The following is a 114,003-nucleotide window of genomic DNA, read 5'->3' as shown; positions in this document are numbered from 1 at the left end:
CACCGCAATGCGGTCGGTCAGCAGCCGGCCGATCTGAGTTGACTGTTCCATGCCCACATCTTCGGGCATTCAGGACGAATTCGGGCGTCATCCGCGCCGAATCAAGTCGCCCCAATACCCACGATATGCGGGTGATAAACGGCGAAAAGCAATATTTGGCAAGGGTTTACTCGAGTTTTGCGGGCTCCGCGGCGGGTATTCCGAAGCTAACGTTTTCTTGCCTAGAAAGATGACCATGCGGCGCATCCACCATCGCCACAGTCCGCAATCAATTGCGGTTTCGATGGCCAGTCGACTACTCGTGAAGAATGTCGTGCGCGCCTGGGCCATGCAGCCGAACTTGAATTGGCCCTTCGCGCAGGTCGACGGCCTCGCGGGGCTGTTGCCGCGGCTGCGCTCCTCGGCCGTGATCGAACCCGTCCGGCTCGAAAACTGTCGCGCGGAATGGGTTCGTGCGCCCGGCACATCGCCCACTCGGGCGATCCTCTACATGCACGGCGGCGCATTCCTGACGTGCGGGATCAACACGCACCGCGCCCTCGCGTGCCGGTTGTCGAGGGCGGCGGATGCCGGCGTGCTCATCGTCGGATACCGAAAGCTGCCCTCCCATCAGATCATTGATGCCATCGACGACGGAGTCAGCGGACTGAACTGGATCCTGCAACGGGGTTACGACGACGATCAAATCGTCGTCGCGGGCGATTCGGCCGGGGGATACCTGGCCTTCATGACGACCCTCGCCGCCATTGGCGCCCAGGTCGCGTCGCCGGCCGGGATCGCCACCATCTCGCCTTTCACCGATGCGGACCCCTCCCGAAAACTCAAGCACCGCAACGCTTCGAGGTGCTCGATGTTCACCGCGGCGGCGTTGTCCATCTTCAGTCGTTTCCTGGACGAGGTGAAGCTTCCGGCCAATCGCGGCCATGATGTTTCTCCGGTTGACGCCGAACTGTCCTCGTTGCCGCCGGTCATGATCCATGCCAGTTCCGACGAGCTGTTGCGTCCCGACGCCGAGCTGATGGCGGAACGCTTGGCGGCCAGCGGGGTTCGCTGCGATTTGCACCTGTGGGACGGCCAGATTCACGACTTCCCCATTGCGGCCGACATCCTGCCCGAGGGCCGGCGAGCGATTCGCTACATCGGCGACTTCGTCCGAGAGGTGACTGCGGAAGTCGACGCATCCGCCGTACGCACGCCCGCCTAGTGGGTAATGCGAAAGGGATTGTGGCGCAATATATCAGCGATCCGCCTCGTCAAACTCCACCGTCTCGCGCTGCTCCTGCCAGTCGGCAGCGCTGGCCTCCAGCGGCAGCTCGCCCCCGTCCAGTCGGGCAGTCGCGTCGTTGTCCGCATCGTCGGATACCGGGTAACCGGTCGCACGCTGCTGCTCAACAGCATCGGCGACGGGTACCTCGTCGGGGAACGCACCGTTGGTGTCATCCATGGACGGCGGATTACCCGCGAGCCCGCGATCAAAAACCGGCGGACGATTCGCGTGCGGTAAGCCCGCGCGGTAACCAGCAATTGATGAGCGGTCCCCCTAAAAGCGCTCCGATGCCGTTAATGTGGGCAAAGTGAGCCGACCAGCCCCGCCCGTGCTGACAGTTCGTTACGAGGGAGCCGAGCGCACCTTCGCCGCAGGCAATGACGTCGTGATCGGTCGCGATCTGCGCGCCGACGTACGGGTTGCGCATCCGCTGATCTCCCGGACTCACCTCCTGGTCCGTTTCGACCAGGGGCGATGGGTCGCCATCGACAACGGCAGCCTCAACGGGCTCTACGTCAGCAACCGCCGGGTCCCCGCCGTCGACATCCAGGATGGGATGCGGATCAACATCGGCAATCCGGACGGCCCCGCGCTGACCTTCGAGGTCGGGCGCCATCAGGGTTCCGCCGGACGGCCGCCGTTGACGACGTCGATCCCCATCCCCAGCCTGATGACCGGGGCTAGTGCCGCGCAGCCGGTGCAGGCCCACCCGCAGACCGGCTCGCTGCGGCCCGATACGCCGCAACAGCCGGTCTCCAGGCCGCAGTCCACGTATCCGCCCACCGGCGCACAGTCGGCCCAGCCGTCGGGGCCGCTGCCGCGCCACCCCTCCGGGCCGGTGCCGAACCCGCCGTCGGGCCCGATACCGCGTCCCCCGACCGGTGGCCTGCCGGCAGCGCCGCCCACCGAACGCCACCCGGCGCCGCACATTTACCGCGCCCAACCCGCGCAGGGGCCGGCGACGCCCGAGGGTGATCCCGAAACCAGCCGCGTTGCCGGCGGGGACGCCGCGAACATCGCGACGTCGATGATGCGCATCCTGCGCCCGAGCAAGGCGGCCGTGGGGTCGATGCCGGGTGCGGTCAAGATCGGCCGCGCCAACGACAACGACATCGTCATCCCCGAGGTGCTGGCCTCCCGCCACCACGCCACGCTGCTTCCGGGTCCCAACGGCACCGAGATCCATGACAACCGCAGCATCAACGGCACGTTCGTCAACGGCTCGCGCGTCGAGACGGCGCTGCTGCACGACGGCGACGTCGTCACGATCGGCAACATCGACCTCGTCTTCGCGGGCGGCACGCTGGCCCGCCGCGACGAATCGGCGACCGCCACGCGCACCGGCGGCCTGGACGTCCGCGGCGTCACGTGGACGATCGAGAACAACAAGACGCTGCTGGACGACATCTCGCTGGGCGCACAACCGGGGACGCTGACCGCCGTGATCGGCCCGTCCGGCGCGGGCAAGTCGACCTTCGCCCGGCTGGTGGCCGGATATACCCATCCGACGACCGGCACGGTGGCGTTCGAGGGCCACAACGTGCACGCGGAATACGCCTCGCTGCGCAGCAGGATCGGGATGGTGCCGCAGGACGACGTCGTGCACGGTCAGCTCACGGTGAGCCAGGCCCTAGGGTATGCCGCCGAACTGCGGCTGCCGCCGGATACCACGAAGGACGACCGCGCCCAAGTGGTCGCCCGGGTGCTCGAGGAACTCGAGATGACCCAGCACCTGGAAACCCGGGTCGACAAGCTGTCGGGCGGGCAGCGCAAACGCGCCTCGGTCGCCCTGGAGCTGCTGACCGGGCCCTCGCTGCTGATCCTCGACGAGCCCACGTCGGGCCTGGACCCGGCGCTGGACCGGCAGGTCATGACGATGCTGCGCCAGCTCGCCGACGCCGGGCGCGTGGTCCTGGTCGTCACCCACTCGCTGACCTACCTGGACGTCTGTGACCAGGTGCTGCTGCTGGCCCCGGGCGGCAAGACCGCCTTCTGCGGGCCGCCCAGCCAGATCGGCGGGGCCATGGGCACGACGAACTGGGCCGACATCTTCAGCACGGTCGCCGGCGACCCGACCGGGGCCAAATCCCGCTACCTGGCCCGCACGGGTCCGCCGCCGCCACCACCGCCGGCCGAGAAACCCGCCGAACTCGGTGACCCGTCGCATACCAGCCTGCTGCGGCAGTTCTCGACCATTGCCAGGCGGCAGATTCGCCTGATCGTGTCCGACCGCGGCTACTTCGCCTTCCTCGCGCTGCTGCCCTTCATCATGGGTTCGCTGTCGATGTCGGTGCCCGGCGACGTCGGCTTCGGCATCCCCAATCCGGTGGGGAACGCGCCGACCGAGCCGGGACAGATCCTGGTGCTGCTCAACGTCGGCGCGGTGTTCATGGGGACCGCGCTCACCATCCGAGATCTCATCGGGGAACGCGCGATATTTTTGCGTGAACAAGCGGTCGGATTGTCCACTACCGCTTACCTTTTGGCGAAGGTCTGCGTCTATACCGTGTTCGCCATCGTCCAGTCGGCGATCGTCACGATCATCGCGCTGCTCGGCAAGGGCGGACCGACCCAGGGCGCCGCGGCGTTGGGCAAGCCCGGCCTGGAGCTGTTCGTCGACGTCGCGGCGACCACCGTCGCCTCCGCGATGCTCGGGTTGGCGCTGTCGGCCATCGCCAAGTCCAACGACCAGATCATGCCGCTGCTCGTCGTGGCGGTGATGTCCCAGCTGGTGTTCTCCGGCGGCATGATCCCGGTGACCAACCGCGTCGGGCTGGACCAGATGTCATGGGTGACACCGGCGCGATGGGGTTTCGCGGCGTCGGCCTCCACCATCGACCTGATCAAACTCGAACCCGGACCGCAGGTCCCCAAGGACGGCCATTGGCATCACAACACCGGCACCTGGCTCTTCGACATGGGCATGCTGATCGCGATCAGCGTTTTCTACCTGGGCTTCGTGCGCTGGAAGATTCGCCTCAAGGGCGGCGGCGGCTGACCCACCGCGCGCTATGCGCCCTTGCGCAGCACCTGGTCGGCGGCCGCGTGCATCCGGGCGGACAGCTGCAGGAGGTCGTGCTCGCCCACCCCGTTGGGCATGGTGTACGCCAGCTGGCGTAGCTCGACGGCGCAGGTGCGTAGTTCCTCGCGAAGGTGCGTCTCGATAGTGGGCATGACTTCTCCCTCGGGGTGGAGCGGGACTGGTTTCTCCGAACCAGTCGACTTAACGATTTTCGCAGGGTAGCCGCGCAACCGCGATGGGGGCGACGGGTTTTAACGGGAGTTTGACAGCGTTTTTACAGTCCCGGCCGCGGTGAGTTGCTTTCGGCCCCGTCGTCGCCTTACATCAGGGCATGGCTTTGGACGGGGAGGGCGCCGGCGCCGTAACCGCGGTCGCCGAGCAGGAACGGCAGGTCGCGGCGCTGCGGGAGAGCCTTGGCGATCAGCACCCGGACACCCTGGCCGCGCTGCGTGAGCTCATGACAGTGCATCGCGAGGCCGGGAATCTGGCAGCAGCCCTGGGTCTGGCCGAGGAGCTGCTCGCGGAGAGCCGGCAGCGACTCGGTCCGCAACATCCGGAAACCCTGTCGATGGCTGTGGCGATCGCCAATTGGCGCCAGCATCTGGGCGACGTGGCCCGTGCGGCCGACGATCTGGCGGGGCTGATCCCGCTGCTGGATGGCGAGCTGGGGCGCGATCACCCCGACACGCTGACCGCCCGCCACATGCTGGCGAGCTACGCGGGGCCGGACACGGATCCGGCTCTCGCAGTGACGACCTGGTTCCAGTTATTCGCCGACGAACAGCGGGTTTTCGGCGCCGAGAACTTGACGACGCTGGGGGCGCGGCACAACCTCGCGATCTGGCGCCGGCAGCTCGGCGACATCGTCGGCGCGACCGACGAGATGGCGCAGGTATCGAGCGTCCGGGCCAGGCTGCTGGGCAACGAGCATCCCGACACCTTGGCCAGCTGGCGGGCCTGGGTGACCTGGCGCGGCGACGCCGGTGACACCGAGGGGGCCCACGCCGGTGCGGCGACGTTGATCCCGCTGCTTGGCAAGGTCTTTGGCGATGACCACGAGCAGACACTCGGTATGCGTCATCTGTGCTTGTTGTGGGCGCCAGCATCGCCGAATCGCGACATCGAGGTGCTCGCGGATTGGGCGGTCCTGATCGACGAGGAGATACGCGCGCTGGGGATCGACCATCCGCTGACCGTCGCCGGGCAGACGGCGTTCGCGGCTCGGCGCGCCGACTGGGAGGCCGACCTCGACGAGGGCGAGTGGGTCGACGCGGACCTCTACCAACAGATGGAGCTCGACCAGGGCGACGGCGAGCCGACCAAGGAACTCGCGGCGCGGGCCAAGGAGTACGCCACCGAGCATCGCTCGCGGATCGAGGCGCTGCTGGAGCACGTCATCGTGATGAAGAAGGAGATCGGCGAACGCAGCAAGGCATTCGGCGACGGTTCGGAATCGGCGCTGAGCGCCCGCTACGACCTCGCCTACGCGCTGTGGAACGGTGGCGAGTACCCGGACGCGGCGCAGTGCACCCAACATCTGCTCGAAGACTGCGCGCGCAACCTCGGCGACGAGCACGCGCTGACGGCGTCGGTGCGGCAGCTGCAGGCCGCCGGGCAGCGCTACACCCAATTCCCGTTGGGCGGCGGTGACAGTGAGCCGCCCGCGGACATCGCCGTCTCCGTCGATGAGCCCGACACCGTGTTCCCGAACATGACCGTCAGCCAGGTCGACGATATCCGGCGTTACGCCGCCGAGGCGCTGGCCGAGATCGGAATGGAGGCGGCCCTTTCCGCCGACGGCACCGCGTTCGTCGCTCCCGACGGTGCGGCGTGCTGGTTGGAAGAGCTGGTCAGGCCCTGCAGCACACGACCGTCCGATCAGTGGCGCCCCGTGATCACCGACATCATGACGAAGTTCGCCGCGTTTTCGACGTCGCTATCCACGGTCGGCACCATGGAGTGGCCGGAGCTGTCCACCCGCGTACGGGCCCGGGTGGTGCCCGGTATCGACGTCGAGCAGGCCCAGGGGGCGTTGTCCTATGCGTGGCCACTCGCCGACGGGCTGTACGAGGTGCTCTGCCTCGATTTCCCCGACGTGATCAGTTACCTGACCACCAGCCAACTTCAGACCCATGACATCGACCGCCTACGCGAGGCCGCGCGCCGCAACACCGCCGCCGAGCCGATCGAAGGCGCCGAAGCGGTCGAGGGTGACGGGGTGGATGTGCAGTGGCTCCACGGCGCCTCGTCGTTCGTCGCGTCGAAGATCCTCGACCTGCAGGCGCTGATACCCGAGTACATCCCGGACGCCTCCCACGGCGTTGTCCTGGGCGTGCCGAACCGCAACCATCTCTTCCTGCACGCGGTCAGCACCAGCAAGAAGATGCTCGCGTCGATTAACACCATGTCGACGGTGTGCCCCGCGTTTTGCAAGGAGTATCCGGGACCCATCAACGGCGACCTCTACTTCTGGAAAGACGGTGTGCTGCAGCGCATTTCCCGCCAGGCGCCCGACACCGGGCAGTATTATGTCGAATTCTCCGGCGCCATCGGCACTACCCTGGCGGAGCTGCCCGACTAAGTGCCGATCCGATCAAGGATGTGCGGCAACGAAAGTCTCGTTCGGCACCCTGGCGGCGAGCTCCTCGACATCGAACGGTCGATCGAGACGGGCGTGCAGTGACTCGCGATCGATCAGAAGTCTGATCTCGGCGGTTTGGCGGGCGAACAGCCGCCCGAAAACCGGGTAGAACCGCCGCATTATCGCTCGCTCGGCGCGGCTGCAACGCGCCGCGCAGTAGCCGACGTGGCCCAGCTCGTCGGTAAGAATCTCGGTGTACAGCAGCTCAATTCGTGCGGCCACCGCGGGTTCGTCGGCGAACAACTCGACACCGACGCGGCGCAACTCGTCGAACATGATGCAGCCAGCCATTTCGGCCGCCCCCACGAACAGGAACCCGAACCGCTCGGGCAGGAAGACTTCCATCTTGACGAACTGCCGCATGACCATCGGTGGCACCACGACCTGAAACGGTAGGGAGAACAGGTCGAGCACGTAGGCCAGCAACCGAGTGTGATAGTGCTCCTCGAGTGCGAGGTAGATTCGCTCCGGCGGTTGATCCTCGCCACCGATGCGGCCGTACGTGTCGCCCAAATCCACCCCGAATCGCTCCGCCTGGTTGAGCTTTGCGGTCGCCAATACGAAGAGCATCTCGCGGCTCAGGCCCGGTTCGGGCCGACGGCGCCGAAGGTTGCGCAGGAACACATCCCGGTCGATCGAGTGAGTGGAGCGCAGCGGGTCGGCCTCCAGCGACGAGAAGAACTCCTCACGGTTCGCCAGTCGACGGTGCATGAGATCCGCGTCGCCGTCGCGTTGCGCGAGATAGGCCCGGTATCCATCGATGCCTGTGGCGGTCATTGCTTCTCCATTCCTCCGACGATGGTCTTCACATATCGGTCCAACAGCGCCGTACGCGCCCGGGACGCCGTTCCCGCGGTCGAAAGCAACGCGAACAGTCCCGTCATGAAGATCACCCCGAGCTCTCCCGCATCCACGTCTGGGTGGACACGTCTGGCGGCCTGGGCTTCGGCGATCGCAGCGATCACGAAGGCCGCCAACGGATGCTGTCCAAGCTCGTCTTCGACGGGTCGTGCCGCCGAGAAGTGCAATCCCAGCATGTCCCGGAAAACGATTGGGCCTAAGCGTTGTTCGGCCTCGAGGACGTGATGCACCAGCCGCGTGAGCAACGAAAGCAGATTCGGCTGCCTGCTCGTCCTGGCGCTGAGCTTGGCCACGATCCTGCTCTCCTCGTCCCGCTCCAGCTCGACCAGGACGTGCTCCTTGGTGGGGAAGTGGAAGTAGAACGTTCCGCGCACCACGCCCGCAGCGGCGGCGATCGCCGCGACATCGGTCCCCGCCAGTCCGGACCTACCGATCTCGGCCACTGCCGCGTCAAACACACGCCGGCGCGTCTGTAGCCGTTGCGTCTCCCTGGCGCTGGGGGCCGGAGCGGGGCGTTCCGAAGTGGACATCATGGCGGGCACATGGCGACCCTAGCGGGATCGACTGACGGTCGTCAATGACGGCCGTCAACGAAATCGACGAGGCGGCTCAACTGCCCTCCCAGTCAGCGGGCGCTGGCGGCCGGTGCGCAGTGGCCGCGGGCGTAACCTCATTGCGAAATAACTAGCGGAGCTTCGCAGTGGCGTTACGCTGGCGCTTCCGAAGAAAGGCTGAGATGGATTTCGCACTCGACGCCGGGCAGCGCGCGTGGCTGGCCGAGGTTCGCGAATTCCTTCGTGACAACGTCACCCCGGAACTACAGGCGGAGCTCGCCGAGCACGATCTCGAATTCCCCAACGGCGAGGTAGCCCGCTTCCGCCGCAAGATCGGCGAGAAGGGCTGGTTCGGGCTGAACTGGCCCCGCGAGTACGGCGGCCTCGGCCTGGGCGCGGTCCACCAGCACCTGCTGATGAGCGAATTCGAATACGCCGGCGTGCCCGGGCCCGACCTGACCGTCACCTCCGTGGCGCCGATGATCATGCGGCACGGCACCGAGCAGAACAAGACCGAATGGCTGCCGCTGATCGCCAGGGGCGAAATGATCTGCGCCGTAGGTTATTCCGAACCCGAGGCCGGAACAGACCTGGCGAGCCTGCGCACCCGCGCCACGCGCGAGGGCGAAGACTGGGTGATCAACGGCACCAAGATCTGGAACAGCGGCGCGCAGCGCGCCACCCACGAGTGGCTCTGCGTGCGCACCGATCCCGACGGCGCGCGGCATCGGGGGATCTCGGTCATCATCGTTCCGATCGACAGCCCCGGCGTGACGATCCGACCGCTCTACGCGTGGTCGGGCTACCGCACCAACGAGGTGCATTTCCAGGACGTCCGGGTCCCGGTTACGAACCTGGTGGGTGAGGTCAACCGCGGCTGGACCTACATCACCGGCGCGCTGGATCTGGAACGCGGTGCGCTGACCAACGCAGGCGATCTGCGCCGCGCCGTGGATGAGCTTCGCGACCTGGCCCGGCGATCGCGCCGTGACGGCACGGTGCCTGCGGAGGACCCGGCCCTGCGCCGCCGCTTGGCACGGGCCGAGGCCGATGTCGAGGTGGCGACCCTGATGGGGTATCAGGCCGCCTCGATCCTCGACGACGGCGTCATCCCCACCGTGGAGGTCAGCGTCGAAAAGGTCTTCACCAGCGAGCTCCGCCAGCGCATCGCCACCTTGGGTCTCGACGTGCTCGGCCCCGACGGCTTGCTGGCGCATCGCAGCGAAAAGGCGCCCCTGGCGGGCAAATTCGAACGCCTCTACCGGGCGGCGCCGTTGATGCGGTTCGGGGGAGGAACCAACGAGGTGTTGCGCGACATCATCGCGCAGCGCGGCCACGGTATGCCGTCGTACGGGCGGTGAGGCGAAAGCGATGAAAGCGATACCCACCGCGGAGCAGCGCGAGTTCGCCTCCTCGATGCGGGCCCTGCTCGCGGCCGAATGCCCGGTGACGGTGGTGCGCGCGCTGCAGGAGCCCGGCGCGGACCGAAGCACCCCGACCCTGTGGAAGGCATTGGCCGGCGCCGGTGTCTTCGGGTTGGCGATCGCCGAGGAGTACGGCGGCTCGGGCGGCTCGCTCCAGGACCTGGGCGTCTTCTACACCGAGACAGGTCGTGCGCTGTGCCCCACGACGGCACACAGCAGCATCCTGGCCGCGCTGGCCGTCGACCTGCTCGGCGGGCCCGAGGCCAAGGCCGCCCTGCTGTCACGCCTGGCGAACGGCACCCTGCGCGGCAGCACCGCGCTGTGGAATGCGGGTGACGCCGCCGCCGTCGCACCGGTATTGGCGGCCGATGCCAGCCCAAAGGGATTCCGGCTCAACGGAACCGCGGACTATGTCGCCGATGCCGACGTCGCGGAGCTGATCGTGATCTCCGCCGCGGCGGACGAGCGAACGCTGGTCCTCGCCGTCGACACACACACCGCCGGACTCACCGTCGAGCCGCTGGCCATGGCGGGCGGCCACCGCGCATTCACCCTCCGCTTCGACGACGTTACCGTCGGGGCCGACGCGCTCATCGGTGGCGACGGTTCGGCCGACGCGCTGCGCCGGGTCGCCAACACCGCGGTGGCGCTGGGATCGCTCGACCTGGTGGGGGTGTGCGAGGCGGTGCTGGAGCGCACCGTGGACTACACCACGCTGCGGCAACAATTCGGCAGGCCGATCGCCTCGTTCCAGGCGGCGCAGCACCTGATCGCCAACATGCACATCGCCTTGAGCGGGGCGCGGTTGGCTGCGCAATCCGCGGTGTTCTGGCTCGCGCAGGGGCACACCGCGACCCGGGAAACGGCGATCGCGCGCATGCACGCGGCCGATGCGGCCCGGCTGATCACCCTGGATGCCCACCAGCTGCACGGCGGGATGGGTTACGTGACGGAAACCGACCTGCACTTGTGGAGCGAACGGGCCAGGCTCGCATCGACGTTCGGGGGCGGCGGCGACGTCGCGGCGGCATGGCTGGAGGAAACGTTGGAGGACAGCAGTGGCTGAGGAGAGTTTGATCGACGCCGAATCGGCATCGCGAGTGGGCACCGTCGCGGCGTCGGCTTCCGGCGAGGTCAATCAACGCGACTGGCAGCGGTGGGCCGCGGCGGTCGGCGACCACAACCCGCTGTGGTTCGACCCGGAGTACGCCCGCGCCAACGGCTTTCGCGACATCGTTTGTCCGCCGCTGTTCCTGCAGTACGCCATCCTCGGTGTCGCGCGCCTCGACTCGCTGCGGCCCGACGGCTCCTCGGGAGCGGTGTCGGGCAGCCTCGCGTTTCCCCGCGCGCCGAAGCGGATGGCCGGTGGTGAGAGCTTCCAGTTCCACCTACCGGCCTATCACCGCGACGAAATCGAAATGGTCCGCACCATCGAATCGATCGTCGAAAAGCAGGGCCGCTCCGGCAGATTCGTCTTGGTCACCTGGCACACGGTGTACCGCAACCAGCATCGCGAGCTGGTTGCCGAAGCATCGACGTCGATGATCGCCCGGCCATGACAGGCGCACAAGTGTTTTACGACGACGTCGAGGTGGGGCAAGAAATGCGCACGCTTACCGTGACCGTCGACAAGACCCAGCTGTTCTTCTTCAGCGCCGCCACCTACAACGGCCACCGGATCCACTACGACAAGCAGTGGGCCGAATCCGAGGGCTACGACGACGTATTGGTGCACGGCCCGCTGCAGGCGGCCTTACTGGCCCGCGCGATCGGCGACTGGATCGGTGGAGGCGGCCGCCTGGTGGCGTTCTCGGTGCAGAACCGGGCGACGGCACTGCCCGGTGAGTCATTGACATTCGGCGGCGTGGTCACCGGCAAGCGCCTCTCCGAAGACGGCGCCGGGCTGATCGAGCTCGACATCGCCGGCCGGCGCGGTGAGACGGAATTGATGCCGGGAACCGCGACGGTTGCGCTGCCGCGTCGCGGGGCACCGTCGTGACGGGATTGCGCGGCGAGGCGGCCATCGTCGGGATCGCCGAATTGCCCGCCGAGCGCCGTCCCACCGGGCCGCCGCGATTCACCCTCGACCAGTACGCGCTGCTGGCGAAGCTGGTGATCGAGGACGCGGGCGTCGACCCGTCGTGCATCAATGGGCTGCTCACCCACGGTGTGGCCGAATCGGCGATGTTCGCTCCGGCCACGCTGTGCGAATACCTGGGCTTCGCCCTGGATTTCGGTGAGCGGGTCGATCTGGGCGGGGCCACCTCCGCGGGCATGGTCTGGCGGGCCGCCGCGGCCGTCGAGCTCGGGATCTGCGAAGCGGCGCTGGCCGTCGTCCCGGGCTCGCTGGCGGTGCCACAGTCGCAGCGACGGCCCGCTGCAGAGCCGAATTGGTATGGCGCCTCGTCCAACAACTACGGCTCGCCGCAGGCCGAGTTCGAGATCCCCTATGGGAACGTGGGCCAGAACGCGCCGTACGCGCAGATCGCCCAGCGCTACGCCGCGGAGTACGGTTACGACCCGGCCGCGGTTGCCAAGATCGCCGTCGACCAACGCACCAATGCGTGCGCGCATCCGGGCGCGGTCTTCCACGGCACGCCCATCACCGTCGACGACGTGCTGGACAGCCCGATGATCGCCGACCCGATCCACATGCTGGAAACCGTGATGCGGGTGCATGGCGGAGTGGGCGTGCTGATCGCCAACGCCGAGATCGCGCGCAAGGGGCGCCATCGCCCGGTCTGGATCAAGGGCTTCGGCGAACACATCGCTTTCAAGACGCCGACATACGCCGACGACCTGCTGAACACGCCGATCGCCCGTGCCGCCGACAAGGCGTTCGCCATGGCCGGGCTGACCCGGTCGGACGTCGACGTCGCGTCGATCTACGATTGCTACACCATCACCGTGCTGATGAGCCTGGAAGACGCCGGCTTCTGCGCCAAGGGCACCGGGATGTCCTGGGTCGCCGGCCACGACCTCACCCATCGCGGCGACTTTCCCCTCAACACCGCGGGCGGCCAACTGTCCTACGGCCAGGCCGGCATGGCGGGCGGCATGCACCACGTCGTCGACGGCGCACGGCAGATCATGGGACGGGCCGGCGCCGCCCAGGTGCCGGACTGCCACACCGCGTTCGTCACCGGCAACGGCGGCATCATGAGCGAGCAGGTCGCCCTGCTGATGCGGGGGGACTGAGGCGATGACCGCGTATCCGATTCCCGAACCGACGCCGGTCTCCCAGCCCTTCTGGGATGGCTTGGCGCAGCACCGAATTCTGGTGCAGTTCTCGCCGTCGCTGAACCGCTACGTCTTCTATCCACGCAGCCTTGCCCCTGGGACGCTGGCCGACGACCTGGAATGGCGCGAAATCGACGGCGCCGGAACGCTGTACACGTTCACCGTCGCGCGCAGGCCCACCGGGCCACCGTGGGCGGACGCCGTGCCGCAACTGCTCGCCGTGGTGCAGTGGGATGCCGGCCCGCGGATCAGCACCGAGCTGGTCGAGGCGGAACCCGACGACATTCGAATCGGGATGCGCGTGCGACCGGTGTTCTGCGATCTGCCGGACGCCGGTGTCACGCTGCTGAGGTACCGGCCCGCATGACGGGCTCACTGGCGAGGGGCGGAGGTGCGCATGGACGATGACGTGCAGGCGATGCTGGCGCGCCTCAACGAGGGATTCCCGCACGTCGAAGAAATGGCGGGAGCGCAGGCGCGCGCCGCGGTGGCGGCACGACGGATGCCCGTCGACAATCTCGCGGACGTGCGCAGCACCGCCGACCGCTCCATTCCCGGGGCCGCCGGCACCATCGGAGTCCGCATCTATTACCCACACGGCGAACCGGTCGGCTCGCGGCCCGGCATCGTGTTCTATCACGGCGGCGGATTCGTGTTCTGCGACATCGAATCTCACGACGGGTTCTGCCGGGCGCTGGCGCGCGGCACCCAGGCGGTCGTGGTTTCGGTCGGCTACCGCCTGGCGCCGGAGCATCCCGCGCCCGCGGCGGCGCTCGACGCATTTGCGGCGTTCACCTGGGTGCTGGACCGGGCAACCGAATTGGGCATCGACGCGAGCCGAGTCGCGGTCGCCGGAGACAGCGCGGGCGGAAACCTCGCCGCGGTCACCGCCCTGCTCTGCCGGGATCGCGGCCTCACCCCGCCCGCCGCGCAGGTGTTGCTCTACCCGGCGATCGATCCGTCGTTCGAGACGGACAGCTACCGGCGCTACGGCTCCGGCTACTTCAACACCCGCGCCTCGATGCAGTGGTATTGGAGCCAATACCTTCGGGGTGAAACGGATTTCGACCCGCCGTACCTGGTGGCTCCGGCCCGGGCGGATTCCCACGCGGGCCTGCCCCCGGCCGTCGTCACGACCGCCGGTCTGGACCCGTTGCACAGCGAGGGGTGTGACTACGCGCGCCGATTGCGGGAAGCGGGCGTGCCCGTCGTGCACCGCGACTTTCCCGGACTGTTCCACGGCTTCATGACGATCCAGTCGTTCGCACCGGCACGGTCGGCGCTGGACCTGATCTGCGGCGACCTGACTCAACTGCTGGCCCTTTCGGAAAGCGTGTCGACATGAGCAACGAAACCGACGTCATCGTCATCGGCGCGGGATTCGCCGGGCTCTACGCCGTGCACCGTGCCGCGTCCGCGGGACTGTCGGTCACTGCGCTGGAGGCCGCCCCCGACGTCGGCGGCACCTGGTACTGGAACCGCTACCCGGGTGCCCGCTGTGACGTCGAAAGTGTCGACTACTCATACTCTTTCGACGATGCGCTGCAGGGCAGCTGGACGTGGAGCGAACGCTTCGCGGCCCAGCCGGAGATCCTGGCGTATTTGGGCCATGTCGCCGACCGCTTCGAGCTGCGCCGCCACTACCGGTTCGGTGTCGACGTCGTGGCCGCCGCCTTCACCCAAGCCGACGGTCGCTGGCAAGTGCGCACGGCGACCGGTGAGACGTTCACGGCGCAGTTTCTGCTGTGCGCCACCGGGTGTCTGTCAGCGCTGAACCGGCCGAACATCCCCGGCGTCGACGATTTCGCCGGCGAGGTGTACTTCACGGCCGCCTGGCCGCGCGAGGATCCCGAGCTGCGCGGAAAACGCGTGGGCCTCATCGGGACCGGCTCCTCGGGCATCCAGGTTGCCCCGATCCTCGCCGGCCAGGCCGAGCAGCTGGTGGTGTTCCAGCGGTCGGCGAACTACACCATCCCAATGCCCAACCGGCCGTGGTCGCCGACGGAGCAGGTCCAGATCCAGGAGGAGTACCCCGAGCGGCGCCGGGCGTCGGCCTACGCGTCGGCCGGGACGCCGCACGGGACCTACCACAAGAACGCGGTCGACGCCGACCCCCAGGAACGCCTCGACGCGCTGTGGAAGCGCTGGCGGGAGGGCGGTGTCCTCTTCGCGAAGACGTTCCCCGACCAGAGCAGCAACCTGGCGGCCAACGACATCGCCCGAGAATTCGCCGAAGAGCGCATCCGGGACATCGTCACCGATCCCGTTGTCGCAGCGGACCTCATCCCCGACGACCACCCGATCGGGACCAAGCGCATCTGCACCGATGCCGGCTATTACGCCACCTTCAATCGCGACAACGTGCGGCTGGTGAACCTGCGCCGCGAACCCATCGAGGCGATCACGGCCGACGCAGTACGCACCACCGAAGCCAGCTATCCCTGTGACGTATTGGTCTTCGCGACCGGCTTCGATGCGATGACCGGAGCGCTGAACCGCATCGACCCGACGGGCCCCAGGGGAGAGCGGCTGCACGACATCTGGGCCGACGGTCCCGTGACCTTCCTCGGGCTGATGGTGCCCGGACTGCCCAACCTGTTCACGATCAGTGGGCCCGGCGCCCCGTCGGTGTTGGCGAATATGGTGCTGCACGCCGAGGTTCAGGTCGACTGGGTGATGGACCTGGTTCTCACGGCGCGGCGGCGTGGCGTGCGCGAGATCGAACCCCGCCGTGACGCGGCGCAGTCCTGGACCGCGGCGGTGGCCACCGCCGCCGCGAAAACGCTGTTCCCCAAGGCGGCGTCGTCGTGGTACCTGGGCGCCAACATCGAGGGCAAGAAGCGCGTCTTCATGCCCTACACCGGGGGCTTCGGCACCTACCGCCGCCATTGCGACGACGTGGCCCGCGAGGACTACGCGGGGTTGGTGCTGACGACCCGATGACGAATCCCACTGGGCCGGAAACAGTTCAACAACTGCTGCGGGGGCGCAGGCACGACGACAGCCCCGCGATCGCGCACGGCGACCGGACGTGGAGCTGGCGCGAGCACCTCTCCGAGGCCGAGGCCGAGGCGGCCGCGCTGATCGCCCTCGCCGATCCGGCTCGCCCGCTGCATGTCGGTGCAGTCCTGGGCAATTCGCCGGCGATGCTTCGGGCCATGGCCGCTGCGGCGCTGGGCGGCTACGTGTTGTGCGGCATCAACACGACCCGCCGCGGAACCGGCCTGCTCGGCGACATCCGGCGCTCCGACTGCCAGATCCTGCTCGTCGACACCGAACACCGCGAGCTGCTGGATGGATTGGACCTCAACGGGATTCAGGTCATCGATGTGACCGGCACCCCGTATGCGGAGGCGGTGGCCGCGGCGCCGCCGCTGATTCCCCATCGCGAGGTTGTCGGTGCCGACACGCTGATGATGATCTTCACGTCCGGCACCAGCGGCGACCCCAAGGCCGTCCGGTTGGCACACGCGATGGCGGTCATGTGCGGCGCCAGCCTGATCTTCCAGTACGACGTCACCGCCGATGACGTCTGCTACCTGGCCATGCCGCTGTTCCACTCCAACGGGGTCGCCGCCGGGTGGGCGGTGGCGATCGGCAGCGGCGCGTGCATGGTCCCGGCGAAGTTCTCGCCGTCGCGGTTCCTCGACGATGTGCGCCGCTACGGCGTGACGTATCTGAACTACGTCGGCAAGCCGCTCGCCCTGCTCCTGTCGACGCCGGAACGTCCCGACGACGCCGACACCACGCTGCGGATGGCGTTCGGCAACGAGGCGACCGACCGCGACATCGCGGCCTTCGCCAAGCGTTTCGGCTGCCGGGTGGTCGACAGCTTCGGCTCCAGCGAGTTCGCGGTCATCGTCGTGCGGGAGGACGGCACCCCGCCCGGATCGATCGGCAAACCCTATGCGGGGGTGAGCATCTACCATCCGGCGACCCGGTCCGAATGCGACGTCGCGCAGTTCGACGAACACGGCGCCCTGACCAACTTCGACCGGGCGGTCGGTGAACTCGTCAACACCCAGGGCGCGGGCCCGTTCGTCGGCTACTACAACAACCCCGACGCCACCGCCGAGCGCATGCGGCACGGCATGTACTGGTCGGGTGATCTGGCCTACCGTGACGCCGACGGCTGGATCTATTTGGCCGGCCGCACCGCGGATTGGATGCGGGTGGACGGCGAAAACCTGGCGGCGGCACCGATCGAGCGGATCCTGGAGCGACTGCCCCAGGTGAGCCAGGTCGCGGTGTACGCCGTGCCCGACGACAGCGTCGGCGATCAGGTGATGGCGGCGCTCGTGCTGCGCAAGGGAACGGGGTTGGAGCCCAACGACTTCGAAGCGTTCCTCGCCGCGCAACCCGACTTATCGCCGAAGGCCTGGCCGCGTTATGTGCGGATCAACGACGAACTCCCGGCAACCGCCACCAACAAGATCCTCAAGCGTGAGCTCATCGCCGCCGGCGTCAGCGCCGAAGGCGGCGAGCTGTTCGTCCGACAACCGCGCGGCACGTCCTACACGGTCGAGCCGGCCGGCGGGCATGCAAAAACGCTGACGACGCGACCGGTCTCGACTCAACAGACGCCGTAGCTCAGTTGGATTCCGCGGGCGTCGGCGCCTCACCGAACCGGGCGAGCATCAACGTCGCCGACACCGCGACGACAAAGCCGGCGATCACCAACCAACCGAGGCCCGCGCGGGCGGTGTCGCCCAGCCAGACCACGCCGACCAACGCCGGTGCGATCGTCTCGCCGACGACCATCGCGGCCACCGTCGTCGTCACCGAGCCGCGCTGCAACGCCGAGGTGAGTAGCAGGAAGCCCGCCGCACCACCGCCGGCCGCGGCGTACACCGCGGGATGGGTGTAGAACGCCGCCTTGGTGGGGTCCATCTGGTCCATCAGGCGCACGCCGATCTCGACCACACCGAAGCCGCTGCCCGCCGCCAGGCCAAGGGCGAACCCGCGCTCGCGGTCGGGCAAGCGGCCCGCGACCGCCCCGACCACGAAAATCACGGCGACAACGACGATCAGCGCCCAACCGAGCCCGGCGGGTGCGTGGCGAAAGTGTCCGGGCCCGGCCGCGCACGCCAGCGCGGCCAGGCTCACGCAGACCACCCCTACCGCCGTCCACTCCGCGCGGGAGAGCCGCGCCGACAACAGCCACGCGGACACCACACCGGTGACGGCGATCGAGGCGGCCAGCGCCGCGGCGACGACGTAGATCGGCACCAGGCGCAGCGCCATGACTTGAAGCACAAAACCCAGACCGTCTAGCGCAATACCGACCACGTAGCGCCACTGCCGGACCGCGCGCAGCAACAGCATCGCGTCGACGCCCGATTTGCTGTTGCCGGATTCCACCGACCGTGCCGCGATCGCCTGAAACACCGTGGCCGTGCCGTAACACACCGAACAGCCCAGAGCGAGGAGGAAACCGAGTAGCACGGTTCGACCCTACGGCCTCACGGGTGCCCCTTGCTGGGTTGCCGACCGCCGCTGATAGACGTAATGCAGGACCAGCGCAGTCACGATGCCGTATCCGAGATGGGGGATCAGATCGCTGATCCAGTCGACCAGGCTCCACGTCCGGGGATCGGTCACGCCGAGGACGGTCATCGGCCCGTTGGTGCCGACCAGCGCGAGGGCCGACGCGACGAGCGTGGCGAGGAGCAGTCCGGGCCGCCAGCCGAGCGCGAAGGCCAGCCCGAGGATCATGCCCATGCCGATGCCCGCCGCATACCCGGTGAGCGCGCCGATGCCCGAGATCCGATTGGCCAGGACGTCACCGCTTCCCGGCACGGTGAGGCCGAACAATCGCGCCATCGCCTCCACCGTCCGTTCGGGCGTGCTGCTGGTCGGGCGGCCCCGCACCGCGATGTCGAGGTAGGTGATCACGTTCAGGGTGGTGGTGCCCACGGCGCCGGCGGCCGCGCCGCTCAACAGCCCGGGCCACACCAGGTTCCATTGCAGTGCCGACCGGAGCCGGTGAATCTGACTGGTTTCCATAGCGATCGTCTCCTGTGCCGCCCGATGCAAGCGCGATCTTCGTCCCGGTAATGATAGGGGCCGCACCGCGGCCTCATGCCGCGTTACGGCCCTGTACATCAGGCGCTCGGAGTCTAGAATCGGTTGTCATGGCCCATCACACGGGCAGGATGGCAGCCGCGCTCTGCGGCGGTGCGGCGGTGCTCGCCCTGACCTTCGGCGGCGCCGGCGCCCTGCACACCAACGCGGACCCCTCGCCGACCGTCGACCCCACTCCCAGCACGTCTCCAGGACCGGACGACTGCTGCAACGCGGCCCAGCCCCAGGGAAACGGCACCTGGGACTGCAAATCCGGCCTGAACTGCGGGCCCATCAACCCGTCGCGGCCCCCGCCGGTGACCAACCCGCCGCGCCTTGCTCCGTCGCAGCAGGCGGAGCCACAGACGCCCAAGCAGGCCAGCGAGCTGTAGGCGGCCGATCGCGCGCGGTTTGCCTATCATGTCGTCATGAGCACGGGTAGGCATTCGGTCCCGCTTGCCTTGTGCGGCGGCGCTGCCGCCCTCGCCTTGGCGTTCTGCGGCATTGGCTCGGCCGAAGGGCCCTCGCTCGGCGCCGCCCCTTCGCCCAGTGTGGTCCCGGCGCCCCCATCGCCGGGGGATGGCGGCGCGCTGCCGGTCAAGCCCGCCGGTGGCGGCGGCTGCGTCCTCGGCCTGAACTGCGGGCCCATTCATCCGAACCCGCCACCGCCGCCGCACCGCCATCCGAGTCTGGCGCCCAGTCCGCAACACGCGGCCGCCGGACCGCAGAATCCCTGACCTGCGGCGGCGCGCCGGCAAACCGCTTCTATGATTCGGTAATGAGCGCCGGTGGGCTGGATTCCGTGGGTTCGCCGGCTTTCACCGGCGAGGACTGTGCCCGGTTTCGCGCGGCCGGTTGGTGGTCTGATTTCACGCTTTCGGACGCGGTGCGCCGCAACGCCGACCGCACGCCCGACCATCCCGCTTACCTCGACCATCCCGACGCTTCGCTGACCTGGCGTGAATTCGACGGTGCGGCAACCTATCTCGCGGGCCAACTCGCCGGGCATGGTGTGGCGCGCGGCGACCGGGTGGCGGTGTGGCACGGCGACTCGACCGCGATCCACGTGCTGTTCGTCGCGATCGAGCGCTGCGGCGCAATCGTTGTCGGTATCGGCGCGCGCGCCGGCACCCGCGAGGCCGCGGCGATACTGCGCAACGCGGGGCCCAAGATCCTGCTCAGCGACCACAAGCGCGGCGCCGCCGCAACCGAGGCCGCGTCGATGGCCGAAATCCCGTTGGCCGTCCTTGGGGTGGTCCGCGCGGGTGACGCGGTACACCTGAGCGCGGACGTCGAGCCCAAGCCGGTGCGAGTCGAGGCCCAGCTCGGCGCCGACGACGTGTTCCTGATCAACTCCACGTCCGGGACCACGGGCCTGCCCAAGTGTGTGGTGCACACGCAAAACCGGTGGTTCTACTTCCACCAGCTGGCCGTCGCCAACGGGTTGCTCACCGGAGACGACGTGTTCTTACCCGTGATTCCCACGCCGTTCGGCTTCGGGCTCTGGACCAGCCACACCACCCCCATCTTCTTGGGTGCCACCGCGGTGATCCTGGAGCGCTTCACCACCGCGGCCGCCGCGGAGGCCATCGAGCGACACAAGGTCACCGTATTATGTTGCGTCAGCACACAATTGACAATGCTGATGGCCGATCGTTCGTGCCGGGACCGTGACCTGAGCTCGCTGCGGGTGGTCTTCACCGGTGGCGAGGCGCTGCCGTATCGGCCCGCCGCGGAATTCGAGGAGGTCACCGGCGCGAAGATCCTGCAGTTCTACGGCTCGAACGAAACCGGGTTGCTCAGCGCCACCACCGTGCACGACACCGCCGAACGGCGGCTGCGCACCGGCGGCCGCATCGTGCCGGAGATGTCGGTCCGGCTCTTCGACGGCGACCAGGACGTCACCGAGACGGGGCGGGGCCAGCCGGCGTGCCGGGGACCGGCCACCAGCCTGGGGTATCTGGGCGGCACCGACCACGACAAGCTCTTCACCCCCGACGGGTGGATGCGCATGGGCGACATCTGCGAGATCGATGCCGAGGGCTTTCTGCGCGTCACGGGCCGGACGTCCGACTTCATCCTGCGGGGCGGCAAGAACATCAGTGCATCTCAGGTCGAAGACGTCGCGATGACACACCCGGCCATCGCGCTGGCCGCGGCCGTCGCGATGCCGGATCCGTTGTTCGGCGAGAAGGTATGCCTGTACGTCGAGGTCGCCGACGGGGCCACCATCGACCTGCCCGCGCTCGTCAAGCACCTGCTGGCCCTGGGGGTTTCGAAAGAAATCCTGCCCGAGCGGCTCATCGTGCTCGACGAACTGCCCCGGTCCTCCGGCGGAAAGGTTGCCAAAGGCGAGCTGCGGCAGGATATTCGAGTGAGGATGGAGGCCGATGATGAACGCTCCTGACGCGCGACGAGGCGGGCTCGAGGTGTGGGCGCCGTCGGTGGTGCCCCCGATCGGGGTCGAGCTGTCCAACGAGCAGGCGCTCGCCGTGGCCTTCCGCCACCTGGCGGGCATCGGCTTCGCGGAGAACATGGCCGGCCACATCACCTGGCAGCTGGACGGGCAGACCGACATGTTCATCAACCCGTGGGGCCTGTGGTGGCAGGAACTGACTGCCTCTGATATCTGCGTGGTGGACAGCGACGCGCGGGTGGTCCGCGGCCGCTGGGACGTCACCCCGGCGATCCACATCCACACCGAGCTGCACCGCGTCCGCGCGGATGCCCGAGTGGTCATCCACAACCATCCCTATTACGTCTGCGTGCTTGCCGCGCTGGGCCGGCTGCCCGAGCTGGTGCACCAGACGGGCGCGCTGTTCCTTGACGACCTGTGCCTGATGGACACCTACGACGGCGAAGTCGACAGCCCGGCGCGCGCCGCCGAACTCGCGGCCCACATCGGGCGCGCCAACCTGACGATCCTGGCCAACCACGGCGTCATCGCCACCGGCCGCAACCTGCCCGAGGCGGTCTACCGGGCCGCGTCGATCGAGCGGGTGTGCAAGCTGGCCTACGACGTGCTGGTGACCGGTCGGGAGCCGGTTGCGATGAACTGGTCGGACATGGCGGGCATGCAGCGCTCCCTGATCGAGCGCGCGGCCGACGTGTACTGGGCCGGCGCCGCACGGATGACGATCAAAGCCGACTCCGACGTGCTGAACTGAGCGGATTGCCGACAGATGAAATCAATCGACGAGCTTGCCTCGAATCTGAGCTTCACGACGGCCAAGACGGGGGAGGACCGCTCGGTCACCTTCCTGCCCGACCCGCCCCGGGCGGCGCGGCGCTACACCGTGATCTCGGTCGACGACCACATCGTCGAGCCCCCGGACACATTCACCGGCCGCCTGCCCCGCAAGTTCGCCGACCGGGCGCCGCGCGTCGTCGACACCGAAAGCGGCGGTCAGACCTGGGTTTACGACAATCGGGAGTTGCCCAACGTCGGCTTCAACGCCGTCGTCGGGCGGCCGGTGTCCGAATACGGCTTCGAGCCGGTCCGGTTCGACGAAATGCGCAGGGGCGCTTGGGATATCCATGCGCGGGTCAAGGACATGGACCTCAACGGCATCTACGCGTCGCTGAACTTCCCGTCGTTTCTGCCCGGGTTCGCCGGCCAGCGCCTGCAGCAGGTGACCCCCGACCGCGAACTGGCGCTGGCTTCGGTTCGTGCATGGAACGATTGGCATTTCGACGTCTGGGCCGGCTCGTACCCCGACCGGATCATTCCCTGTCAGTTGCCGTGGCTGCTGGACCCCCAGCTGGGCGCGAAGATGATCGTCGAGAACGCCGAACGCGGATTCCACGCCGTCACGTTCAGCGAGAACCCGGCGATGCTGGGATTGCCGAGTATCCATTCCGGGCACTGGGATCCGATCATGGCCGCGTGCGCCGAGACCGGCACCGTCGTCAACCTGCACATCGGATCGTCGGGTTCGTCGCCGTCCACCACCGCGGACGCACCGCCCGACGTCCAGGGCGTGCTGTTCTTCGCCTACGCGATTTCGGCCGCTGTCGACTGGTTGTACTCGGGCCTGCCCAGCAGGTTCCCCGACCTCAAGATCTGTTTGTCCGAGGGCGGAATCGGTTGGGTGGCAGGGCTGCTGGATCGCCTCGACCACATGCTCAGCTACCACGCGATGTACGGCACCTGGGAAGCGTTGGGGGAGAAGCTCACTCCCGCTGAGGTTTTCACCCGTAATTTCTGGTTCTGCGCGGTGGAGGACAAGTCGTCGTTCGTGCAGCGCGAACGAATCGGCATGGACAACATCATGCTCGAAGCCGATTATCCGCATTGCGATTCGACGTGGCCGCACACCCAGGAAACCATCCACGAGGAAATCGGCGACCTACCGCCTGACGCGATCCGAAAGTTTACCTGGCAGAACGCTTCCCGCTTATACCAACATCCTGTGCCGGACGAGGTGCAACGGAGTCCCGAGGCATTTTGAGGTCTCGCGCGCTGTTCGGGCAATCGCATTCACGCGAGTCGGCCGCAAGCCGCACCGGGACCTGATCCGGCGGAGCCGCCGACGAGGACGCGGGCGCCGGTGCGGCGCTTGCCAGGCAGGGCGACGGCGCCACCACCCAGTCCATGAACTGCCACACCGCGGCTACCAGCGTGATGAGCAGGAGCGCCGTTCCGATCGCGTGGGCCAACAGGTAGTACCAGTACCCTGCGGACGATGGCGGCGCGCCATCCCCGGCGGCGGCCATTCTGAACGTTGCTTTCCTCATCGCGACATCGCTCCTTGATCTGGCGGTGTTCTCCACCACAACCTTCGTTCGATAGTTGTTCGGAGCACACGCCGAGTCGGATGGGCGCGGTTTCGCGCCTGCGCCGTTTGCCGGCGTAAATCACGCATAATTGCAGGCGAGGAGGCACTGATGACCACGTCCAAGGTTGATTTCAGTTCCGTCGGCTGGGGCTCGGTGGAATGGACGAACCTCGTCACGCTGTACCTGCGGGCGCATGAAAGTCGTTCGCGACACCCGATCCTCGGTGACCACGCGGCCGGAGCGGCGGTGGACCGCATCGACTACGACTTCAAGCGGATACACCGCAACTCGCTGCCGGCCTCGAATCAGTACCTGGTCGTGTTGCGCGCCAAGCAGCTCGACGAATGGTGCGCCGAATTCCTCACCGCGCATCCCGACGCGGTGGTCCTGCACCTCGGCTGCGGCCTGGACGGCCGCGCGTTCCGGCTCGCGGTGCCGCCGTCGGTGCGCTGGTTCGACGTCGATCAACCCTCCGTCATCGCGCTACGCCGGCGGTTGTACGACGAAACCGAGCACTATCGGATGATCGGCTCGTCGGTGACCGACCCGCAGTGGCTCGATCAGATTCCCACCGGACATCCCACGCTGATCGTCGCCGAAGGCCTGCTGATGTACCTGCGCGAGGACGAGGTCCGCGCGTTGCTGCAGCGCCTGACCGACCGATTCGACTCCGGCGAAATGCATTTCGACACCCTCTCGCCACGCGCGCCGCTGCTGTCGAAGCTGCTGACCAAGGGAATCATCAAGTGGGGCATCGGCAATGCGCGCGAGCTGGAATCGTGGAATCCCAAGCTGCGGTTCGTCGAGCGGACATCCGCGCTGGCCGGATACCAGGAGATCGACAACGCCGTGGTGCGCCTGATCTTCCGGCTGACCTCCGCGCTGCCCGACTACGACACCATCAACCGATTCACCTACTCGGCGTCACAGGTCGGCGGCTAGCCGCCGCAGGATGTCCGCCGTCGGTTCGGCCGTGGCGTGGCGATACCCGGTGCCGGCCCACAGGTGCACGTACTCGGGCTTGCCCGCGGCGGCCGCGGCCTTGCGCAGCGGGCTGGTCAGGTAATGCAGGGCCGGGTAGCCCAGCGGCGCCTCGGCCTCGTGGGCGTCGATGAAGGCGTTGCGCAGGCCGCGGGCGGGGCGTCCGGTGAAGGCGTGGGTCAGCACCGTTTCGGTGCGGGCCGGGTCGGTCAGCGCCGCCTGGTGGGTCGCCGAGGCGCCGCTTTCGGCGGCGCGCAGCAGTACGGTGCCGACGACGGCCGCAGCGGCGCCCGCCCGCATCACGTCCGCGACGGCGCCGGGGGTGGCGATCCCGCCAGCGGCCAGCACCGGCAATCCCACGGTGGCGTCGATCTGTTCGACCAGATCGACGAGCGGGACGGGCGTCAACGGCGTTCGCGGCGACAGCGTGCCCGAGTGCCCGCCGGCCACCGCGGCCTGCACGGCGAGCATGTCGACGCCGGCATCACGTGCTTGCGCCGCCTCCTCGGCGGTGGTGACCGTCTGAACGGTCACGCTGCCGGCCCGCTGCAGCGAGGAGATCGCGCTGCGGGGCGGGATGCCGAATGTGAACGACACCATCGGCACCGGATCGGCAAGCAGCAAGGCGATCTTGTCGTCGAACCTGTCGGTGTCCTCGATCGGTTCGGGCGGCAAAGTCACGCCGAACTGGTCGGCCTCGCGCTGCATGATCGCGGCGTACGCCCGGTAGCTGTCCGGGTCGACGGGCAACGGATTGGGGGTAAACACGTTGACGCCGAACGGAATTCCCTCCGAACGAACGGCCTTGATCTCGGCCTCGATCGCCTCCACGGTCTTGTAGCCCGCCGCCAGCAGACCGAAGCCGCCCGCCTGCGTCGCCGCCGACACCATCGCCGGAGTGCTGGGACCGCCCGACATCGGGGCAGCGATCAGAGGAATCGACATCCCGAACTGTGCCAGCATCTGCCTCGCCCTTCGTGCGGTGTCGTCGCCCCAATCGAGCCTAGTCATTTCGTGGTCGTTCCATTCGGTGGCCAGACCTGACAGGATGCTTCACCGTGAAGCGGCCTAACTTCTTGGTGATCGTCGCGGACGATCTCGGGTTCTCCGACATCGGTTCCTTCGGCGGCGAGATCAATACGCCGAATCTGGATCGGCTGGCCCACCAGGGCCTGCGACTCACCGATTTCCATTCGGCGCCGGCCTGCTCACCCACCCGGGCGATGCTGTTGACCGGGACCGATCACCACGTCGCCGGCATCGGCACCATGCTCGAGGTCGCGATCCCGGAGTTTCAGGGCGCGCCCGGCTACGAGGGTTACCTGAACGACCGGGTGGTGGCCCTGCCCGAGCTGCTGCGCGACGCGGGCTACCTGACGCTGATGTCGGGCAAGTGGCATCTGGGCGCCACCATCGAGCGGTCGCCGTGGGCCCGCGGATTCGAGCGCTCGTTCGCGCTGCTGCCGGCCGGCGCCAGCCATTACGGCGGCCCGGGCGGCGGATTCTCCCCGGTACCAACGCTTTACACCGAGGACGATCAATTCGTCTCGGTCGGCGAGGATTTCTACTCGTCGGACCACTACACCGACACCCTGCTGCGCTACTTCGGCGAACGCGCCGAGGACCCGGAAGGCCAAGACCGGCCGTTCTTCGCGTAAGGGTCTGCTCGAAAGATTGCCGTGGCTGTCGTTCTTGCCGGCCTATTTCATCGGTGTCGGGGTTCGGCCCGAACGCGCGCCGGCATTCGCCCGCCGCGAACCCGGGTAATCCGCTAGCGTCAGCCCGTGGCTGAACACCTGCGATTCGGGATTCTGGGCGCGGCGCGCATCGCACCGCGGGCGCTGATCGCCCCCGCCAAAAACAACGCTGAGGTGGTCGTGGCCGCCGTCGCGGCGCGCGATGTGTCGCGGGCGCAAGCCTTCGCGGCCAAGCATGACATCGCCCGGGTGCACGACGACTACGCCAAGCTGGTGTCCGATCCGGACATCGACGCGATCTACAACCCGCTGCCAAACGGCTTGCACGGCAAGTGGACCCGGGCCGCCATCGAGGCCGGCAAGCACGTGCTGTGCGAAAAGCCGTTCACCGCCAACGCCGCCGAGGCCCGCGAGATCGCCGAGGAGGCCGCGAAGTCCGGCCTGGTGGTGATGGAGGCCTTCCATTATCGCTATCACCCGCTGACGCTGCGGATCGAGGAGCTGATCAAGTCGGGGGAGCTGGGCACCCTGCAGCGGGTGGAGGCCACCCTGTGCTTTCCGCTGCCGATGTTCTCCGACATCCGATACAACTATTCGCTTGCCGGCGGCGCGACGATGGACGCCGGGTGCTACACCGTGCACATGCTGCGCACCTACGGTGGTTCGACCCCGGAAGTCATTGCGGCGCAGGCGAAACTGCACGACCCCCGCGTCGACCGGGCCATGACGGCCGAGTTCCGCTTCGCCGAGGGGCACACCGGCCGGCTGCACTGCTCGATGTGGTCGGGGCGCCTCCTGGACATCAGCGCCAAGGTCATCGGCGACCGGGGCGAACTGCGCGTGCTCAATCCCGCGGTGCCCCACATGTTTCATCGGCTCGCGGTCCGATCGGCCAACGGCAAGCGCGTCGAGCGTTTTGGGCGCCGCGCGTCCTATGCGTACCAGCTCGATGCCTTCGCGGCGGCGGTGCTGCGCGGCCAATCGTTCCCGACCACCCCGGAGGACGCGATCGTCAACATGACGATCATCGACGACATCTATCGCAAGGCCGGCCTGCCGCTGCGCGAGCCGAGCTGAAAGTCATTGCCCTCGTTCGGAAAGCAATCCGCGTGCCGCTTCGACGCAGGGACGCATCCGATCGATCGGGCGCACGCCGTCGAGCGCCAGCGAGCGCCGGGGCACTTCGATTTCGATCACGACGTCGGCGGGTAACACCGAAAGCAGTTCGGGCAGCGGCAGTTCGCCCTCGCCGGGAACCATCCGCTCGAACATGGCCTCTTCCATGTAGTTGTCCAGGCGCGGCCGCAGCGTCGTGTCGTTGAGCTGCGCGTAGCCGATGTGCTCCGGATCGACGGCGGCCAGGTCGGCGGGGCCGGATCCGGAGCGCACCAGATGCATGGTGTCGATCAGCAACCGGAACTCCGGGCGTCCCACGTGTTCCCGGGCGGCCAGCGCGGTGGACAGGTCACCGACCGTCAGGCCGGGAACCGGTTCGACATCGGTCTCGATATTGCGCTGGGCGGCGAGCTCGGTCAGCGCGGCGAATTGATCGAACGTGCGACTCAGGTCGGGGTCGAGGCTGACGACGTTGATGCGTGGCACGCCGAGTTCGGCCAGTACGTCGAGATCCGCGTTGAATGCGCCCATTTCGGCGTCCGGCAGCACCAGGAATCCGTCCCCGAGTGAGATCTGCACGCCGCGATCCCGCAAGGCTGCCAGCACCTCCCGGCGCAGCGGCTCGTCCTTCAACGAGTAGGGCCGGTAGTCCAGCGCGATCAGCGGAGCGCCCTGCACGACGATCGACATGTAGCGGCAGCCGAGATCCGCGGTCAGGTTGACGAATTCGACTGGCGGGAGACCGAATCCGTTGAGGAATCCGATCGCGAGCTCGCTCATGCGGGGCGCCCGGCCAGTCGGGCCAGCTGATCGGCGGCCTGAGCCGTTTGCGTAGTGAGCGCGATCTGCCCAAAGCCCACCACCTGTTCGATGATCGGCGCTTCCAGGACGAGATCGTCACGGATGAAGGCGATGTGGTCGTGCAGGTGCTGCCCGGTGAATGCCGTCCACGCGGTCGCCGATGCCGGGTTCAGGGTCAGGTTCACTTCGAAGAAGTCCGATGTCAGCGGCTTCGGCGGGGCCACGTGCGTCAGCCCGAGTTGCATGCTCTCCGGCCCCAGCGTGTACAGGGTGGTGCGGGCGAGGTCGCACGTGACGAGAACGTTGGCCGGTGGGGTGGGGGGTCGCACGTGACGAGAACGTTGGCCGGTGGGGTGGGGGCGCTCGGGTTGGTCGGCGGGCATTTGTTGGGGGCCGTCGGTTGCGACTTCTGCACCGGCCGTACCGGCAGCGGCTGCAGGGTCACCGCCCGCGGCGCGGGCTGGGTCGTCGACGGCCCAGCGGCGGACGTCGCCGTCGTGGTGGGGGCGGCGGGGTGTTGAGCCGCGTGGCAACCGGCCGCCACGGCGCCGAGCAGGATCCCGCCGGCCAGCCGGGCGGTCATCGCAGTCGCCCCACGCAATGCCACGGGCTTCCTTTCGGTAGCGCCTTTACGACACTACGAACATAGAGTATGGTCAGGCTTCCAGTCAGCGAATATTCACCCTAGATCCTTCCCGCGAAGGTCCGTGTTCATGGCTCGATACACACCGGCGTCGGCCCGCGCGTCAACGAAAAGGCGCAAACCCAATCCGGCGGAGCGCCGCCGCGATCTGTGCGATGCGGCGATCGAGCTGTTGGCCGCCGACGGCGCCAAGGGGCTGAGCCATCTCAAGGTGGACCGCAAGGCCGCCGTCCCGGACGGCACCACCTCGTTCTACTTCCGAACGCGATCCGCTTTGTTGCGCGCCGTCGCCGAACGGCTGGCCGAGCTGGATTTGGAGAGGCTGCAATCCATCGCGGACAGCGCGGGCGATCAGGGTGACAACCCGAGCCCCTCGCTGCTGTCGCAGGTGGTGATTCAGGCCGGCACGGAGCCCCAGTTGTCGTGGACAAAGGCCCGCTACGAGCTCACCATGCAAGCGGCCCGCGATCCGGCGATGGCCGCGATCCTGCAGCAAGCCACGGACGCGTTCACCAAGCTGCACCGCGAAATCCTGGTTCAGCTCATGCCGCACGGTGCCGAATTGGACTCGGCGGTCGTCGAGGACCTGAGCAACGTGACACTGACGTTCATCAACGGCCTGCTGATGCGATTCGCCCATGGCGACCGGATCGTCGACAGTCCGGAGCAGCTCGACGGGATCCTGACGGCCATCGCGACGGGCATCCTGAAGAGCCCGCAGCGGGGCGGCCTGACCGACGCCGGCGACTCCCACGCGACACGCCGACTCGGCACCGGCTAGCGGCCGATTTCGCGGCGTTGACCCTTGCCAGAACACCCGCCATATGGTTCTCTACGAGAATAGAGTAAGCCGATGTTCACGGACCGTCGGCGAGCCCGCTAGCAGCCGAGTCCGTGTACATGTCAGAGCGACCCATTTAAGCGGAGTGTACAAATTGCCCGAATCGGATCCGGTGCTCACGCCGCGATGTCGGGTGCCGAAATTAGCAGCCCTAGGAGGGATTTCGTGACGACGAGTACCGAGAGTCACGTCCGATTCGATCCGTACGACGTCGACCTGATCGCCGACCCGTATCCGATGTTCGCGCGGCTGCGAGAAGAGGTGCCGCTGTACTACAACTCGGAATATGACTTTTACGCGGTGAGCCGGTTCGCGGACGTTAACAAGGCACTCGTGGACAACGCCACGTTCAGTTCTGCGCGGGGCGCGATTCTGGAATTGATCAAGGCCAACCTCGACATTCCGTCGGGAATGCTGATCTTCGAAGACCCCCCGATCCACGACGTGCACCGCAAGCTGCTGTCGCGCATGTTCACCCCCCGCAAGATCAACGCGCTGGAGCCGATGATCCGCGAGTTCTGCGTCCAGTCGCTCGATCCGATCGTCGGAACGGGCCACTTCGACTTCGTCACCGACCTGGGCGCGCAGATGCCGATGAAGACCATCAGCGCGCTGCTGGGCATCCCGGAGGACGACCAGGTATTCGTCCGCGATCACGTCAACGCGCAGCTGCGCACCGAGGCGGGCAAGCCCATGGACCACACCAAGGGGCTGTCGGTCGGCGACATGTTCGAGGCGTACATCGACTGGCGTGCGGACAACCCGTCCGACGACATCATGACCGAGTTGCTCAACGTGGAGTTCGTCGACGACAAGGGCGTGACTCGGCGGCTGACCCGCGAGGAAATCCTGGTCTATCTGAATGTCGTTGCCGGGGCGGGCAACGAGACGACGACCCGGCTCATCGGGTGGGCGGGCAAGGTCCTGGCCGAGCACCCCGATCAGCGGCGCGAACTCGCCCAGAATCCGGCGCTCATCCCGCAGGCGATCGAGGAGCTGTTGCGCTACGAGCCGCCCGCCCCGCACATCTCCCGCTATGTGACCCGCGACGTCGACATCCACGACCAGACGGTGCCCGAGGGCAGCGTGATGATGATGTTGATCGGGGCCGCCTGTCGCGACTCGCGCCAGTTCGGGCCCGACGCCGACTCGTTCAACATCCATCGCGCCAGCCGGCCGCACCTCACATTCAGCGTCGGGGCGCACTTCTGCCTGGGCGCCGCGCTGGCCCGCCTGGAGGGCCGCATTGCGCTGGAGGAAATCCTCAAGCGGTTCCCCGAATGGGAGGTCGACATGGCCAACGCCAAGCTCAGCCCGACGTCGACGGTGCGCGGCTGGGAAACCATGCCCGCCTTGGTGTCCTGATGACCGGCCGGGTTGAGGGCCGTGTAGCAGGGAAGGTCGCCTTCATCAGCGGTGCCGCCCGCGGGCAGGGCCGCAGCCACGCGGTGCGCCTGGCGGAGGAGGGCGCCGACATCATCGCGATCGATGTGTGCGGGCCGATCGACAACCTGGCCTACCCGCATTCCACCCCGGAGGATCTCGCCGAAACCGCCGACCTGGTCAAGAACCTCGACCGGCGCATCGTGACCGCGCAGGTCGACGTGCGTGACTACGACGGGCTCAAGGCCGCTGTGGACAACGGGGTCGAGCAACTCGGCCGCCTCGACATCATCGTCGCCAACGCGGGAATCGGGACCTTCGGCAACAAGCTGCACAAGATCCGCGAGCAGATCTGGCGGGACATGATCGACGTGAACCTGTCCGGGGTGTGGCACACGGTGAAAGCCGGTGTGCCGCAAATCCTCGCCGGCGGGCGCGGCGGCTCCATCGTGCTGACCGGTTCGGTCGGGTCGCACAAGGCGTTGGCCCATACCGGCCACTACATCGCGGCCAAACACGGCGTGATCGGGCTGATGCGCACGTTCGCGGTCGAGTTGGGCGAACACAGCATTCGGGTCAACTCGGTGCACCCGAGCCAGGTGAACACGCCGATGACGATGAACGAGGTCACGTACAAGCTGTTCCGGCCGGACCTGGAAAATCCCGGTCCCGAAGACTTCGCGCCGTTCTCGCAACAGATGCACATGATGCCGGTGCCGTGGGTGGAGGCCCGCGACATCAGCAACGCCGTGCTGTTCCTTACTTCCGATGAATCTCGTTATGTCACAGGCGTTTCGCTGCCCGTGGACGCGGGCGCCTTGCTCAAATAAGCACTAAATCAATAGTCACAACGAAGTGGAGAAAACGCATGCCTGAATTCGACTACGAAGAGATGAAGAAGGAAGCCGAGCAGTACATCAAGTTCGAGAAGGACAAGAAGAACCGGATCGCCTACATCACCTTCGATCGTCCCGACGCGCAGAACGCCACCAGCCTGGGCATGCGGCAGGTTTATGCCGACCTGATCCACAAGTGCAACGTGGACGACGACGTCAAGGTCGTCGTAATCCGCGGCGAGGGAGAAGATTTCGGTAGTGGCGGCGACCTACCGGAACAGCGGGGCATGATCGAGAACCCGGGCATGCCGCTGCTGCACGAGCTCGCGATCAATGACGACGAGGTCAAGTACCCGCCGGGTGGGTCGTACCGGTACCTGTCCACCGTCACCGACTTCTATGCCAAGGCCCGCGCCGGTAACCGTCCGCTGCAGGAGCTTCGGAAGGTCAGCATCATCGAAGCCAAGGGCTATTGCTACGGCTGGCACTTCTACCAGGCCGGCGATGCCGACCTGGTGATCTCCTCGGAAGAGGCTCTGTTCGGGCACCCCGCGTTCCGGTACGTCGGCTGGGGACCCCGGCTGTGGTGGTGGGCCGAGACGATGGGCCTGCGCAAGTTCTCCGAAATGCTGTTCACCGGCCGGCCTTTCAGCGCAAAGGAGATGTACGACTGCGGCTTCGTCAACAGCGTGGTGCCCCGCGACCAGCTGGAGAAGGAAACCGAGAAGTACGCGCTGGCGTGCTCGAAGTCTCGTCCGACCGACACCGTCGCGGTGCAGAAGACGTTCCTGGAGCTCTACAAGCAGCACAAGGGCGAGTACTTCGGCAGCCTTCTCGTCGGCATGGTCGAGGGCATGCTGCCGATGATCCAGAACGACGTGGACAACACGGTCGACCTCACCGCCGGCACCTTCGAAAAGGGCCTCAACAACGTGGTGAAGGACAACGACATGAACTTCCCGCCGGAGTGGCGCCTGAGCCGCTCGGGACGCGCGAAGCCCTAGAGTGCCCCGGGGAGAGCTCGTATGTCGGCGCTGACCGGCTTCCGGGTCGTCGAGCTGGCGGGGTCGGTCGCAGGGGAGTACTGCGGAAAACTGCTGGCCGACTTCGGCGCCGAGGTCATCAAGGTCGAGATGCCCGGGTGGGGCAGTCCCACCCGGGCGATGGCCCCCATCGTCGGTGACGTCCCGGTGCCCGACGGCAGCGCGCTGTTCGCGTACCTCAACACGAACAAGCAATCGATCGAGTTCGACGTCACCGACCCGACCGGCGCCGAGCGCCTGCACGAACTCATCGGGGCGGCCGACGCCGTCATCGACGACCGCGCGACGAGCGGGGCCGAGCGGCACCCGGACGTGGTGTTCTGCTCGATCACCCCGTTCGGCCTGGGCGCGGCGCCCGAGTTCGACAATGCCAAGAGCATCAACGTCTTTCACGCCAGCGGCTGGGGATACCACACGCCCAGCCATCCCGACACCGCCCAGCCGCCGCTGCAGGGGCCTGGGCGGTTCCTCGCCGACTACGAGGCCGGGCTGGAGGCGGCGCTGTGTGTCGCCTCGGCGTTGTTCGGGCGCATGCACAGCGGTCGGGGCGAGTCGATCGACATCTCGCAGCAGGCCGTCCTGGTGTCGCGGGCGGATTGCATCCTGGGCCGGTTCGTCACCGGCGAGGTCCCGGCCGACGGCGCCCGCGACGACTTCGACCAGCAGGGGCCTGCGTCGTTTTTTGCCTGCGCGGACGGATTCGTCTACCTGTACATGACCAGCCGCGCGCACTGGGTGGGTGTCAAGGCCCTGATGGGTGACCCGGAGTGGCTCAACGAATTCGATGACGATTGGCTGGAGTTCTCGGTCACGCGCGAGAAGGTGGCGACCTTTCAGCGCGGTTTCGCGGAGTGGGTCAAAGACCTTGCCAAGGAGGCGGCCGCGGACCAGGCCCAGCGCATCAGCGTGCCGCTGGTTCCGGTCAACGGCGCGGCGGACCTGCACGAGTCGCCCCAGTACCGGCACCGCGGCTTCTTCACCGATCTTCGGCACCCCGTGCTCGGCCTGGCGTCGTATCCCACCGTCCCGTATGCGCTTAGCGCCTCGCCCACCGAAATCGTCTCCGCCGCACCCACCCTCGGCCAGCACACGGCCGCCGTCTTAGGCCGGCTCGCCACACCGCACCCGCGGCCGGCGGTGAAGTCGCCCCAGCTGAAGCCGCCCCGCGATGCCCGCGGCGGTCCGCTACAGGGCGTGCGCATCGTCGAACTCACCAAGGTGTGGGCGGGTCCCTACGCGGGCAAGCTGCTGGCGATGCTGGGCGCCGAGGTGATCAAGGTCGAGACCGCGGCCCTACCCGAGGAGATGCGGGCCTACGGGGGCACCGACATCAACCACGCGCCGTTCTTCCTGAGCATCAACCCGGAGATCCTCAGCGTGGACCTGGACATCAAATCGCCCGAGGGGATGGCGAATCTGCGCGAGCTGATCGCGCGCAGCGACATCGTCATCAATAACCTGCGGCCCGGCGCGATGGAGCGCCAGGGCCTGGGGTACGAGCAGCTGGCCGAGATCAAAGAAGACATCATCGCGGTGTCGATCAAGATGTGGGGTAACGACGGGCCGCTCGGGCATCAAACCGGTTATGCGCCCTGCTTTTCCGCGCTGGCCGGGTTGGCCTCGCTGGTCGGCTACCGGGGCGGGCCGCCGCTCGGGGCCAGCATGCGCTACGGCGATTCGACGGTCGGTGCCGCCGCCGCCTACGCCGCGGTGGTGGCCTTGCTGCACCGGGAGCAAACGGGCGAGGGACAGTTCGTCGACGTCTCCGCCGTCGAAACCCTCTCCTCGATGATCGGCGACTGCCTGCTGGAACAGAGCCTCACCGGAAAGCGGCTCGGGCCCAACGGCAATGGCCACCCGGACATCTGCCCACACGGCTGCTATCCGTGCGCGGACGGTGCGTGGATCACCGTCGCCGCCGCCGACGAGGCCCAATGGCGCAGCCTGTGCGACGTGCTAGGCGCCACCACGCTGGCCGACGACCCGCGCTACGCCTCTCGGGCCCAGCGGCACGCGAACTCCGACGCCCTCGACGCCGACCTCGCACGCCTCACCGTGGCGCGCGATGCGGAGGAGCTGGCCGCTCGGCTTCGGTCGGCGGGCGTGCCGGGCGGCAAGAGCGCCACATCGGTCGACGTGATTGCCGATCAACGGCTTTGGGACCGCGAGCTGTACCGGTTTGTGAGCGACCATCGGGAGGGCCAGCGGCCCGTGCTCGGACCGTCGTGGCGCCTCACGCGCGATCCGGCCCAGATTTCGCGCGGCGCGCCCGACCTCGGCGAGCACACCGACTACGTTGTGCATCAGATACTGGCGACGGGAGTAGAAGCATGACGCAGACACTGGCCAACACCGTCGCCCTGGTGACCGGGGCCAGCAGCGGCATCGGGGCGGCGACGGCGAAAGCGCTTGCCGCACAGGGCGCCGCGGTGGCCCTGCTGGCCCGCCGGGCCGACCGGTTGGCCGAACTGAAGGCCGAGATCGAATCCGCCGGCGGCGCTGCGCTGGTCGTGCCCGCCGACGTCACCGACGCCGAACAGGTGGCGGCCGCCGTGCAGCGCACCACCGCCGAACTGGGGCGCCTCGACATCCTGGTCAACAACGCCGGCCTGATGCAGTCGGCGCCCGCGACCGAAGCGTCGGTGCAGGACTGGGATCACATGGTGGGCGTCAACATTCAAGGTGTCCTGTATGCGACCCGGGCGGCGCTCCCGCACTTGATCGAAGCCGCCGCCGACGCCGGGCGGGGGGTGGCCGACCTGGTCACCATCAGTTCGACCGCGGGATGGGTGGCCCGCCCCAACACCGCCGTCTATTCGATGACCAAGTTCGGCGTGAACGCGTTCAGTGAAGGCCTCCGACAGGAGGTGCTGGGGCAGCGGGTTCGTGTCGGCGTGGTGGGCCCGGGAACCGTTGACACCGAGATCTTCAGCCACCTGGCCGGCGCCTCGCGGGAGGCGATCGCCCGGCAGACAGCCGACATGGTCATGCTGCGACCGGACGACATCGCCGATGCGGTGCTGTTCATGGTGACCCGCGATCGCCGCGTGGCGGTCAACCACATGCTGGTACGCGCGGCCGAACAGACCTGGTAACCAGTTGACTTCGCAGTGGGTCACCGGCGACCGGTTCGGTGTCGCCATTCCCGCCGATCCGGCGGCCCTGCGCGACGGCGGGGCCAAGTTCCTCACCGACGCATTCCGGTCCTCGGGCGAGCTGGTCGACGGCAACGCCGTCGCCGCCGTCACCGCGTTCACCGAGATCGACGGCGGCAGCACCGGACGCAAAGTGATGCTGTCGGTCGAATACGCCACGCCCGCAGCGGGTTTGCACACCGACCTGTTCGTGAAGTTCTCCCGCGATCTCGACAACCCGATCCGCGACCGGGGCAAGACGCAGATGGAGCCGGAGGTGCGATTCGCGGCGCTGTCGCGCGCACCCGGTTTCCCGATAGCCGTCCCGCATGTGCAGTTCGGCGATTACCACCGCGACACCGGCACCGGGATCTTGATCACCGAGCGAATCAGGTTCGGCGGCAACGGGATCGAGCGGCAATATCACAAGTGCCTGGACTACGAGATGCCCGAGCCGCTCGATCATTACCGCGCTCTGCTCACCGCGCTGGCCCGCCTCGCCGGCACCCAGCGGTCCGGGCGCCTGCCGGCCGAATTGACCGCGCACTTTCCGTTGGACGTGCAGGCGGCGACGGTGGGAGAGCGAGCGCCGCTGTCCGCCGAACGGCTGCAACGCCGGGTGCAGCAGGTGGCCGACTTCGCCGAGATTCGTCCCGGCCTGTTGCCCGCTACCGTTGGCTCGCAGGAGTTCCTGGCCCGCTTCGGCGAGGACGTACTGCGGATCGCACAACACGAAGACGCCATCACTCACCGGCTGGGCACCGACACTGACTATGTCGCGTTGTGCCATTGGAACGCCAACATCGACAACGCCTGGTTCTGGCGCGATTCCGCGGGCGATCTGCACTGCGGATTGCTGGATTGGGGCTGCGTCGGCCAGATGAACATGGGCATGGCCATCTGGGGCGCCATGTCGGCCGCCGAAACCGACATGTGGGACGTCTATTTCGGCGAGCTGCTGCAGGTGTTCGTCGCCGAGGTGCATCGCTGCGGCGGCCCCGCACTGGACGCCGACCGGCTACTCCGCCACACGCTGCTGTACGCGGCGGCGATGGGCGTCGCCTGGCTCCTCGACGTCCCGGCGTTGCTCCGCAAGCGATTCGGCGACGACGTGCCCGACGATCGCCGCGACCCCCGCATCAGGGACGACGAAGGCCTGCGCGCACCGCTGCAGATGCTGTCGAATCTGCTGAGCGCGTGGGAGCGGCATCGTATCGGCGATCTGCTGGACGCCGCGCTGGCCGAGGTGAACTAAGGCTCGTCGTCGTCCCCGTCGTGCAGCAGCATTTCGGGATGATGAAACGTGTTGATGCGCGGCTGGCCGCGGTCCAGGTGGGGCGGGGGAAGCCATTCGGTGTCACCCCTGGCGTTCTTCCGGGTCGTCCAACCTCCAGGTCGCAACAGGCGATGCTGGGGTCCGCAGGCGAACGTCAAGTTGTTCACGTCGGTGGCACGGCATTGGGCCCAATCGGTGACGTGGTGAACTTCGCAGTAGTAGCCCGGCGTGGTGCACCCCGGGCCCGAGCATCCGCGATCCTTGGCGTACAACACGATTCGCTGCGCCGGGGACGCCAGGCGCTTCGTGTGATAGAGCGCCAGGGCCTTCCCCTTGTCGAAGATCGCCAGGTAGTGATGCGCGTGGCGGGCCAGGCGGATCACGTCGCTCATCGGAAGGACGGTGCCGCCACCGGTGAGCCCGCGCCCGGCGGCGGCCTCCAGCTCCGCCAGGGTCGTCGTGACGATGATGGAGGCAGGTAGCCCGTTGTGCTGACCTAGCTTTCCGGAGGCAAGTGATCCCCGCAGCACCGCATTCAACGCGTCATGGTTGCGTTGGCTCGCGCTGCGCGCGTCCCCCTCGATGGCCTCCTCACTCGGACTCGCGTCCACGCAAGGCTTTTCGTCGTCGGGATTGCACATGCCGGGCGCGGCAAGCTTCGCCAGGACGGCTTCGAGCGTGGCGCGTGCTTCGGGGGTCAGCCAGCCGCGCAGCTGCGACATGCCGTCGGCCTGCTGGTTACCCAGCGTCAGGCCGCGCTGCCGCGCCCGGTCCTCATCGCTGTAGTTGCCGTCGGGGTTGAGGCAGTCGGCGAGGGTGTCGGCCAGGTCCGCGAGTTGCTCGGGGCGAAACTGGCTGCCCTCCTTGGCCAGCCGGGCCTCCACCTGCTCGCGGGTTTCTGCGTCGATCCAGCCGGGCAGCTGGTGGTAGAACCTGCGGATCACCGCCACCTGGCCGGTCCCCAAGCTGCCGTGGCGTTGAGCCTCAGCGGTGGCAGGCATCGTAGGATCCATGGGTTCACCGGTAAGGCCGCGCCGCGGGCCCAGATCCCGCGCCTCTTTGATGCGCTGGGCCGCTTGGCCGCGGCTGATCAGCGTCTCTTCGGCAATCGCATGGGACAGCTTGCCGCCCAGCTCTTCCGGAGTGGCTTGGCGGGCGAGACTATTGATCAGCGGATGCTCGAGGGCCGGCAAGCGGCGCCTGATTTTCTCGTAATTCTTCAGCATCGCCAGCTGCTCGCGAGTAGCCAACGCGCCGCAGTCGCACTCGATCAGTTCGTCGAACGCAGCGTGGATCGTGGCAAAAGCCCCCGACAACGCCTCCCGACCGATCACACCCCGAAACTATCGGCGCCCACCGACAAAAACCGCCGTCAAAATCGCCCTAGATGCACACTCGCGCAATTAGTTTCAGCAATACGAAGGGCTGCCGGTCAGCACGTCCACACCATCAGCAGTGACATGGACGGTGTCGCGCCGGAACACCGCGCCGATGCCTTGCCGCCACACGTATCCGGTGAGCGCCAACACCATCCCGGCTTCGAGTTGGTCGAGTTCACCGGCGGCCAAGAGCGTTTCGGAGACCACGGGCGGGTCAAAACCGAGCCCGAGCCCGTGCGCCACGGGCATCGGGGGCACCGGCTCCCCGGCCGCCTCGTAGGCGGCGAGCAGATCGCGCGTCGATGCGCCCGGACGGCACGCGGCAAGCATCTTGTCGTACAGCGCGTTTGACCGTGCGAACAGCTTGCGGGTGTCGCCGCTGACGTCACCGACCGGCCAGGTTCGGCCCACCTCGGCGACATAGCCATTCGCCAGCGCGCCGGCGGCGAACGCGACGAGGTCGCCCGGCCGGGCCTCGGCCCCACCACGGTGCCACGGCTGTTCACGCGATGTCACCCACGCGGCGTCCTGGGTGGCGGGCGTGCTCACCCCGCCCGCGGCCATTGCCTCCATCATGACCCCGGCCAGCGTCCGCTCCGACACGCCAGGCGCCAATTGGCCCACGGCGGTGGCGAGCCCGTGCTCGGCGATCCGCAACGCACTGTCCATCGCGGCGATTTCATCGGGCGTCTTGATGCGCCGCGCGGCCCGCATCGCCGGTTCTGCGTCGACGAGTTCGGCATTCGGGAATGCCTCGGGCAGCAGCGCGGCGAAAGTCGGTGTGATCGCGTCGGTTCCGACCCGCATCGCCGCCTCGGCGCCGTCGACCTTCTTCAGCACGTCGATCAGCGTCATCGGATTCCAGGCCAACCCGTAGAGGTGATCGTGGTCGATCTCCTCCGGGACGCCCTCGTCGTCGGTGCTGTTGAGGTAGATGTCCCCGGTCGCGCGCACCAGCACACACATCGGTCCGAATGGCCGGGTCCCGGCTATCCACAGCTGCGGTGCGCCGGTGACATAGCGAATGTTGGCCTGCCGGCCCAACACCAGGATGTCCAGGCCGTGCTTGTCCATTTCGGCCAGCGCCCGGTCCCGGCGCCCCGATCGCAGTGCCCGGGTGTCGGGCAGAACCTCAGTCGCCATAAGGCGTATAGGGGTAGTCGGTAATCGGCGCGTAGCCGTCTTCGGTGATCACCACGATCTCCTCACTGCGATAACCTCCCGTTCCGTCCTCCCACATCACCGGCTCCAGCACCAGAACCATTCCGACCGGGAAGACGAAGCTGTCGTCGAACTCCTGACCGAGATCCGTTCCGATCATCGGGGCCTCGGCGGGATAGGTGCCGATGCCATGACCCAGGTAGAAGTGCGGTAGCCACGGCTTGCGACCACCGTGGGCCGCGATCGCCGTGCGCGCCAAATCACCGGACGTCACACCGGCTTTGGTCACCCCGAGCACGGCATCCAGCACCGCGCGCCACTGCCGGAACTGATCCTGCTGTTTCGGCGTCGGCTGCTCGCCGACCACCCACGTCCGGCCGAAGTCCGAGCAGTAGCCGTGGTAGGTGATGCTGATGTCGGTCCACAACACGTCACCGGCGGCCAGTTCGCGATCGGTGGGCAACAGCGGCAGCGCGAGATCGCCGTGCGTCGTCCACACCCCGGCTTCCCGCGAAGTCGGCATCACCTGCCAGATGGCCTCCAGCATGTTGGTGGTGGCGCCCAGCTCGAAGGCGCGCCGCACAAACGTGGCAGAGAGGTCGATCTGCCGCACGCCCGGCGCCAAAGCCTTCTGCACGTCGACGATGGCTTGTTCGGTGATCCGCGCCGCCTTGCGCAGGCAGGACAGCTCGTCGCGGGTTTTCACCAGTTGCGCTGCGCCGAGCACGATCGCCGCGTCCGTCGGCGGGCCGGCCGGAAATAGCTTGGCCGACGCCCGGCGCATCGCGCCGGTGAGCTCGTCGACCGCGATGTTGGACCCCGGCGGGACCAGATCGGTCAGCTTGCGCGCGAATTGCTCGACGCCGTGGTCGAATTCGAGATATGCGGGCCCATGCACATGATCGGCGGGCACCGGCAACTCCGCCGACGCCCCGCTGCGGAACGGCATGAACAGGTGCGGATGTTCGTCGTCGGCGAGCACCACCGCGACCGGACGCTCGACATGCGACAGGCCGGCGTCCACGAGGGGCCAGCTGGCCCCCGTCGCGTATCCGACATAGCCGTTCATCAGCAGGACCAGCGCGTCGACGCCCTGTTCGGCCATCGCGGCCCGCACCCGCGCCCCAACCTCCGTGCGCATGCGGGCAAAGTCCGGCTCGTCAGGTGCGTCCAGGACCGAGCGCCGCGCAGTCAATGTGTTCGTCATGCCGAGATCCCCAGGAATTCCTTGACGTTGCCGCCGACCACCCGAACGGCGTCCTCGGGTCCCACGGCCTCGACGACGGCGGCCAGCGATCGCTCCGAATAGCCGAAAGTGCTTTCGTTGTGCGGATAGTCAGAGGACCACATCACCTTGTCGATCCCGATCTCGTCGATCTGGCGTAAACCCAGGGGATCGACCATGAACGAGGCGCACATGTGGGTGTCCCAGTAGTGGCGGATGTCGTGCTCGGGCTGGTGCGCCAGCATGTGTTCATACGAGGCCCGGACGTGCTCCGCGTCCTGCAGCGCCGTGGGCACCCAGGCTATGCCGCCCTCGAACCAGCCGATCCGCAGCCCGCGATGCCGGTCGAGGATGCCGCCGAAGACGTACTTGGAGAACATCTCCCGGAACGAGTCGATGTTGACCATCATGGCCACCGCGACGCTGTTGACCTCGCTGGGGAACTTGGGCTGGCTCTCGCCGATGTGGTGCGTGATCGGCAGGCCCGCCTCCTCGATCTCGTCCCACACGGCGCTCATCGCGGTGCTCGAGTAATCGATGGGCTGGCCGTTCTCGTCGTTGCCGGGGCTGATTGGCATCAGAAAAGTGCTGAGCCCCAACGACTTCAGCTCGGCCAGCGTGCGGCGGGCGCCGCGGGGATCCCACCAGTTGATCAATCCGACGCCGTAGCAACGGCCGTCGGAGCGTTCCTGGACGTCGGCGATGTGCTCGTTGTAGACCCGGAAGATCCGCTCGCGGATCTCGTGGTTGGGGTGGTGGAACAGCGCGAGGACCGCGTTGGGGAAGGCCAGCTCCCTGTCGACGCCGTCCTCGGCAAGCTCACGGATCCGGGCCTCGACGTTGTTGGTGGCCGCCCCGGCCAGGTCGTCGTATTGCATCAGCACCGCGCTGAAATCGCCGACCACCATGGACTGTCCCGGTTGGCCGAGCAGATACGCGCCGTCCTCGTACCAGATCCGCGGCGCCTGGTCTTTGAGGTCGTCGGGGAAGCGCTCATAGAAGATGTCGTCGGCCACCGAGATGTGGTTGTCGGCGGAGAACACCTCGGTGCCGGGCGGCAGGCCGGTGTTGAACGAGGCCGCCTGCCCATGGCGATGCTTGGGCGCACCGATGACGCCTTCGGGATACAGGGTGGGGGCTGGGCTGGACATCGTCGTCCCTTCGTTTCCAATCACCGGGTGAGCACGCCGAGGCGTTCCAGGTCGGCGAGGTACTTCTCGATCAATTGCTGCGAGACATGGGGGATGGCGCGACCCGAGTGTTCGACCGCGGACTGGAACTGCGCGCCGGGGACCGGTGAACCGGCGATGGCCACCATGGGTTCACGGTAGACGTCCAGGACGGCGAGCACCGACTGGGCACGCTGCCGTTCCGGCAAGGCGCGCATTGCGGTCTCGAATCGCTCCAGCCAGCCGCCGTAGTCGTCGATCTTCTCGATCGCATACCCCGCGGCGATGATCCAGTCGACGAACGTGTCCAACGAAATGCCGTCGTCGTGCGGATTGGTGGTGTTGTAGGTGTCAAAACCGCTGCCGTGCCGCGGCCCGATGGCCGCGATCGCTTCGGCGAGGAAGCCCACCGGCAGGCCCTCGTAGTGCGGCCTGGCGTCGCGGGCGTGATAGAACGACCGCGGCGCGACACCGGTGGCGACCAGACTGAACAGCAATCGCGTGAAAATGTCTGGCACGTTGAGCTGTTCGGTGTAACGGGTGTCGGCCAGGATCATGCCGGGCCGGAACACCGCGACGGGTAGCCCGCACACGTCGTGCGCCTCGCGCATCAGCACCTCGCCGGCCCACTTGCTGATCCCGTACCCGTTGGCGTAGCTCTCGTCGACGACGCAGGCGGGCACGCTGCGGCGGATGTCGGTGTCCTCGTCGACGAGCTGGTGTGCCACGGCGCTGACGCCCATCGTGGAGATGTAGTGAACGGGCTTGAGCCTGGCCGTGATCGCCAGCCGGATCACCTCGGCGGTTCCCGCGACGTTCGCGGCGAACAGCTGGCGATAGGGCAGGACGTGGTTGACGTGGGCGGCCGGGTGCACGATCAGGTCCACGGTCTGGGTCAGCCGCTCCCAGGCCTGCGCATCGAGCCCGAACCGGGGCTCGCCGATGTCGCCGGCTATCACCTCCAGGTGGCCCTCGCCCAACGTCCGGAAGCGCTCGAGCAGCTCGGGGTCGGAGGCCAGCACGGCCTCGATGCGCTGCCGCGCGGCGGTCGCGTCCGCACCCCGCGTCAGGCACACCAGGGTGCCGCCCGCGTCGGCGAGCTGCTGCAGCCATTCCATGCCGAGGAACCGCCCCAGGAAGCCCGTCGCGCCGGTGAGCAGCACCGTGCGCACCTCACGGGTCGGCGCGGGCAGGGTCATCGCGGTCCGCAGGAGGTCGTCCTCGATGAACTTGTCCAGCGTCAGGTCCGCGGCGTGGACTTCGACACCGTCCGTGCCGTGCACCGACGCGAAGCTCGGTTTGTCGGAGTCGCGATGCCGTTCGATGTGGCCGGCGATGGCGAGCAGGTCACCGGTCGGGTCCACCACGACGCCGACCGGGACCTCGACACCGTAGATGTCGGCGAGCAGCGTCGAAAAGGTCAGTGCGGAAAGCGAATCGCCGCCCAGGTCGATGAACCGCGCCTCGGGCGATACGTCCGCGGCGGGCACGCCGAGGGTGGCCTGCACGGCCTTGGTGATGGTCGCCAGCACCGGCTGATCGGCGCCGCCGGTGCGCAGCGTGCGGAGCTGACCCAGCTGCTGGTCGGCCATAGTGGCGTAGAGCTCTTCGAGTCGATCGCCGTAGCGGGCTTTGAGCTTGGGGCGCAGGAACTTTCCCACCCCCGACAGCAGCCCATTAGCGAGGCTGAACGGCTCGGTCTCGATGAGGAAGTCGCGCGGGATCTCGTAGCCGTTGAGCTGGTTTTCGCGGGCGACCTGTCGCAGCGACTCGGCGATCGCGGAGGCGTCCGTTCCGCCTTCGGTCGGGACGACGACGGCGAGCAGGAAGGAGCGTTCGCTGCTGCCGTAGATGTAGATCTGGTGGATCAGCGGGCTGGTCGAGTACAGGGCTTCCAGCCGGGAGACCGCGACGAATTCGCCTTGCGACAGCTTGATCACGTTGTTGCGGCGATCGACGTAGCGCAACTGATCCGGCCCGACCTCGGCCATGATGTCGCCAGTCTTGTAGTAGCCGTCCTCGTCGAACATCGTCGCCGTCAGGTCCGGCCGGTTGTAGTAGCCGGCCATGAACCTGGCCGACTTGACCGCCAATTCCCCACGCGGATAGGGCTTGTCGGTATTGAAGTAGCCCAGATCGGGAACGTCGAGCAGCTTGTAGTCGATCACCGGCGGACGCAGCACGTGCTCGTCGGCCACGATCATGCCACCGGCGATCTCGGTGGACGAGTAGCCGATCAGCAGGTGCTGGTCCAGCACGTCCTCCATGAAGGCCTTGATCTCCGGGGACAACGCGGCCGAACCACAGCCCACCGCCAGCACCCGGCCGCCCAGAATCCGTTCGCGGATCGCCGTGACGAGTTCGGGGGCAGCATCGTCCGAATGCGTGTGGCGGTCTAGCTGTGATGTCCAGGGAGGTTGTCCCGTTCGGTGTCGGTGAGCCTGTGTGACAGGTGAAGGCCTCCGGTTGTGAAGTGGAGCTGTCTAGAAACCGCTTCACCAACCAGGAGGCCTTCGTGTCCCACGTTAACGCTGCATTGACCCCGCGCGCCCGTTTGAGGCTTGCCCAGCTCGTCGTCGAGCAGGGTTGGACCTACGCCGCAGCGGCCAAGATGTTCATGGTCGCGGAACGAACGGCCAAAAAGTGGGCCGTCCGATACCGCACCGAGGGGCCTGCCGGCATGCTCGACCGCAGTTCAAGGCCGCATCGCAGCCCGACCAAAACCAATGTTCAGCTGATGCGGCGAATCGTGAAACTACGGTGGCGCAAGCGACTGGGGCCAGTTCAGATCGCTGGTCAACTCGGCATGGCGGCCTCGACCGTGCACGCCGTGCTGACCCGCTGCCGAATCAACCGGCTCTCGCACATCGATCGCGTCACCGGCGAACCGCTGCGCCGCTACGAGCATGCCTATCCGGGTTCATTGATCCATGTCGATGTCACCAAGTTCGCCAACATCCCCGACGGTGGGGGTCACAAGTTCATGAGTCGCCAACAAAGCAGACGCAACGCCCGCCAGACCGCCCGCCGCACCGGCGAACGCAACAAGCGATATCAACCCAGAATCGGAATAGCGTTCTTACACACCGTCATCGACGATCATTCCCGCGTGGCATACGCCGAAATATGCACCGATGAAAAAGCCTCCACCGCCATCGGCGTGCTCCGACGTGCCATCGCGTGGTTTGCCGATCATGGGGTCACCGTCGAAAGGGTCTTGTCCGACAACGGCTCGGCCTACCGGTCCTACGCCTGGCGTGACGCCTGCACCGAATTGGGCATCACCGCCAAGCGAACCCGCGCCTACCGGCCCCAGACGAACGGCAAAGTCGAGCGATTCCACCGCACTCTTGCCGACGGCTGGGCCTACGCCCGACTCTACGAATCAACCGAACACCGCAACGACGCTCTACCCGGCTGGCTGCACTCCTACAATCACCACCGAGCCCACTCCGCCCTCGGAGGCCAGCCACCGGTCACCCGACTGACCAACCTCCCTGGACATCACATCTAGCTCGCGCTGATAGTGGTGATAGAACATCTCGCACACCCTCGGCACCAGGCTCAGCGAGGTGGGGCGCACCAGCGCCAGGTCCTCGAACAGTGTCGACAGATCGCTCTTGGCGGCGAAGTAGCTGGTGCCACCGTTCGCCAGGGTCAGGATCACGTAGCCATAGCCGATCAGGTGGCTCATCGGCATGTAGCTCAACGTGATGACCGGTTGGTCGGATTGCGCGAGCCAGGTGCCGATGCACAGGCTCTCGGTGAACATCGCGCCCTTGGGCGTGCCGGTGCTGCCCGACGTGTAGAACACCCAGGCCAGCGGGTCCTCGCCGGCCGGCGCGACATGCAGCGGCGGGGGAGGCAACGAAACCCCATGCGCGACAACGTCGTCGATTGTTTCGATGGTCAGCGCGCTGTCCGCCGCGGCCAATCGCGCGCATGCCGCCTCGTAGGCGGCGCGCTGGTCGTCGTCGCGGGGTTCGTAGTCGAAGACGATGAGGCGTTGCGGGGCCGTGCCGATCAGGGTGGCCTCGACCGCGTTCTCGAGGTTGTCGATGCCGACGGCGAAGATCCGGGGCTGCGTCTCGGTCAGGATCGGCGCGTGCTGGCTGGCCGGCGCGCTGGTCTGCAGGGGCACCACCACCGCGCCCAGGTGAATGCACGCGCATTCGATGGCCGTGTAGTCGATGCTGGCGAATCCCAGCACGCACACGAAGTCTCCGGTGCGCACCGGATGCTGCTCGTGCTGGTGCCAGTCGGCGGCCAGCCCCTGCACCCGCGCCCACAGATCCGTATAGGTGATGGTTTCGAACTGCGGCAGGAAGCGCAGCGACGCACGCCCGGTGCCGGGATCGGTGCTGATCTCACGGACACGCTGTCCCAGCGCAGGCCGGTCGGCGTAGCCCTGCAGGACGGTCGCCATGACCTCGGCGATCCGCAGGCCCGACGCGCGTGCCGCCGCGGCGATCTGGTCATCGGGCCGGGTGATCTGGAACTGCTCGTCCTCGGCGTACAAACGCTCCCGCCGGCGCGCCACCCGCTCCCACTGATCTTGCGCGGCACCGGGATCCTTAACGTCAGAGCGACCGACGAACGCCATCATCCACCACCTTCATGTGTCGGTGCCTCGCCTCGAGTCAGTCAAGGTAAGTGACACCGGTGAGTTGTTCGGAGAGCTGCCAAAGCTTCGTCATGTCGGTCTCGCTGCGAGCCAACCGGGCAACGCCGGCGAAAGTGACTCCGCCCCCCACGGTTTCGTAGAAGCCGCGCGGGCCGTAGTATTTGGCGCCCTCGGCATCCGGCGACACCGCCGCGTACAGCGTCGGCTTGATGCCTTCGTCGACGTCGAGCCACATGAACGGCAGCAGTCGCCAGGTCAGCCGCGTGAGTCGCGCCTGCAGCGTTGGCTTTTCGCGACCGTAGGACGCGCCGCTGAGCAGATTCGTCTTGGTCAGCCCGGGATGCGCGGCGTTGGACATCAGCCCCCAGCCACCGAGGCGGCTGCGCCGGTCCAACTCGACCGCGAACATCAGCTGCGCGAGTTTGGCGATCCCGTAGGAGTACATGGGCTTGTAGCCGCGTTCGGCATTGGGATCGCCGAATTCAATCTTCCCCTGCGTGGCGGCGAGGCTGCTCACGGTGACCACGCGGGCGGACTCGGCCGCGCGCAGCAGCGGCAGCAGGCGTCCGGTCAACGCGAAGTGCCCCAAATGGTTGGCGCCGAACTGCAACTCGAAGCCGTCATCGGTCTGCTGGCGTTGCGGGGGAGTCATGATCCCGGCGTTGTTGATCAAGATGTCGATCGGCCGGCCCTCCGCGCCTAGCTGGTCGCCCAGGGCCGACACGCTTTGCAGCGACGACAGGTCCAGCTGCCGGATGCTCAGCTTCGCCGCCGGCACCTCGCGCCGGATCTCGGCGATCGCCGCTTCGCCCTTGGGCCTGCTTCGTATCGCCATGACGACATCAGCGCCGGCGGCGGCGAGGCGTTTCGTCAGGCCGAAACCCAAACCGCTGTTGGCACCGGTGACGACGGCGAACCTGCCGGATAGATCCGGAACCTGCAGCGTTAGAGAGGGTTTCACCATGTGACGGGAAGCTCGTACACGCCGTAGGCCAGGGTGTCATGCTTGAACGGCAGCCCCTCGACCGGTTCGGCGAGCCGCAGCGTCGGGATGCGGCGGAACAGCGTTGGCAGAGCAATCTGCAATTCCATCCTGGCCAGCTGCTGACCCACACACTGGTGGCGGCCGTAGCCGAAGCCGACGTGGGCGCCGTCGTCGCGGCGCAGGTCCAGCCGGTCGGGATCGGGGAATTGGCGGGGGTCCCAGTTCGCCGGTGCGACGTCGAGGATGATGCCCTCGCCGGCCCGGATGGTTTCGCCACCGACTTCGATGTCCTCCACGGCAATCCGGCGCTGACCGGTCTGAATGATGCTGAGGTAGCGCATCAGTTCCTCGACCGCGGCGGCGATGGCCTTCGGGTCATCGCTGTCGCGCAGGAACGCCAGCTGATCCGGGTGCTCGAGTAGGGCCGCGATGCTCAGGCTGATCATGTTCGCGGTGGTCTCGTGACCGGCGATCAGGACGCCGAGCGCCAGCTGGGTGGCCTCGCGCACGCTGATCTCTTCGGCGTTCACCCGCTCGGCGAGGTCGGACACCAGATCCTCTGAGCGGTCAGCCATCTTGGCCCGGATCAGGTTGGCGATGTATTTCGCCAGCGAGGCCGCACCCTGGGCGGTGTCCTCCTCGGTCGCATTGCGGGCGGTGCCCCGCTGGGCCTGCTCCTGGAAGAAGTCCGCGTCCTCGTACGGCACGCCCAGCATCTCGCTGATCACCAGCGACGGGATGGGCAGCGCCACCGTGCTGACCACGTCGCCCGGGTTGGGGCCGGCTAGCAGGGCGTCGACACGCTCGTCGGCGATCTTCTGCACCGCCGGCCGCAGCCCCTCAACACGCTTGAAGGTGAACGGTTTTGACAGCATCCGGCGGTACCGGGTGTGCTCTTCGGCGTCGGAGGTGAACACCGAGCGCGGCCTCTTGTCGACAGTGGCCAGCATGCCCTCGTTCCAATGCGGGTATCCGGGCAGCCGGTCGTCGACGCTGGTGCGGGAATCGGTGAACAACGCGCGGATCGCGTCGTAGCCGTGAATCAACCAGGGCGTGCTGCCGTCCCAGATCCGGACTCGGCTCAGCTGCTTGTTTGTATTGAACGCCAACGATTCTGGGGGCGGGGCGAATGGGCAGCCCGCGGCCCGCGTCATCGGGAATTCCAAAATATCGGTGGCGGTCATTGTGCTCCTTGGTTTTTCGGCTGCTCGGCCTCCGCCGGTTCACCGGCCGCGATCACGTGGACGGGTGCACGCCACAGCCCAACGATCGCGTCGATCAGTCCTTCCCCGGCGACCGGCCAACTGGAACGCGCTCTCGGCCCGTATTCGGCCAGCGCGCCTTCGTGCTCGGCGCAGGTATGCATCAACAGGTTTCGCATCATCACGATTCGCTCGGCACGCACCCGCTTGGGCAGATCGGGCAGGCAGCGGTTGATCCCATCGATCGTTTGCACCAACAGCGGCGAGGTCAACGCGTCCTTGGTGACGACCTTGCGGTAGGTCGGGTCGGCCATGGCCTGCGCCGCGAATCGCGCATACCAACTCGGGGTCCCGAGCACGGTCAGATGCTCGGTGAGCGGCCGCACCAACGTGCCCACCCAGTCCCGCAACTCGGTGGAATCGCCGATGTCGCTGACCATCTGCGCACGCAGCTCCTCGATCGGCTCGCGGTGCTTGCTTTCGATCGCGCGCAACAGCTCGGTCCGAGTGCCGAAGTGATAGCACGCGGCGGCGTTATTGCCTTGCCCCGCCGCCTCGCTGATCTGCCGGTTGGACACGGCATACATCCCGCGTTCGGCGAACAACCACTCCGCGGCGGACAAGATCGCCTCTCGCGTCCCCGTCGACCGGTCGGAGCGAATCGTGCGCTCGGCTTTCACCGCCCCAGTGAACACCGCCGGACGGATTAAATCAAGCAATTTATTTAGTGGAGCGTCGGTTCTGCCGCCCGGCCGCGTTGCCGGCGGCCGGACTTAGTTGGTAAGGCCCTTTTTGATTGCCGCGTCCTGCTTTTGGGCGACGTCGTTCACGAAGTCCGGCGGCACCAGCGAATCGGGCGGCCCGTCGAACTCCAGCTCGACGAAGGCTTTGCCCTCGGTGAACATCACGACCGTCACGCCCTTTGCTCCATCCGGCGACGGTCCCGAGATCGTCGTGCCGCCCGCGCCGATGGCGGTCGGCTCCGGCACTCCGTGGACGTAGCCGTCCGTGCTTCCCTTCGCGGCCTTCAGCGCGGCGGCGGCCGCGGCCGGGTCGGCCAGGACCTGAATGCTGTCGACGATGACGTGGGTGCGGTCGGAGTTACTGAACGTCGTCGTGGCGCCGACCTGGCCGTTCGGATTGTTGATCGGCACGGCGGCGATGAAGGCCTCCGGCGCGTTGATATCGCTGGCCTTGATCAGCAGGCCGGTGTAGTCCGCCGGCGCAGCGGTGCCGGTCGTCGTCGTGCTGGCACGGCTCGTCATGGCGGAGGTGGATGATTTCGACGTCGTCGGCGAGGACTTGGAGCCACCGCTGCAGGCCGCCGCCGAGGTCACCGCCATGGCGAGCGCCGCTACCGCAGCGAGCTTCAGTAGTGCCTTCATTCGCGGAGACTCCCTTCACGGCGCCCGGCGTGCCGATCGCGATGAACGGTACGGCACATCGCCGCGCGACGCGGGAGAAATCGCGCCCGTAATGAGTTTGCTAGGCGGGCCGTGGTGCGCCCCCGTCGGCGTAGCCAGCGGCTAACTCAGCCGCCGAGCCCCTTCTTGACGGCCGCGTCTTGCTTGGTGCCGACGTCGTTGACGAAGTCCTCGGGCGGCAGGGAGTCGGCCGGTCCATCGAATTCCAGCGTGACGAATGCCTTGCCCTCCGTGAACAGCAGGATCGCGATGCCCTTGGAGTTGTCCGAGGAGTTGCCGGTCAGCACGACGCCGTTACTGCCGATCTTGGACGCGTCCGTGGTCGGGTGCTTGAGCGCGGCGCCCTGTCCGGCCTTCGCCGCGTTCAGCGCGTCCGTCGCGGCACCGGGGTCCGCCAGGACCTGGATGGTGTCCTTGATGACGTGGTTGCCGTCCTGGGCGCTGAACGTCGTCGCGACGCCCGGCTGGCCATTCGGGCTGTTGGTGGGCTGGCCCGCGGTGAAGGCGACCGGCGCGTTGATATCCGCGGCCTGGATCAACAGCCCGGTGTAGTCGGTCGGCTGGGCCGGCGACGGCGAGGCGGGCGCCGAAGTTGCGCTGCCGGCCGACGAGGTAGCTGATGCCGATTTCGATGGCGCTGACGCCGGTTTGCTGCCGCACCCGGCCAGTGACAGCGCCACCGCCGCTGCCGCGGCTACGCCCGTTACCGCCAGCTGAGAACCCCTCATCGCATCGTGCTCCTTCCAGGCTTGGACGACCTCGGCGACTGGTGTCGGTCTCGCCGCCCTGAAACGCACAGTACATTGCGCGGATCGTCCAAAGAGCCTGGTGGACCCGATACGAATTAGTCCAGCCGGTCGCGCAAGCTCTGCAGGGTGCTGGCCAGGATGCGTGACACCTGCATCTGTGACACCCCGATTCGCTCGGCAATCTGACTTTGGGTCATCGACTCGAAGAAGCGCATGTGCAGCACCTCCCGTTCGCGTTGCGGGAGCCCGCTGATCAGCGAGCGCACCGCTTCGCGGTTGGTGATGTGGTCGATCTGGGGATCGATGCCACCCACCGCATCGGCGACCGAGCGAGTATTGCCGGAGCCATCGGAACCCACCGGGGCGTCCAGGGAGTCCAGCTGATAGGCGTCTCCCGCGACGAGACACTCGACGATCTCCTCATGCGGGACGCCGAGTTCTTTGGATAGCTCGCTGGCTGTCGGGGCCCGGCCCAGTCGTTGCGACAGGTCCGCGGTGGCCCTGCTGATCTGGACATGTAGCTCGCGTAGCCGTCGCGGCACGCGCATGCTCCAGCTGAAGTCGCGGAAATAGCGCCGGACCTCGCCCATCATGGTGGGAATCGCGAACCCGATGAAGCTAGGTCCCTTGTCGGGGTCGAACCGGTTGATGGCGTTCATCAGCCCCAGTCGCGCGACCTGGGTTAGGTCTTCGAGACCCTCGCCACGGCGCCCGAAGTGGCGTGCGACGTGATCGGCCAGCGGCAGGCATCGCTTAACGATGCGTTCGCGTTGGCGGCGGTACTCATGCGATTCGGCCGGCAGCGTGCTCAGGACGAGGAACATCTCGACGACGTCGTCGTACGAATCGTCGGAACGTCTCTTCGCCGGCGGCGCCGGCCGAGTGGCCGGGCGGGGAGGAACAAGGACGTCGGTCATCGGCGAACCCGCCTTACCCCGACGGTATAAAAGTTGAAATCACTTGCGGACCAACGGAGTTGCATTTTTCAGCACACTCCTTCCCCAGTCGTGTGCAGCAAAGCATCGCAGACGTGCGTACGGCACTCCCACTGCTCCAATCCACGAACATGAATTGGCTAACGCAGCACGCGCGTTGCTGGAGCGGGGGCGGGGTGATCGAGAATCGATCGCCGGAGCCAAGGCTCAGCAGCCGGTGCGGCTGAATGACCGCTTTGAGCTAAACGGCGATGTGTCCAGAAACGGACTCAATCAGTGATACTACGCCTGATGGCATAGAACCGCGATTGGTGTGCCGCGGTTCGGGTGGCTGGCTATCGATATCGCTGCAAAGTAAGGCTCGCCTGACGTGGTAGTCGACCCAGGGCACGGCGCTGTCAGTTCTCAATACCGCCCCGACTCGGTACTGTTCGGCAAATGTCTTGGACCCGTGTCGATCACCGTGTCGGTGGGCCGCGTCGAGAACAACGCGGCCGGAACGCATTCCGCGGCGGTTGCCGGTGAGTGATGAAGGACTGCTGGCCGGACAGACCGCGGTGGTGTCCGGAGGCAGCCGCGGTATCGGCCGCGCGGTCGCCGAACTGCTCGGCAAGTGTGGTGCCGCGGTGGTGGTCAACGGGCGCGATGCCGATGCCGTCGAGGAGACCGTCGCGGCGATCGGGGCGTCCGGCGGACGGGCCGCCGCGCTCGTGGGAGCCGCCGACGAGGAGGCCGTCGCCACCGCGCTCATCGATGCATGCACCGGCACATTCGGCGGCCTCGACATCCTGATTAACTGCGCCGGCGTTGCCGAGCCGCAGGGCTCCTCGATCCTGGACATTTCGCCCGCCGAGTTCGACCACCTGATCGGCGCGCACCTCGGCACTGCCTTTCACACCTGCCGGGTGGCCGCGCGCCTCATGGCAGCTCAAGGACACGGGGCGATCGTCAACACCAGCTCGGTCGCGTTCCTTGGCGACTACGGCGGCACCGGCTACCCCGCAGGCAAGGGCGCCGTCAACGCCTTGACCATGGCCATCGCCGCGGAGTTGAAATCCACCGGCGTGCGCGCCAACGTGGTGTGTCCCGGCGCGAAGACCCGGTTGTCCACCGGCGCGGAGTACGAGCAACACATCCACGACCTGCACCGGCGCGGCCTGCTGGACGACGTGACCATGCAGGCATCGTTGGACAGCGCCCCGCCCGAGTTCGTAGCCCCTCTCTACGCCTACCTGGCCAGCGACCTGGCGCGTGACGTGACGGGTCAAATCTTCGTCGCCGCAGGCGGATTCGTGGGCCGCTTCGATCGCCCCACCCCGTCGCTGCTGGGATATCGCGATCACCACGACGGGGCTCCGTGGTCGGTCGAGGACCTGCACACGATGCTCAGCACTGCCTAGGCCGCGAGCGTGAAGATGCCGAGCAGTACGGCGTAACCCGCCACGATCACCGCCGCCCCGCCGCCGCTGATGCGGACCGACGAGCCGTCAATGGGGTCGAGCCAACGTCGAAAGGGCAGGGACGCGGCCGGCACGAGTACCCATTGCAGCGCGACGATGCTGACAACGTTGCCGATGAAAAACGATAGTGGTCCTGTGAATCCCACATGCTCGAGCACCGGCGACAGAAATTCAGTGAGCAGCATCGCGGTCGGATAGAGGCACAGCAGGACCAGCATCGCCGTCTTCCATGCGGGGGTAATCCTGGTGTGCCCGTGGTCAATTCGAATGGTCGAGCCAAACGGTGCGCTGTGCGGCAGTTCGGCGAAGTCGCGGGTCAATTCACCGCGCAGGCGTGGCAGCGCTTCGCGGCGTTCCTGCGATCCGATCCATGCCGCCAGCTGGCTTGGCGTGCGAAACCGAAGTAACGACATCCACTGGCCGGTGGAATCGGCCGGAAACACCGCAGTCCCTTCATATCCGGCGAAGCTAGAGCTGGTGTATGTCAGATCACGTTGCGCGGCAACAAATTCGGTCTCCTTTCCGGGCGCCACGCTGTGCAGAAAGATGCCTGCATCGGCAGGCGGCGGTTCACCGGGGACCAGGATGAGATCAGTGCGACGCTGCCACCAACCGTTCGCTTGGCCGTCGCTGAGCACCGCCGCTCGTTGCGGGCCATCCAGCCAGGCATCCAGCAAGTCTGCGTCGTCAAACGACACCTGGACCGCCCAATCCAGTTGAGCACTTTCCTGAACCGATTGGCGGGCGCTGACGTGTCCCGCCGACTGACGGGCCGAAGCGAGGTAGGTGGCAATCCACTGACCGAACCGGTCGGGATCCGACGGTGGGTGGAAGGTCGTGATTGCGGACGCGACAGCAGTCATATCCGTTGTCTACCATCTCGGCTTTGCCAACCACCTGACTTGTGCTGGGCTCCAGGTCGATGCGGCATAACCGCCCGGTCCGATCATCGCTACCCCGATCTGGGGCCATCCGCCGTGCCCGCGGTGGATACTTCGGGAGTGTTCGACGTTCGAGAAGCGACAGCAGCAGACAAGATGGCCGTCGCTCACGTGCACGTCCGGTCCTGGCAGCAGGGCTACCGAGGTCTCGTCGCGCAGGACTACCTCGACGGGTTGCGTCCAGAGGACATGGCAACTCGATACGCTTTCGAGACGATGGATCTGCGCGGGCCGTACACCCTGGTTGCGGTTGGCCGCGATGCGATACACGGCCACATCACCATCGGCCGATCGCGCGACGACCACCCGATCGACAGCGGCGAGGTCTGGTCGCTCTACGTCGACCCGCTGTATTGGGGCACAGGGGTCAGCCACGCCCTCATCGCCGCCGGGTGCGACCGACTGAGCCGCGCCGGCCACGACGCGGCCTTGTTATGGGTGTTCTCCGCGAACATGCGTGCCCGGCGGTTCTACGAACGCACCGGGTGGACGACCGACGGACTTCAGCGAACAGATGCCTTCGCTGGCACATCCCTGCAGCAGGTCAGGTACGTCACCCGACTAGGGCGCCAGACGTAGAACGCCGGAGCGGACAAGCGGCGCAATCGCGCCGAGTTTCTCTTCGTCGGTGAGGTCGCACGGGAGTTCTCGGATCCAGAAGCCGCGGGTCTGGACAATGAAATCCACCGCTTCACAGGCCAATTCAAGGTTCCGGTCATGTCGCTAATGGCGCGGCGGGACGGGGCGACGCTGTTGTCGTCGTACCAGACGGCTGGCAGAAGGTGGCCGAAAACCTGGTGATATCGCAGGCGAAAATCGTTGAAGGCGGCCGCATTCTGAGGCCGGCTACCCGCTGCCGTTGTCTCGGTCCCACCATGATCGCCGGCGGGCGTCCTTGACGAGTCGATCGATCACGAAGGGCGTGCTGAAGGCCAACGCCTCGTCAAGTCGGCCTTCAAGCACCACAACAAACTATCGGGCGGCGCGACGGTAGAGGCATGAGAGATCGGCGGAGCGTCCAGCGGGGCTGGAAATGGTGAGCCTGCCAATGGTGACTCTCTCGGTGGTGTTCTTCGTGGTGTTCACGGTTTCACCCTTCTCGTTGCTAGGCCCCGCTGCTCGGAGCTCACTCGGTTGGGTCAACTCTCGCCCCCGGGCACGCACTCCGTCTATCCACCGACTGGACGATCCCTAGGGTGAATGCACTGTCCACCGATCGGCGGACGGTGGTAGCTGCGGCGCCCCGACCTCATGGCGTGCGGTGGGCCGCAAAGATTTGCCGCCTGTCGGCAATGTCGCACGGTGTGCTGTGTTCGGCGGTCCTGCGGCCTAGGCTGTCTCCGAACTGCAGAGGGGTGCCCACATGCAACCGAACCCGCTTGACCCGGTGGCCAGCGAACGGCTATCCCATGCCGGGAAGGTGTTCACCTCGGACCTGTCGATCAATGAATTCGCCTTGCTGCACGGGGCCGGATTCGAGCCGATCGAGCTTGTGATGGGCGTTTCGGTCTATCACGTGGGCTATCAGTTCACCGGGATCAAGCAGCAGTCCGAGCTGCCGGTGCTGACCGACGCCACGTATCGCGCCCGCTGGAATGCGATGTCGCGGATGCAGGCCGAGGCCGACTCCCTCGGCGCCGACGGCGTGGTCGGCGTGCGGCTGGATTGGCGCCATCAAGGCGAGGGTGAGCATCTCGAGTTCATCGCCGTCGGAACCGCCGTGCGCTACACCCAAAAGCCGGGAGCGTATCGGCGCGCGAACGGACAGGCGTTCACCAGCCACCTGTCGGGCCAGGATCTGACCACCCTGCTGCGATCCGGATACAGCCCGGTCGCGTTCGTGATGGGCAACTGCGTGTTCCACGTTGCTGTGCAAGGGTTTATGACGATGCTGAAGCAGGCGGGGCGCAACGCGGAGATGCCGCAGTGGACGCAGGGCAGCTACCAATCCAGGGAGCTGGCGATGTCGCGCATGCAGGCCGAGGCCGAGCGCGACGGCGCAACCGGCGTCGTGGGCGTGCATTTCGCGATTTCGAATTATGCGTGGGGACATCACACCGTCGAGTTCTACGTGGCGGGCACGGCCGTCCGCCGCCACAGCGAGCCGCAGACCATCACCCCGTCGTTCGTTCTCCCGTTGAGTGATTGATGACGGGCTTCGACGGCGAGCGGCTCAGCCGCGCGATCGGCGCGGCTTTGTCGGGGCCCGGGGGAGTCGGGCTGGTGGTCAAGGTGTTTTGCGGAGTCCCGGGCGTCATTCTGACCCCGGCGCGGCGGGGATTCTTTCGTTCGCAGCCCGAGCGGATACAGATCGGCGACTGGCGCTACGAACTCACCGCTGACGGCCGCCTGAGCGCCGCCCACGTCGTCAACGGCATCGTGCTCGCCGAGGAAGTCCTCGCGGCCGCGGCCGTCGGTCCGCATATCGCCCGCGCGCTCGCCCAGGTGCTCAGCCATTACGGCCCGACGATCATGCCCAACGTCGAGGCGGCGCTTGACGTCCTCGAGGCCGGGCCCTGGGCGTAGTCCAAACAACCAGTGGCCCAATGCCTTTCGGCTATCCGCCTAGTTGCGCCTGATCCATTGCCACCACCCACCGGCTCAACCGCCATACGCCCTGGTGCTTGACGGCGATGAATTCGTAACACCCGGTCAGGTCGGGGGTGGGCGGACCGCCGTCCTTGATCGCGAATACCTGGACGTAACAGCGTCCGGTCGCCTCGCTCGCGCTTTGGCTGGAAAACCAGAACGAGTTCAGGGCGTGGCGTCGTTGGTTGTTCTCGGAGGCGAACTTCGCCTTCCTGGCGGCCAGCAGGCTCATCACCGTGTCGATGTCCTGCGTCAGCTCGGCGCCTTCGTGTAGCAGGCCGAGCTGCGGCGCCTCGGTGAACAGTTCGCGGAACTCATCCAGCCGGTTCTCGTCATAGGTGTGGGCGTAAGCGCCGAACAGGTTGATGATCGCCAACCGATCGGCCACGTCGAAGTCGACGGAACCCACGGCGCCGGGTCGTTTCTCTCCCATTAGTTGGCCTCCTCGGTGTGCCCGCCGCGCCGCCGGTGAACCAGGCTGCGGCCGGTGCGCAGCATGCCGCGAAACGCATAGGCGGCGGTCACGATGCACAGCAGGATCAGCAGCACGAACATTGGCAACCAGTTGTCCCTGCTGTGGTTGACGTTCCACCAGACGATCGTGAAGAGCACCGCGCAGAGCACCAGCACCCCGTCTCGCCAGTTGCCCCGATACGACAGGGCAGCGCGGCGCAGCACGCGGCCGCGGTCGGCTGCCTCGACCAGGTCATCGATGCGGCCTTCGATGGTGCGCTGCAGATCGGCCCGCCTTTTGGCGTCCTGCGGCGGCAGCTTTTCCAGCAGCTCCATGTCCTGCCGAATCAAACCCCGATAGTCCGGGCCCCGGAATTGACCGGCCGCGACCGCTAGCAGCGCACCACCGAAGATCGGTGCGCTGTTCAACGCGACCGTTGCGAGACCCACCACGTCTATGCCTCCTTAGGCCGATGGCCCGAATTCAGGACGCCGCGGAGGACCGCCGCCGCACCCGGGGCTCGGGGCCCCGCAGCGCATCCATCGCCCGCATCATTTGCGGATAGGCGATCGCGGGGCCGATCCAGCGGATCAGGTAGCGCCGAAGGTCGTCGCCGCTGCGCGACGGCCTGCCCGGGTCGGCCAGGAACGAGTGCAGTACCCGCAGCGTGAATTCGTTCAACTCGTCCAGCTCGGCCTCGTCGAAACCGTGCTTCTCCCAATCGATGTCGTAGCGGTGCAGCATGGACCGGCAGAATGCCAGCGCGGTATCGGACACGATGGAGGCCACCTGACCGCCGCGGCGCTGGTTGAGCACCAACTCGACCTGCTTGTCCGACGCCAATTGCTCGACGGCGAAAGCGAATCCCTCCGTCACCGCCACGACCGGATCGGTGACGCCCTTGACGTGGGCCGCCAGGTGATCGAGGAACCCGTCGGCGGACCGCATCGCGCTCGCGAGCAACAGCTCCTGGGTTCCGGGGAAGTACCTGTACACGGTTTGCCGGGTGACGCCAAGCGCGCGGGCGACGTCGGCGATCCGCATGGCCGAACCGCGCTCGCCGATGATGGTGTCAGCGGCGTTCAGGATCCGCTCGATCGCCTCCTCGTCGGAGGCGGGCGTGTTCCCTCCCCAGCCGTGACTGCGCATCGTCAGTGGGCGGCGAGCGGGTAGTTGGTCGTCATCACGGCTAGATCATATCGTCGCAGCTAAACGATCGTTGCTGCCGCGCTCAGGCGGCGGAAATTCGGCGCTGCCCACTCCGTCAACCCATGGCGAGACACTATGCGCATTGTGTATGATCACTACAAAATCAGGAGGCGCGAATCGTGCAGTACGACACCGTGATCATGAACGGACGCTGGTTCGACGGAACGGGAGCGCCGTCGGCGGTTCGCGATATCGGGGTGCGGGACGGCCGCGTCGCGACCATCTCCGATCGGCCGCTGGACACGACTGGCGCCGACGTCGTCGATGCGACGGGGCAGTGGGTGATCCCCGGAATCATCGACATCCACACGCACTACGACATCGAAACCCTTTGTGAACCAGCGCTTTCCGAGTCGATTCGGCACGGTGTGACGACGGTGATGCTGGGCTCCTGCTCGCTGTCCACGGTCTATTTGGACAACGTCGACGCGGGCGACATCTTCGGCAGGGTCGAAGCCATTCCGCGCCAATATGTCATCGAGGGGCTCGAGCAAACCCGCTCGTGGAACAGCCCCAAGGAGTACGTGGCGGCTCTCGAGCAACTGAACCTGGGGCCCAACATCGCCGCCTTCATCGGGCACTCCGACATGCGGGCCGCAACGATGGGGCTGGACCGCGCGACCCGCAAGGACGTCCGCCCGTCGGCGCCGGAACTCGCGCGGATGGAGTCGATGCTTTCCGAGGCCCTCGACGAGGGCTTTGTCGGTCTGTCCTCACAGCAGCTGCTGTTCGACAAGCTCGACGGCGAGGTCTGCCGGTCACGGACCCTGCCGTCCACCTACGCAAAGCCACGCGAGCTGCGCCGGCTGAACGCGATCCTGCGGCGGCGCAACAAGATCCTGCAGTCCGGCCCCGACATCAAGAACCCCTTCTCGATCGTCTCCCAGCTGGCCACCTCGCTCGGGGTGGGGCGTCGCCGGCTGAAGACCAGTCTGCTGTCGGCCGCCGACGTCAAGTCCCTGCCGCCGGTCATCTACCTGATGAACGCGCTCGGGCGGGTCGTCAACCGGCTCGGCGGCGACTTCCGCTGGCAGCATCTGCCGGTGCCGTTCGAGGTCTACGCCGACGGAATCTCGCTGGTGATCTTCGAGGAATTCGGCTCCGGCGCGGCGGCCCTGCACCTGCAGGACGAGCTGGCCCGCAACGAGCTGATGCGCGACGAGGAATACCGGCGCCAGTTCCGCAAGGACTACGACCAGAAATACGGCCCGCGGGTGTGGCACCGCGACTTCTTCGACGCCGACATCGTGGCGTGCCCCGACGAATCCGTAGTGGGCAAGTCGTTCGGGCAGGTGGGTCTGGACCGCGGCGGCCTGCATCCCGTCGACGCGTTCCTCGACCTGGTGCTCGAGCACGGCGAGGCGCTGCGCTGGCGCACCACGATCTCCAACCACCGGCCCGACCTGCTCAAGAAGCTGGCGCAGAGCGAATGCGTGCAGATGGGCTTCTCCGACGCCGGCGCGCACCTGCGCAACATGGCGTTCTACAACTCCGGTCTGCGGTTGCTGCGCCACGTGCACGACGCCGAGAAGCGGGGCGCGCCGTTCCTGTCGATCGAACGGGCCGTGCACCGGCTCACTGGAGAGCTCGGCGCCTGGTACGACATCGACGCGGGCACCCTGCGCGAAGGCGATCGCGCCGACATCGTCGTCATCGACCCGAACAAGCTCGACGAGTCCCTCGACGCCTACGCCGAGCACCCGGTCGAGTCCTACGGCGGGCTGTCGCGCATGGTCAACCGCAATGACGACACTGTCACCAGCGTGTTCGTGGCCGGTCAGCTCGTGTTCGGCGGGGGCCAGGCCGCACCGACGCTGGGCAAGCAGCGGTTCGGGCAGTTCCTGCGCGCGGGCCGGCGGTCCCGGACGCTCTCGCCAGCGGTCTAGCGGTCTCACTAATCGCCCTGCAGGGCAAGCTCTTTCAGCTGGCCGGGGCGGCCAGGATCAGGTTGACCGCCTCGTCGAGCCGACCGGCGATCTCCTCGTATCGGACGAACCGGGCCGTCATCAACGCGCCGGCGAACATCATCTGCAGCGTGGACCTGACCGGGCGAGGCCAGCCCGGCCCCAGCGCGGCACCGATCCGCCGGGCCACTTCCTCGCCGATCTGCTCGCGCAGTGGCTGAACGGCCGGGTCGTCGGCCATCAGCGCGGTCCCGCACGCCACCGACAACTCCGGTTCGTCGGCGACGGCGACCGCCATGTCCCGCAGGGTCGCGCTCACCCGCGCCGTAGTGGGGTCGTTGACGTCGGTGTGCAGGGGCAGCGCGCGCAAGAAGCGCAGATACACCGCGGCAACCAGAGTGCTCTTCGACGGAAAATAGGTGTACGCGCTGGCCGGTGACACTCCCGCGCGACTAGCGACCGCGCGCATTGTCAGGTTCGCGTAGGACGATTCGCGTAGCTCCTCCAGGCCGGCGTCGAGGACCTTGCGGATGGTCTGCGCCGGCCGGCGATCCGAGCGGCGGGTGCCGCCGGCGGCGCTGGCCGGCCCCGTCGGAGAAGTCACTTCTCTAGACACTCGTCCAGTGTAGGAAGGTAAGTCACCACCGCCAAGAGAACACGACCTGACCAGGTCTTGTTGCGACCGTGACAGCCGTGTGCCGGCCGATTTGGCGCGCCGCCCCGGCTGCCGGCCGCTTCGAGCAGACAGCTGTCCAAAAAGGACGTGCGCGGGTGGCTCGCAGTTCCTAAGGTGGCCTGGTGACCGGAACCGACCGCCGCCGCTGGGATGAACGGTACGCCGACAGGGGAGCGGCACCGGTCGAAGCGATTGCGCCGCCCGGCGCCTTCGCCGCCCATGCAGACGTGTTTCCCTCCACCGGACGCGCCCTTGATCTGGCGTGCGGCCAGGGACTCGGCTCGGTGTGGCTGGCCCGGCGCGGACTGGACGTGTGGGGAGTGGACGTCTCCGCCACGGCCATCGACCAGGCCCGAGATCTGGTGCGGCGCAGCGGGATTGCGGACAGCTGCCGCTTCGACGTCGCCGATCTCGACCAAGGGCTCCCGGACGGCCCTCCCGTCGACGTCATCCTGTGCCACAAGTTTCGGGATGGGCGCCTCGATGGCGCCATCATCGACCGCTTGGCGCCGGGCGGGCTGCTGGCGATCGCCGCGCTGAGCGAGGTCGGCGCCAGTCCGGGCCCCTTCCGCGCCGTGGCCGGCGAGCTGACCGCCGCCTTCGCCGGGCTGGACGTGATTGCGGCCGACGAAGGGGACGGGCTGGCCTGGCTGCTGGCGCGCGGCTGACCGGCTCCGGACGACTACCTCGCGCTGCCCTGCGGGCGGTTCGAGCGGCGACGATCCAGGCGCCGGGTAGGTGTCGCGGAACGGTGCGTTATCGACGGCTCGGGGGCGGCGGCGTTCGCCTTCTTGGGCGGGCGGCCACCGCTTCGGCGACGCTGTTGGCCGCCGGCGTGCCGTCGAGGCTGCTGTTGCGGGCGTGACGGGCTTTCGGCGGGTGCGGGCGCCTGGTAGGGCGCGACCTCACCGACGAGGGCTTGCACCGCCTCCGATGTCGCGGTCACCTGCTGCGGAGCGACCTTGATGCCGGCCTTGCGCATCAACGCCTGGGTGTCGTGGCGCTGCTCCGGGAGGACGACGGTGACGACGTCACCGGCGCTTCCCGCCCGCGCCGTGCGCCCGGAGCGATGCAAATAGGACTTGTGCTCGGCGGGCGGATCGATGTGCACGACGAGTTCGACCTCGTCGACATGCACGCCGCGCGCGGCGATATCGGTGGCCACGAGCACCCGGGCGCCCCCCGAGGCAAACATCGCAAGGTTGCGCTCGCGGGCGGGCTGAGACAGGTTGCCGTGCAGGTCGACTGACGGCACCCCCGATTCGGTGAGCTGTCTGGCGAGCTTGCGCGCTTGATGCTTGGTGCGCATGAACAGAATTCGGCGCCCGGTGCCGGAAGCGAGGTGGTGCACAAGCTCCTTCTTGGCCTCCGCGTTCGCGACATGGAACACGTGATGCGTCATCTCGGCTACCGGGGAGTCGGCACCATCGACGGAGTGCGACACCTCGTCGCGGAGGAACCGCTTGACGAGCTTGTCGACGCCGTTGTCCAGGGTCGCCGAAAACAGCATCCGTTGGCCGCCATTGGGCGTCGCGGCCAGGATTCGGGTGACGCCGGGCAGAAAGCCGAGATCGGCCATGTGATCGGCTTCGTCGATCACCGTGATCTCGACCGCCTCGAGGGTGATCAGCCGCTGCTTCATCAGATCCTCGAGCCGGCCCGGGCAGGCCACCACGATGTCGACTCCTGACTTGAGGGCGCTGACCTGACGAGATTGCGAAACGCCGCCGAAGATCGTCGTGACGCGCAGACCGCAGGCGGCTGCCAGCGGCTCCAGCGTCGCCGTGATCTGACTCGCCAGCTCACGAGTCGGCGCGAGCACCAAACCCGAAGGGCGCGAGGGGCGCCGGTTTCCATCGGAGAGCCGGCTGACAAGTGGGATCGAGAAGGCAAGCGTCTTACCGCTGCCCGTCTTCCCGCGGCCCAGCACGTCTTTGCCCGTGAGGGTGTCGGGGAGGGTCTCGACCTGAATCGGAAATGGATGTTCGATGCCGCGCTTCGCGAGCGCGCTGACGATTGCTCGTTGCACGCCGAGATCGGCAAAGGTTTTGTCGGTAGTCACTTTTCGGTGCCTTTCAGGCATCGGTCATGCCGGACCGGCAACGTGGTTGTCGCGCGCGGTTCTCAGCACAAGTTGGCGAGATTGCCGGAGGGCAAAATCGATCGCCGCGAGACAAGCTAGTGCGGGTGCACGAATCATCTAAACGTGGTGGTTAAGCCCCAATTCGGGGGCGGCACCAGGTGGGATGAAGAAGCGTTCCACGACGTCGTTGACATCAGGCTTTGAGGCCAACGTTGCTGTCAGCATAGCGCACCCGGTGCACACCACCGAGAAAGCGGCGTGTGATGTGCGTCGCCGGGGCGGTTCAGGCTTCCAGCCTGGCCCGTACTGCCGCCAGCCGCTCGGCAAGCTCGGCCTCGTCGATCACACCGCGCGCCACGAGCGAGTGCGCCAACGCAACCAGCCGATTCTCCGGGTACGGCAGCTCGGAATACAGGGTCGCCGACAACGCGTCCTCGTCATCGCGCCGGTCGGCAAAGTCGAGTGCCGCTGGGCCACAAGCGCTTTGGTCGAGCGCATCACAGATACCCTCGAGGCTGGTTTGCCACGGCGGCACGGGATTTTCCACCCCATATTTGGCCGCCATGCGGCCCCACACCTGGTTGCGCTCAACGATTTTCGCCAACGGTGCGATCGCGGCAGCGTCGGGCGACTGCGGCGCGTCGGTAGTGCTCACCTGCTCAGCTCCCGGCGTCACACGCCGACCGGATGTATCGCCGGCCGGGTCTGGGTGATCGCGTTGGTCGTCACCCCGGCCTTCGGGAGCGCGACCCCGATCAGACAGTCGCGGGTGATGATTTCGACCAGCTGATCCTCGTTCCATCCGTCGGTGCCCTCGGGACGTACCGGCATCACCATGAAGCGGTGCTTCTGATTGGAGTCCTCGACTCGGATCTCGACATCCTCGGGTAGGTAGAGGCCGAACTCGGCAAGCACCTGGCGCGGCCAGCGCACGATGCGGCGACGGAAGTTCGGGGTGCGGTACCACTCGGGTGAATTGCCCAGAATCGGACGCGGGTAGCACGAGCAGAGCGTGCAGACGATCACGTGGTGCAGGGTGGGCGTGTCCACCAGAACGTGGAAGGCGGTGAAGTCGCTCGGCGTGCCGAATCCGGTGGGGTGCAGCCAGTCGACGCCGACTTCCTTGCTGGCGGCAAGCGGATCGGAACTGACCAGCGCCTTGAAGTCGGGGTCGAGCCAGGCCCGGGCCACCAGGTGGGCCGCCGGGGTAGGCCCGATCTGTTCGGCGTACTCGGTCATCCGGCGGTGTTCCTCGGCGGTGAAAATGCCTTTCTCGATGCACAATTCGCGAAGGGCGATCTCGAGGACCTCGAAGTCGGTGATCTCGTCCACCATCGGCGCGGCGGTGCGAGCGTGATCATGATCGTGATCGGTCATGCGGACGTCCCCTCGGAGTAGGCGGCTGCCTCGAGCCAGCGCTCGGGTATCTCGGTTTGCAGCGAGTCATTACCGGGACCGGTGTAGCCATGCCACAGCTGCGCGAGGTTGAACCGAACGATGTAGAACCACTCGGGTTTTTGGTCGGGGCCGGCCCAGCTCTCGTCCTCGGCGGCGGGGCTTTCGTAGGTAACGACCGCGATCTCACCCTGCGCCCCCCGCACGTATTCCTGGGTGCGGGTGTAGAGCAGGATCGGCAGGTCTTTAACGACGACCTTGTCGCCGACCCGGAACTTCGGTTCACCGGCCTGTCCGGCGAAAATTTGCGGATCCCCTTTGCCGACGGCGCGGAGGTGATGTTCGTTGCGGGTGACCTTGGCCGGGTCGCCTTCGAATTTTGGCTTGGCCTCCAAGGGTTTACCTTGCAGGCCGCCTTCGTATCGCGCCTTCACTTCGGTCATGCGCTCGGCCAACTCGCTCGACCCGATGTGGTGCTTTTCGACCAGGACGCGCACCACGGCCAGCAACCACCGCACGTAATAGGGGAGACCAAGATAGATCGCGCGGCCGAGGTCCACATTGCCCATCCGCCGTCGTTCCTCCGACAGCCAGATGCCGCGCCAGCCGAGCACCTCACACATGATGTAGGTGTTCTCTTCCCAGATCTCGTACTGCTTGTTCTCGTATTCGATCGGGGAGTCCGGCTCGCCCCCGACGTCGTGCGGGGTCTTGGTGTAGGCGGCGAATCGGTCGTGATCGATGAGATCGGGTGTGGGCGCCTCCGGAAGTTCCGGATAAGAGGACTTGAGGCGGGCCACCAGGTCCAGCTGCTGTGCCCGGTCCAAAGGAGTCGTCATCTAGGCCCCGTCCGTCGTCAGTGCGCGTCCCAATACAGCTCACTCCTCACACCGCGTTCACGCAACCGCTAGATGGGTGAGCGGGAGGGTAATGTCCCGAAGATGGAGCGGCGCGAGCTCGAAGCGGTCATCTATGAACGCGAGCCGCCGATAGCGCGGATCATTCTCAACCGGGTCGACAAGGCCAACACCAAGGACGCGGTGCTCGTCACCGAGGTCGACAATTGCCTGCACGAGGCCGACCGCGACAGCGAGATCAAGGTCGTCATCCTCAAGGCGAACGGCAAGGGCTTCTGCGGGGGCCACGTGGCACGCTGGGGCCCGGACGAAAACCCTTATCCCGATTTCGGAAACACCTTCGAGGACCTTTACAAGGGCACCGCGGACCTGTTCTTGTGGCCGACGCTGTATCTGTGGGAATTCCCCAAGCCGACGATTTCGCAGATTCACGGCTACTGCATGGGCGGCGGAATCTACCTGGGCTTGCTCACCGACTTCTGTGTGGCCTCCGAGGATGCGTATTTCCAGATGCCGCTTGCCCAGAGCCTCGGTGAACCAGGCGGCCACACGATGATCGAGCCGTGGCTGCTGATGAACTGGCATCGCACCATGGACTGGCTCCTGCTGGCGCCGACGCTGTCGGCGCAGCAGGCCCTCGACTGGGGCCTGCTGAACAAGGTGGTGCCGCGCGACGACCTCGAGGACACCGTCGAAGAGATGGCGCGCAAGATCGCGCAGATCCCGTTGACCACGCTGATGGCGGTGAAGAACAACGTGAAGCGCGCCTGGGAATTGATGGGGATGCGGGTGCATCTGCAGGTCAGCCACATCCTGACCAACATGGTCGGCGCGGCATCCGACGTCCAGGCGCGACGAGACGAACTCAAGCAATCCGGCATGAAGCCAAAGGAATTCGTCGACAAGCCCGATCTACCGCCAACGTGACGGGAAAGCCCTGAGGCCTAGCGGCTCCGCTCGCCGGCAATCCGCCGGCCGGCGGCGTGGCGCGCCGCGACATAACCGAACACCATTGTGTAGGCGATGCTTCCGCCCGCGCCCAGATAGTTCCGGCCCATCACCGTAGCCGTGATGTTGCCCGTGGCGTACAGCCCGTCGATCACACAGTCGTCCTCGTCGAGGACCTGCGCGTGCTCGTTGGTGACCACGCCCCCGCACGTTCCGACATCGGCGGGCAGCACCCGGGTGGCGTAGTACGGCGGCCGTTCCAGCGGACCGAGCGCGGCGTTCGGGCGATACCCGGGATCGCCAAGGCAATCGTTGTAGGCCGACTGGCCGCGGCCGAAGTCGGGGTCGAGTCCCTTGACCGCAAACCCGTTGAAGCGCTTGACCGTCTCCTCGAGCGCATCGGCGGGGACGTCGATCCGGCGGGCCAGTTCGGCGATCGTCTCGCCGCGCATCACCGCGCCCTTTTCGATCAACTCCTCGGGCAGGCTGCGCTTCTTGAACGGATTGGCTCCCGAGACGTAGCGGCCGATGTAGCCCTCGTCGAAGACCATCCAGCAGGGCACCGCCTTGTTGGCGTACATCGCCTTGCCGACCTCTACGTAGGAGTTCGACTCGTTGCAGAACCTCTTGCCTGCGCCGTCGACGTAGATCGCCCCGGGCCGCTGTCGGCCGCTGCCCAGCGCCCTGGCGGCGTCACCGCCGTCGGCGATGAAAATCGATGGCAGCCACCATGCCTCGTCCAACAGGTCCGTCTTCGCGCCCAGCCGCATCGCGGTCTCCAGCACTTCGCCGGTGTCGCCGGCGTTGGCGATCGACCAGCGCCCCTCGTTGGGCTGGTCGCCGCTGTAGCGCCGGCGCATGTCGGCGTTGCGGCTGAAGCCACCCGCCGCCAGCAGCACGCCCCTGCGCGCCTGCACGTTCAGCAAGGCTCCGTCGCGGGCGACGCGCGCCCCCACGACACGGCCGTCCTCGACGATCAGGTCCGCCATGGCCGCGTCGGTCCAAATCGGTGGCTCGCCGCGAAGATCGATCAGCGCCTTCAGCATCTGCCCGATGAGTGAGGCACCGTTGGTGAGGATCTCGCGACGGCGCAGCCGGGCCGCCCTGGTCCGCGCGAACACCCCCATCGCCACCGCGAAGGCGCGCGGGGACCGGTTGAAGTATTGCACCGAGCGCAGCTCGTTGGTCTTGAGCACGAACCCGCCGTAGCTCTTGGCCATGGACGGCTGCACCTTGTCTCGCCAGGCCCCCAGCGCCGCGGCGTCGTACGGGACGCATTCGATCGCACGCCCGGCCTCGTTGCCGCCCTTGTGATTCGGGTAGTAGTCGCTCCAGCCGGGGCAGCGCACGAACCGAACGCCCTTGCGGGTCAGGAAGTTCACCATCTCGTAGCCCGCGGTCAGGAACGTCTCGCGGCGCGCCGGTGACGAGGCGGCCCCGATGTCGCCAACGACGTCATCGAAGTACGCCAGGCCATCCTCGTGCGAATCCGGGATGCCGTCGGCGCGCATCAGCGGGTTGTTCGGCAGCCACACCATGCCGCCGGAGAGCCCGGTGGAACCGCCCACCAGAGGCTGCTTTTCGATCACCAGCGGCTCGATACCGGAATCGAGCGCCGCCAGCGCCGCGGCCATACCGCCGCCGCCGCTGCCCGCGATGAGCAGGTCCACGGAGTGGTCCCACTGCGTGCTCATCGTGCCGCCCTGCCGACGGGCGCGTTGAAGCCGAGATCCACCATCGGCACGTCGATGGTGGAGTTGGTCTTCTGGATGGCGGGCACCAGCGTGTCGTAGGGCAGTCCGGCCAGGAAGCCGTCGATGACGCGTTCGAAGTTCGAGATCAGTCCCTCGATTCGGCTGGACAACCTCATGTATTCAAACCCCTTGGAGTGCAGGCCTTTTTGTTGCTTGGGCAGATTGGAGAAGTCCTGGGCGGGGATCGGCGGCCAGCGGGGGTGCACGGGTGGGGTGGGCTTGGGCGTGACCTGGTCCGGCGGAATGCGGGTGAGCGACCAGATCTCGAAGAGCGTTTCCTCCGGGCCCAGCGGCCGGATCCGGTAGGACGAGGCGCTGCTGTATTGCGGCAGCACGAAGTAATGCGGAAAGCAGAAATTGATCGCCTCGGTGATGCCGCGCCGCGCCAGGTCGTTGAGGTCCGGGATGTCACAGCCCCGGGCCCGATGCCAGTGCACGATGGCGTCGTTGAGGGTGCTGCGCCAGATGGCCATCGCCTGTGCCGGATCCGACGGTAACTCGATGTCCTGCAGGCCTTCGGCGATGCGAACGTCGTTCTCGTGCGTCATGCCTGCCATGCCCTCGCCGAGCGTGCGCATGAAGTACAGGTTGGTCTGCGCGAAGCCCGGCGGCTTCGAGGACGACTTGGGCATGCTGGACGGCAGCAGCTGGGGATGGGTCTGCGGCACGTGGTAGCCCTCCATGAAGGCCGCCGTCGCCAGCTTCCAGTTCACCGGCAGCCGGCACGACTGCCACCACTCCACCCGCAGCGACTCCACTTTCCATGCGTCGTAGATCGAGGCGAACGGCTCGAAGCAGTCGCGCAACGGCGGTGCATCGTCGTCGAGGTTGATCCATGCGCAGCCACCCCAGAGTTCGCATCGCACCGAGACGAGGCGAAGATCGTCGGGGTTCAGGTTGTGCTCGTCGAACTCCTCGGGCCGCAGCACGAACGTGTTTCGTCCGTCGATGCCCCAGCACCATCCGTGGAACGGGCACACGAAGGTGCGCCGGTTCCCGTTGCCTTCCACCAGCTTTACGCCGCGATGGCGGCAGGAATTGTGATAGGCGCGTACGTTTTCGGCATCCAGCCGGACCACGATGATGGAGTCGTCAAGGATTTCGTACTCGACGTAGTCGCCCGGCTTGGGGATTTCCTCGAGGCGGCACGCCATCTGCCACACGCGCGGCCAGAGCATCTCGGCCTCCAGCGCATAGAAGTCCGCGTCGTAATAGCGCTGCTTCGGAATCCGATCGGCGGCCTGCACCGCCCACGGCACCGGAAGCGGAGTCCAGTTCACGTCTGTGGCTACCATGTCAGTCCCTCGTTCATACGATCCGCGAAGCCCGCCCTTGCCAGTAGCGCTCGCGAATGCGCCTCTTGTAAAGCTTTCCGTTCGGATCCCGGGGTAACTCCGGGTCGAATTCGACGGTGCGCGGACACTTGTAGCCGGCCAGGTGCGCCCGGCAGTACTTGATGAGCTCGGCCTCGAGGTCGGGTCCGGCCGCGACACCCGGGAGCGGTTGCACGACGGCCTTGACCTCCTGGCCGAACTCGTCGTTGGGCACGCCGAAGACCGCCGCGTCAACCAGTTTGGGGTGCATCACCAGGAGGTTCTCCGCCTCCTGGGGGTAGATGTTCACCCCGCCGGACACGATCATGAACGACGACCGGTCGGTCAGGTACAGGTAGCCGTCCTCGTCCACGTACCCCATGTCGCCCAGCGAGCGCCAGCCGCGCTCGTTGTAGACCGATGCCGTCTTGGCGGGATCCTTGAAGTATTCGAAGTCGGGTCCACCTTCGAAGTAGAGCTCTCCGGGCTGCCCGACGGGAAGCTCCTCGCCGTCCTCGCCGACCACGTGCACGCCTGCCATTGGCACGCCTACCGAGCCGGGATGGGCGAGCCACTCCTGTGGCCCGATCGTCGTACCCGCGAATCCCTCTGTACCGCCGTAATATTCGTGGATGATCGGCCCGAACCATTCCATCATGCGCTGCTTGACGTCCACCGGGCACGGTGCGGCCGCATGGATCACGTACCGCAGACTCGACACGTCGTATTTTTCCCGCGTCGCCTGGGGCAGCTTGAGCATCCGCACGAACATCGTGGGCACGAACTGGGCGTGGGTGACCCGGTGGGTCTCGATCAGCCGCAGCACGGTCTCGGCGTCGAACTTTCCCGTCATGATCGACACGGCGCCCACCCGGTTGACCGCCATCGTGTAGTTCACGCCGGCGGCGTGATACAGCGGCGCGGGGGACAGGTACACGCTGTCCGGGGTCATCTCGTAGCGGTGCGTCAGGGCCATCTCCAGCACGGACTGCGCCCACGACCCGTTGCCGTCGGCTGGCAGCGGCCGTCGAACGGCCTTGGGCCGCCCGGTCGTGCCCGACGAGTAGAGCATCTCGGACCCGTCCGCCAATGGCGGCGCATCGCCCGCCGCCGCCAGGGCATCCTCGTAACATCGCCAGCCGGGCAGCTCGCCCCCGACCGCGAAGTAGGCGTTCACTTCGGGGTTGGCCCAGCGGAGATGTTCGGCGAGGTCGGCCATCGACGCATCGACGAACACGGCCTTCGCGTCGCTGTCGTCGATGACGTAGGCGACTTCCTCCGGGGTGAAGTGGGTGTTGATCGCGCTGTAGTAGAGGCCGGAAAGCTGGCAGCCCCAGGTGATTTCGAAGAACTCCGGCCGATTCGGCAGGATCAGCGCCACGCCGTCGCCGCGGCGCAGCCCCGCGCCGTGCAGCAGCGCGGCGACCCATTGGCTGCCGGCGAAGAGCGCGCCGAACGAGACGACGCCGCCGTCCGGCGAGATCAGTGCCGGCGAGTCGGCGGCACTGATCGCATGCTCGGCGATGTTCACCCGCGGGCCTAAGTCGCTGCGGCGCCGTCGGTTTGGGCGGCCGCCGCTGCCTGTCGCCGGGCGTGTTCGGACGGCAGCACCTTGTCCTTGAACACCGTCTGAATCAGCTGCTGCACATCCTTGCTGATCGAGGCGAGCGCGACGAGATCGTTGGAGCTCTGCCAGTGCACCCGCATGCCCATCAGCTCCCACGCTCGCTTCAGGTTGGCCTTGGTGAGCATCAGCGTCGTCAGCGGCGCCTGGGCGATGTGCCGGGCGATCGCGTCCACCCGGGCATCCAGGTCCTCCCGCTTGACCACCTCGTTGACCAGGCCGACCTCCAGCGCCTTCTTTGCGTCGATCACCTCGGCGGTGAACAGGTAGTAGGCCGCACGGCGCCAGTTCATGAACACCCAAGGCTCGATGGAACATTCACCGGAGGGCATGCCGAAGCCCTGCAGGGGCGGGTAGGAGAAGTAGGCGTCGTCGGCGGCGATGACGATATCGGTGGTCAACCCCATGTGCGTCCCGCCACCCACGCAGTAGCCGTGGACCTGTGCGATCGTCGGCTTGGAGAACTCCCACAGGTTCAGCGTCGGCTTGACGAACAGATCCGACTGCGCCTTCCAGGGATGGCCGGTCACCATCGCGTTCTCGACGAAAGACGGGTAGTCGACGGCGTTGTTGCCGATGGCGTGTCCCGAGCAGAAGCCCTTGCCGTTGGCTTTGAGCACCAGCACTTTGATGTCGTAGTCACGGTCGGCGTCCAACAGCGCGGCATCGACTTCCTCGGCCAGCTTCTGGTCCTGCGCGTTGGCCTTCTCCGGCCAGTTGAGGGTGATCTTCGCGATCGGACCATCCTTGGAGTAGATGATGCGTTCGCGAGTCTCGTTGAGGTCCATATGCTTTGCCTTTCCTTATGACGTGATGACGCCGATTTCGGCGCCGATGTCGTAGGTCGTCCCGACCTGGCCGGTCCATTGCACGGTGCCCGATGCTCCGGCTTCGATTTCCTGTTCCACCTTCTCGGTGGCGATGACGTAGATCGGTGTGCCCGCTTCGACGTGCTCGCCGGCATCGACGAGCAGGTCGGTGAGTTCCGCCTCGGCGACGGCCACCGATACCCGCGGAATGCGAATCACGAAATCAGCCACGAGTTTTCGCCCTGTCGAGAGTCTTCAACGCCGCTTCGACGATGCGTGCCGGCGACGGGTAGACCTGCGCCTCGAGCGCCGCGGCGGCGGGGCTGGGGACGAACCTCGCGCCCACCCGCTCGATGGGCGCGGCGAGTTCGCCGAACAACTCGGCCTGCAGGATCGCAGCAATCTCGGCTCCCGGCCCGGCGAATTGCACCGCGTCGTGCACGATCACGGCCCGCCTGGTGCGGCGGGCCGATTCGACGATGGTGTCGACGTCGAGCGGCACCAGGGTCCGCAGATCGACGACCTCAGCGCTGACGCCCTGCTCGGCCAAGGTCTGCGCCGCCGCGAGCGCGTCGTGCACGGCGCGTCCGTAGCCGATCACGCTCACGTCGGTGCCGGGGCGCTTGATGTCGGCCTGCCCCAACGGAATAGAGAACCCCGCGTCGACCGGAACGGGCCCTTTCTTGCTCTGCAGGCGGATGGTTTCGACGAACAGGCACGGGTCCTCGTCGAAGATCGCCGCGGTAAGCAGGCCTTTGCCGTCGCGCGGGGTGGACGGCACGATCACCTTCATCCCCGGGATGTGCATGAACCACGCCTCCAGGCTCTGCGAGTGCGTGGCCCCGGTGGCCAGCCCGGCATACACCTGGGTCCGGATCGTGATGGGCGCCGTCGTGCGCCCGGCGGTCATGAAGCGGAGCTTGGCGGCGTTGTTGATCAGCTGGTCGGCCGCGATGCCGATGAAGTCCATGATCATGATCTCGGCGACCGGTAACAGCCCGTCGATCGCCGCGCCTATCGCCGCACCGACGATCGCGGCCTCCGAGATCGGCGTGTCCAGGACGCGGTCGTGCCCGTACTTCGTCGACAGCCCCGCGGTGGGACCGGAGGCACCGGGATCGGCGATGTCCTCGCCGAGCAGGAAGACGCGGTCGTCGGCCTGCATCGCCTGATCCAGCGCGAGGTTGAGCGCCTCGCGCATCGTCATCTCTGCTTCGTCCATCGGCGGCTCCTTAGACCGGGAACCTGATCGGGGTCGCGTACACGTCGCGGTCGAGCTCCTCGGCCGACGGGGCGTCGGCGCTCATCACCGTCTGCAGCGCCGCTTCCACGGCCTGGAGGGCACCTTGTTCGATGTCGTCGAGCTCGTCCTGGGTGCAGAGGCCGGTGTTGACCAGTCGGTTGCGGAACCGTGGCACCGGATCGGCCGCCAGCGCCGCGGTCAATTGGTCCTTGGGTATGTAGGGCATCCGGTCACCGAAGTAGTGGCCGCGGAAGCGGAAGGTGACGCACTCGATGAACGTCGGGCCCCCGCCGGCGCGCGCCTGCCGCAGCGCGTCGTCGAGCGCGGACTTCACGACCATCGGGTCGTTGCCGTCGACGCGGATGCCGGGCATGCCGTATCCGGCCGCCCGGTCGGCGACGCGTTCCAGCTTCATGGTGTCGCCGGTCGGCGTCATCTCGGCGTAGAGGTTGTTCTGGCAGACGAACACCATCGGCAGATCCCACAGCGCCGCCATGTTGGCCGCCTCGTGGAACGAGCCGGTGTTGGTGGCGCCGTCGCCGAAACTGACGACCGTGACGCGGTCCAGCCCGTTGCGCTTGGCGGCCATCGCCAGCCCCACGGCCACGGGTGGTCCGGCACCGACGATGCCCGTCGAAAGCATCACGCCCACCTCGGGTTTGGCGATGTGCATGGTGCCGCCCTTGCCCCGGGCGGCGCCGACAGTGCGGCCCATCATCTCGCCGTAGATCTCCTCGAGGGGGACCCCTTTGCCGATGAGGTCGTGCAGCCCCCGATAGGTCGTCACCAACTGGTCGTCGGGTCGCAGCGCGGTGCCCATCGCGGCCGCGATCGCCTCCTGACCGCGCGACGGCCAGTACACGCACATGAATTCGCCGGTGCCGATGCCCTTGGACAGCCGGTCGTCGGCCGCCTTCATCAGAACCATCAGCTCGTAGAGCCGGCGCTGCACGTCCTCGGGATGGTCCTCGGTCATCGAATCGTTCCAGTCCCGTTGCACCGCAGCCGGATTGACGATGCCATCGGCTACGCGCCCGACCAGGGCTTGACCTTGAGGAAGCCGCCACCGTCGACGCGCAACTGCTGCCCGGTGATGTAGCGGGCGGCGTCCGAGGCGAGGAAGAGCACGGCCTCGCTGATGTCCTCAGGTTCGACGTAGGGGATCGGCATCGCCTGGACGAACGGGAAAATCGGCTCGGCGTCCTCGCGAGTCGGGTTCGTCAGGTCGGGCCGGAAAGCCCGGTACATCGGCGCGCTGTGCAGCATGTCGGTGTTGACATTCGTCGGGTGCACCGCGTTCATCCGGATGGAGAACTTGGCGAGCGCCAGGGCGAAGTCGTTGACGTAATGCGCGGCAGCCAGTTTCGCGAAGGCGTAGCCGGCTCCGCCTGGACCGCCGTCGATCCCGCCGGTGTTCATCGACGACATGAATGCCGCGTTGGAACCGATCACGATGATGGACGCTCCGGACTGCAGATGCTTGAGGCTGGCGTGGACGAGGTTGAGCACCCCGAGCAGGTCCACGTCCACCGCGTCCGCAAACGCCTGCGGGGGCAGGCCCGCGGTGAGCGGGCAGATGCCGGCATTGGCGATCACGACATCCAGATGCCCGAACTCGGCGACGCCCTGGTCGATCGCGGTCGACAGGGCCGCCCGGTCGCGCACGTCGGCGATCGCCGTGAACGCGCGTTGCCCTTCCTTCTCGACCAATCGGGCCGTCTCGTCGAGGTCTTCGGGCCGGGCCAGCGGGTACTCGTTGGTCTCGATGTCCTCGCACAGGTCCACCGCGATGATGTCCGCGCCTTCGGCCGCCAGCATCCGTGCGTGCGACCGCCCCTGACCCCGCGCGGCGCCGCTGACGACGGCCACCTTGCCCGTTACCCTGCCCATCGCCCGCCCTTCGCCTCGGTGTCTATTCCGACGATCCGCGTTGGATCCCAACTCCGTTCGCTACCGGCGCCGTCTGGGCACGAAGTTCGGCCGCACCGTCGACGCACCGGGGATCGGAATCTGCCAAGGGTCGGCTCCATCGCATCTCTTGGACGAACAACTGCCAGCCGGGCTGCCAATATCCCTTACAGTAACTAAAATCGTTAAAATAGCAAGAAAGCGGACCGAGGGGATTTCTCCATGTCAGGCGTGCTCAGCGGAGTCCGGATCATCGAGTTGGCGTCGTGGACTTATGTCCCGTCCGCGGGTGCGGCGTTGTCGGATTGGGGCGCCGACGTCATCAAGGTGGAGGGCGTGGCTGCCGGTGATCCGGGGCGCGCGCTGGTCGTCGGTGGCTTCACCCGCGCCGCGGCCCGCCCGGACGCCGACTTCATCCTCGAGTTGGGCAACCGCGGCAAGCGCAGCATCGCGATCGACGTGAAATCCGACGCGGGTCGCGCACTGTTCGGCCGCCTGTTGGCCAGCGCGGACGTGTTTCTGACCAACTGGCTGCCCGGGGCGCTGCAGCGGGCGAGGCTGACCGTCGAGGACATCCGCGCGTTCAACCCGAAGATCATCATCGCCCGCGGCACCGGCTTGGGGGTGCGCGGTCCCGATCGCGATCGCGGCGGCTTCGATGCCGCTACGTATTTGGCGCGGGGCGGGGTCGCTTACACGCTGACCCCCTTCGGCACCGAGACGCCCGCCGTCCAGGGCCCCGGGTTCGGCGACCTGCAGGGCGGCGCGACGCTGGCCGGGGGCGTGTGCGCGGCGTTGTTTCACCGGGAACGCACCGGCGAATCGACCATCGTGGACTCGTCGCTGCTGGCGCAGGCGATGTGGTCCATCGCGCCGTCTATCTCAGCCGCCGATTTCTTCGATATCGACGGCATCCCGGGCGCACCGCCCGGCTTGGCGATCAACCCGCTGGTGAACCGGTACAAGACGAAAGACGGCCGGTGGATCCAGTTGGTGTTCCTGCAGCCGGACAAGTTCTGGGCCGGCTTCTGTGCGCGAATGGGTTTGGGCGAACTGGCCACCGACGAGCGGTTCGTGCCGTCGAGCAACCTGATCGCCAACGCGGCGGCGGCCACCGAGATCGTGGCCAACGCCTTCGCCGCCCATGACCTCGCACACTGGCGGGAGGTGCTGGCCGACGAACCGGGCGTCTGGGGCGCCCTGGCAACGCCGCGGGAGACGCTCAACGATCCGCAGGTGGGCCCCAACGGGTATGTCGTGACAAACGTCGACGATTACGGCGAGGAATACCGGATCGTCGCGGCGCCCGTGCAATTCGATGAGACGCCACCGGCCCCAGCGCGTGCCCCCGAACATGGGCAGCACACCGAGGAGATCCTGCTCGAACTCGGCGTGGACTGGGACGATATCGCCAAGGCCAAGGACCTCAACGCCATCCTGTGAGGCGAGTTTTCGGGCGATAAGTGTGCCACGGTTTGCGATTTCTTTACCGCGCGAACCGATCTCGGCACGGTCACAACCGCGTATCGAATCACGCGGCGGTATGGCACATCGGCCCGAATCCACAAATCATGTCACAGTACGCCTTTGAGAATCAACGCGGCGAGTTGTGGTTAGTCGCAATGATTCTTATCCGCTATGTGGGGTAGCGGATTTGGCTACGCGTACAGGAGGTATGGAGAGTATGAAGGCGAACTGGGTTCCCGCGCAGACTTCGTGCGGTCCCGGGTCTGGCCGCATCCTCGACACCGCGCGGGGGATTCTTATCGGGCTTCGCCGGTGCCGCTCGGACGCGGCTCTCGACGAATTGCACACCGCCGCACTGCGACACAGAGTTCCGGTATTCGCCATGGCATGGGCGCTGGTGCACCTGGCGGGCGAGGGCGAGAAGACGTCCAGCTTCTCCGAGGCTCAGTCTGCGGCGCGGTACGAATGGGGCCAATTGTTCGGGCGACCGGAGATGGCCACCTGTTGAGTGGTGATGATGGACTTGGCGCGGCCGAGGTTCCGGGGGGTGCCTTGGCCGTTGCCAATCATTTTCAGTCCGATGTGAGCCAAAACCCGTGTGAGCGCGGTGTTTTCCCGCTTGATTTGCAGTGGCCCGGGAAGTCACGGCGCGCGCGGCGGCACCGGAAGAGTGAGCCGGCACCGCCGGAGAGCGCGGTTGATCACGGCATCACGCTGATCAGGTAGCGCGGCCAGGCGCGTCAGCGAATCTTCACGCCGATTTCACGTCCGCTCAACGGTTCCACGCCGGCGAATCGGCCGCGGTACGCAATGCTTCGACGATGCGCTGTTCCTTCTCCAGGAAGCGGTCGGTCGGCGCCGGCACCGAGATGGCGACCACGTTGTCGCCCACCGCGCGGCGCGCGATGGCGGCGGCCGATATTCCGGCGGTGTGTTCCCCGCGGTCAAAAGCGATTCCCGTGTGCCGTATTTCGGCCACCTCAGCGCGCAGCCCGTCGGCGACCTCGGGGCTGAACCTGGCGATGATGCTGTCGACCTCAGCGTCGTCGAGGGCCGCCAGCGCCGCCTTCCCGTTGGCCGTCACCTCCAGCGGGAAGCGGACACCGACGGCAGAGACCGCCCGGAGGCGATACGACGACTCGATCTGGTCGACGAACCACATTCGCTGGCCGCGCAGGATCGACAGATCGACGGTTTCGCCCTCGGTAACGCGCGACACCCGCTCGATCGTCGGCCGAAAGAGCGCCGAGATATGCGGACCGGCCGCGCTGCCGAAGCCCAGCAGCCGCTCGCCGAGCGAGAAGCGGCCGCTCGAGTCGGAGCTGGCCAGCCCGACTTCGACCAGGCCGACGAGCAGGCGGCGAGCGGTCGACTTGGCCAGCCCGAGCCGCTCGCCGAGGTCGACGAGGCGCAGCTGCCCCGGCTCGGCGGCGATCTCATCGAGCGCGGCGGCGGCGCGGCGCAGCACCTGGATGCCTTCGTCGCGATTGGTTTGCTGTTCCGGTTCCATAGGCGGCACCCTGCCACTATAGTGATCCGCATCACGGACTGCAAAGAACCGCAATACGGACCATAGGAGCTCTAGATGAGTGCGCTACCTGCAGGACGACACTTCTTCCGCGGCGACGACGGCTATGAAGCCGCCCGGTCTGGCACCGTATGGAACCAGCGCGTGCCCGCGCGCCACCCGGAGGTCATAGTCCAGGCGACCGAGGTGGACGACATCGTCAAGTCCCTGCGATACGCCAAAGCCAACGGCCGCAAAGTCAACATCCGCTCGGGCGGCCACAGCTGGGCGGCCAACCACCTGCGCGACGACGCCTTGCTGCTGGACGTCAGCCGCATCGACCACGCGGAGATCGACGCCGAAAAGGGCACCGCGAGAGTCGGCCCCGGCAAGGGCGGCAGCATCCTGATGGGGGAGCTGGAAGCCCAGAACCTGTTCTTTCCGGCCGGGCACTGCAAGGGCGTCTGCCTTGGCGGCTACCTGCTGCAGGGCGGATACGGCTGGAACAGCCGCGTCTGGGGCCTGGCGTGCGAGAACGTCATCGGGCTCGACGTCGTCACCGCCGACGGCGAGCAAATCTACTGCGACGCGGACAATCACCCGGATCTCTACTGGGCCGCCCGGGGCGCCGGGCCAGGATTCTTCGCCGTCGTCACCTCTTTCCACCTCAAGCTGTACCCGCGCCCGGCCGCGTGCGGCACCGCCGTGTACGTCTATCCGATCGAACTGGCCGACGAGATCTACACCTGGGCCCGCAACGTCAGCGCCGAGGTAGACCGCCGCGTGGAGATGCAGATCGTCGCGAGCAGAAGCGTGCCGAGCATGAACCTGGAAACTCCGGCCATCACCTTCGCCTCGCCGGCCTTCGCCGACTCGGAAAAGGAGGCCGAGGAAGTCCTCAAGATCTTCGGCACCGTCCCGGTGGTCGACAAGGCGTTGGTCAACATTCCTTACATGCCAACGGATATGCCCACCTGGTACACGGCCGTGATGAGCAATTACCTCGCCGACTACCGCTACGCGGCCGACAACATGTGGACGTCGGCATCCGCTGACGACCTGCTGCCCGGCATCCACAACATCATCGACACGATTCCCGACCACCCGTCGCACTTTCTGTGGCTGAACTGGGGGCCGTCGCCGCAGCGCCCGGATATGGCCTACAGCATCGAAGACGAGGTATACCTCGCGCTGTACGGCGCGTGGAAGAACGAAGCGGACGACGGCAAGTATGGCGACTGGGCGCGGTCCAACATGGCCGCAATGTCGCACCTGGCCACCGGGATTCAGCTGGCCGACGAGAATCTCGGCCAGCGCCCGGCGCGGTTCGCCAGCGACGACGCGATGGTTCGGCTCGACAAGACCCGGGCCGAGTATGACCCCGACGGGTTGTTCAACAGCTGGATGGGGCGACTCTGATGGCCGACGATCTTTACCTCGGGTATCGCGGCGACGACGCCAACACGCCGTTCGGCAAGTTCTTCAAGCCCGAAATGGCCGCGCTGCCAGCACATGTCGTCGAGGCGCTGGAACACGGCCCGCAAGGCGGGATGGCACTGCTGGCGTTCGACGAGGCGGGCAGCGTCGCCGACGAGGGGTATCAGCAGACCGAGAACGGCTACGGCGTCCTGGACGACGGCAGCTATCAGGTGTCGGTGCGCACCGACATGCCTGGCGTCACCCCGGCGATGTGGTCGTGGTGGTTCGGTTGGCACGGTTGCGACACCCGCCGGTACAAGCTGTGGCATCCGCGCGCACACCTGTCCGCCGCATGGAAGGACGGCTCGAAAGATGGAGACGCGCGCCGCGAGGGCGCCCAGCGGTATATCGGGCGCTGGTCGTTGATCAGCGAGTACATCGGCTCGTCAAAGCTCAATGGCGCAATCCAATTCGTCGCCCCGGCCGACATGGGATGCCCGCCCGACGGCGACGGCGCGGTCGCCATCTGCGCCCGGCTGGGCGCCAGCGATGCCCCGGTGGACGTCGGCTGGTTCATCCACCACGTGCGGTCGACCCAGGCCGGTGCCGAGATGCGGTCACGGTTCTGGATGGGCGGACCCTACATCTCGGTGCGCAAGGCGCCCGGCGTGGCGTCGCGGGCGGTGCGGCCCATCGCGGCACGGATTCTCGGCAACGCCGAGACCAGCGCCCGCAATCTGCTGGTGCACTGCGCCCAGGAGATGAACCACCTGGCCGGCTTTTTGCCCGAGCTCCATGCGGCCTTCGGCGACGAGTAGAACCCGGGGGCTATTTGCCGGGCGGCAGCTGCCGCGGGCCCTGCGATGAGCGCAGTTCGCGCGGCCCGTCGCGCTCGATCAACTCGAGCGTGACGTCGCCCTCGGTGAGGGACAGCCCGTCGATCTCCGCGGCGGACAAGGGAACCGGCGGGTGTTGCCGGTGGCCGCTCACCCGGCGATGGGCCCGCTGCGACCTGTCCTCGGGTTCGGCCGGCGCGGTTTGATGCCGGGGCCGTTCCTGGGTCTCCGAAGTCTCGGAGTCGACCGTGACCCTGCGGCTGCGCCTCAGCGAAAAAGTGATCTCCTCAACCTCTTCGAAGACCTGACGCGCCGACCGCAACGGCGCTGTGGTGGTGTCGATCATCCGCCCGAGCACCGGTGGCACGAACGGCCGGATCCAGCGCGCCGCAGCCCTGGTGACGTCCGGAATCGACGGGATCAGCGGGGCGGCGGGCTCCTGGTGCGGCTCGACCTCGCCGCGCGGCTCAACCGGCGCCGGCAGGTTCTGCGTGGGGCGCGGCGGCTGCGCAGTCGCATCGGTTGCGCCGCTGGGCATTTGCGTGATCGCGCGGCTGGCCGCCTCGGCCTCGGCGGCAATCGGCAAGAAGATGCCGTCCCCGGCCGGCTCGAATACGCGGCGAGACGTCGTTTCCGCCGGAGCCTCGAGGGCCGCGGCGACCCGGCGGCGCTGCTGCTCACGGTCGATTTCGGCCTGCGCCTCGATGGCCATCCGGGCCTGGGTGAGTTGGTGCTCGGCCCATAGGATTTCGGCCTCGCGGCGGATCTCGGCCCGTTTGACTGCGATCGCGGTCTCCGCATCGACGTCGGCCCGTTCGCGTTCCGCGCGGGCCGTCGCGTCGCGATCGTGCGTCGTCTCGCCCCGCCACCGACGCAGGATCAGGGGCAGCAGGTAGACGAACACGAAAAGCGCGATGGTCAGCAGCCGCAGGGCCAACGCGCCACCGCCGGCGAGCGTGACGTCGTTCATGACCATCCAACGCGTGCCGAGGCCCGCGCCGGCGCCCGTGAGCGCGCCCCGCCGCGCGTCGGCGACCTGCTGCTCTTGGCGAGAGATCGCGACGTCCAACGCGGGTGCCTGCCTATCCCGGCCGGCGAGCGCATTGGCCAACTCGCGCTGCGCGTCGCTGAGTTGCTCGTTGGCCGTTCGTGTTTCGGGTCCGGTGCCGGGTACGCCGGTGATGCGGGTCTGCGGGCAATCCGGGGTGGGGTTGTATTCGCAGCGCGCGACGATCAACGCCTTGTCCTGATTCGCCCGGGCCTGTTCCACCGCGGCGTCCAGGCCGGCACGCGCGACGCGCGTCTGCTGCAGGGATTCTGAAGCCTGCGCGACGGCGGGTGCCGTGTCTGCGGCGCGCAGGGCCCGTTCGTCGAGGCGACGGTCGATCGCCCCGGAGAACACGACGAGCGCGGCGAGTTCTCCGACGATCACTCCGACCGCGACCGCGACGGCCGCACGTCCGGCGGTGCCCGGCCGGCCCCGGTCGGAGCCGCCGGCGATGCCGCGGGTCACCGCGCCGACCAGCAGACCCAACACCAGCGTCACCGGGGTGACGGCCAGCAGCGGCCAGCGCGCCGACTGGCTCACCGCCGTGGTGCCGACCAGCCAGGCGAGCACTGCGCCCAGCAGTACGATCACGCCGGCAACCGCGTGGCTGGACCGTTCGTGCCGTTCCCGCAGTTCGCCCCAGTGCCCACCGCCGAGCCAGGCGAGGATTCCTCCGACACTTGACGAGCGCGATTCCGCTAAATCGTGGGTGTCCATCAAAGCCCCCAACACCTCCAAGTCATCCAGCCTCCCAGGCCACCGACCGACACACCGAATCGAAGCGCCGACGTGTGGTGGGGCTCACAACCCGGGCCCGCAGACACCGTCGTGCGCCGATCCACTTCGGGTGGCCTACCAGGGCATATCGGACGTGAATTTCCCGCGACGCGGGCAGATCAGCGGTCTTTCCGGCAGGTGACGTGAGACGGTATAAGCCTATGCAAAACCACGAGTACGTCACCTACGAGGACTTCGGCCGTAGATTCTTCGAGATCGCCGTGACCCCGGAGCGGGTCGCCGCAGCATTCGCCGACATCGCCGGCAACGAGTTCGCCATGGAGCCGATCGCCCAGGGCCCGGGTGGAATTGCCAAGGTCAGCGCGAACGTCAAGATCCAGGATCCCAGGGTGACGCGGCGCCTCGGTGACAGCATCACGTTCGTCATCCACATCCCCCTGTCGATCGACCTGCTGCTCGACCTGCGCCTCGACAAGCAGCGCTTCGTGGTGTCGGGGGACATCTCCTTGCGCGCCACGGCGCGCGCCGCCGAGCCGCTGCTGCTGATCGTCGACGTCGCAAAACCGCGCCCCTCGGATATCACCGTCAACGTGTCGTCCAAGTCGTTCCGCGGCGAGGTGCTGCGGATTCTGGCGGGGGTCGACGGCGAGATCAGGCGATTCATCGCCCAGTACGTCGCGGACGAAATCGACGCGCCGCAGTCGCAGGCCGCGCAGATCATCGACGTCGCCGAGCGGTTGAACGAGGCCTGGCCCTGACGGCCGAGGGACCATACGACTCGGACGCGCGCGTTTATCGGTGCACTGCACCCGGGTATGCCACTCCAGCATGGGGCTACAGCGCCATGTTGACGGCCGCATTTTGGTCACCATCTCACGAGGAGAGACCGGTTTTGGCGCAAGTGAATGTTTCGACGACATCGAAAATGGATCCCGAGGCTGCCTGGAAGCTGGCCTCCGATCTGGGCCGGTTCGACGAGTGGATGACGATTTTCGGGGGATGGCGCGGGACCGTGCCGTCGACGATCGAGGAAGGCTCCAAAGTCGCCTCGTGCGTGAAGGTCAAGGGTTTTCGCAACATCGTGCACTGGACGGTGACCCGCTACGACGAGCCGAATTCGATTGAGCTGCAAGGTCGCGGGCGCGGCGGCATCCGGATCACCGTCGCGATGGACGTCGCCGACAACCATCCCGGATCGAAGTTTGATCTCACCGCCGACCTCAAGGGCGGCGTACTCAGCGGCCCCATCGGATCGGTCGTCGCCAGGGTCTTGCAGTCCGACGTGCGCAAGTCGGTCAACAACCTGGCCGCACTCAGCTAAGCGCTACTCAGCGTGCCGGGTGGCTGGTAAACCACTCGCGCTCGGCTTGGCGAACTCGCCTGCGGTCCATGCCAATCCAGTCGAGTCCCGCGCCGAATGCCATCAGCGCGACGATCGCCGCCGCGATGCCGGCGGTGACCTCCCCGAGCGCGAAGTTCGTTATGCAGACGACAAGTGCCAGCACGCCGATGCCGACCACGATGTGCCCTGGCGTCCAGCGCGGCCTCCGCGCCGATCCGTCCGCGTCGCGTCGAGTAGTCCGGTCACGACCGACGTCGTCGCGTGACTCGTGCCTCATGAGCTTGTCCTCCGCCGTCCCTCTCGACTCAGCCAGCTGGCCCTGACGCCTTCTTCAGGAGCTACCCGATAAGCCGTTTGGGCAAACGAGTTCGACTCGAGAGCGAGCGGCGCACGCGTGGACCGTCGGACCGGTGCCGTTAGGACGGATCCCAGGGCCGTAATCGGCGCACCGGCCGGGTCTCGATGGCGTTGATCGTCAATGCGCGCCGGCTGATTCGCCAACCCACATCCGTCAGCTCGTATTCGTCGTCGTAGCGCAGATGCCACGCTACATCGACCACCTCGTCCGCACGCTGCGTCCAGTGATGCGCGACGCACGCGATGCGTCCGCGGGCGGTGCCGGCCGCCGTGCCGTCGTCGTACAACTCGCCGATGATCGCGTGTTCGGTCCGCGCCACCGCCGCGACGGCCGCGACCGCACCGGCAATCGCCTCCCGGCCCCGATGGGCATGGATCGGCTCCAGCGCCCCCGGCGGATCGGGCAGCTCGAGGACGGCGCCGGCAGTGAAAAGCTCGACGACACAATCGAATTGACGGTCGTCGACGCCGGCGGCGTAGCGATGCACCAGATCGCGCAGCGCCGCCCGCTCATCGGCCGTCAGGCTCATCGGCGTCACGCCTCGCCCGGCGGGGCCAGCGCGTTGCGTACCGCCTCGGCAAGCGTCGCGGCCCGACGGTCGGTGAACACGTCCTCAAGCATGACCGGCCGGCCGTCGGGCCCGGTCAGCGGAACCCGCCAATTGGGATATTCGTCGGTGGTGCCGGGCTGATTCTGGGTGCGGCGATCGCCGACCGCGTCGACCAGCGCCACCCCCAACAGCCTCGACGGTGTCCGGCCCAGGTACCGATAGAGGGCCAGCACGACCTGCTCGGGGTCGTCTTCGCCGTCCGCCAGCAGCCCGACCCGGCGCAGCTCGGCCATCCAGGCCGCCAGTTCGGTCCGGTCGGACTCCAGCTCTTCGGCGACCGGTCGGGTCAGCAGACCCAGCGACTCGCGCAGCCGCACGTGATCGCCGGCCAGGTAACCGGCCGTCGGCGGCAGGTCGTGTGTGGTGACCGACGACAGGCAGTACTCGCGCCAACGCTCCGCAGGCAGCGGGCCGCCGCTGGAATCCCGGTCCAGCTCGAACCAAAGAATCGAGGTGCCCAGCAGACCGCGTAATAAGAGGTAATCGCGCACCCATGGCTCGACGGTGCCCAAGTCCTCACCGACCACCAGCGCACCAGCACGATGCGCCTCCAGCGCGACGATCCCGATCATCGCCTCGTGGTCGTAGCGCACGTAGGTGCCCTGCGTCGGTGGCGCGCCCTCGGGGATCCACCACAGCCGGAACAACCCGATGATGTGGTCGATGCGGACACCGCCGGCATGGCGCAGCACGGCCCGGATCAGCGCGCGGAAGGGGCGATATTCCTCTTCATCCAGCCGATCGGGCCGCCAGGGCGGCTGCGACCAGTCCTGGCCGAGCTGATTGAACTCGTCGGGCGGCGCGCCCGCGGTGACCCCCAGCGCCAGCACATCCTGCAGGGCCCACGCGTCGGCCCCATTCGGATGCACCCCGACGGCCAGGTCATGCATGACGCCCAGCGACATGCCGGCCCGGACGGCCTGCGACTGGGCCGCCGCAAGTTGTTCATCGAGCTGCCACTGCATCCACCGGTGGAAGTCGACCGTCGCCTGATGCTTCTTGACGAACTTCGCGACGCCGGAGGCCCCGGGGTGCTGCAGCGTCTTCGGCCAGCGGTGCCAGTCGCCGCCGTACTCCTCGGCCAGCGTGCACCAGGTCGCGAAGTCGTCCAGCGCGCTGCCCTCGCGGTTCAGGAAGGCGGCGTAGGCCAACTCGCGGCCCGCCGACCGGGGCACCTCGTAGACGAGCTCGAGCGACTCGCGCTTGGCGGCCCAGGCGCTGTCCCGGTCGATGGCGTCGAGCTGGCCGGCGCGATGCTGCACATCCGACCGCAGCCGTCGCAGCCGCCCGCGCTTGACCAACCCGGCGAACTCGGGGATCGCCTCGACGCGAAGGTAAATCGGATTGAAGAAGCGCCGCGACGTCGGCAGGTACGGCGACGGCTCCATATGGGCCGTCGGCCCGGAAAATCCCGCCGCATGCAGCGGGTTGACCAGCACATAGTCGGCGCCATGGCGGGACGCCGACCACACCGCCAGGTCGGTCAGGTCGGTGAGGTCGCCGACGCCCCACGATTGGCGGGATCGCACGCTGTAGAGCTGCGCGGCCAGCCCCCAGGCGCGGCGGGCGCCGAGCTGCTCGGGCAGCCCCAGCCAGTCCGGGGTGATGATGAGCGCGGTGCTGGTCTCCGAATCGCCGGACCGCAGCTGCACGCGGTGGTAGCCCAGCGGCAGATCGGCAGGCAGGACGAAGCTGGCCTCGCCGATCCACCGCCCGTCCAGCTCGAACGGCGGGGTCAAGTTGTCGACCTGCTGCACTCCGCCGCGCACCGTGCCGTCCTCGAGCTGCAGCCGAATCTCGGCGGGCGAGCCGTGGGTCACATGCACCCAGAACCGCGTGGGTTCACCGGTGCGCCCGACGATGGTCGCCGGCAGCTGGCGCGCCCAATGCGCCCGCAGCCGAGCGGTCAGCGCCACGTTGCGCTCCTGCTCGGTGCTCGCCGCGACGCCAAGCGCCCCGAGCACCGCCACCAGCGTCGACTCGGCGACCGGCACCTGCCGGCCGGTCCAGTCCTCATACCGGGTGGCGATGCCGAACCGGGAGGCAAGTTCGACCAGTGACGGCGCGAGCTCAGTCATGCCGCCCATCTTGCTGCCACCACCCGCCCTCCCGCGAGCCGGGCCGGCGGACGGGCCACCGCCCCGTTTTACCCGCGAGTGGTCCTGGGCGGCATCCTTTTAGCAGCTCAGCGAAGCGAGTGGGATGCCTGCGTTCGACAGGACGAGAGCGCCCCGCACCGTTACCATTCCTATAGCGATACGCGGGGGTGGCCGTATTCGATGCACCGCATGGCGAGGTCATTGCGGCTGCCTTACGGTTATCGATGTGACTTGCGCGCTGGGCTGTATCCAGGCGTTTTAACAGACCGGATGGTGGATTAAGTGGCGGAAGAAAGTCGCGGGCAGCGCGGTACGGGGTACGGCCTCGGGCTGTCTACGCGCACGCAGGTGACCGGTTATCAGTTCCTGGCCCGGCGAACGTCGATGGCGCTGACCCGGTGGCGAGTCCGCATGGAGGTCGAGCCCGGCCGCCGTCAGACGCTGGCCATCGTGGCGTCGGTCTCCGCCGCGGTCGTGATCTGCCTGGGCGCGCTGCTGTACTCGTTCATCAGCCCGTCGGGTCAAATCAACGAATCGCCGATCATCGCCGACCGCGACTCCGGAGCGCTCTACGTCCGCGTCGGCGACAAGCTGTACCCCGCCCTGAATTTGGCGTCCGCGCGGCTGATCACCGGGCGCCCGGACAACCCGCACCTGGTTCGGTCGGCCCAGATCGCCAGCCTGCCCCGCGGGCCGATGGTGGGGATCCCCGGTGCGCCGTCGAACTTCAAGTCCGCGACGCCGGCCGCGTCCTCGTGGCTGGTGTGCGACTCCGTCGGCTCGACCGGGACCGGGACGCCGTCCGGGGTGACGGTGACGGTCATCGATGGCACCCCGGATCTCGGTGGCCACCGGCGGGTGCTGAACGGATCGGACGCCGTGGTGCTGAGCTACTCCGGCGACACCTGGGTCATCCGGCAGGGCCGCCGCTCGCGTATCGACGCCGCGAACCGCTCGGTGCTGTTGCCACTCGGCTTGACGCCGGAACAGGTCAGCCTGGCCAAGCCGATGAGCCGCGCGCTGTTCGACTCGCTGCCGGTCGGACCGGAACTGACCGTGCCCGAAGCGCCGAACTCGGGCGCCCCGGCGACGTTCCCAGGTGCGCCGGGACCGATCGGCACGATCATCGTCACGCCGCAAATCAGTGGGCCACAACAGTATTCGCTGGTGTTGGCGGATGGCGTGCAGACGCTGCCGCCCCTGGTCGCCCAGATCATGCAGAACGCCGGCGGCCCCAACAACACCAGGCCGGTCACCGTGGAACCGTCGGCGCTCGCGAAGATGCCGGTGGTCAACAAGCTCGACCTCTCGTCGTACCCGGACAACCCGTTGAACGTCATGGACATGCGGGACAACCCGGCGACCTGCTGGTGGTGGCAGAAGACCGCCGGTGAGAGCCGGGCCCGCGTCGAAATCATCTCCGGCCCAACGATTCCCGTCGCGCAGAACAACATGGGCAAGGTGGTGTCGCTGGTCAAGGCCGACACCACCGGCCGGATGGCCGACCAGGTTTACTTCGGGCCCGACTTCGCCAATTTCGTGGCCGTGACCGGCAACGATCCCGGCGCCAAAACAACCGAATCACTATGGTGGCTAACGGATGCGGGTGCGCGCTTCGGCGTGGACGACACCCGCGAGGTGCGCGAGGCCCTGGGCCTGCAAACACAAGCCAGCCTGGCGCCGTGGGTGGCGCTACGCCTGCTCCCGCAAGGCCCGACGCTGTCGCGCGCGGACGCGCTGGTGGAGCACGACACCCTCCCGATGGATATGTCCCCTGCAGAGTTGGTGGTACCGAAGTGAAACGTGGATTTGCCCGGCCGACAGCGGAGAAGCCGCCGGTCATCAAGCCGGAAAATATCGTCCTCCCAACGCCACTGAGCATTCCGCCACCAGAGGGCAAGCCCTGGTGGATGGTCGTCGTCGGCGTCCTGGTGGTCGGCCTGCTGATCGGCATGGTCGCGATGACCTTCGCCAGCGGTTCGCACGTCTTCGGCGGCGCCGGCTCGATTTTCCCGATCTTCATGATCGGTGGTGTCGCGATGATGATGTTCGGCGGCCGGTTCGGCGGCCAGCAGCAGATGAGCCGCCCCAAACTCGACTCGATGCGCGCCCAGTTCATGCTGATGCTCGACATGCTGCGCGACACCGCGCACGAGTCGGCCGACAGCATGGACGCCAACTACCGGTGGTTCCACCCGGCGCCCGACACGCTGTCCGCCGCGGTGGGTTCGCCGCGGATGTGGGAACGCAAGCCCGACGGCAAGGACCTCAACTTCGGCATCGTCCGGGTCGGCGTCGGCATGACGCGTCCCGAGGTGACCTGGGGCGAGCCGCAGAACATGCCGACCGATATCGAGCTGGAGCCCGTTACCGGTAAGGCGCTTCAGGAATTCGGTCGCTACCAGAGCGTCGTCTACAACCTGCCCAAGATGATTTCGCTGCTCGTCGAGCCCTGGTATGCGCTGATCGGCGAGCGCGAGCAGGCGCTGTCGCTGATGCGGGCGATCATCACCCAGCTGGCCTTCTCCCACGGCCCCGACCACGTGCAGATGGTCGTGGTCAGTTCGGACCTGGACGAGTGGGAATGGGTGAAGTGGATTCCGCACTTCGGCGACCCCCGGCGCTACGACGCGGCGGGCAACGCCCGCATGGTGTACAGCTCGGTGCGCGAATTCGCCGCGGAGCAATCCGAATTGTTCGCCGGCCGTGGATCATTCACGCCCCGGCACGCCAGCTCGTCGGCACAGACCCCGACGCCGCACCACGTCATCATCGTCGACGTGGTCGATCCCCAATGGGAGTACGTGATCAGCTCCGAGGGCGTCGACGGTGTGACGTTCTTCGACCTGACCGGCTCGCGGATGTGGACATCCGTTCCGGAGCGGACGCTGCGCTTCGACAACAAGGGCGTGATCGAGGCGCTGCCCCGCGACCGCGACACCTGGATGGTGATCGACGACAAGCCGTGGTTCTTCGCGCTCACCGACCACGTGAGCCGCCTCGAGGCCGAGGAGTTCGGGCAGAAGCTGGCACGCTGGCGGCTCGCCGAGGCCTACGAGGAGATCGGCCAGCGGGTGACCCACATCGGCGCCCGAGACATCTTGTCCTACTACGGCGTTGACGATCCCTCGCGCATCGACTTCCACTCGTTGTGGGGCAGCCGTACGGACTCCATGGGCCGGTCGCGGCTGCGGGTACCGTTCGGCAACCGCTCCGACAACGGCGAGCTGCTGTTCTTGGACATGAAATCGCTCGACGAAGGCGGCGACGGGCCGCACGGCGTCATGTCGGGTACCACCGGTTCGGGTAAGTCGACGCTGGTGCGAACCGTGATCGAGTCGCTGATGCTGGGCCACCCGCCCGAGGAGTTGCAGTTCGTCCTGGCCGACCTCAAGGGTGGGTCTGCCGTCAAGCCGTTCGCCGGTGTGCCGCACGTATCGCGGATCATCACCGACCTCGAAGAGGACCAGGCGCTCATGGAGCGCTTCCTGGACGCGCTGTGGGGCGAGATCGCCCGCCGTAAAGCGGTGTGCGACAACGCCGGTGTGGACGACGCCAAGGAATACAACTCGGTGCGTACCAGGATGCGCGCCCGCGGCCAGGACATGCCGCCGCTGCCGATGCTCGTGGTCGTCATCGACGAGTTCTACGAGTGGTTCCGCATCATGCCCACGGCGGTCGACGTCCTCGACTCGATCGGTCGCCAGGGCCGTGCGTACTGGATCCACCTGATGATGGCCTCGCAGACGATCGAGAGCCGCGCCGAAAAGCTCATGGAGAACATGGGTTATCGCCTGGTACTCAAGGCGCGCACCGCCGGCGCCGCGCAGGCGGCCGGGGTGCCCAACGCGGTGAACCTGCCCGCTCAGGCCGGTCTGGGTTACTTCCGTAAGAGCCTCGAGGACATCATTCGCTTCCAGGCGGAGTTCCTGTGGCGGGACTACTACCGCGGTATCACCATCGACGGCGAAGAGGCGCCGGTGTTGGTGCACAGCATTGATTACATTCGGCCCCAGCTGTTTACGAACTCGTTCACCCCGCTCGAGGTCACCGTCGGGGGACCGGACGTAGGACCCGAATCGCTGCTCGGCAACGGCGAGTCACTCGAGGCCGAGCCGGAGGAAGAGGAGGACGAGGCGGTCAGGACGCCGAAGGTCGGCACGGTGATCATCGATCAGCTGCGCAAGATCGATTTCGAGCCGTACCGGTTGTGGCAACCGCCGCTAACCGTCCCAGTCGCCATCGACGAGTTGGTCGACCGGTTCCTGGGCCACCCGTGGCAGGAGGACTACGGCCACGCCAGGGACCTGGTGTTCCCGCTCGGGATCATCGACCGCCCGTTCAAGCACGACCAGCCGCCGTGGACGGTGGACACCACGGGACCCGGTGCCAACGTGCTGATCCTGGGCGCCGGTGGCTCGGGCAAGACGACGGCGCTGCAGACGCTGATCTGTTCGGCCGCGTTGACCCACACGCCCGAGCAGGTGCAGTTCTACTGCATCGCCTACAGCGGAACGGCGCTGACCACGATCGCGCGCCTGCCGCATGTGGGTGAAGTCGCCGGCCCGACAGACCCGTACGGCGTGCGACGCACGGTCGCCGAATTGCTGGCGCTGGTGCGCGACCGCAAGCGGACGTTCCTCGAATACGGGATCGCGTCGATGGAGGTGTTCCGGCGCCGCAAGTTCGAGGGTGAGGCCGGCCCGGTGCCCAACGACGGGTTCGGCGACGTCTACCTGGTGATCGACAACTACCGGGCGCTGGCCGAGGAAAACGAGGTATTGATCGAGCAGGTGAACCTGATCATCAACCAGGGTCCCTCGTTCGGTGTGCACGTGATCGTCACCGCGGACCGCGAATCGGAACTGCGTCCGCCGGTGCGTAGCGGCTTCGGCTCGCGCATCGAGCTGCGGCTGGCGGCGGTCGAAGACGCCAAGCTGGTCCGCTCGCGGTTCGCCAAGGAGGTTCCGGTCAAGCCCGGCCGCGGCATGGTCGCGGTCAACTACGTCCGCCTCGACAGCGACCCACAGGCGGGCCTGCACACGCTGGTGGGCCGCCCGGCACTGGCCAGCACGCCCGCCAAGATCTTCGAGTCCGATACGGTGGTCGCCGCGGTCAGCCGCCTCACCAGCGGCCAGGCGCCGCCGGTGCGCCGTCTGCCGGCGAAGTTCGGGGTGGAGCAGGTCCGCGAGCTGGCCTCCCGCGACACCCGCCAGGGTGTTGGTGCCGGCGGAATCGCTTGGGCCATCTCCGAATTGGACCTGGCGCCGGTCTACCTGAACTTCGCCGAGAACGCGCACCTGATGGTGACCGGTCGACGCGAATGCGGGAAGACGACGACCGTGGCCACCATCATGGCCGAGATCGGGCGGCTGTACGCGCCGGGATCGAGCACCGCGCCGACGCCACCCGAGGGGCAGCCCTCGGCACAGGTCTGGCTGGTCGACCCGCGCCGTCAGCTGCTGACCACGCTGGGCACCGAGTATGTGGAGAAGTTCGCCTACAACCTCGACGGTGTGCAGGCTCTGGTGGGCGAGCTCGCAGCGGTCCTGGCCGGCCGCCAACCGCCGCCCGGCCTGTCCGCGGAGGAGTTGCTGTCGCGGTCGTGGTGGAGCGGTCCGGAGATCTTCCTGATCGTCGACGACATCCAGCAGCTGCCGCCTGGCTTCGATTCGCCGCTGCACCAGGTTGCGCCGTGGGTGACCCGGGCCGCCGACGTCGGCCTGCACGTCGTCGTCACCCGATCGTTCGGTGGCTGGTCCTCGGCGGGCAGCGACCCGATCCTGCGGGCGCTGGCTCAGGCGAACTCGCCGCTGCTGGTGATGGACGCCGATCCCGACGAGGGCTTCATCCGCGGCAAGATGAAGGGTGGCCCGCTGCCTCGTGGTCGAGGCCTGCTGATGGCCGAGGACACCGGCGTGTTCGTCCAGGTGGCCGCGACCGAATTGCGTAAGTAGGGCCGATACCGCTGGGCCGGGGCTGGCGCGGATTACCCGCGATCAGCCCCAGCTCAGCGGTAAGTGGGTGAGCGCGAAGGTCTTTGACGGGAACCGAATCTCGGGGGCGTAGTCGGCCGGCAGTTCGAAGTCGGGAATCTGCTTGAGCCATTCGCCGACGATCACGGTCAATTCGATCCGGGCCAGGTGCGAACCCAGGCAGCGATGCGGACCGCCGCCGAATCCCCAGTGCCGGTGCACCTTTCCGTCCAGCACCAGTTCGTCGGTGGACACCGAGTCGGTGCCATCGCGGTTGATCGCTGCCGTGCACAGTCGCACCGGCGTGCCGGGCGGCAATGTCATACCACCGATCTCGACGAACTCGGTGGTCACCCGGGGCGCCACCGGGGCCGACGGCTCCAACCGGACGATCTCTTCGATGAAAACCCTTGCCTGTCTGGGGTTGTCGCGCAGCGCCACGCGCAGGTCCGGCCTGCGGGCCAGTTCGTAGAGCGAGAACCCGATCGCCGCGGTCACGGTGTCCAAGCCGGCCAGGATCAACAGATGGCTCATGCCCAGCAGCTCGAGGTCGGTGAAGTCACCCTTGCCGGTCATCACCTTCGACAACATGTCGGAACCCGGGCTTTGCCGACGCTGCCGGATGGCGTCGGCCAGGTAATCCAGCAGCAGGCGTCCCTTGTCGAGGTCCTCCTGGCTCAGCTCCGGCTTGTCCGCGATCAGGGCGTCCTTCCAGCCGATCAGGAGGTCGCGGTCCTCTAGCGGCAAGCCGTAGAGGTCGAGGAACACCTGAAAGGGGTACAGGCTCGCGAAGTCCGCCATTGCCTCGCACTCGCCGCGTCCGGCCAGTTCGGCGATCATCTCGGCGGCGTGGCGCTCGAGCACCGGCCGCGACTTACTCAGCGCGTGCGGGCTGAAATACGGCTGCAGGATCTTGCGGTAGCGGGTGTGCTCCGGGGGATCGAACGCGAGCGGCACCACCGGCAGGGGGTAACCGGGGGGTTGCAGGGCCAAGCGCGACGAGAAGACGTTGGGGCTACGCAGCGCCTCGAGCACATCCTCGCGGCGGGTTATGTAGTAGAAGCCATTCATGAAGACGACGGGTCCGGCGTCGCGCAGGACCTTCCATCCGACGCCGCGATCGGCGGTCATCGGCAGGGAGTAGTAGTCGAGGCGGGGAAGGTGGAATGCGCCTGGCTGGCCTTCACCAAAACTGCTCATGCCCGCTGTCTTTCGCTTGTCTGTCAGTCTGTTTCGCTTCGGAGTCTCCAACGCAGCCAGGCCGCCGTGCTTGAAACGTCGCCGCCACCGAATTTGAGGTGGCACATCAATATCCCATGTTCTTCGCCGGGGCTGCCATTCGGATGGCGGGGCACCCGACGCTCAACTGACGACGGCGATCGCCGCCCGGTCTTCTAGAATTCGGCTAGCTACCGGTTCGTCAAGTCCGACTGGCGGGCTTCGCGAAGCCGCCGGGGGAGGAAACCTCGTGAGGGTTCGCCTAGAAAAATCGAAGTGCGTGGGCCACGCCCAGTGCTACGCCGTCGATCCAGATCTGTTCCCCATCGACGAGTCGGGCTATTCGGTTCTGGAAGATCGCAACGTTGCGCCGGGGGACGAGGAAGTCACTCGCGACGGTGTGGCCTCCTGCCCGGAGATGGCGCTCCTATTAGAAGACGACTGATCTAAATCTGATTTAGAGTCGGCCGGCCCACCCGGAAAGCGAACTCCCGGTGAACAATTGGCTGCCATAGGTGAACGCAGCCTGACCGGGAATGAACAGTGGTTGGACTCTCGTGAATAGATGGCTTCGGCTGTCGGCGTGGTCCTTTCGACCCACTAATCTCATTCGCGAGCGGCAGTTCAGGCCCCAAAGTGAGCTGTCGCTCGGTTGCTGACACTGGGGGTTGACGAGGCGGAGAGGGCGTGACGTTGCTTACCGGACACCGGCGAATGTTGGTGGCTGACCGCCTAACCCGGCAACACAACGGAGTGCGTCGCTCGGCGCCGACTGGCCGGCTGGCGAAGTTTGCTGGCCGGCTGCCCCGAGTCATCTCCCACGAGTCAGCGGACCACAGCTAGCGATCGGTTAAGAGGCCTTGCCTACGGCGTCGTAGCAAGACCACACAGTTCTTAGATGACGGCCGGCGATCTTACCGCGGACACGGCTAACAGAGGAGGACGCGGTGTTGAACTTCGCGGCGCTACCGCCCGAAATCAATTCCGGTCTTATGTATTCCGGGCCGGGGTCGGGGCCCATGATGGCTGCCGCCGCGGCATGGGACGCCGTCGCGGCCGAGTTGGGTGTGGCCTCCAGCGGCTACCATTCCACGGTCACGGAACTGACCGGAGCACCCTGGCTGGGGCCCGCGTCGCGGACGATGCTCGCGGCGATCGCGCCCCACATGTCGTGGCTGAGCGGGGTAGCTGATCAGGCCGAGCAGACCGCCATGATGGCGCGCGCCGCAGCGGCCGCCTACGAGACCGCGTTCGGGATGACCGTGCCGCCACCCGTAATCGCGGCGAACCGGGTGCGGCTGATGACATTGATCGCGACGAACTTCTTCGGGCAGAACACGCCGGCGATCGCGGCCACCGAAGCCGAGTACATGGAGATGTGGGCCCAGGATGCGGCCACCATGTACACCTACGCCGCCTCCTCGGCCGCCGCCACCCAGGTGCCCCAGTGGCTGCCGACGAAGAAGGCCACCAGCGACAACGGCCCGGAGGATCAGGCCGACGCGGTCGCCAACGCCGCCAAGACGCCCGCGGGCAACGTCGCGAAGACGCTCACGCAGTCGACGATGAGCACCCAGAACCTCACCGCACCCCAAGTGCTGTCGACCAATGCGACGACCACGTCGAATGCGACCGCGGCGACCGACCCGCCGTGGTGGGCGAGCTGGTTGACCCTCCCGACGCCAACCAACCCGATGGGGTTGAACCCGAGCACGTTCAACACAATCAGGCAGGGCCTGCAGGCCTACTTCGCCGTCGGTCTGGGCGCTTTCGGTTGGCAGATGGGCCAGCAGCTGACGTTCGGTCTGGGTTCCACCGCCGGTGGTAGTGGTGCTTGGTTCCCCACGCCGCAGTTCGCCGGCCTGTTCCTCGGGGCCAGCCATGCCGGCGGGGCGGCCGCGGCATCGGCCCACCTTGCCTCCGCGACCAAGATCGGCGCGCTGTCGGTGCCGTCGACCTGGGCCACCACCCCGGTCGACGCGCTGGTGGACGAACCGGTGACCAAGGCCATCACGGTGAACTACGCCGCCGCGGCCGAGGGAGCGCCCACCAACGGCGTCCTGCAGGGCATGCCGATGACCGGCGGGGCACGACGCGGTGCCGCCGGCTTCACCCACAAGTACGGCTTCAAGCAAAGCGTCCTCACCCGCCCACCGTCGGCCGGGTGATCTCCAAAGTGACCACCAAATGAACAGCAAACGTCCAGCAGCTAGCGCCACCACTAACGGACCCCGAAGGCCCTGTGCCCGAAGGTTATTGAGGAGGAAATTAAATGTCGTACTCACTGACGGAAACGGCCCGCGCGGCCGTGACGGGTTAAGGGGTCATTGTGGCTAGCTACGCGGGATACCCGCCAGAGGTTATTTCGGCCCTCATCTACTCGGGGCCGGGCTCGATCTCGTACACGACGGCAGCCTCCTCGTGGAACGCACTCTCCGCCGAGCTGCAGTCGTATGCGCTGAGCCTGGAGAACGTGATCACCGAGCTGTCGAGCGAGGAGTGGTACGGACCGTCCTCGGCGCAGATGGCGACATCGTTCGCCCCCTACATCGAGTGGGCCAACACCACCGCCACTCAGCTCGAGCAGATGGCCGTTCAGATGAACGATGGCGCGGCCGCCTACGAGCAGGTGTTCGGCTCGGTGGTGCCCCCACCGCTGATCGCCACCAACCGGGTGCAGTTGGCCAAGGCGCTCGCGACCAACGTGTTCGGTCAGAACAACGGGGTGATCTCGCAACTCGAGTCCCAGTACAACGAGTTCTGGGCTCAGAACGTCAGCGCGATGAACACCTACCAGGTGCAGTCGAACCTCGCGACGAAGAACATCGCGCCGGTCAAGAACGCGCCGGAGGTTGCGACCGACACGGGCCAGCAGACGCAGAGCGCCAGCAATGCCGCGAACATTGGCAACGGCACCGCGCAGAAGACGTTGAGTTCCACCACCAACGCCACCACGAATGCGACGACGAACGCGACGACGAACGCCACCAACGCGACGAGCCAGAACGCTTTCCAGGAGTTGTGGTTCCTGCTCACTGGTCAGACGATCCTGCCGTCGAGCTTCGCGACGTTCGTCAACGGCCTGAGCCCCTTCGCCGGTATCGCCTACAACACCGAGGGTCTGCCGTACTTCTCCGTCGGTATGGGTAACTCCGGTGTTCAGATCGCCAAGTCGATGGGGTTGATCACCAACGGTGCCGCCAGCGCCGCGGCCGCGGCCCCGAAGGGCTTGTCGGGTCTGGGCGGAATGCTCGGCGGCGGCGCCGCGCCGTCGATCGCCGCCGGTCTGGGCAACGCCGCCTCGGTCGGGAAGCTCGCGGTGCCCGCGGCCTGGAGTGGCGCGATGCCCGCAGTGGCACACGCGGCTCCGATCGCGGTCAACACGATCAGCGCCGCCCCGGAGGCGGCCGGGGGAGCCGGGAACCTGCTCGGTGGCATGCCGCTGGCCGGCATGGGCACCGGCGGGGCGACCGGAGCCGGCCCCCGGTACGGCTTCCGTCCGACGGTCATGGCCCGCCCGCCGTTCGCCGGATAACCACTTACGCAACAAGCCCGGCTCGCGCCGGTGGCGGTACACACCGCCATCCGCGAGCCGGGCTTGTTGCATCTCGGTGAAAAGTGCTGAGGCACTGAGGCATTCACCGTAGGTCCGCCCCGCTCGCAGGGATGTGGCTCGGGCTTGCGCGCCGCGCCTTGGCCGCATGGCGGTTCGTCACCGGGCGGAAACGGCGGCGCTGTGTCGCGCGTCATCCCGGCGCCGCCGCCGCGACTTTAGCCGCGGTCGGATTTTTATCCGGCGCCGAGGCGCCCAGCCCCGCCGAGGCGCCCGGCGGTGACCGCGATCGGCGATGGTCGGTGGGCCGATGAGGCGACGGTTGCCGCAGGTGGTGGCGGTGCAGGCGTGACGCCGGGGGTGCCTGGCACCGGTGTGGCACTGGTGCGGAGTAGACCCCCGCGGAGCCGCCGGTGCGCGCCGGCCGGCTCATCGCACGACGACGGCGGCGCGACGGTCGCCTTAGCCTCGCAAGCGAGCAGTTCCGTGAAGGTTCGTCGAGAAGACAACTTGCGAGGAAACCACATGTCGTTCGAGTCGGGGGCCTTCTAGACCATGGACTTCGGGGCCCTACCGCCAGAGATCAACTCGGGCCGGATCTATGCCGGTCCGGGTTCGGGTCCGATCCTGGCCGCCGGCGAAGCCTGGGACGGTGTGGCCTCGGAGTTGAACACGGCGGCGGCCGGCTACGCCTCGGTGGTCAGTGAGCTGACCGGTGCGCCATGGGTGGGCCCGGCTGCGACGTCGATGCTGTCGGCGGTCACGCCGTACGTGGTGTGGTTGAACGCGGTGGGCGGCCAGGCCGAAGAGACCGCGATCCAGGCCAGGGCGGCCGCGGCCGCTTTCGAGACGGCGTTCGCGATGTCGGTGCCGCCGCCGGTGATCGCCGCCAACCGCGTGCTGTTGGCGAACCTGATCGCCACCAACTTCTTTGGGCAGAACACACCGGCGATCGCGGTCACCGAAGCGCAGTATGCCGAGATGTGGGCCCAGGACGCCGTCGCGATGTACACCTACGCCGCCTCGTCGGCCACGGCCTCGGTGTTGCCCCCGATCGAACAGCCGCCGAACACCACCACGCCGGACGCCGAGAACGATCAGGCCCTGGCGGTGAGCAAAGCCGTCGCGGAACCGGCCGGCAATTCCGCCAAGACCGCCTCGAACGCCGCCGTGCAGCTGACGACATCGCCCACGGTGACGACGCAGGCGACGCAGGCCGCCGCGACCACCACCACGCCCGGGCCGCTCGACTGGCTGTGGAACAGCATCGAAGATTTCTTCAAATACGGCCTGCCCACGCCCACCAACAACTGGACCGGCGGGCTCACGGCGCAGAACTTCTACACTCCGCTGTTCAAGAGCCTCACCGGTCTCCCGTATTTCGGGGTCGGTATGGGCTCCTTCGGCTACTCCATCCAGCAGCAGACGACGTTCGGTCTGGGTACCACCGCCGGTGCGGCCGGTGCCTGGTTTCCCACCCCGCAGTTCGCCGGCCTGTTCCTGGGCGCCAGCCACGGCGGTGGGGCGGCGGCGGCCTCCGCGCACCTGGCCTCCGCGGTCAAGGTCGGCGGCCTGTCGGTGCCATCCAGTTGGGGCATCAATCCTGCTGAGGCACTTGAGAATTCGGCCATCAAGGCCACGACCGTCAACTACCTTGCGAGCGAAGCTGCGCCCAGTAACGGCATCCTGCAAGGCATGCCGATGACCGGCGGGGCGCGCCGCGGTGCCGCCGGCTTCACCCACAAATACGGCTTCAGGCAAAGCGTGCTGACGCGCCCGCCCTCCGCGGGCTGACATCGCCACTCCCGGCACCGGTATTTCGTTGCAGAAGTGCATATTTCGTGCTGCCCGCATGCTTTTCGCATGCGGGCAGCGTCGTTTTCACGCAAACCACGTCGATGTGCCGACGACATCACCGCCGTGCTTTTTATCCGCGGCAGGATTTTATCCTCGGGCCGGCGTCCACGGGCTCGCCGCCGCGGATGTCAGAGCGCACGGGACGACCCGTCGCGGCGCCATATTTCGGACGTATCAGCACGTCAAAGGGGGTTGCGGGGAAACCTGCGGGAGCCGCGCCCGTACGCTGCCTGCACTCTTGTGCACAACAACCGTGGCGGGTGGCCGGCGGTTTGACAATTCCGGCCTCAGCGGATTGGCGCGCTATCCAACTAATCTCACTGACGAGCTACCGGCCACTTCAGGTGGTCTCAGCTAACCGCAAGCCAATTGAAGTTCATCGAGCCGGACGACACCGAGGGGCGAAGACATGTCGGTTGTGACGACGCAGCCAAAAGTGTTGGCGCCAAAGCACTTCGGTGGCCAGGCTCGGGCTGCGGGAGTTCGCGAGATGTTCGTCAACACCCCGAGCATGAGCTCGGGTCCATACGCGCTGACGGAAGCGGCCTACGTGGCCGCGACGGGCTAAGGGGTCACTGTGTCTGATTTATCAGGGTTGCCGCCAGAGGTTACTTCGGCACTCATCTATTCCGGTCCTGGTGCGACGTCGTACACGACGGCGGCCTCATCCTGGAATGCCGTCTCTGCCGAGCTGCAGTCGTATGCGCTGGGCGTGGAGAACGTGATCACCGACCTGTCCGACCAGGAATGGTGGGGGCCGTCCTCGACGCAGGTCGCCTCGGCGTTCGGACCCTACATCCAGTGGGCCAAGGACACCGCTACCCAGGCCGAGCAGAACGGCATCCAGGCCAGCGAGGCCGCGGCCGCCTACGAGCAGGTGTTCGGCTCGGTAGTGCCCCCGCCGCTGATCGCCACCAACCGGGTGCAGCTGCTCAACGCCGTCAGCACCAACGTGCTGGGACAGAACAACGGGGTGATCTCGCAGCTCGAGTCGCAGTACAACGACTTCTGGGCACAGAACACCAGCGCGTTGAACAACTATCAGACCCAGTCGAACAACGCGACTTCGCAGCTGAAGGCGGTTAAAAACGCACCGGAGGTCGCCACCGACACCGGTCAGCAAAGCCAGGCCGTCAGCAACGCGTCGACGCTGAGCTCGGGCACCGCGCAGAAGACGGTGAATGCCACCACCCAAGCGACGACCCAAGCGACGACCAACGCGACCGCCGCGGCGACGTCCACCAACCCGTTGCAAGAGGCGTGGTTCCTGCTCACCGGGCAGACGATCTTCCCGTCGAACCTGGCGACCTTCGTCAACGGCCTGAGCCCGTTTTCGGGCTTCGCCTACAACGTCGAGGGCCTGCCGTACTTCTCCGTCGGTATGGGTAACAGCGGCGTGCAGATCGCCAAATCCACCGGTCAGCTTGGCGGGGCCGTGGCCGGTGCCGCGGCCGCGGCGCCCAAGGGCCTGTCGGGCCTGGGCGGGATGCTCGGCGGTGGCGCCGCGCCCTCAGTGGCGGCGGGTCTGGGCAACGCCGCCTCGATCGGCAAGCTCGCGGTCCCCGCGGCCTGGAACGGCGCCCTGCCAGGGGCCGTCGCCCACGCCGCCCCGATTGCGGTCAACACCGTCAGCGCGGTCCCCGAGGCGAGCGGCGGTGCCGGAAACCTGCTCGGCGGCATGCCGCTGGCCGGGATGGGCACCGGCGGAGCCACCGGCGCCGGCCCCCGCTACGGCTTCCGCCCGACGGTCATGGCCCGACCACCCTTCGCCGGATAACGACCCAAGAACACCAGCGTGGGAACGACGATGGCAGGCGGGCGGCGTGCGAAATAATTGCTGCTCCCCGGGTGCCATGAGCCGGGTTAGAATCGTATTCATGCGTGCTGAACTGCACGGAGTTGGCCATGAGGCTGTCGCACAGACCGCCGTGGCCGACTCGACGAACGTTGCTGTGCACCCTCGGGGGGTCAGCGTCGGTCAGAACCATGCCGACCGCAAACACGCCCGCCCGGGAAAACGCCCGTCAGGAGGCTTGCCGGGCGCCGTGCGTGGCAACGCCATCTCCGGCGTGATTTCGCTGGTGAGGGCCCCAAAAGGGCCCCAACGCTGTTACTGTGTCGTTACTAAAGATGAATTCGCCGTACCGTTCCGTGAACAATTGAGGACGGGCGGCTCAGGAAACACCCTTCATGCAGCACGGTCATCTACGCTCTCAGCCAGAGAGTGGGGGAACAATCTAGGAGGAGAAGAGTATGTCGTTCGTGAACACCCAGCCGGAGGCGATCCTGGCGGCAGCCGGAACCTTGAACGGGATCGGCTCGGCTTTGAACGCTCAGAATGCGGCTGCAGTGGCACCGACGACCGGTGTGGTGCCGGCGGCGGCCGACGAGGTGTCGGCGCTGACCGCCGCTCAGTTCGTTGCGCACGCGCATCTCTACCACGCCGTCAGTGCCCAGGCAGCGGCGATTCACGAGCTTTTCGTGAACACCCTGCAGACCAGCTCGGGTTCGTACGCCGCGACCGAAGCGGCCAACGCGATCGCTACCGCTTAACCAGTTTCAACGACTTAAGGCTCGCGACGATCCCCACCGGAGTGGGCGTCACGGGAACCTCCTTGCAGTCGGTTGAACCTGACAACTCAAACGGCGCCGTTCGAGTTGGCTGTAGCTCCCGACAAGAAGGGGGATCCATCTCTAAGCACTTGGTCCGGCGGTTACGGAAGTACTCGTAGCCGGTCCGGTCACCATCGTCAATCACCACCAAATTTGAGAACGACTACAGATAGAGGGAGAAAGGCAACATGGCAACACGTTTTATGACCGACCCGCACGCGATGCGGTCGATGGCAGGTCGCTTCGAAATGCACGCGCAGACGGTGTCGGACGAGGCCCGCAAGATGTGGTCATCGTCGATGAACATCGCCGGTGCCGGCTGGAGCGGCCAGGCCCAGTCGACGTCTTACGACACCATGGGTCAGATGAACCAGGCGTTCAACAACATCGTCAACATGCTCCACAGCGTTCGCGACGGTCTGATCCGCGACGCCAACAACTACGAGACGCAAGAGCAGGCCTCGCAGCAGGCCCTCAGCCACTAGTCGCAACCGCCTCGGCTGCGTAACCTTCAGACCTTAGGAGAACATCGCTATGAGCATTAACTACCAGTTCGGAGATGTGGACGCCCACGGCGCCCTCATCCGCGCACAGGCTGCCTCGCTGGAGGCCGAGCACCAGGCCATCGTTCGTGATGTGCTTGCTGCCGGTGACTTCTGGGGCGGCGCCGGTTCGGTGGCTTGCCAGGAGTTCATCACCCAGTTGGGTCGCAACTTCCAGGTGATCTACGAGCAGGCCAACTCGCACGGCCAGAAGGTGCAGAGTGCCGGCAACAACATGGCGAGCACGGACAGTGCCGTCGGGTCCAGCTGGGCCTAACGCTCCAACCTCAGGCGCGGCAGCACACCTTCTGTCGGTGTGCTGCCGCGTCCTGCGGTTTCCGTGCACGATGACTTTGAGGTACTGATGGATCAACAGACCACACGCACCGACATCACCGTCAACGTCGACGGGTTCTGGATGCTCCAGGCGCTACTGGACATCCGGCACGTCGCTCCGGAATTGCGGTGCCGGCCCTATGTATCCACGGACTCGAGCGACTGGTTGAACGACCACCCCGGCATGGCGGTGATGCGTGAGAACGGGATCGTCATCGGCGATCAGGTCCACGAGGATGTCGCTGCTCGGATGCGGGTGCTCGCGGCGCCCGACCTCGAGGTGGTCGCCCTGCTGTCGCGGGGCAAGCTTCTTTACGGCGTTGTCGATGACGAGAACGCGCCCCCGGGATCCCGCGATATCCCGGAGAACGAGTTCCGGGTGGTCCTCGCCCGGCGCGGCCAGCACTGGGTGTCGGCGGTGCGGGTCGGCAGTGACATCACCGTCGACGACGTCGCGGTCGCCGACAGCGCCTCAATCGCCTCGCTGGTGCTGGACGGCATGGAATCGATTCATCACGCCGAGCCGGCCGCCATCAACGCGGTGAACGTGCCGCTCGAGGAAATGCTGGATGCGACGAAGTCATGGCAGGAGTCGGGCTTCAACGTGTTCTCCGGCGGAGATCTGCGGCGCATGGGCATCAGCGCTGCCACCGTGGCGGCGCTCGGTCAGGCGCTTTCGGACCCGGCGGCTGAGGTTGCGGTGTACGCGCGGCAGTACCAGGACGACGCCAAGGGCCCCAGCGCCTCGGTGCTGTCGCTGAAGGACGGCTCCGGCGGTCGCATCGCGCTTTATCAGCAGGCGCGGACGGCGGGTTCGGGGGAGGCCTGGCTGGCGATCTGTCCGGCGACCCCGCAGCTGGTGCAGGTGGGCGTCAAGACGGTGCTGGACACCCTGCCGTACGGCGAATGGAAGACCCACAGCAGGGTCTAGCCCGAGCGCGAAACATAAGCGAAACACAAACGCTAACAAGGTTTTTCATCAGAACATGCGGTGCACAAGCGAACACGTCATACTTCTTTAGAATCAGCAGCGAATTCAAAGCAAGTGTCACCAGAACCTACTAATCGCGAGGCGAGGCAGATGGAATCCACAAACGTCGAGCTGCACCTCACCTGCCCCTTTGGCGCCACGGTGAGTGGATCGACAGAATCCTCGGGGCGGCTGGCGGCACTGGGTTACACGTTCACCACGACAGGGGGTGCAGGGCGATGACTGCGGTAGCTGACGCGTTACAGGCTGACGTAGAGGGAATCTCACAGCCTCGGGCAGTTGTAGTCGGCATCATGGCCGGCGAGGGCGTGCAGATCGGTGTCCTGCTGGACGCCAATGCCCCGGTCTCGGTGATGACCGACCCGCTGCTGAAGGTGGTCAACAGCCGCCTGCGGGAGCTCGGCGAGACGCCGCTGGAGGCGGGTGGACGTGGCCGCTGGGCGCTGTGCCTGGTCGACGGGACGCCGCTGCGCGCCACCCAGTCGCTGACCGAACAGGACGTCTACGACGGGGACCGGCTGTGGATTCGGTTCGTCGTCGACACCGAGAGGCGCTCGCAGGTCGTCGAGCACATCTCCACCGCGGTCTCGCAGAGCCTGAGCAAGCGGTTCGCCGCGATCGACCCGGCCACCGCGCTGCAGGTCGGCGCCGCGATGGTGGCCAGCGGCGTGACCGTCGCATCGGCCCTGCTGCTGTGGTACCGCTGGCACCACAACTCGTGGCTGACGACGATCTTCGGCTTGGTCATCGGCGCGGTGGCGCTGGGCGTTTCCATGATGCTGCTGGTGCGCGCCCAGACGAACGAGGACCGGCGGGTCGGCGACATGATGCTGCTCAGCAGCCTGGCGCCGCTGGCCGTCGGCGCTGCCGCGGCACCTCCGGGCGGCGTGGGGTCACCCCATGCCGTGCTGGGCTTCGCGGTGCTCACCATCACCGCGATGCTGGCCCTGCGTTTCACGGGCCGCCGGCTCGGGACGTACACCGCGATCGTCACCGTTGGCGCGATCACGGCGGTGGCGGCCCTGGCGCGCATGGTCGCGATGACCGGCGCGGTGACGCTGCTGACCTGCGTCGTGCTGGTCTCCGTGATGGGTTACCAGTGCGCACCCGCGATCTCCCGCCGGCTTTCCGGCATTCGGCTGCCGGTGTTCCCGTCGGCGACCAGCCGCTGGGTGTTTGAGGCCCGGCCGGATCTGCCCACCACCGTGACCCGTACCGGGGGCGGCCCGCCGGTCCTGGAGGGACCGGCCTCGGTCCGCGACGTGCTGCTGCAGGCCGAACGCGCCCGCTCATTCCTGACCGGTCTGCTCACCGGGCTGGGTGTGCTGATGGTGGTCTCGCTGGCCGGACTGTCCGACCCACACACCGGGCAGCGGTGGCTGCCGCTGCTGCTGGCCGCGTTCAGCGCCGGCTTCCTGATGCTGCGCGGCCGTTCCTACGTCGACCGTTGGCAGGCCATCACCCTGGCTGGGACGTCGGTCCTGATCGTCGGCGCCGTGGTGCTGCGCTACGCGCTGGTGCTGCAGTCGCCGCTGTCGGTGTCGATCAGCGTGGCGATCCTGGTGCTGCTGCCCGCGGCGGGCCTGACGGCCGCGGCGGTCGTGCCCAACACCGTCTACAGCCCGCTGTTCCGCAAGTTCGTGGAATGGATTGAATACCTCTGCCTGATGCCAATCTTCCCGCTGGCATTGTGGTTGATGAATGTTTATGCGGCGATTCGGTACCGGTAATGGCAAGGCGTGGCGGGGTCGTGCGTCTCGCGCGACCGTCGCTGCGCTGTTGCTTACCACTGGCTCGCTAGCCGGCCTGCCTCCCGCGTCGGCGATCGTACCGCCGACGATTGACCCGGGCGCGATACCGCCGGACACGCCGCCGGGACCGCCGGCCCCGATGAAGCAGAACTCGTACTGCACCGAGGTCGGCGTGCTGCCGGGCACCAACTTCAAGCTGCAGCCGAAGTACATGGACATGCTGAACCTGCAGGAGGCGTGGCAGTTCGGCCGCGGCGCCGGGCAGAAGGTCGCGGTGATCGACACGGGTGTGTCGCCGCACCCGCGGTTCCAGCACCTGATCCCCGGCGGGGACTACGTCATGGGCGGCGACGGGCTGTCCGATTGCGACGCGCACGGCACCATCGTGGCGTCGATGATCGGCGCCGCATCGGCCGGTGGGGCAGCGGCGCCGCCGGTGGCCGCACCGCGCAAGCCGGTGACCATTCCCACCACCGAGCCGCCGCCGAAAGCGCCGCCGCCGCAGACCGTGACGTTGTCGCCATTGCCGCAGACCGTGACGATGGTCCCGCCTACTGAGACACCGCCGCCGGGGCCTTTCGCGCCCACTGGCGCCGACACCCACGCCGGCGCCGCCGCCCCCACCTCCGCCGCCGCCGGCACCCCCGGCGCAGCCCGGACAGGCGGCCGACGCCTTTAGCGGCATCGCGCCCGACGTCGACATCATCTCCATCCGGCAGTCCAGCCAGGCCTTCGGCCTAAAGGACGCCTATACCGGCGACGAGGACCCGCAGTCCGCGGCGAAGATCACCAGCATCGACACGATGGCGAAGGCGATCGTGCATGCCGCCAACATGGGGGCCACCGTCATCAACATCTCGGATGTGACGTGCATGAGTGCGCGCAACATCATCGAGCAACGGTCGCTGGGCGCCGCGGTGCGGTATGCGGCGGTCGACAAGAACGTCGTGATCGTGGCCGCCGCCGGCGACAGCAGCAAGCGGGATTGCAAGCAGAACCCGACCTCAAACCCATTGCACCCCAACGATCCTCGCAATTGGGGCGCGGTCAACACGGTGGTGACGCCGTCGTGGTTCAGTGACTACGTGCTGACCGTCGGCGCCGTCGACGCCGATGGCCACCCGCTGAGCCAGGGCGGTCAGGGGCAGGCGTCCACCAGCATCGCGGGACCGTGGGTCGGGATCGCCGCGCCGGGCAACGACGTCATCGGGCTCTCGCCGCGCGACGACGGCCTGATCAATGCGATCGACGGGCCGGACAACTCGTTGCTGGTGCCGACGGGAACCAGCTTCTCGGCCGCGATCGTGTCCGGGGTGGCCGCGCTGGTGCGCGCCAAGTACCCGCGCCTGACGTCCACCCAGATCGTCAATCGGTTGACCCGTACTGCCAGGGCGCCGGCCCGGGGCGTGGACAACCAGGTCGGCTTCGGGGTCGTCGACCCGGTGGCGGCACTTACCTGGGACGTTCCCGACGGGCCGCCGAAGCCCCCGTCGCAGTTGTCCATACCCCTGAACATTCCGAAGGCCGCCCCGCCCCGCGATATGGTGCCGGTGTGGGTGGCCGCCGGGGGGTTGACCGGGGCGCTACTGATAGGCGGCGCAGTATTCGGTGTCTCGATACTGATGAAGCGCCGTAGCAAGCAGCAATAGGGCGGAGCAGCAAAATGAAGGCTCAGCGCAGGTTTGGATTGGCGTTGTCGTGGTCGCGGCTGACCGTGGTGTTTCTGGTTGACATCGCGATCCTGGTGATCGCCAGTCACTGCCCCGACTCGTGGCAGGGCGAGCACCGCATCGCCTGGTGGGTCGGTGTCGGCCTCGCCGCGATCATCACGCTCTTGTCGCTGATCACGCATCACGGCCTCACGCTGACCTCCGGGCTGGCGGGGTGGCTGTGGGACTGGTCCGCCGATCCCCGCACCACGCTGGCCGCCGGCTGCACACCCGCGATCGACTACCAGCGCCGGTTCGGTCGCGACAAGGTCGGCGTCCGCGAGTACGAAGGTCGCCTGGTGACGCTCATCGCGGTGGACGGCGGCGAGCACCGTCCCCGCACTGCGGAGTCGCCCAGCCTGCTGGTGCAGTCGGTCGCGGCCGGGCTGCGGCAATTCGACGTCCATCTGGATGGCATCGACATCGTCTCGGTGCAGGTCCGCCGCGGCGGTAACTCCGCCGAGCTGTCCAAGCTCGACAAGCTGGGTCCCGAGGAGTGGGGACTGGTCAGCGAGCAGCCCGCGTCGTATGTCCGGCGCACATGGCTGGTGCTCCGGATGAACCCGCAGCTCAACGTGGCGGCGGTGGCGGCCCGCGATTCGCTGGCTTCGACTTTGGTGGCGGCCACCGAGCGGCTGGCCCAGGACCTCGACGGCCAGGGTTGCGCGGCACGCACGCTGACCGCCGACGAGATCGCCGAGGTTGACAGCGCCGTGCTGGCCGATCTGGAGCCGACCTGGAGCCGCCCCGGCTGGCGCTACCTCAAGCACTTCAACGGCTTCGCGACCAGCTTCTGGTTGACGCCGTCGGACATCACCACCGAGGTGGTCGACGACCTGTGGGTGGCGGAAACCGACGCGACCGTGCTGACCATCCGGCTCACCAACCACGACGGCCGACCCGAGGTCGCCGGCTGGGTGCGCTACCACAGCGACAGCCGCAAGCCCAAGGGGATTTCGGGTGGCCTCAACCGCCTCACCGGCCGGCAGCTGGCCGCGGTCCGGGCCAGCCTGCCCGCCCCGGCGACTCGTGCCGTGCTGACCGTCCCGACCCGCGAACTGTTCGCTGACGATTATTTGGTGCTGCAGGTAAGCCAGGTGCGAGAAGACACTGAACACCTGCCCGCCGCGCAATGAGTCGCCCGCAAGCCAGCGCCGAGGACGCCCGCAACGCACTGCTCGCCGGTCTGCTGGCGTCGGGAATCTCCGTCAACGGGTTACAACCGAGCCATAACCAGCAGGTGGCATCGAAGATGTTCACCACGGCGACGGCCCTCGACCCCGACATGTGCGACGCCTGGCTGGCCCGCGTGCTGGCCGGCGACCAGAGCATCGACGTGCTGTCCAGGGCCTGGGCGACGGTGCGGACATTCGGGTGGGAGATCCGCCGGCTCGGCCTGTCCGACCTGGAATTCCGTCCCGAGGTCTCCGACGGGATGTTCCTGAAACTATCGGTCACCAGCATGGAGTCGCTGGCCTGCAGCTACGCCTCCGTGCTGGCCGAGCAGAAGCGCTACGCGGAGGCCGCCGAACTGCTCGACAACGTCGAACCGCGCCACCCGTTCGACGAGGAACTGATCGACTACGTCCGCGGCATCCTGTACTTCCGCACCGGCCGGTGGCCGGACGTGCTGACGCAGTTCCCCGAGGGAAAGATCTGGCGCAACCCCGCGCTGAAAGCCGCGGGGGCGGCGATGGCCACGACCGCGCTGGCGTCGCTGGGTGTCTTCGAGGAGGCCATCCGGCGCGGGGCGGACGCAATCGAGGCGGACCGGGTACCCGGCGCGGCCAATATCGCCTTGTACACCCAGGGCATGTGTCAGCGCCACCTCGGCCGCGAGGACGAGGCCGTCGAGCTGCTGCGCCGGGTGTATTCGCGGGATCCGAAATTCACCCCGGCCCGAGAAGCCCTGGACAACATCAACTTTCGGCTGATCCTGACCGATCCCGAAACCATCGAGGCCCGCACCGACCCGTGGGACACCGAGAGCGCTCCGACCCGCGAGCAGACCGAGGCGGCGCGCCACGCCGAAGAGGCCGCGAAGTACATGGCCGAAGGCGACGCCGAACTGAACGCGATGCTCGGCATGGAGCGGGCCAAACGCGAAATCACGCTCATCAAGTCGACGACCAAGGTCAACTTGGCGCGCGCCAAGATGGGCCTGCCGGTGCCGGTCACCTCGCGGCACACCCTGCTGCTCGGGCCACCCGGAACCGGCAAGACGTCGGTCGCACGCGCCTTCACCAAGCAGCTCTGCGGGCTGACCGTGCTGCGTAAGCCGTTGGTGGTCGAGACGAGTCGCACCAAGCTGGTGGGCCGCTACATGGCCGATGCCGAGAAGAACACCGAGGAGATGCTCGAGGACGCGCTGGGCGGCGCGGTCTTCTTCGACGAGATGCACACCTTGCACGAGACCGGCTACCAGCAGGGCGACCCGTACGGCAACGCGATCATCAACACCCTGCTGCTGTACATGGAGAACCACCGCGACGAGCTGGTGGTGTTCGGCGCCGGATACGCCAAGGCGATGGACAAGATGCTCGAGGTGAATCAGGGCCTGCGGCGGCGCTTTTCGACCGTCATCGAGTTCTTCAGCTACATGCCCGAAGAGCTCGTCGCGCTCACCAAGGTGATGGGCCAGGAAAACCAGGACATCATCAGCGACGAGTCGGCCGAGGCGTTGTTGCCGTACTACACCAACTTCTACCTCGACGAGACCATCTCCGAAGACGGGGACCTGATCCGCGGCATCGACACGCTCGGCAACGCCGGGTTCGTCCGCAACGTCGTGGAGAAGGCGCGCGACCACCGCAGCTTCCGCCTGGACGACGACGACCTGGACGCGGTGCTGGCCAGCGATGTCACCGAGTTCACCGAGCGTCAGCTGCTCCGCTTCACCGAGCTGACGCGCGACGACCTGGTCGAGGGCCTGGGCGCGGCGGTGGCCGAGAAGAAAAAGGATTGACGCGGTCCAACCAGCCCCGCTAGCAGCGACGTCGTACGCGGGCATGGCTTCGGCGTGGCGACGCAATGAATTGTTGCAAACGCCTCGCAGCTAACTTGACTCACTCTGCCTCGAGTGCCAACATGGCTTCTGCAGCACCTCGTTAGGTGAGGCTTCCATACGGATACAGGCCACTGACCTCAAACGTCGAAAGACGCCCAGGGTCAGGACAGCTCTTCCCGGCTTAAGGGTTGAGCCCAAGTGGCTTCTGGCTTGGGTCAGCCGGATACGCAGTGTGGTGCCGAAGCTCTGACGAGAGAGGTGCCGGATCCGGCGGTTCAGCCGGTCATCCTCCACCTCTTCGTGCAGACTAAAGGCATCTCGGTGTGCCCAGGCGTTGAGGAGGTGAGAACGAAATTAATCCCGGTGATAAACCCTATTCTCGATCGATGACGTTTCGTTCGAGCCGCCAGCGGCATCGCTCCCGCCTATCGGCTTGCACCGAGCCCATTACTTAGTGCGCAATCGGTGTCTGTCCTAGCTCGGGGTCGCGCCTCCTACACGCCCGTTTCCATGAGGAGAACTCCGATGACCTTCACCACCGCACCGCCGCAATCGTTGGCCGCCCAGAATGCAGCTGTCGCTGCCGTGACCCGTTAGCTTCCAGGGGGATCCATGCTGGATTACTTTGCGGCGCTGCCGCCCGAAGTCAACTCGGCCAGAATGTACACCGGCCCCGGATCGGGGCCGCTGCTGGCCGCCGCCGCGGCCTGGAACACGCTGGCCGCCGAAATGCGTACCGCCGCAACCGGTTACCACTCGGTGGTAACCCAGCTGCTCAGCAGTGGGTGGTACGGCCCCTCGTCCACGTCGATGCTGGCCGCCGCGACACCGTACCTGACCTGGCTGAGCAACGCGGCGGCCCAGGCCGAGCAGACCGGCACCCAGGCCAACGCGGCCGCGACCGCCTTCGAGGCCGCGTACGCCATGACGGTGCCGCCGCCCGTCGTCACCGCCAACCGCACGCTGCTGGCGAACCTGGTGGCCACCAACATCTTCGGGCAGAACACGCCGGCGATCGCGACCACCGAGGCCGAGTACGTGGAGATGTGGGCCCAGGACGCGGCGGCGATGAACGGCTATGCCACCTCGTCCAGCACCGCGTCACAGATGACGCCGTTCCAGTCGCCGAACAAGAACACGACGGACGACGCGGTGGACAACCAAACCCAGGCGGTCAACCAGGCGCTCAAGTCGTCGACGGGAAACACCCAGTCGGTGATGCAAACCTTCTCGGCGAATGACGTTACGCCACAAGTTAATGCGCCCGCTGCCCCCACGTCGGGATCGCTTTACGACTACCTGACGCAATTCTTCGGCAACACCAACAACACGGCCGCGGGCCAATTCTTGTCCAGCAACTTCTTCAGTAACTCGATCCTGAACGGCACCATCGCCGGCGGCCCGTTCAACCCGCAAACGATCATCGGAACGATTCAGGGCGTCATGGCCGCGCAGCACGCCACCATCCTGGGCGGGCTGGGGGACTTCACCACCGACGCCGACGGCGCGATCGCTGCCGCCCTATCGAGCGACACGGTTCCCGCCGCCGCAACCGGCGGGGTGGGCCAGGCGCATCTGGTGGGTTCGATGTCGGTGCCGCAGAGCTGGGCGGGCGCCGCCAACATAAGCCAGGCGCCATCGGCAGTGCAGGCCACCGGCGTCACCGGCCTCACCGACACCGGCGCAGCCCCGTCGGCCGGCGGCCCGGGAGGCGTCGCGGGGCCGCTGGGAGGCACGGGCAGGCGGCTACGCCGCGCCATTCCCAAGTACGGGTTCCGCCCCGTCGTCATGCCACGTCCGCCGGCCGCCGGTTAAGAGACCCCAGGAGAAGATGTCATGTCACTTTTTGCGGGACTGCCGCCGGAAATCAACTCGGCCAGAATGTATTTCGGCCCCGGCTCAGGGTCGATGCTGGCCGCCGCGGCCGCATGGAATGCGATTTCTGCCGAAATGCGCTCCGCGGCAACCAATTACGAGTCAGTGATCACGGCGCTCACCAGCGAGGGCTGGTTCGGGCCGTCCTCGGCGAGGATGGCGGCGTCCGTGGCGCCGTATCTCGAGTGGCTGAACACCACGGCCACCCAGGCCGAGCAGGCCGGCACCTCGGCGTCGGCCGCCGCGGCCGCCTACGAGGCCGCGTTTGCCGCGACGGTGCCCCCCGCCGTCGTCACGGCCAACCGCACCCTGCTGGCCAACCTGGTCGCGAGCAACCTCTTTGGCCAAAACACGGGGGCGATCGCCAACACCGAGGCTCAGTACGGCGAGATGTGGGCGCAAGACACGTCCGCGATGACGAACTACAACGCATCTTCGACCGCCGCCACCCGGCAGATGACGCTGTTCCAAGATCCGCAGTCCGACACCACCACTGACGGAACGGACCAGCAGGCTAACTCTGTCCTCAACGCCAACAACATCGTCTCGAACGCCGTCAACGCGCCGGCCGCCGGTGCTGGCGACAGCATCTTTACGCCCGGCTCGGGATCGGACACCACCGGACTTTCCGGGCTGCTGAACACGCTGAGTAACTCGAACCCGAATCTGCTTGGAGCGTTCCTCAACAACAACGCCGTCTCGGGCCTGTCCAACGGTTTCACCACCAACGGAATCCTGAACCCGACTACGTTCGTCGACACGCAGGTGGCGTCCAACTCCATCAACGCGTTGAACACCGTCGACTCGAGCACATCGGGACTGGGAGTTCTGGCCGCCGGCCTCGGTGGTACCGCGAACCTGGCGTCGGTCACCGCGCCGGGCGCGGCAGCGGCGGCCGGCGTGGGGCAGGCGAGCCTGGTGGGGGCCCTGTCGGTCCCACCGGCCTGGGGTGCCACCGGAGCAGCGATCACCCCCGTTGCGGCAACGACTCAGGTCGGCCTAGGGGCGTACCACAGCTTCGGCTCCGCCACCCCGATGGTGATGGAAGAGGCTGGATCAGGGATGGGCATGCCCGGCGTGCCCCTCGCCGGCATACCCGGCGGGCACGAGGACGAGTTCGCGGACCCGATCTACGGATTCCGTCCGCGCGTCATCGGGCGCCCGCCCGCGGCGGGTTAGGAACGGCAGCACTCGATATGAAAACCCTTGCCGTTCTAGCTAGCGCCGTCGCTTTGGTCGGGATGGCGATACCAGCGCACGCGGACGAAGCTGACGGCGCCTTCCTGGCCGCGCTCAACAAGGCGGGTATCAGCTATAAGAGCCCGGACCGCGCGATTGCGGCGGGCCAAAAGGTGTGCGACTTGGCCAATTCCGGGACCTCACAGCTCGACATCATCAGGGATGTCCACGAGTTCAACCCGGCGTTCTCCGCATCGGCCGCCGCGAAGTTCGTCCAGGCGGCCGCCAGCGTCTACTGCCCGAACATATTGTCGGTCGACAGCGGTGGCGCGAACCCGAACACCGCCAGCT

At 67.0% G+C, this 114,003-nt stretch carries 104 protein-coding genes, 2 pseudogenes and 1 riboswitch (2 of these 107 only partly in view); of the genes and pseudogenes, 61 read left to right on the top strand and 45 right to left on the bottom strand.

Annotated elements, in window-relative coordinates; all coding sequences use genetic code 11:
• Positions 1-51, bottom strand: partial view of an SDR family NAD(P)-dependent oxidoreductase gene (locus tag MRAB57_RS23410; protein WP_077090799.1) — the 5' portion only. It extends 795 nt beyond the left edge of the window; only the first 51 of its 846 coding nucleotides appear in the window; the start codon lies at positions 49-51; the stop codon falls past the left edge of the window.
• A gap of 178 nt (positions 52-229) precedes the next feature.
• On the opposite strand from MRAB57_RS23410, the gene MRAB57_RS23405 reads away from it, so the two are divergent.
• Complete coding sequence (locus MRAB57_RS23405) at positions 230-1,204, top strand: alpha/beta hydrolase (protein ID WP_077089459.1); 975 nt, start codon at positions 230-232, stop codon at positions 1,202-1,204.
• 33 nt (positions 1,205-1,237) lie between these two features.
• Here MRAB57_RS23405 and MRAB57_RS23400 read toward each other — a convergent pair whose 3' ends face one another.
• Positions 1,238-1,444: a hypothetical protein gene (locus MRAB57_RS23400; RefSeq protein ID WP_077089458.1), complete on the bottom strand. Its 207-nt coding sequence runs from the start codon at positions 1,442-1,444 to the stop codon at positions 1,238-1,240.
• A gap of 130 nt (positions 1,445-1,574) precedes the next feature.
• Between MRAB57_RS23400 and MRAB57_RS23395 the strand changes: the two genes are divergently transcribed.
• The gene (locus MRAB57_RS23395) at positions 1,575-4,265 is read left to right on the top strand and encodes an FHA domain-containing protein (protein WP_077090798.1); all 2,691 of its coding nucleotides are present in this window, start codon (positions 1,575-1,577) and stop codon (positions 4,263-4,265) included.
• Positions 4,266-4,276: 11 nt separating this feature from the next.
• Here MRAB57_RS23395 and MRAB57_RS28850 read toward each other — a convergent pair whose 3' ends face one another.
• Positions 4,277-4,441 (bottom strand): hypothetical protein, encoded by a 165-nt coding sequence (locus tag MRAB57_RS28850; RefSeq protein ID WP_173813963.1) that lies wholly within the window; start codon positions 4,439-4,441, stop codon positions 4,277-4,279.
• A gap of 179 nt (positions 4,442-4,620) precedes the next feature.
• Here MRAB57_RS28850 and MRAB57_RS23390 point away from each other — a divergent pair, with 179 nt between their 5' ends.
• Entirely contained in the window at positions 4,621-6,870 is a 2,250-nt protein-coding gene (locus MRAB57_RS23390) for a tetratricopeptide repeat protein (protein WP_077089457.1), read from the top strand.
• Between the two features lie 12 nt (positions 6,871-6,882).
• Here MRAB57_RS23390 and MRAB57_RS23385 read toward each other — a convergent pair whose 3' ends face one another.
• Both MRAB57_RS23385 and MRAB57_RS23380 read right to left on the bottom strand, forming a co-directional pair.
• Entirely contained in the window at positions 6,883-7,707 is an 825-nt protein-coding gene (locus tag MRAB57_RS23385; RefSeq protein ID WP_077089456.1) for a hypothetical protein, read from the bottom strand.
• Positions 7,704-8,321 (bottom strand): TetR family transcriptional regulator, encoded by a 618-nt coding sequence (locus MRAB57_RS23380; RefSeq protein WP_077090797.1) that lies wholly within the window; start codon positions 8,319-8,321, stop codon positions 7,704-7,706. Before MRAB57_RS23380 ends, MRAB57_RS23385 begins: the two co-directional genes overlap by 4 nt.
• A gap of 206 nt (positions 8,322-8,527) precedes the next feature.
• Here MRAB57_RS23380 and MRAB57_RS23375 point away from each other — a divergent pair, with 206 nt between their 5' ends.
• The 9 genes from MRAB57_RS23375 to fadD1 are packed head-to-tail and all read left to right on the top strand — an operon-like array spanning position 8,528 to position 17,598.
• Positions 8,528-9,706, top strand: a complete 1,179-nt coding sequence (locus tag MRAB57_RS23375) for an acyl-CoA dehydrogenase family protein (RefSeq protein ID WP_077089455.1) — start codon at positions 8,528-8,530, stop codon at positions 9,704-9,706.
• A 10-nt stretch (positions 9,707-9,716) separates the two neighbouring features.
• Positions 9,717-10,835, top strand: coding sequence for an acyl-CoA dehydrogenase family protein (locus MRAB57_RS23370; RefSeq protein ID WP_077089454.1), 1,119 nt, complete (start codon positions 9,717-9,719; stop codon positions 10,833-10,835).
• Complete coding sequence (locus tag MRAB57_RS23365; RefSeq protein WP_077089453.1) at positions 10,828-11,328, top strand: MaoC family dehydratase; 501 nt, start codon at positions 10,828-10,830, stop codon at positions 11,326-11,328. The genes MRAB57_RS23370 and MRAB57_RS23365 overlap by 8 nt, the downstream gene beginning before the upstream one ends.
• Positions 11,325-11,768 carry a MaoC/PaaZ C-terminal domain-containing protein gene (locus MRAB57_RS23360; RefSeq protein ID WP_077089452.1) on the top strand — a complete coding sequence of 148 codons (444 nt, stop codon included), beginning with the start codon at positions 11,325-11,327 and terminating at the stop codon, positions 11,766-11,768. Before MRAB57_RS23365 ends, MRAB57_RS23360 begins: the two co-directional genes overlap by 4 nt.
• Positions 11,765-12,967: a thiolase family protein gene (locus MRAB57_RS23355; protein ID WP_077089451.1), complete on the top strand. Its 1,203-nt coding sequence runs from the start codon at positions 11,765-11,767 to the stop codon at positions 12,965-12,967. The genes MRAB57_RS23360 and MRAB57_RS23355 overlap by 4 nt, the downstream gene beginning before the upstream one ends.
• 4 nt (positions 12,968-12,971) lie before the next feature.
• The gene (locus MRAB57_RS23350) at positions 12,972-13,376 is read left to right on the top strand and encodes a Zn-ribbon domain-containing OB-fold protein (RefSeq protein ID WP_077089450.1); all 405 of its coding nucleotides are present in this window, start codon (positions 12,972-12,974) and stop codon (positions 13,374-13,376) included.
• A gap of 24 nt (positions 13,377-13,400) precedes the next feature.
• Positions 13,401-14,354, top strand: coding sequence for an alpha/beta hydrolase (locus MRAB57_RS23345; protein ID WP_077089449.1), 954 nt, complete (start codon positions 13,401-13,403; stop codon positions 14,352-14,354).
• Positions 14,351-15,952 carry a flavin-containing monooxygenase gene (locus MRAB57_RS23340; protein WP_077089448.1) on the top strand — a complete coding sequence of 534 codons (1,602 nt, stop codon included), beginning with the start codon at positions 14,351-14,353 and terminating at the stop codon, positions 15,950-15,952. Before MRAB57_RS23345 ends, MRAB57_RS23340 begins: the two co-directional genes overlap by 4 nt.
• On the top strand, positions 15,949-17,598 hold the full coding sequence (gene fadD1, locus MRAB57_RS23335; protein ID WP_077089447.1) for a fatty-acid--CoA ligase FadD1: 1,650 nt from the start codon (positions 15,949-15,951) through the stop codon (positions 17,596-17,598). The genes MRAB57_RS23340 and fadD1 overlap by 4 nt, the downstream gene beginning before the upstream one ends.
• A 1-nt stretch (position 17,599) precedes the next feature.
• On the opposite strand, the gene MRAB57_RS23330 is transcribed toward fadD1, so the two are convergent.
• Both MRAB57_RS23330 and MRAB57_RS23325 read right to left on the bottom strand, forming a co-directional pair.
• Entirely contained in the window at positions 17,600-18,454 is an 855-nt protein-coding gene (locus MRAB57_RS23330; RefSeq protein WP_077089446.1) for a DMT family transporter, read from the bottom strand.
• 9 nt (positions 18,455-18,463) lie between these two features.
• Positions 18,464-19,015: a hypothetical protein gene (locus MRAB57_RS23325; protein WP_077089445.1), complete on the bottom strand. Its 552-nt coding sequence runs from the start codon at positions 19,013-19,015 to the stop codon at positions 18,464-18,466.
• A gap of 128 nt (positions 19,016-19,143) precedes the next feature.
• Between MRAB57_RS23325 and MRAB57_RS23320 the strand changes: the two genes are divergently transcribed.
• From MRAB57_RS23320 to MRAB57_RS23300, 6 genes are all read left to right on the top strand, one after another.
• Positions 19,144-19,464 carry a hypothetical protein gene (locus MRAB57_RS23320; protein WP_157900656.1) on the top strand — a complete coding sequence of 107 codons (321 nt, stop codon included), beginning with the start codon at positions 19,144-19,146 and terminating at the stop codon, positions 19,462-19,464.
• A 36-nt stretch (positions 19,465-19,500) separates the two neighbouring features.
• On the top strand, positions 19,501-19,809 hold the full coding sequence (locus tag MRAB57_RS28665; RefSeq protein ID WP_157900655.1) for a hypothetical protein: 309 nt from the start codon (positions 19,501-19,503) through the stop codon (positions 19,807-19,809).
• A 41-nt stretch (positions 19,810-19,850) separates the two neighbouring features.
• The gene (locus MRAB57_RS23315) at positions 19,851-21,479 is read left to right on the top strand and encodes a class I adenylate-forming enzyme family protein (protein ID WP_077089443.1); all 1,629 of its coding nucleotides are present in this window, start codon (positions 19,851-19,853) and stop codon (positions 21,477-21,479) included.
• Positions 21,466-22,239 (top strand): class II aldolase/adducin family protein, encoded by a 774-nt coding sequence (locus MRAB57_RS23310; RefSeq protein ID WP_077089442.1) that lies wholly within the window; start codon positions 21,466-21,468, stop codon positions 22,237-22,239. Before MRAB57_RS23315 ends, MRAB57_RS23310 begins: the two co-directional genes overlap by 14 nt.
• A gap of 15 nt (positions 22,240-22,254) precedes the next feature.
• Positions 22,255-23,523 (top strand): amidohydrolase family protein, encoded by a 1,269-nt coding sequence (locus MRAB57_RS23305; protein ID WP_077089441.1) that lies wholly within the window; start codon positions 22,255-22,257, stop codon positions 23,521-23,523.
• Positions 23,524-23,956: 433 nt separating this feature from the next.
• Complete coding sequence (locus MRAB57_RS23300; RefSeq protein ID WP_173814050.1) at positions 23,957-24,793, top strand: class I SAM-dependent methyltransferase; 837 nt, start codon at positions 23,957-23,959, stop codon at positions 24,791-24,793.
• Here the strand turns inward: MRAB57_RS23300 and MRAB57_RS23295 are convergent.
• Complete coding sequence (locus MRAB57_RS23295; RefSeq protein WP_077089439.1) at positions 24,776-25,795, bottom strand: NAD(P)H-dependent flavin oxidoreductase; 1,020 nt, start codon at positions 25,793-25,795, stop codon at positions 24,776-24,778. The two genes, MRAB57_RS23300 and MRAB57_RS23295, sit on opposite strands and share 18 nt — an antisense overlap.
• Before the next feature lie 95 nt (positions 25,796-25,890).
• Between MRAB57_RS23295 and MRAB57_RS23290 the strand changes: the two are divergent.
• Positions 25,891-26,487: pseudogene (locus MRAB57_RS23290) on the top strand (sulfatase-like hydrolase/transferase); the annotation flags it as partial.
• Between the two features lie 129 nt (positions 26,488-26,616).
• The gene (locus MRAB57_RS23285) at positions 26,617-27,606 is read left to right on the top strand and encodes a Gfo/Idh/MocA family protein (protein WP_077089438.1); all 990 of its coding nucleotides are present in this window, start codon (positions 26,617-26,619) and stop codon (positions 27,604-27,606) included.
• Between the two features lie 3 nt (positions 27,607-27,609).
• Here MRAB57_RS23285 and MRAB57_RS23280 read toward each other — a convergent pair whose 3' ends face one another.
• A complete protein-coding gene (locus MRAB57_RS23280; RefSeq protein ID WP_077089437.1) occupies positions 27,610-28,425 on the bottom strand; it encodes a sugar phosphate isomerase/epimerase family protein in 816 nt (271 codons plus the stop codon).
• Positions 28,422-28,775, bottom strand: coding sequence for a SecDF P1 head subdomain-containing protein (locus MRAB57_RS23275; protein ID WP_245835990.1), 354 nt, complete (start codon positions 28,773-28,775; stop codon positions 28,422-28,424). Before MRAB57_RS23275 ends, MRAB57_RS23280 begins: the two co-directional genes overlap by 4 nt.
• Here MRAB57_RS23275 and MRAB57_RS29305 point away from each other — a divergent pair, their 5' ends adjacent.
• From MRAB57_RS29305 to MRAB57_RS23240, 8 genes are all read left to right on the top strand, one after another.
• Positions 28,776-28,967, top strand: a complete 192-nt coding sequence (locus tag MRAB57_RS29305) for a hypothetical protein (RefSeq protein WP_245835989.1) — start codon at positions 28,776-28,778, stop codon at positions 28,965-28,967. It begins immediately after the preceding gene.
• 192 nt (positions 28,968-29,159) lie between these two features.
• Positions 29,160-29,870 carry a TetR/AcrR family transcriptional regulator gene (locus tag MRAB57_RS23270; protein WP_077090796.1) on the top strand — a complete coding sequence of 237 codons (711 nt, stop codon included), beginning with the start codon at positions 29,160-29,162 and terminating at the stop codon, positions 29,868-29,870.
• 225 nt (positions 29,871-30,095) lie between these two features.
• Positions 30,096-31,295 carry a cytochrome P450 gene (locus MRAB57_RS23265; protein WP_077089436.1) on the top strand — a complete coding sequence of 400 codons (1,200 nt, stop codon included), beginning with the start codon at positions 30,096-30,098 and terminating at the stop codon, positions 31,293-31,295.
• Positions 31,295-32,143, top strand: a complete 849-nt coding sequence (locus MRAB57_RS23260) for a mycofactocin-coupled SDR family oxidoreductase (protein ID WP_077089435.1) — start codon at positions 31,295-31,297, stop codon at positions 32,141-32,143. The genes MRAB57_RS23265 and MRAB57_RS23260 overlap by 1 nt, the downstream gene beginning before the upstream one ends.
• A gap of 38 nt (positions 32,144-32,181) precedes the next feature.
• Positions 32,182-33,153, top strand: coding sequence for an enoyl-CoA hydratase/isomerase family protein (locus MRAB57_RS23255; protein ID WP_077089434.1), 972 nt, complete (start codon positions 32,182-32,184; stop codon positions 33,151-33,153).
• A 21-nt stretch (positions 33,154-33,174) separates the two neighbouring features.
• Positions 33,175-35,526 (top strand): CaiB/BaiF CoA transferase family protein, encoded by a 2,352-nt coding sequence (locus MRAB57_RS23250; protein WP_077089433.1) that lies wholly within the window; start codon positions 33,175-33,177, stop codon positions 35,524-35,526.
• Positions 35,523-36,287, top strand: coding sequence for an SDR family NAD(P)-dependent oxidoreductase (locus tag MRAB57_RS23245; RefSeq protein WP_077089432.1), 765 nt, complete (start codon positions 35,523-35,525; stop codon positions 36,285-36,287). The genes MRAB57_RS23250 and MRAB57_RS23245 overlap by 4 nt, the downstream gene beginning before the upstream one ends.
• Positions 36,288-36,291: 4 nt before the next feature.
• Entirely contained in the window at positions 36,292-37,581 is a 1,290-nt protein-coding gene (locus MRAB57_RS23240) for a hypothetical protein (RefSeq protein ID WP_077089431.1), read from the top strand.
• Here MRAB57_RS23240 and MRAB57_RS23235 read toward each other — a convergent pair.
• The 5 genes from MRAB57_RS23235 to MRAB57_RS23215 form a co-directional block, all read right to left on the bottom strand.
• Positions 37,578-38,936, bottom strand: a complete 1,359-nt coding sequence (locus MRAB57_RS23235) for an HNH endonuclease signature motif containing protein (RefSeq protein ID WP_077089430.1) — start codon at positions 38,934-38,936, stop codon at positions 37,578-37,580. The genes MRAB57_RS23240 and MRAB57_RS23235 overlap by 4 nt on opposite strands.
• A gap of 75 nt (positions 38,937-39,011) precedes the next feature.
• Entirely contained in the window at positions 39,012-40,124 is a 1,113-nt protein-coding gene (locus tag MRAB57_RS23230) for a M24 family metallopeptidase (RefSeq protein WP_077089429.1), read from the bottom strand.
• Entirely contained in the window at positions 40,114-41,349 is a 1,236-nt protein-coding gene (locus MRAB57_RS23225) for a M24 family metallopeptidase (RefSeq protein WP_077089428.1), read from the bottom strand. The genes MRAB57_RS23230 and MRAB57_RS23225 overlap by 11 nt, the downstream gene beginning before the upstream one ends.
• A complete protein-coding gene (locus MRAB57_RS23220; protein ID WP_077089427.1) occupies positions 41,346-42,518 on the bottom strand; it encodes an amidohydrolase family protein in 1,173 nt (390 codons plus the stop codon). Before MRAB57_RS23220 ends, MRAB57_RS23225 begins: the two co-directional genes overlap by 4 nt.
• 20 nt (positions 42,519-42,538) lie before the next feature.
• Positions 42,539-44,869, bottom strand: coding sequence for a thioester reductase domain-containing protein (locus MRAB57_RS23215; protein ID WP_281254408.1), 2,331 nt, complete (start codon positions 44,867-44,869; stop codon positions 42,539-42,541).
• A 182-nt stretch (positions 44,870-45,051) separates the two neighbouring features.
• Here MRAB57_RS23215 and MRAB57_RS23210 point away from each other — a divergent pair, with 182 nt between their 5' ends.
• Entirely contained in the window at positions 45,052-46,050 is a 999-nt protein-coding gene (locus MRAB57_RS23210; protein WP_108638132.1) for an IS481 family transposase, read from the top strand.
• Here the strand turns inward: MRAB57_RS23210 and MRAB57_RS23205 are convergent.
• The 7 genes from MRAB57_RS23205 to MRAB57_RS23175 all read right to left on the bottom strand — a co-directional run bounded on the left by MRAB57_RS23205 (position 45,946) and on the right by MRAB57_RS23175 (position 52,437).
• Entirely contained in the window at positions 45,946-47,139 is a 1,194-nt protein-coding gene (locus MRAB57_RS23205) for an AMP-binding protein (protein ID WP_157900654.1), read from the bottom strand. The genes MRAB57_RS23210 and MRAB57_RS23205 overlap by 105 nt on opposite strands.
• Positions 47,140-47,176: 37 nt before the next feature.
• The gene (locus MRAB57_RS23200; RefSeq protein WP_077089423.1) at positions 47,177-48,124 is read right to left on the bottom strand and encodes an SDR family oxidoreductase; all 948 of its coding nucleotides are present in this window, start codon (positions 48,122-48,124) and stop codon (positions 47,177-47,179) included.
• Entirely contained in the window at positions 48,118-49,329 is a 1,212-nt protein-coding gene (locus MRAB57_RS23195) for a cytochrome P450 (RefSeq protein ID WP_077089422.1), read from the bottom strand. The genes MRAB57_RS23200 and MRAB57_RS23195 overlap by 7 nt, the downstream gene beginning before the upstream one ends.
• The gene (locus tag MRAB57_RS23190) at positions 49,326-50,042 is read right to left on the bottom strand and encodes a TetR/AcrR family transcriptional regulator (protein WP_077089421.1); all 717 of its coding nucleotides are present in this window, start codon (positions 50,040-50,042) and stop codon (positions 49,326-49,328) included. Before MRAB57_RS23190 ends, MRAB57_RS23195 begins: the two co-directional genes overlap by 4 nt.
• A gap of 78 nt (positions 50,043-50,120) precedes the next feature.
• Positions 50,121-50,732, bottom strand: coding sequence for a hypothetical protein (locus MRAB57_RS23185; RefSeq protein ID WP_077089420.1), 612 nt, complete (start codon positions 50,730-50,732; stop codon positions 50,121-50,123).
• 146 nt (positions 50,733-50,878) lie between these two features.
• Positions 50,879-51,499: a hypothetical protein gene (locus MRAB57_RS23180; RefSeq protein ID WP_077089419.1), complete on the bottom strand. Its 621-nt coding sequence runs from the start codon at positions 51,497-51,499 to the stop codon at positions 50,879-50,881.
• A 116-nt stretch (positions 51,500-51,615) separates the two neighbouring features.
• Entirely contained in the window at positions 51,616-52,437 is an 822-nt protein-coding gene (locus MRAB57_RS23175) for a SigB/SigF/SigG family RNA polymerase sigma factor (RefSeq protein WP_077089418.1), read from the bottom strand.
• A gap of 539 nt (positions 52,438-52,976) precedes the next feature.
• Between MRAB57_RS23175 and MRAB57_RS23170 the strand changes: the two genes are divergently transcribed.
• Positions 52,977-53,855, top strand: coding sequence for an SDR family NAD(P)-dependent oxidoreductase (locus tag MRAB57_RS23170; protein WP_077089417.1), 879 nt, complete (start codon positions 52,977-52,979; stop codon positions 53,853-53,855).
• Here the strand turns inward: MRAB57_RS23170 and MRAB57_RS23165 are convergent.
• Positions 53,852-54,778 (bottom strand): putative antibiotic biosynthesis monooxygenase, encoded by a 927-nt coding sequence (locus MRAB57_RS23165; protein ID WP_077089416.1) that lies wholly within the window; start codon positions 54,776-54,778, stop codon positions 53,852-53,854. The genes MRAB57_RS23170 and MRAB57_RS23165 overlap by 4 nt on opposite strands.
• Before the next feature lie 174 nt (positions 54,779-54,952).
• Between MRAB57_RS23165 and MRAB57_RS23160 the strand changes: the two genes are divergently transcribed.
• From MRAB57_RS23160 to MRAB57_RS23150, 3 genes are all read left to right on the top strand, one after another.
• On the top strand, positions 54,953-55,435 hold the full coding sequence (locus tag MRAB57_RS23160; protein ID WP_245835987.1) for a GNAT family N-acetyltransferase: 483 nt from the start codon (positions 54,953-54,955) through the stop codon (positions 55,433-55,435).
• Between the two features lie 784 nt (positions 55,436-56,219).
• Positions 56,220-57,005 (top strand): heavy metal-binding domain-containing protein, encoded by a 786-nt coding sequence (locus MRAB57_RS23155; protein WP_077089415.1) that lies wholly within the window; start codon positions 56,220-56,222, stop codon positions 57,003-57,005.
• Complete coding sequence (locus MRAB57_RS23150) at positions 57,005-57,382, top strand: DUF5073 family protein (protein WP_077089414.1); 378 nt, start codon at positions 57,005-57,007, stop codon at positions 57,380-57,382. Before MRAB57_RS23155 ends, MRAB57_RS23150 begins: the two co-directional genes overlap by 1 nt.
• Positions 57,383-57,413: 31 nt before the next feature.
• Here MRAB57_RS23150 and MRAB57_RS23145 read toward each other — a convergent pair whose 3' ends face one another.
• The 3 genes from MRAB57_RS23145 to MRAB57_RS23135 are packed head-to-tail and all read right to left on the bottom strand — an operon-like array spanning position 57,414 to position 59,048.
• A complete protein-coding gene (locus MRAB57_RS23145) occupies positions 57,414-57,878 on the bottom strand; it encodes a nuclear transport factor 2 family protein (RefSeq protein WP_077089413.1) in 465 nt (154 codons plus the stop codon).
• On the bottom strand, positions 57,878-58,357 hold the full coding sequence (locus MRAB57_RS23140; RefSeq protein WP_173814049.1) for a hypothetical protein: 480 nt from the start codon (positions 58,355-58,357) through the stop codon (positions 57,878-57,880). Before MRAB57_RS23140 ends, MRAB57_RS23145 begins: the two co-directional genes overlap by 1 nt.
• A 25-nt stretch (positions 58,358-58,382) precedes the next feature.
• On the bottom strand, positions 58,383-59,048 hold the full coding sequence (locus MRAB57_RS23135) for a TetR/AcrR family transcriptional regulator (protein WP_077089411.1): 666 nt from the start codon (positions 59,046-59,048) through the stop codon (positions 58,383-58,385).
• 179 nt (positions 59,049-59,227) lie between these two features.
• On the opposite strand from MRAB57_RS23135, the gene MRAB57_RS23130 reads away from it, so the two are divergent.
• Positions 59,228-60,994 (top strand): N-acyl-D-amino-acid deacylase family protein, encoded by a 1,767-nt coding sequence (locus MRAB57_RS23130; RefSeq protein ID WP_077089410.1) that lies wholly within the window; start codon positions 59,228-59,230, stop codon positions 60,992-60,994.
• A gap of 34 nt (positions 60,995-61,028) precedes the next feature.
• Here MRAB57_RS23130 and MRAB57_RS23125 read toward each other — a convergent pair whose 3' ends face one another.
• Complete coding sequence (locus MRAB57_RS23125) at positions 61,029-61,616, bottom strand: TetR/AcrR family transcriptional regulator (RefSeq protein WP_245835986.1); 588 nt, start codon at positions 61,614-61,616, stop codon at positions 61,029-61,031.
• A 194-nt stretch (positions 61,617-61,810) separates the two neighbouring features.
• On the opposite strand from MRAB57_RS23125, the gene MRAB57_RS23120 reads away from it, so the two are divergent.
• Positions 61,811-62,356 carry a class I SAM-dependent methyltransferase gene (locus MRAB57_RS23120; protein ID WP_077089408.1) on the top strand — a complete coding sequence of 182 codons (546 nt, stop codon included), beginning with the start codon at positions 61,811-61,813 and terminating at the stop codon, positions 62,354-62,356.
• 14 nt (positions 62,357-62,370) lie between these two features.
• Here MRAB57_RS23120 and MRAB57_RS23115 read toward each other — a convergent pair whose 3' ends face one another.
• The 4 genes from MRAB57_RS23115 to MRAB57_RS23100 form a co-directional block, all read right to left on the bottom strand.
• Complete coding sequence (locus tag MRAB57_RS23115) at positions 62,371-63,750, bottom strand: DEAD/DEAH box helicase (protein WP_077089407.1); 1,380 nt, start codon at positions 63,748-63,750, stop codon at positions 62,371-62,373.
• Between the two features lie 304 nt (positions 63,751-64,054).
• Positions 64,055-64,336: a thiocyanate hydrolase gene (locus MRAB57_RS23110; RefSeq protein WP_425436827.1), complete on the bottom strand. Its 282-nt coding sequence runs from the start codon at positions 64,334-64,336 to the stop codon at positions 64,055-64,057.
• A gap of 107 nt (positions 64,337-64,443) precedes the next feature.
• Positions 64,444-65,148 (bottom strand): thiocyanate hydrolase subunit gamma, encoded by a 705-nt coding sequence (gene scnC, locus MRAB57_RS23105; protein ID WP_077089405.1) that lies wholly within the window; start codon positions 65,146-65,148, stop codon positions 64,444-64,446.
• Positions 65,145-66,005: an SH3-like domain-containing protein gene (locus MRAB57_RS23100; protein ID WP_077089404.1), complete on the bottom strand. Its 861-nt coding sequence runs from the start codon at positions 66,003-66,005 to the stop codon at positions 65,145-65,147. Before MRAB57_RS23100 ends, scnC begins: the two co-directional genes overlap by 4 nt.
• Positions 66,006-66,107: 102 nt before the next feature.
• On the opposite strand from MRAB57_RS23100, the gene MRAB57_RS23095 reads away from it, so the two are divergent.
• Positions 66,108-66,950, top strand: coding sequence for an enoyl-CoA hydratase-related protein (locus MRAB57_RS23095; protein ID WP_077089403.1), 843 nt, complete (start codon positions 66,108-66,110; stop codon positions 66,948-66,950).
• Between the two features lie 17 nt (positions 66,951-66,967).
• Here the strand turns inward: MRAB57_RS23095 and MRAB57_RS23090 are convergent, their stop codons facing one another.
• The 8 genes from MRAB57_RS23090 to MRAB57_RS23055 are packed head-to-tail and all read right to left on the bottom strand — an operon-like array spanning position 66,968 to position 75,604.
• Positions 66,968-68,665 (bottom strand): FAD-binding protein, encoded by a 1,698-nt coding sequence (locus MRAB57_RS23090; protein WP_077089402.1) that lies wholly within the window; start codon positions 68,663-68,665, stop codon positions 66,968-66,970.
• Positions 68,662-70,020 carry an aromatic ring-hydroxylating oxygenase subunit alpha gene (locus tag MRAB57_RS23085; RefSeq protein ID WP_077089401.1) on the bottom strand — a complete coding sequence of 453 codons (1,359 nt, stop codon included), beginning with the start codon at positions 70,018-70,020 and terminating at the stop codon, positions 68,662-68,664. The genes MRAB57_RS23090 and MRAB57_RS23085 overlap by 4 nt, the downstream gene beginning before the upstream one ends.
• Positions 70,021-70,033: 13 nt before the next feature.
• Positions 70,034-71,569 carry an acyl-CoA synthetase gene (locus tag MRAB57_RS23080; protein ID WP_077089400.1) on the bottom strand — a complete coding sequence of 512 codons (1,536 nt, stop codon included), beginning with the start codon at positions 71,567-71,569 and terminating at the stop codon, positions 70,034-70,036.
• 8 nt (positions 71,570-71,577) lie between these two features.
• Entirely contained in the window at positions 71,578-72,450 is an 873-nt protein-coding gene (locus MRAB57_RS23075) for an enoyl-CoA hydratase-related protein (protein WP_077089399.1), read from the bottom strand.
• 15 nt (positions 72,451-72,465) lie between these two features.
• Positions 72,466-72,702: a biotin/lipoyl-containing protein gene (locus tag MRAB57_RS23070; protein WP_077089398.1), complete on the bottom strand. Its 237-nt coding sequence runs from the start codon at positions 72,700-72,702 to the stop codon at positions 72,466-72,468.
• Positions 72,695-73,693, bottom strand: coding sequence for an alpha-ketoacid dehydrogenase subunit beta (locus MRAB57_RS23065; protein ID WP_077089397.1), 999 nt, complete (start codon positions 73,691-73,693; stop codon positions 72,695-72,697). Before MRAB57_RS23065 ends, MRAB57_RS23070 begins: the two co-directional genes overlap by 8 nt.
• A gap of 10 nt (positions 73,694-73,703) precedes the next feature.
• Complete coding sequence (locus tag MRAB57_RS23060; protein WP_077090794.1) at positions 73,704-74,690, bottom strand: thiamine pyrophosphate-dependent dehydrogenase E1 component subunit alpha; 987 nt, start codon at positions 74,688-74,690, stop codon at positions 73,704-73,706.
• 50 nt (positions 74,691-74,740) lie between these two features.
• Positions 74,741-75,604 (bottom strand): mycofactocin-coupled SDR family oxidoreductase, encoded by an 864-nt coding sequence (locus tag MRAB57_RS23055; protein WP_077089396.1) that lies wholly within the window; start codon positions 75,602-75,604, stop codon positions 74,741-74,743.
• A gap of 240 nt (positions 75,605-75,844) precedes the next feature.
• Between MRAB57_RS23055 and MRAB57_RS23050 the strand changes: the two genes are divergently transcribed.
• The gene (locus tag MRAB57_RS23050) at positions 75,845-77,065 is read left to right on the top strand and encodes a CaiB/BaiF CoA transferase family protein (protein ID WP_077089395.1); all 1,221 of its coding nucleotides are present in this window, start codon (positions 75,845-75,847) and stop codon (positions 77,063-77,065) included.
• Positions 77,066-77,306: 241 nt separating this feature from the next.
• On the top strand, positions 77,307-77,597 hold the full coding sequence (locus tag MRAB57_RS23045) for an ANTAR domain-containing protein (protein ID WP_077090793.1): 291 nt from the start codon (positions 77,307-77,309) through the stop codon (positions 77,595-77,597).
• 264 nt (positions 77,598-77,861) lie between these two features.
• Here MRAB57_RS23045 and MRAB57_RS23040 read toward each other — a convergent pair whose 3' ends face one another.
• Positions 77,862-78,599, bottom strand: a complete 738-nt coding sequence (locus MRAB57_RS23040) for an IclR family transcriptional regulator (RefSeq protein ID WP_425436779.1) — start codon at positions 78,597-78,599, stop codon at positions 77,862-77,864.
• Between the two features lie 75 nt (positions 78,600-78,674).
• Between MRAB57_RS23040 and MRAB57_RS23035 the strand changes: the two genes are divergently transcribed.
• Both MRAB57_RS23035 and MRAB57_RS23030 read left to right on the top strand, forming a co-directional pair.
• On the top strand, positions 78,675-80,015 hold the full coding sequence (locus MRAB57_RS23035; RefSeq protein WP_077089393.1) for an FAD-binding oxidoreductase: 1,341 nt from the start codon (positions 78,675-78,677) through the stop codon (positions 80,013-80,015).
• Complete coding sequence (locus MRAB57_RS23030; RefSeq protein WP_077089392.1) at positions 80,015-80,833, top strand: DAPG hydrolase family protein; 819 nt, start codon at positions 80,015-80,017, stop codon at positions 80,831-80,833. The genes MRAB57_RS23035 and MRAB57_RS23030 overlap by 1 nt, the downstream gene beginning before the upstream one ends.
• A gap of 10 nt (positions 80,834-80,843) precedes the next feature.
• Here MRAB57_RS23030 and MRAB57_RS23025 read toward each other — a convergent pair whose 3' ends face one another.
• Positions 80,844-82,616, bottom strand: a complete 1,773-nt coding sequence (locus MRAB57_RS23025; protein WP_077090792.1) for a DUF4407 domain-containing protein — start codon at positions 82,614-82,616, stop codon at positions 80,844-80,846.
• A 221-nt stretch (positions 82,617-82,837) separates the two neighbouring features.
• Here MRAB57_RS23025 and MRAB57_RS23020 point away from each other — a divergent pair, with 221 nt between their 5' ends.
• Both MRAB57_RS23020 and MRAB57_RS23015 read left to right on the top strand, forming a co-directional pair.
• On the top strand, positions 82,838-83,395 hold the full coding sequence (locus MRAB57_RS23020) for a hypothetical protein (RefSeq protein ID WP_077089391.1): 558 nt from the start codon (positions 82,838-82,840) through the stop codon (positions 83,393-83,395).
• Positions 83,396-83,529: 134 nt separating this feature from the next.
• Complete coding sequence (locus tag MRAB57_RS23015) at positions 83,530-83,958, top strand: type II toxin-antitoxin system Rv0910 family toxin (protein WP_077089390.1); 429 nt, start codon at positions 83,530-83,532, stop codon at positions 83,956-83,958.
• Between the two features lie 7 nt (positions 83,959-83,965).
• Here MRAB57_RS23015 and MRAB57_RS23010 read toward each other — a convergent pair whose 3' ends face one another.
• The 3 genes from MRAB57_RS23010 to malQ all read right to left on the bottom strand — a co-directional run bounded on the left by MRAB57_RS23010 (position 83,966) and on the right by malQ (position 87,025).
• Positions 83,966-84,256 carry a hypothetical protein gene (locus MRAB57_RS23010; RefSeq protein WP_077089389.1) on the bottom strand — a complete coding sequence of 97 codons (291 nt, stop codon included), beginning with the start codon at positions 84,254-84,256 and terminating at the stop codon, positions 83,966-83,968.
• A 139-nt stretch (positions 84,257-84,395) separates the two neighbouring features.
• Positions 84,396-84,866: a nuclear transport factor 2 family protein gene (locus tag MRAB57_RS23005; RefSeq protein WP_077090791.1), complete on the bottom strand. Its 471-nt coding sequence runs from the start codon at positions 84,864-84,866 to the stop codon at positions 84,396-84,398.
• 5 nt (positions 84,867-84,871) lie between these two features.
• Positions 84,872-87,025 (bottom strand): 4-alpha-glucanotransferase, encoded by a 2,154-nt coding sequence (malQ, locus tag MRAB57_RS23000; protein WP_077090790.1) that lies wholly within the window; start codon positions 87,023-87,025, stop codon positions 84,872-84,874.
• A gap of 303 nt (positions 87,026-87,328) precedes the next feature.
• Here malQ and eccB point away from each other — a divergent pair, with 303 nt between their 5' ends.
• A complete protein-coding gene (gene eccB, locus MRAB57_RS22995) occupies positions 87,329-88,846 on the top strand; it encodes a type VII secretion protein EccB (protein ID WP_077089388.1) in 1,518 nt (505 codons plus the stop codon).
• On the top strand, positions 88,843-93,003 hold the full coding sequence (eccCa, locus tag MRAB57_RS22990) for a type VII secretion protein EccCa (RefSeq protein WP_077089387.1): 4,161 nt from the start codon (positions 88,843-88,845) through the stop codon (positions 93,001-93,003). The genes eccB and eccCa overlap by 4 nt, the downstream gene beginning before the upstream one ends.
• Before the next feature lie 42 nt (positions 93,004-93,045).
• On the opposite strand, the gene MRAB57_RS22985 is transcribed toward eccCa, so the two are convergent.
• Positions 93,046-94,221, bottom strand: coding sequence for a cytochrome P450 (locus tag MRAB57_RS22985; RefSeq protein WP_077089386.1), 1,176 nt, complete (start codon positions 94,219-94,221; stop codon positions 93,046-93,048).
• Between the two features lie 268 nt (positions 94,222-94,489).
• On the opposite strand from MRAB57_RS22985, the gene MRAB57_RS22980 reads away from it, so the two are divergent.
• The 17 genes and pseudogenes from MRAB57_RS22980 to MRAB57_RS22905 all read left to right on the top strand — a co-directional run.
• The gene (locus tag MRAB57_RS22980) at positions 94,490-94,684 is read left to right on the top strand and encodes a ferredoxin (RefSeq protein ID WP_077089385.1); all 195 of its coding nucleotides are present in this window, start codon (positions 94,490-94,492) and stop codon (positions 94,682-94,684) included.
• A gap of 502 nt (positions 94,685-95,186) precedes the next feature.
• On the top strand, positions 95,187-96,407 hold the full coding sequence (locus tag MRAB57_RS22975) for a PPE family protein (protein WP_077089384.1): 1,221 nt from the start codon (positions 95,187-95,189) through the stop codon (positions 96,405-96,407).
• 158 nt (positions 96,408-96,565) lie between these two features.
• Positions 96,566-97,774: a PPE family protein, SVP subgroup gene (locus MRAB57_RS22970; RefSeq protein ID WP_077089383.1), complete on the top strand. Its 1,209-nt coding sequence runs from the start codon at positions 96,566-96,568 to the stop codon at positions 97,772-97,774.
• A gap of 573 nt (positions 97,775-98,347) precedes the next feature.
• Positions 98,348-99,586, top strand: a complete 1,239-nt coding sequence (locus tag MRAB57_RS22965) for a PPE family protein (protein WP_077089382.1) — start codon at positions 98,348-98,350, stop codon at positions 99,584-99,586.
• A gap of 472 nt (positions 99,587-100,058) precedes the next feature.
• On the top strand, positions 100,059-100,217 hold the full coding sequence (locus MRAB57_RS29680; protein ID WP_157900653.1) for a hypothetical protein: 159 nt from the start codon (positions 100,059-100,061) through the stop codon (positions 100,215-100,217).
• 9 nt (positions 100,218-100,226) lie between these two features.
• Positions 100,227-101,426, top strand: coding sequence for a PPE family protein (locus MRAB57_RS22960; protein WP_077089381.1), 1,200 nt, complete (start codon positions 100,227-100,229; stop codon positions 101,424-101,426).
• Positions 101,427-101,902: 476 nt separating this feature from the next.
• Entirely contained in the window at positions 101,903-102,202 is a 300-nt protein-coding gene (locus MRAB57_RS22955; protein WP_077089380.1) for a PE family protein, read from the top strand.
• 248 nt (positions 102,203-102,450) lie between these two features.
• Positions 102,451-102,747, top strand: a complete 297-nt coding sequence (locus MRAB57_RS22950; protein ID WP_077089379.1) for a WXG100 family type VII secretion target — start codon at positions 102,451-102,453, stop codon at positions 102,745-102,747.
• 49 nt (positions 102,748-102,796) lie between these two features.
• Positions 102,797-103,081, top strand: a complete 285-nt coding sequence (locus MRAB57_RS22945) for a WXG100 family type VII secretion target (RefSeq protein WP_020824001.1) — start codon at positions 102,797-102,799, stop codon at positions 103,079-103,081.
• An 87-nt stretch (positions 103,082-103,168) separates the two neighbouring features.
• A complete protein-coding gene (locus MRAB57_RS22940; protein WP_077090789.1) occupies positions 103,169-104,071 on the top strand; it encodes an ESX secretion-associated protein EspG in 903 nt (300 codons plus the stop codon).
• Between the two features lie 278 nt (positions 104,072-104,349).
• Complete coding sequence (eccD, locus tag MRAB57_RS22935; RefSeq protein WP_077089378.1) at positions 104,350-105,861, top strand: type VII secretion integral membrane protein EccD; 1,512 nt, start codon at positions 104,350-104,352, stop codon at positions 105,859-105,861.
• Positions 105,839-107,531 (top strand): annotated as a pseudogene (locus MRAB57_RS22930) (type VII secretion-associated serine protease mycosin). The gene eccD and the pseudogene MRAB57_RS22930 overlap by 23 nt, the downstream one beginning before the upstream one ends.
• 14 nt (positions 107,532-107,545) lie before the next feature.
• Complete coding sequence (gene eccE / locus MRAB57_RS22925) at positions 107,546-108,727, top strand: type VII secretion protein EccE (protein WP_077089377.1); 1,182 nt, start codon at positions 107,546-107,548, stop codon at positions 108,725-108,727.
• Positions 108,724-110,556: a type VII secretion AAA-ATPase EccA gene (gene eccA, locus MRAB57_RS22920; protein ID WP_077089376.1), complete on the top strand. Its 1,833-nt coding sequence runs from the start codon at positions 108,724-108,726 to the stop codon at positions 110,554-110,556. Before eccE ends, eccA begins: the two co-directional genes overlap by 4 nt.
• 131 nt (positions 110,557-110,687) lie before the next feature.
• A riboswitch (M-box (ykoK) riboswitch) is annotated at positions 110,688-110,863 on the top strand.
• A 347-nt stretch (positions 110,864-111,210) separates the two neighbouring features.
• The gene (locus MRAB57_RS22915; protein ID WP_077089375.1) at positions 111,211-112,413 is read left to right on the top strand and encodes a PPE family protein; all 1,203 of its coding nucleotides are present in this window, start codon (positions 111,211-111,213) and stop codon (positions 112,411-112,413) included.
• Positions 112,414-112,434: 21 nt separating this feature from the next.
• On the top strand, positions 112,435-113,652 hold the full coding sequence (locus tag MRAB57_RS22910; protein WP_077089374.1) for a PPE family protein: 1,218 nt from the start codon (positions 112,435-112,437) through the stop codon (positions 113,650-113,652).
• Positions 113,653-113,669: 17 nt separating this feature from the next.
• Positions 113,670-114,003 carry the 5' portion of a DUF732 domain-containing protein gene (locus MRAB57_RS22905; RefSeq protein ID WP_077089373.1) on the top strand. Its footprint extends 2 nt past the window's final position, so 334 of the gene's 336 nt are visible here — the first part of the coding sequence; the start codon lies at positions 113,670-113,672; its stop codon straddles the right edge of the window (only 1 of its three bases is visible, at position 114,003).

Origin of the sequence: Mycobacterium rhizamassiliense (assembly GCF_900157375.1) — a bacterium.
Classification (GTDB): domain Bacteria; phylum Actinomycetota; class Actinomycetes; order Mycobacteriales; family Mycobacteriaceae; genus Mycobacterium; species Mycobacterium rhizamassiliense.
Note: the sequence above shows the minus strand (reverse complement) of the source record. Positions and strands in the feature narration are given on the sequence as shown.

What these genes read in the sequence shown, in the direction of transcription:
- MRAB57_RS23405 (WP_077089459.1), top strand. Translation starts at nt 230, where the DNA reads ATGACCATGCGGCGCATCCACCATCGCCACAGTCCGCAATCAATTGCG.
- MRAB57_RS23400 (WP_077089458.1), bottom strand. Translation starts at nt 1,444, where the DNA reads ATGGATGACACCAACGGTGCGTTCCCCGACGAGGTACCCGTCGCCGAT.
- MRAB57_RS28850 (WP_173813963.1), bottom strand. Translation starts at nt 4,441, where the DNA reads ATGCCCACTATCGAGACGCACCTTCGCGAGGAACTACGCACCTGCGCC.
- MRAB57_RS23390 (WP_077089457.1), top strand. Translation starts at nt 4,621, where the DNA reads ATGGCTTTGGACGGGGAGGGCGCCGGCGCCGTAACCGCGGTCGCCGAG.
- MRAB57_RS23385 (WP_077089456.1), bottom strand. Translation starts at nt 7,707, where the DNA reads ATGACCGCCACAGGCATCGATGGATACCGGGCCTATCTCGCGCAACGC.
- MRAB57_RS23380 (WP_077090797.1), bottom strand. Translation starts at nt 8,321, where the DNA reads ATGTCCACTTCGGAACGCCCCGCTCCGGCCCCCAGCGCCAGGGAGACG.
- MRAB57_RS23375 (WP_077089455.1), top strand. Translation starts at nt 8,528, where the DNA reads ATGGATTTCGCACTCGACGCCGGGCAGCGCGCGTGGCTGGCCGAGGTT.
- MRAB57_RS23370 (WP_077089454.1), top strand. Translation starts at nt 9,717, where the DNA reads ATGAAAGCGATACCCACCGCGGAGCAGCGCGAGTTCGCCTCCTCGATG.
- MRAB57_RS23360 (WP_077089452.1), top strand. Translation starts at nt 11,325, where the DNA reads ATGACAGGCGCACAAGTGTTTTACGACGACGTCGAGGTGGGGCAAGAA.
- MRAB57_RS23350 (WP_077089450.1), top strand. Translation starts at nt 12,972, where the DNA reads ATGACCGCGTATCCGATTCCCGAACCGACGCCGGTCTCCCAGCCCTTC.
- MRAB57_RS23340 (WP_077089448.1), top strand. Translation starts at nt 14,351, where the DNA reads ATGAGCAACGAAACCGACGTCATCGTCATCGGCGCGGGATTCGCCGGG.
- fadD1 (WP_077089447.1), top strand. Translation starts at nt 15,949, where the DNA reads ATGACGAATCCCACTGGGCCGGAAACAGTTCAACAACTGCTGCGGGGG.
- MRAB57_RS23325 (WP_077089445.1), bottom strand. Translation starts at nt 19,015, where the DNA reads ATGGAAACCAGTCAGATTCACCGGCTCCGGTCGGCACTGCAATGGAAC.
- MRAB57_RS23320 (WP_157900656.1), top strand. Translation starts at nt 19,144, where the DNA reads ATGGCCCATCACACGGGCAGGATGGCAGCCGCGCTCTGCGGCGGTGCG.
- MRAB57_RS28665 (WP_157900655.1), top strand. Translation starts at nt 19,501, where the DNA reads ATGAGCACGGGTAGGCATTCGGTCCCGCTTGCCTTGTGCGGCGGCGCT.
- MRAB57_RS23315 (WP_077089443.1), top strand. Translation starts at nt 19,851, where the DNA reads ATGAGCGCCGGTGGGCTGGATTCCGTGGGTTCGCCGGCTTTCACCGGC.
- MRAB57_RS23310 (WP_077089442.1), top strand. Translation starts at nt 21,466, where the DNA reads ATGAACGCTCCTGACGCGCGACGAGGCGGGCTCGAGGTGTGGGCGCCG.
- MRAB57_RS23305 (WP_077089441.1), top strand. Translation starts at nt 22,255, where the DNA reads ATGAAATCAATCGACGAGCTTGCCTCGAATCTGAGCTTCACGACGGCC.
- MRAB57_RS23295 (WP_077089439.1), bottom strand. Translation starts at nt 25,795, where the DNA reads ATGCTGGCACAGTTCGGGATGTCGATTCCTCTGATCGCTGCCCCGATG.
- MRAB57_RS23280 (WP_077089437.1), bottom strand. Translation starts at nt 28,425, where the DNA reads ATGAGCGAGCTCGCGATCGGATTCCTCAACGGATTCGGTCTCCCGCCA.
- MRAB57_RS23270 (WP_077090796.1), top strand. Translation starts at nt 29,160, where the DNA reads ATGGCTCGATACACACCGGCGTCGGCCCGCGCGTCAACGAAAAGGCGC.
- MRAB57_RS23260 (WP_077089435.1), top strand. Translation starts at nt 31,295, where the DNA reads ATGACCGGCCGGGTTGAGGGCCGTGTAGCAGGGAAGGTCGCCTTCATC.
- MRAB57_RS23255 (WP_077089434.1), top strand. Translation starts at nt 32,182, where the DNA reads ATGCCTGAATTCGACTACGAAGAGATGAAGAAGGAAGCCGAGCAGTAC.
- MRAB57_RS23250 (WP_077089433.1), top strand. Translation starts at nt 33,175, where the DNA reads ATGTCGGCGCTGACCGGCTTCCGGGTCGTCGAGCTGGCGGGGTCGGTC.
- MRAB57_RS23245 (WP_077089432.1), top strand. Translation starts at nt 35,523, where the DNA reads ATGACGCAGACACTGGCCAACACCGTCGCCCTGGTGACCGGGGCCAGC.
- MRAB57_RS23230 (WP_077089429.1), bottom strand. Translation starts at nt 40,124, where the DNA reads ATGGCGACTGAGGTTCTGCCCGACACCCGGGCACTGCGATCGGGGCGC.
- MRAB57_RS23225 (WP_077089428.1), bottom strand. Translation starts at nt 41,349, where the DNA reads ATGACGAACACATTGACTGCGCGGCGCTCGGTCCTGGACGCACCTGAC.
- MRAB57_RS23220 (WP_077089427.1), bottom strand. Translation starts at nt 42,518, where the DNA reads ATGTCCAGCCCAGCCCCCACCCTGTATCCCGAAGGCGTCATCGGTGCG.
- MRAB57_RS23205 (WP_157900654.1), bottom strand. Translation starts at nt 47,139, where the DNA reads ATGGCGTTCGTCGGTCGCTCTGACGTTAAGGATCCCGGTGCCGCGCAA.
- MRAB57_RS23200 (WP_077089423.1), bottom strand. Translation starts at nt 48,124, where the DNA reads ATGGTGAAACCCTCTCTAACGCTGCAGGTTCCGGATCTATCCGGCAGG.
- MRAB57_RS23195 (WP_077089422.1), bottom strand. Translation starts at nt 49,329, where the DNA reads ATGACCGCCACCGATATTTTGGAATTCCCGATGACGCGGGCCGCGGGC.
- MRAB57_RS23185 (WP_077089420.1), bottom strand. Translation starts at nt 50,732, where the DNA reads ATGAAGGCACTACTGAAGCTCGCTGCGGTAGCGGCGCTCGCCATGGCG.
- MRAB57_RS23180 (WP_077089419.1), bottom strand. Translation starts at nt 51,499, where the DNA reads ATGAGGGGTTCTCAGCTGGCGGTAACGGGCGTAGCCGCGGCAGCGGCG.
- MRAB57_RS23175 (WP_077089418.1), bottom strand. Translation starts at nt 52,437, where the DNA reads ATGACCGACGTCCTTGTTCCTCCCCGCCCGGCCACTCGGCCGGCGCCG.
- MRAB57_RS23165 (WP_077089416.1), bottom strand. Translation starts at nt 54,778, where the DNA reads ATGACTGCTGTCGCGTCCGCAATCACGACCTTCCACCCACCGTCGGAT.
- MRAB57_RS23160 (WP_245835987.1), top strand. Translation starts at nt 54,953, where the DNA reads ATGGCCGTCGCTCACGTGCACGTCCGGTCCTGGCAGCAGGGCTACCGA.
- MRAB57_RS23155 (WP_077089415.1), top strand. Translation starts at nt 56,220, where the DNA reads ATGCAACCGAACCCGCTTGACCCGGTGGCCAGCGAACGGCTATCCCAT.
- MRAB57_RS23150 (WP_077089414.1), top strand. Translation starts at nt 57,005, where the DNA reads ATGACGGGCTTCGACGGCGAGCGGCTCAGCCGCGCGATCGGCGCGGCT.
- MRAB57_RS23145 (WP_077089413.1), bottom strand. Translation starts at nt 57,878, where the DNA reads ATGGGAGAGAAACGACCCGGCGCCGTGGGTTCCGTCGACTTCGACGTG.
- MRAB57_RS23135 (WP_077089411.1), bottom strand. Translation starts at nt 59,048, where the DNA reads ATGCGCAGTCACGGCTGGGGAGGGAACACGCCCGCCTCCGACGAGGAG.
- MRAB57_RS23110 (WP_425436827.1), bottom strand. Translation starts at nt 64,336, where the DNA reads ATGGCGGCCAAATATGGGGTGGAAAATCCCGTGCCGCCGTGGCAAACC.
- scnC (WP_077089405.1), bottom strand. Translation starts at nt 65,148, where the DNA reads ATGACCGATCACGATCATGATCACGCTCGCACCGCCGCGCCGATGGTG.
- MRAB57_RS23100 (WP_077089404.1), bottom strand. Translation starts at nt 66,005, where the DNA reads ATGACGACTCCTTTGGACCGGGCACAGCAGCTGGACCTGGTGGCCCGC.
- MRAB57_RS23095 (WP_077089403.1), top strand. Translation starts at nt 66,108, where the DNA reads ATGGAGCGGCGCGAGCTCGAAGCGGTCATCTATGAACGCGAGCCGCCG.
- MRAB57_RS23090 (WP_077089402.1), bottom strand. Translation starts at nt 68,665, where the DNA reads ATGAGCACGCAGTGGGACCACTCCGTGGACCTGCTCATCGCGGGCAGC.
- MRAB57_RS23085 (WP_077089401.1), bottom strand. Translation starts at nt 70,020, where the DNA reads ATGGTAGCCACAGACGTGAACTGGACTCCGCTTCCGGTGCCGTGGGCG.
- MRAB57_RS23075 (WP_077089399.1), bottom strand. Translation starts at nt 72,450, where the DNA reads ATGGACCTCAACGAGACTCGCGAACGCATCATCTACTCCAAGGATGGT.
- MRAB57_RS23065 (WP_077089397.1), bottom strand. Translation starts at nt 73,693, where the DNA reads ATGGACGAAGCAGAGATGACGATGCGCGAGGCGCTCAACCTCGCGCTG.
- MRAB57_RS23060 (WP_077090794.1), bottom strand. Translation starts at nt 74,690, where the DNA reads ATGACCGAGGACCATCCCGAGGACGTGCAGCGCCGGCTCTACGAGCTG.
- MRAB57_RS23055 (WP_077089396.1), bottom strand. Translation starts at nt 75,604, where the DNA reads ATGGGCAGGGTAACGGGCAAGGTGGCCGTCGTCAGCGGCGCCGCGCGG.
- MRAB57_RS23050 (WP_077089395.1), top strand. Translation starts at nt 75,845, where the DNA reads ATGTCAGGCGTGCTCAGCGGAGTCCGGATCATCGAGTTGGCGTCGTGG.
- MRAB57_RS23045 (WP_077090793.1), top strand. Translation starts at nt 77,307, where the DNA reads ATGAAGGCGAACTGGGTTCCCGCGCAGACTTCGTGCGGTCCCGGGTCT.
- MRAB57_RS23040 (WP_425436779.1), bottom strand. Translation starts at nt 78,599, where the DNA reads ATGGAACCGGAACAGCAAACCAATCGCGACGAAGGCATCCAGGTGCTG.
- MRAB57_RS23035 (WP_077089393.1), top strand. Translation starts at nt 78,675, where the DNA reads ATGAGTGCGCTACCTGCAGGACGACACTTCTTCCGCGGCGACGACGGC.
- MRAB57_RS23030 (WP_077089392.1), top strand. Translation starts at nt 80,015, where the DNA reads ATGGCCGACGATCTTTACCTCGGGTATCGCGGCGACGACGCCAACACG.
- MRAB57_RS23025 (WP_077090792.1), bottom strand. Translation starts at nt 82,616, where the DNA reads ATGGACACCCACGATTTAGCGGAATCGCGCTCGTCAAGTGTCGGAGGA.
- MRAB57_RS23020 (WP_077089391.1), top strand. Translation starts at nt 82,838, where the DNA reads ATGCAAAACCACGAGTACGTCACCTACGAGGACTTCGGCCGTAGATTC.
- MRAB57_RS23010 (WP_077089389.1), bottom strand. Translation starts at nt 84,256, where the DNA reads ATGAGGCACGAGTCACGCGACGACGTCGGTCGTGACCGGACTACTCGA.
- MRAB57_RS23005 (WP_077090791.1), bottom strand. Translation starts at nt 84,866, where the DNA reads ATGAGCCTGACGGCCGATGAGCGGGCGGCGCTGCGCGATCTGGTGCAT.
- malQ (WP_077090790.1), bottom strand. Translation starts at nt 87,025, where the DNA reads ATGACTGAGCTCGCGCCGTCACTGGTCGAACTTGCCTCCCGGTTCGGC.
- MRAB57_RS22985 (WP_077089386.1), bottom strand. Translation starts at nt 94,221, where the DNA reads ATGAGCAGTTTTGGTGAAGGCCAGCCAGGCGCATTCCACCTTCCCCGC.
- MRAB57_RS22965 (WP_077089382.1), top strand. Translation starts at nt 98,348, where the DNA reads ATGGACTTCGGGGCCCTACCGCCAGAGATCAACTCGGGCCGGATCTAT.
- MRAB57_RS29680 (WP_157900653.1), top strand. Translation starts at nt 100,059, where the DNA reads ATGTCGGTTGTGACGACGCAGCCAAAAGTGTTGGCGCCAAAGCACTTC.
- MRAB57_RS22955 (WP_077089380.1), top strand. Translation starts at nt 101,903, where the DNA reads ATGTCGTTCGTGAACACCCAGCCGGAGGCGATCCTGGCGGCAGCCGGA.
- MRAB57_RS22950 (WP_077089379.1), top strand. Translation starts at nt 102,451, where the DNA reads ATGGCAACACGTTTTATGACCGACCCGCACGCGATGCGGTCGATGGCA.
- MRAB57_RS22945 (WP_020824001.1), top strand. Translation starts at nt 102,797, where the DNA reads ATGAGCATTAACTACCAGTTCGGAGATGTGGACGCCCACGGCGCCCTC.
- MRAB57_RS22940 (WP_077090789.1), top strand. Translation starts at nt 103,169, where the DNA reads ATGGATCAACAGACCACACGCACCGACATCACCGTCAACGTCGACGGG.
- eccD (WP_077089378.1), top strand. Translation starts at nt 104,350, where the DNA reads ATGACTGCGGTAGCTGACGCGTTACAGGCTGACGTAGAGGGAATCTCA.
- eccE (WP_077089377.1), top strand. Translation starts at nt 107,546, where the DNA reads ATGAAGGCTCAGCGCAGGTTTGGATTGGCGTTGTCGTGGTCGCGGCTG.
- eccA (WP_077089376.1), top strand. Translation starts at nt 108,724, where the DNA reads ATGAGTCGCCCGCAAGCCAGCGCCGAGGACGCCCGCAACGCACTGCTC.
- MRAB57_RS22915 (WP_077089375.1), top strand. Translation starts at nt 111,211, where the DNA reads ATGCTGGATTACTTTGCGGCGCTGCCGCCCGAAGTCAACTCGGCCAGA.
- MRAB57_RS22910 (WP_077089374.1), top strand. Translation starts at nt 112,435, where the DNA reads ATGTCACTTTTTGCGGGACTGCCGCCGGAAATCAACTCGGCCAGAATG.